Source organism: Candidatus Megaera polyxenophila, from assembly GCF_029982035.1.
Taxonomy (GTDB): domain Bacteria; phylum Pseudomonadota; class Alphaproteobacteria; order Rickettsiales; family Rickettsiaceae; genus Megaera; species Megaera polyxenophila.
Genome location: NZ_CP104166.1, coordinates 952,742 through 1,067,640 on the forward strand (window position 1 = coordinate 952,742; position 114,899 = coordinate 1,067,640).

Consider the following 114,899-nt stretch of genomic DNA (forward strand, 5'->3'; position numbering starts at 1 on the left):
AATTCCCGCTAATAAAATACCGTATATGTTGGCAAAACCAAGAGCATATTCAAACATCATGCCGGCTATCCTGAACTGCATGGCAATTAGACCGCTAATACCTATGAACCCTGAAATTGCCGTAACTATCTGGACCCTCCTCCCAAATAAATCCCCCATAGCCGATGCGATAGACACTTTACCTAAAAACTCTTTCATACGCGGGGCAAAAAACAAGGCTATTAGCGATAGACAGAGAATATCACCAAGCAAAGTAACCCATATAAAATGCAAACCGTTACTATAAGATTCGGGAATAAGAGTACAGAAAAATCCACCGCCAATCCAGGTAGCAACTATCGTTGCCGAAATTGTAGCAGTGCTGAAATTCCTATCACCTATAGCATATTCCTTTATGTTTCTAATTCCCCTACTTGAAGAAAGACCGAGCCACAAATTAGCTACCAAAAACCCGGTAAATATTACTGAGTCCATGTTAAAGTTCATACCGTTTCCCCTACTTATCCGTTAAAGAATTTTTATCATGCTGATTGATGGGATATTATGAAAATAGACTTCTCCGTTTTCCTTAAAACCAAACTGTTGGTAAAAATCCAGCATCGCTTTATCGCTTATAGAGAGCCTTATTATTTCTGCCTTTCGGCTATTTCTTACTTCATTAATAACCCGTTTCATAAGTTCCCTTCCGTACCCCTGATTCCTGTATTCCTTAATAACCGTTACCCTGGCTAAATCTGCTATACCGTTTTCATACATTATTCTAACTATACCGATTATCTGTTTTCCCTGTACAAGAACGTAATGATCACCTTTTATATCAGTTATGCTAAACTCTTCCTTGATTTTTCTCTGATATTCACCGAGATAAACTCTACATCTAATAATCAGATAAGTTATTAGATAACCCAAATTATAAAAGTAAACCGGTTTTAGTAATAACGTCACTTTAGCGTATTTTTGCCTTTGAAATAAAATTAATGTTAACTTTATTTATACATGATCAAATTTGCATGTTCCATACCTAATTTAATTTTAGTTGTAAGAGCATGGAACTTGTAATAACCTGTTTAGATTCGTTAGGTACTTCGGTACTTATAAAATATATTGAACTATTTTTAGAAGATGCAACACGAGGATATAGAGAATCTAGCTACTATTTTAAATAATTCAGGCCATTACAGAGTCACTAAAAAATATCAGAGGCCGGAATATTATAATACCGGCGATGAAGATGATAAAATGATCGCTGTTTTTCTGGATATTGAAACAACAGGTTTATCCTATACACAGGATAAATTGATAGAACTTGGAATGGTCAAGTTTGAATATAACAGGCACGGCTCCATCTTTCGCCTGCTGGGTGATTTTAGCGGCTATCAAGATCCGGGCATCCCGATAACTGAGTATATTACAGAACTTACGGGAGTTAACGATGATATGGTAAAAGGCCAGAAAATACAAGAAAATGCAGTTGCTAATTACTTGCAGGATGTTGACCTGATTATCGCTCACAACGCTCAGTTTGATCGTACATTCCTTGAAACCACCTTCCCTTCGCTTCCACCAAAAGCTTGGGGTTGTCTAATGTATGACGTTGACTGGGATAAAGAAGGGATCTCAAGTCGTAAACTCGAATACATTGCTTATAAATTCGGGTTTTTCCATGAAGGACACAGAGCAATAAATGATTGTCTCGCAGGTGTTCACCTTTTAGCGCAGCAGTTACCAAAATCACAGGTACCGGTATTAAAAGAGTTACTTACTCAATCTAAGGCTATCAGGTTCAAGCTATATGCAGTTAACTCTCCATATGATAGTAAAGAACTGTTAAAAGCACGAGGTTATAGATGGAGCATGAGTCAGAACGATAAATATAGGGCCTGGTCTATTGAACTGAACGAAGATAAGGTAGCCGAGGAAATAAATTACCTACGCTCTAACATCTACAATACATCTTCGATTAATATACCTGTAGAAATATTTGATGCTTATAGCAGATTCTCAAGTACAAACAATAAATCCAATAATCATGTAAAATACCGAGATAAGCTGGAATGGTTTCAAAAACTGTGTACCTCTTAAAAAGATACACATGAGCATACATAATCAAAATGTTAAAGAATATCTATCGGGTAACATCGAGCGCATTACTTATCATAATCCTGAAAACGGGTTTTGCGTTTTAAGGGTTAAGGTTAAAAACCACAAGGATCTAGTCACCGTTACAGGCAGCGTCCCTTCCGTATCTGCCGGGGAATATATCAAATGTAGCGGCATTTGGTACAATGATCGCAATCATGGCAAGCAATTTAAAGCTGATTTTCTGAAAGCTCTTCCACCGGATACTTTAGAAGGAATTGAAAAATATTTAGGCTCCGGTCTTATCAAAGGAATAGGAGCTCATTTTGCTAAAAAGTTGGTTACTGCATTTGGTGATCAAGTTTTTGATGTAATTGAACACAAACCGGAATTATTATCTACTTTAGACGGAATAGGTAAAATTAGAGCAAATAGTATTTGCAATAACTGGAAGGATCAAAAAATTGTACGGGAAATCATGATCTTTCTTCAATCTCATGGGGTCGGTACAACAAGAGCAACCAGAATATTTAAAACCTATGGGGAAGAAGCAATTGCCATAGTATCCAAGGATCCATACCAATTAGCTAAAGACATAAGGGGTATTGGATTCGTTTCAGCAGATACGATTGCCTCTAACTTAGGTATTGCAAAAGATTCTCTTATCCGTGCTAGAGCCGGTTTGTCTTATGCATTATTAGAAGCAACTTCCAATGGGCATTGCGCCCTACCCTTGGAGACCTTAATAGAAAACACTCAGAAATTACTTGGTATAGATTCCAGTTTAGTAAAGCTGGCTATTGAAAAAGAAATTGAATCAAAAACCATTATTTGTGATCTTATAGAAGATAAGCCATGCATATTCCTAGCTAGTTATCACTTCTATGAAAAACAGATAGCAAAGATGCTCTTATCTATTGATAAAGAAGATGTACCATGGGGGAATAATAACTCACAAGAGTTAATTCCCGAAATAGAACAAAAGCTGAGTATCCGGTTAGCAGATAACCAGAAAGAAGCTATTATCAAAGCTCTATCAAAAAGACTTATGGTTATTACCGGCGGTCCCGGTACCGGCAAAACAACTTTAGTAAAAGCTCTGCTTAAACTATTAGAACTTAAAAAGCTTAATGTCAAACTTTGTGCTCCAACCGGTAGAGCCGCTAAACGTCTAAGTGAAACAACCGGCCTGGATGCAACCACTATACATAGATTATTAGAAATTAACTCTTCAGGAGGAGGTTTTAAGTATAATGAGGACAATAGACTTATATGTGATTATTTAATAGTTGATGAAAGCTCAATGATTGATGTCACTTTATTTTATGCTTTGATAAAAGCTCTACCCGATCATATTGGTCTTTTATTAGTCGGTGATGTGGATCAATTACCTTCTGTTGGTGCAGGACAGGTGCTAAAAGACGTTATTAATTCCAGTATCATTACAACCGTGAGATTAAATCAGATTTTTCGCCAATCGGAAAGCAGTGCGATAATCACTAATGCCCATAAGGTTAATAAAGGTATATTACCTGATTTAAACTTCCATAAAGGTAATAGTGACTTTTACTTTATCAAAGCAGAGCCGGGAGACGATATTATCAATAAGATAATTACTATCACATGCGATAGAATACCTAGGAAATTTAATCTGAATCCCATAAATGATATTCAATTATTATGCCCCATGCAAAGAGGTGGCATTGGAGCAAGATCACTTAATACTGAATTACAGAAAGTATTAAACCCAAATTATGAAAAAGGGATTACAAAATTTGGACAGATTTTTGCAGTCGGTGATAAAGTAATGCAAACGGAAAATAACTACGACAAGGATACTTATAACGGAGATATCGGTGTAATTAGTGCTATCAATCAGGAAGAACAAGAGGTAACTATTGATTTTTACGGCAATAAGGTAGTATATGACTATGATGATTTGGATCAAATCACCCTGGCCTATGCAACCACCATACATAAATCACAAGGATCAGAGTATCCGGCAGTTATTATTCCTATTACCATGCAAAGTTACATGATGCTTAGGCGTAATCTTGTTTATACGGCAATTACACGTGGTAAGAAACTTGTAGTTATTATCGGAGAGAAAAAAGCTTTTGCCATGGCGGTAAAAGATGGAAAAAGCTCTAATAGATATTCCAGGCTAAAAGATTGGTTACAATTTCAATAATGATTTGTGAGATATACCGGACAAAAAATTTAGACAAAAATTCAGGTAGTGTTGTTTCTAAATCAGGTAAGATAAAAAACTTTAAAACCTTGACAGTAAGAAGAAAATTATGTATCTTTTTCTGGAAAATTAAGTTTTATATTTTATCAAATAAGAATAGGAATTAACCATGTCTCGTAAATGCGAATTAACAGGTGTTGGGGTACAGTTCGGTAATAACGTATCTCACTCTCAAAGAAAAACCAGAAGGCGTTTTGAGCCTAACATTAAAATTGTTAAGTGCCACAGTGAATTAACGGGTCAGGAATATAAGCTGAAAGTAGTTGCACGATGCTTACGTAGCATTGAAAAAGCAGGAGGCTTTGATTCCTATATGCTAAACGCAAAAGTCTTTAAGATGTCTGATAATGCCAAATCTATTAGAAAAGAAATTAAAAAAATAAAATATAAGGTAGCAGCATGAGAAAAGACATTCATCCAAAATATCAGTCCCTAAAAATCAAAATCGGTAAAGATGAGTTTTTGACTTCTTCTACTCTACCAAGCGGTGAAATCCTAATGGACGTAGATTTCGTAAACATCCGGCTTGGAATAAGTCAACTCTTAATGTGGTAAATCAGTCCAATAAAAATGTCAGCGACTTTAACAAAAAATTTGCAGGGCTCTGTCTATTTAAGTGTGTAAATTCAAAAATAGGCACTTAAATTCTACCCTCAAATTTTATCAAAAAATGGGCCATAGCTTCTCCCCAATTTTGAATAGGCATACTCCATTTTCGCGTAATGTAATCTATTGTCAAGTATAAAGTCTTAAAAACAGAATCATCGCTAGGAAAAACCCGCTTATTATTTGTCACTTTGCGTAATTGGCTATTTAGACCCTCTATCGCATTGGTTGTATAAATTATCCGCCTAATAACCTCAGGATACTGTAAAAAAACTACCAGATTTTCCCAATTATTTTGCCAGGATTTTGCTATGTGGGGATACTGTTTTCCCCATTTCAGATCAAAATCAGATAAGGCCCCTAGGGCTTCATCTTCAGTAACCGAGCCATATACTAACTTTAAATCAGCAGCAACTTTCTTCCTATCTTTATAGCTTACGTATGCTAAGCTGCTCCTTATTTGATGGACGATACACAACTGATGTTCAGTTTCCGGATATACGGCAGCTATAGCTTCACTCATACCGGTCAAATTATCACTACAGGCGATCAAGATATCTTTTAATCCTCTGTTTTTCATTTCAGTAAAATTATTTAGCCAAAATTTAGCTCCTTCGTTCTCACTGATCCATAACCCTAAAATATCTTTCCTACCAGTTAAATCTATGCCCAAAGCTATTAACCCACCAATTAAATACCCGACTTAGGCGGCATATTTTACTTCTTTCGCCTGAAATAATCTTTTGATATGTTCTGGGTTATTTTGCAGAGTCCTTAGGTAAGATTTTAAATTCCCTTGGAGTTCAGATTTTGTAAGAGGTATATGTTTCCTATTTACATTTCTTTTTAAATCGTTGTTTAAATATTCATCCGGATTATGTTGCGGAGTATACGGAGGCAGAAAAAATAAAGAAATTTTCTTTTTATGTTTCCGAGTCCATATTTGTACTTTTTTGCTATGATGAACCTTGAGATTATCTAGGATTAAGAAGATTTTTTTCTTGGAGTATTTTACCAACCTCCGTAAAAATTCTATAAATACATTTGTTTTTAGTGTCTCTTCGTACAGCATAAACCTTAGCTTACCGTTATTTGTAACAGTGGATATCATGTTTATACTAAATCTCTTCGATTTATGAATCACAACAGGGGTTTTTCCTTTTAAAGAATAGCTTTGTAATACCTGACACTCTTGTTTTATCCCTACTTCGTCGCACCAATGTATTTCTGCCTTTTCATATTCTGCTTGCTTGGCTATTGACGGATATTCTTCATCTAACCAAAATTGAACCCTTTTGGGTTGCTGCTCATATGCTAACTTCTTTGGCTTTTGTGCAGTATACCCCCATCTTCTTAAATATTCGCCTATTGTACTTAGGGGAAGAAAAAATCCACAATGTTTTTTGATGAGTGCATTAACTGATTTTCTTGACCATAATGCTGATTTGATATTGTGATCTTCTGGTCTAGAGATATTTACGTACCCTTGTATTATTTTACTTTGATCTTCGGTTATAAGCCTTTTCTCTCCTATCTTTCTACCTCTTAACTTCCCACTAATTGCGTACTTGTCGCCTCTCTTTTCCCTCCTTACCCATTCATTTACTGTCTGGCGACTCACTCCTATTAATTCACCTACCGACGATTGACTCTCTCCTCTTTTTACTAGTTTTAGAGCAATCTTTCTCATCGACGCTTGTGCGCTTATTGATAATTTCCTAAAATCTTCACTTTTTGACATTATTGCATTATACAAATTCCTTCCTTCTTGGCAATAGTTATGTCGGGTATTTAATTGGTGGGTTAATACATATACCGCCTTGTTAATAATCCTCTTATCCTGTCTTACTTTAACTAACGCGAGTTGCCAATTAATTTTGCATATCTAGATCCTCTATTGGTAGCAAACTTTTTATAGAAGGCTTATTTTCTTGCAACTGGTAATTGATCAAACAAGATAGCATATGACTAAATGCATTTGTAACTGATCTATGCCTAGAATGCTCCAATTTATCAAGAAATTTAAGTTTTCCTATCACGGTTTCTATCAGTGCTCTTTTGAGCAACATTACCTTATCTGCAATTGGCATTAGCATATTTTTCATATTCTTTTTAACTCGAGTGACAAGCTGAATGCCTTTAGCGTATAAATCTTCAAACAACTCTGTAGATATATAACCGCGATCTCCAAAAACTTTGCCATAAATACCAGAAATCATGCTTCTCAACCCTTTTCTGTCATCCTTATTACCACTGCTAAAAGAAACTTTGATCAGATTGCCTTCTGGATCTATGATCAAATGTAGTTTGAGTCCAAAAAACCATCCTTTTGTGGTTTTACTTCTTGCCGCTATTCCTTTAAACACTTTATGTGAGTTGATGCGGTAATTCTTGCAAACTGCTATACTGGTAGCATCCACAAAAGAAAGGCCAGTGCATTTTATAAGTAAATGGTGTAACAATAGCATTAAATACGGCATATTTCTGCCTATCAATTTAGTAAAATTCGCATAGCTCACAAGTTTAAAGTCTATTGTATGATAGCACATGATTACTTGTTGATAATAATGTTTAAAACAATCACAACAAGAATTATAGTAACCAATTATTATTGTTAGTACTTCGCTTATTGATAAATAATTACTTATACCTGGCTTAGATTTTCTACTAGTAATTGTAGAAAAATTACTCGCCAAACTTTTTATAAAATCATCGACAAAGCAATAAATTGCGGTAAAATCTTTTTTCATAGGTTATTTTTAGTTGATGAAAAATATAAAATAACCTATATCCCTCTAAAAATCTAGCTTCTAGCACTTACATTAATTGGCAACTCGCGTTAACTACTAAGGCATCAAAATATACAATAGCATAAATCGCTTCTAAAGGCCTATGTTGCCAGCTTCTGACCTCATCCATTATATTATCTGTAACTCTGCTAATTAAGCTCTCACTTATTTCAGCTCCATACAATTCCTGAATTTGCATCTTAATGTCAGAGACGCTCATTCCCTTTGCATACAGTGATAATATCTTCTGATCTAACCCATCGATCCTAGTCTGGCGCTTCGGTAATAGCACCGGAGAAAATTCAGCATTTCTATCACGGGGTACTTCTAGTTCTAATACTCCTCCTTCGGTAATTAGGCTCTTCTTGCCAACTCCATTCCTGCTGTTCTCCGTTTCCCCTCTGCCATACTTGCTATAGCCAAGATGCTCGTCCATTTCTGCTTTTAAAGCCCTTTCAAATAGATTTTTTGTAAGCTCTTTTAACATCCCGTCTTTAGCAAAAAAACTTGTTAAATCAGTATCTTTATCTATTAACAAATCTACTGCTTGCTTTATTTTTTCTTGATTGCTCTTACTCATGTTTTATTCCTATTAAATTATATTATTCTTAATATAACCTATCCTAGAAATTTACACACTTACTTGGAAAGAGCCTCAATAAACCCACATACACCTCTTAAGCCCTTATTAAATTCTTTAAGGCTAGAGCGCGGTAAAGCGCAATACCCCTAAGGAATATAATCTTGAATAAACCTTATTTTTTATTAAATATCGTTCTATTTTAAGTATACATCACATAGACCAGTAAATTTCAGTCTATTTTAAAATGTTTAGGATAAGAACATAGATTTATAGTCCCTTTGGTGGTGAAAACCTCCATCTTCCAGATGGAAAAGCTTTAGCTTGTCTAATGCGCCATGATGCGGTAGCATCATAAGTCTATGACTTACTATAACAAAAGATCACATTCAGTTTTTTATCATCGTTATCATATAGTATGGATAACGAAATATCGCTATAAGGTACTTACTTACGACATAAAAAAACGTGTTCGGGAACTAGTGTTACAGGTAGCTGAGGAAATGAGTATAAAGATAGAAAATGGCGTTGTATCAAGCGACCATGTCCATATATTTGCAAATATTCCTCCGCATATTAAAATTAGTGAATTTGTTCAGAAAGCTAAGGGAAGATCATCTAAAAGAATACAGGAAGAATTTCCGATACTAAAAAAGAAATACTGGGGTAGACATTTATGGGGCAGAGGATACTTCAGTTCAACTAGCGGTAATGTTACAGATGATATGATTAACGAATATATCAACAAACACACTGACGCTCATGAGACCGACTTTACTTCAAATATTAGGCTAGAATGAGCTTTAGCTTGATAAGCGACTTCTAGTCGCAAAGATCAAACTTTCATCTCTCAGATGAAAGTGGTTGATTAGTAAAATCTTCTAATTTTAAATACACCTTTTTAATAGTCTAAGCATTAACGCATGCTATTATATGCACTAGGAAGTTTACTGGCGACCTATGTCTTATATGTTCCAGGTTCATCGATCATTTATTTTAGACAAATGGTTGCTTTTAAGGAAATTAGTAAGGAAATACATAAATTAGGAGTATTAATAGGTTAAATAATTAACTTTATAGAATAAGATAAAGTTGGCCAGAAATTTTGATAGAGTCATTTAATCTTGATAAGAAGAATTATAAAATCATTACAAAATTTCCCTGTTTGCTGGATTATTCTTTAAAGTTTTAGTGATATAATTGATTATTATGTACTATAATATTATTTTTTATAGATATAGTGATGATATATTTCAGGATCTCTCGGATGCAATTTCTCTTTTTCCCTACGAGCTTTTACTAGCTCTCTATAGCGAGCAAATGCTGCTTGTTGATCATACATCATTTCGAGCTCGATATCTTTATTTTTTACATCAATATCAGTTACTTTGTAATGCCACGGCGAAGGTGGTCTAGCGAATATTAGGAAGCTGGGATAAACTACTCTTTTTTTACAATTGAAAAAGTAGGAGACGCTATATGCCAGGCAAGAAGGTAAGGTTAGAATTAAAAAACATGATAATTGAGGAATCGTTGCAACCAGGCTGTGTGGTAGCTGGGTTAGCAAGGCGGTACGGAATTTCCAAAAATACCATATATGGCTGGCGCAGTAGGTGTAATAAATCAACGCTATCCTCAGTTATACCCGAACTGCCGGCAGCAACATCCGGATTAAGCGGCCAGTTTATAGAATTATCTATTAATGAACCGGAGCAATCACTAAATTTACAGGAAGTTACTTTAAAATTTAGTAATCTCTCAATATCCATGCAGGGGCAAATCAAGAGCTCTGTTTTAATATCTGTGGTCAAGACATTAGAGGAAGTATGCTGAATACTCCCCGTGATATTAAGATATACCTTTGCACTGGTTGTACCGACATGCGCAAGGGAATTAACGGTTTATCGGTATTAGCACAAAGGTTATTGTCAGAAGCTTTTGCCAGTGGAGGAATGTTTATCTTTCGTGGCAAGCAGGCAGATAAGGTAAAGCTGTTATGGTGGGACGGGCAAGGCTTTTGCCTGTTTTACAAATGTTTGGATAGAGGCAAGTTCACTTGGCCTAAGAGTAAAGATCAAGGAACATTAGGGATAACCAGGGCACAATTATCAATGTTACTGGAAGGCATTGATTGGAGGAGTCCAAAATGGTCACAGCCTCCTAAATATAGTGGATAAAATATATCTATTCCTGACTATATTTTTAGATGATTTATTGCATCAAACCTTGATACTGCAAAGGGTTTATGATATAAATTATCTATGAAAATAGATTTTAAAAACTTACCATCCAAAGTAAAAAATTTGCATCAAATTATTGCGAGTTTAGCAATAGAAAATGATTCACTGCAAACCCAAAATACTACTTTAGTATCAGAAAAAGAAAGCTTACTCTCAGAGAATGATTTACTCAGGTATCAATTAAAATTATTGAAAGCTAAGAAATTTGGCAGGTTATCTGAGAAATTAAATAGCCAAATAGAACAACTGGAATTATGGATTGAAGAGAATGAACTGACTTGCGCTGAAGCAGTTGCTACTGACTTTAGTACAAGCAAAGAATTGAATAAGGAAAAACCAAAACGTTTAAAATTTCCGGAACATCTGGCAAGAGAAGATATTATACTTAATCCAGAGGCAACTTGCCCGGAATGTGGAGGAACGAATTGGCGTAAAATAGCTGATGATATATCTGAAACTTTGGAATATGTTCCATCATCATTTAAGGTAATACGTCATATTAGGCCACGCTGTGCCTGCATTGCATGTGAAAAGATAATGCAAGCTTATGCTCCATCAAAAGCCATAGATAAGGGTAAAGCAGGACCTGGATTGCTAGCACATATATTGATCCAGAAATATTGCAACCACTTGCCAATATATCGCCAGCATCAAATATATTTACGTGAGGGGATTGAAATAGCCCAAAGTACTATGACTGGCTGGGCCGGACAATGCTCCAGATTATTACAGCCATTAATAGAGAGCTTGCAACAAGAGATATTCTCAAGCAACCATATACATGGTGATGATACACCGGTAAAGGTACTTGCCCCTGGACTTGGCAAGACAAGAACCGGGAGGATATGGACATATGTTAGGGATGGGCGTCCATACGGAGAAACCGAGCCACCAGCAGTTTGTTATTTTTATAGCCCTGACCGTAAAGGTGAGAGGCCAAAGGAACATTTAAAGGATTTTAGAGGCGTATTACATGCAGATGCCTATTCTGGTTATGATCAGCTATATCAGAACCAGGATAATCCAGAAGCAGAGATTACCGAAGCTGGGTGCTGGTCTCATACCAGGCGGAAGTTTTATGAAATAACAGTGGTATATGATAAGGCAAGTATAGCGATATCGATTCTGGGACAGATATCAGAGATGTATAAAATTGAATCCGAAATCAGAGGTCTTGATCCTGGGGAGAGGATGAAATATCGACAGCAAAAATCAAAAGAATTGGTAGAAAAATTATTTAACGATTTTAGAAAATACAAAAAGGACTTGCCAGCAAAATCTCCGACTGCCAAGGCGATAAACTATGCGCTAAATAACGAGGCAGCACTAAGGCGCTTTTTAGATGATGGCAAAATCGAGATCGATAATAATGCGGCTGAACGAGCCATGCGACCAATCGCTGTTGGTAGGTTATGTGGTGCATCACATAACCTGCCTTATGTTGCCAAGCCAGTTATGTTGTGTTGGGTCAACATTCCTTATTCTTCTTACCCCTTTATTATCATCTAAACAACATAATTTTTGCATGATGTAGGTTATCCTAACACTGGTTGTTCATAATTTCAATAAACCAGAAAGGAGGAAGATCATGTTTAACCAACTATTCAGAAGCAGCTATTACGTTACAAAGCATATTAACACACCATTGCTGGAGGAGCGTTTAAATTATCTCCAGTATTGGCATGAAGCTGGTAAAGCTCACAGCACTCTCACAACTATCGCGCAATATCTTGTACGCATTGTTGAGTATCTACAGTTAGATACTACAGATATTGTGACTATAGAAGAAGTTGAAGTAGCTGCTGATCTCTGGGCTAGATATCAATCTAATAACCCACAAAAAAAGGCAGCCTTTTCAAAAACTGGGAAAAAACGTTTTATTTGGTATGCCACTCACTGGCTGGCAAAACTATGTCGTTTAAAACGCCCAGTAAAAACAGTTATCCCAGTGTTCCAGAAGATTTTTGTGCAATCTCATACAATAGCCCGCCATTCGACAGCTCCGTTAGTTGAGGAAAGGGTGATGTATCTACAGTATTGGAGTGATTGTGGAGCAGTAACTTCTACCATTCGTATAATAGCGCAGTATCTATTGATCATCATACAGTTTTTAGACTTTTATCAAGTAAGGATAGTAACATTGAGTGAAATTGAAGAAGCAGCAGTGAGGTGGCGCCGGACAAGAGATCCACAGAATATACATAAGAAAAGCAAATATTCAAAATTTGCAAAAAGACAATTTATTCGAAATGCTGCGAGGTGGTTTAAAATGCTAGGTTGTTTACAGGAAACCAAGCAGCCTATTTCATTTGAAGAATATCTCAACCAGTATATAAGTTACATGAGGCAGGAACAAGGACTGTCCGAATGTACAATTCTTTCCAGGTTTTATCAACTTAGAATTTTTCTTACCAGTATTGAGCAGAAGCAGCAAGAATTTACTAAGCTCACACCACTCATCGTAGATGAGATAATCATAGGCAAACATGATATTGATCATCACTCAAGACGCACTGTGCAACTTTACGCTTCAATACTGCGCTCCTTCTTGAGATATGCCGAGGATCAAGGCTGGTGTCCAAAACACTTGGCAAGTACTATTAAAGCACCACGTGTATATAGAGATGAGTCACTGCCTTCTGCACCATACTGGAGTGATGTCAAAAGGTTACTAGCAAATAGTGTCAGTGATAGTCTAGTAGACATCAGAGACTATGCCATATTAATGCTACTATCAGTATATGGCATGAGATGCAGTGAGGTTACTCATCTTCGTTTAGAGGATATCGATTGGGAAAATGAGTTGATTCATTTACAGCGTGCCAAGAGATGCAAACCTCAGACATTCCCTCTTTCTAAAACCGTTGGCGAAGCAATTTTACGATACTTAACTCTCGTCAGACCAAAATTGCGCACGTCGAGAGAAATATTCTTGTCTATGTACGTGCCTTATAAACTTTTATCATCGGCTGCAGTGTATCAAATTGTCAGTAAAAGGCTTAAGAAGCTGAATATTACAATAAAACATTATGGACCACATGCACTTCGTCATGCATGTGCCACTCATTTAATTAATGAAGGAATATCACTGAAAGAAATAAGTGATCATTTGGGGCATCGGACTCTAGATACCACAAGAATTTATGCAAAGGTTGATCTTACAACTTTGCGCAAAGTTGCTGAATTTGATATGGGAGGTCTATTATGATGCTAAACCAACTTGTAACTCAATATATCCACTATAGGCAATCTTTAGGTGAGAAATTTAAGACCAATGCGTACTACTTAAAAGCCTTTTGCAGGATAGTGGAATCAAATACAGATATCCAATCTATCTCTTTAGCGCAAATAAACAGCTTTCTTTACGGGGACGCGCAAACTGTAACATCTAGCTGGTTTGCCAAGCATTCTGCACTCTTCGGATTCTATCAGTATGCATTGACGCGCAATTACGTTACCAAAGTACCACTTCCATCTATTTTACCAAAAAGACCACAAGGATTTGTTCCATATATTTACTCACAAAGTGAGCTAAAACTACTTTTTGATACAGCCTTAACATATCAAAAAAATAAGAGCTGCATTCTGCCATACACAGTACAGACTGCACTTATTTTGACCTATGCTCTTGGTCTACGAATCCATGAAACACTGTCTCTAACTCTGCAGGACATAGATATAGAGAATGCAGTAATCACAATAGAGCAATCTAAATTTTATAAGTCCCGCTTAGTACCGTTTAGTATACAAATTAAGGATACCATTGCCAAATATTTAGAATGGAGGATAGATCAAAGGCAGCCACAATCACCAGAAAGCCCTTTGTTTATAGGGAAAAATGCTCAGGCATTTAATATAAATACAATGCAATATATTTTCCAAAGAATAAGAGCTAAGGCTAAGATTAAAAGAGACGATACTAGCAGATATCAACCAAGAATGCATGATCTTCGTCACAGCTTTGCTGTACATAGACTAACAAGTTGGTATCGGGAGAAGAAGGACGTGCAACAACTTCTTCCAATATTATCAACCTATCTTGGTCACAGACGCCTTGCTGATACGACGGTTTATTTGACAATGACGGATGATCTGTTGCAGGAGGCTAATATACGCTTTGAAAAATATACAATAGGAGAAAAACAATGAAAGATACAAATTATTTAAGCATATGGATAAAACGATTTTTGTTAGAATATTTAATCAGTACCAGAAACCTATCAAAAAACACACAGCAAAGTTACCGCGATACATTCAAGCTACTATTGCCATGCATGGCTAGTAGGTCTAAAAAGGCCATTGATAAATTGCTTATAGATGACATTAGCTCAGATCATATAAAAGCCTTTCTTCTTTCGCTCGAGAATGATCGCCATTGTTCATTATCAACGCGCAATCAACGCCTTGCGGCACTTCATGCTTTTGCAAAATTTGTAGGGCTAAATAGCCCAGAGCATGTAGAATGGTCTAGACAAGTACAGATAATCCCCTTTAAAAAAGCGGAGCACAGATTGATAACTTATCTTGATAAATCAGAGATGGATGCGCTATTAACCGCCCCAGATACTAACACTACTCAAGGCAGGAGAGATTATGCATTATTACTCTTCCTCTATAATACTGGAACTAGAGCTGATGAGGCGGCTCAGCTAACAATAGCTGATCTCAGTGTAGCTCATGTGCAAAAGAGAGATTTATCTACTGTTATCATCAGAGGCAAGGCTAATAAATTTAGAAGATGTCCATTATGGCAAAAAACTGTTACAGAACTTCAAGGTTTGATAGCTAATAGAGATAAACATGAGCATGTGTTCTTAAACCGCTGCAAGCAACCACTGACTCGCTTTGGAGTGCATAACATGGTCAGACGTTATACCAAAGAGATCGTCAAAACAATACCATCGATAAGCCAAAAAAGAGTAAGCCCACATACAATACGTCATACGACGGCTACTCATTTACTGCAATCTGGTGTAGATATCAATACAATCAGAGCTTGGCTCGGACATGTATCAATTAACACAACAAATATTTATGCAGAGGTAGATTTAGAAATGAAGGCAAAAGCACTAGCTTGTTGTGATATTACAAATGATAAGCCACCAACGCATTGGAGGGACAATAAAGACCTGATGAGTTTTTTGGCTACACTTTAATACAAATCAACCACTTTCATCTGAGAGATGAAAGTTTGATCTTTGCGACTAGAAGTCGCTTATCAAGCTAAAGCTCATTCTAGCCTAATATTTGAAGTAAAGTCGGTCTCATGAGCGTCAGTGTGTTTGTTGATATATTCGTTAATCATATCATCTGTAACATTACCGCTAGTTGAACTGAAGTATCCTCTGCCCCATAAATGTCTACCCCAGTATTTCTTTTTTAGTATCGGAAATTCTTCCTGTATTCTTTTAGATGATCTTCCCTTAGCTTTCTGAACAAATTCACTAATTTTAATATGCGGAGGAATATTTGCAAATATATGGACATGGTCGCTTGATACAACGCCATTTTCTATCTTTATACTCATTTCCTCAGCTACCTGTAACACTAGTTCCCGAACACGTTTTTTTATGTCGTAAGTAAGTACCTTATAGCGATATTTCGTTATCCATACTATATGATAACGATGATAAAAAACTGAATGTGATCTTTTGTTATAGTAAGTCATAGACTTATGATGCTACCGCATCATGGCGCATTAGACAAGCTAAAGCTTTTCCATCTGGAAGATGGAGGTTTTCACCACCAAAGGGACTATAAAATAATACGGAGCGTCGTCGGAGCGTTGAGTTAGGGTACTTAATTATGTTATCTTCGTTTCATAAAACGTACAGAGATATAGGGTGCAATAACTCAACACAACATAACTAGCTTGGCAACATAAGGCAGGAAGAATTGGATGTTTGCTGGTTCTGACAATGGAGGTCATACTGCAGCTGGTATATACTCGCTGATTGAAACCGCCAAGATGAACAACATCAACCCACATCTATACCTGCAAAAGGTACTAGCTACCATCCAGGATTATAACCATAAAAAAATTGCAGACCTCCTTCCTTGGAATATTATCCTGTAAAACTAATCTTTTGCAAGCCGGGTTCACCGTGGCATTACGTTACTTTAGGTTTTTTATAAAGTGATATGATTCCATCACTGGCATTAATCGAATAAAGCCTTTTCTTTTTATCTTCTTGGCCTTCCAAGCTTTCAGTATCCTGATCATTATTTTTATTATCCAGGTTCATTCTCTTTAATAAAACACTTTGCTCTATTGGATTATCTTACCAAACATAACTCTATCCTTATATAAAACTGTGTTTTCTCTATTCTTTATCCCAACAACATCAGACATCAGTGGTAACATTTTAAGCACAAGTACTTTGTGTGGTACACTCTTTCTGTATCATAAATTAATTATTCCAGTTTTACTAAGGAATATTAAGATTATCCAATTATGATCTCCTCATACAGCTAAAAAAATGATTATATAATTTGTTCACTTTTTTCTATTATTATATTCCTGTCACTCCTTTAGGAATAATATCTGAGAGAGGTTAAAGCCATAAATGCACTATGTTTATCCTAATTTTCTTTTTTAATTATTCCTTTAAACTTCATGCCAAACCCACTAGCAACCTATTTTTATAGCATCCACGTATCTGTTTGTTACTACCCTCCTAAATAAAGGAGTTTGGAGCTCTTAGCTCAATAGTTTTAGCGTTTTTGTCAATAATAGGAGTCGTTTGTTAAACCAGTTGTTGTAAACATGAATATTGTATGTTTGGATTAGCTGCTGGCAAATATCTCCTCATTGTAAGTCAGGAAAATGATATACATAGGATATGAGTGATAGAAAGAAGGTAGTATATTGCTCAATAAGAGAGAACTTATACTAATCCCTATCATGAATGATAGGGATTAGTACGCGGGTGTGAGCGACCGTTTCTCCATTGGTTTTACAACCGTGTTATATCAAGGTACTCTGGCCCGCTATCTCAAGACGTTTGAATAGTTAAATGGGAAGCTTATGCTCTCCCGGTTACAATCGTAAATTATTCATTTATTAATTATTCCCGAGATGTATATGTAATTACATAATAACTTTATTGGAATAGATATTGGAAAATTTAATTTTGCTGTTAGTGTTCATGGTCAAAAAGAAACAAAGGAATATAATAATACAATGCAAGAAATAAAAGAATTTAGCAAAGATTATAAAAATATTTTGGGTTATTCTTTATGTATTAAAAAAAATACTGGTGGTTATGAACTAGAAATATTGTATACGCTCTGTGGTCTAAACATTGCTGTACATATAGAGCTGATACGAGCAAGGTCAAAAACTTTATTAGATCATACGGTAATAGTACTAAAACTGATAAACTTGATGCAAAAGCACTGGCAAAATATAGGGCTGAGCGTAAAAGCCTGTTAGAGCCATTTACACCACAATTTAAGCAAGTATTGAATTTATTTGAGCTTGTGCGGCGCAGACAAGGTCTTAAACAGATTCCAGTTGCTGAGAAAAATCATCTACAAGCGCCATCAGTCTCAATAATTAAATTAAGCTGTAAAAAAATTATTAAAGCTATAACTGAACAGAATAAAAGAAATCCCCGCCGCAAGCAGCGGGGTATTTTAGAATTTTAGAAAAAAGCTAACTGATGGTCGTCATGCAGTTTCTTATATTCCTTGCCTTGATTTTTTACGTATTTTCCTATCATATTCTCATTTCCATGCTTACCTACCGTACTTGTGAAATATCCATCAGTCCAAAATTCTCCGCCCCATAATTGTTTCTTAACCTGTGGACATAATCTGAATATTTGACGAGCCGTAACACTTTTAATTATCGTTACTATTTTTGTTACGCTATAAGTCGGTACAGATTGTACTAAAAAATGTACATGGTCTTCATCAGTTCCTATTTCTAAAAATTTTATTTGATATCTCTTTTCTATCCCTAAACATACTTCCCTTAGCACTTGATCAACCGATACATCAAACACCGCTCGGCGATATTTTGCTGGAAATACCAGGTGATACAGTAAAACAGTAACATTGTGACTCTTGTGTATATATTTGCTCATCCCCACATCTTACGCCGCAAGCGGCGGGGAATATACCCAAAAGAGATTGAAGCAATTACTAAAGCTTATAGATTCTGATCAAATTCTAAAACAGAAACAAGAGATACTAAAAACTATACCTGGAATTGGTGATATTGTAGCATTTGAGTTATTAGTAATGCTTCAAGAGCTTGGTTGTCTTGACCGAAGAAAAATAGCTTGATTACGCGGTCTTGCGCCAGCAGCAAATGACAGTGGTTCATGGATATAGAAAAACTTACCATTGTAGAAATGGCATAAAACCAATTCTATTTTTGGCCGTTATCGCGTCAAGAAATTCTAAATCTGAACTTAAATACTTTTATAAAAACTTAATAGCAAGAGGTAAAGAGAAGGTGGTGCTTTAATACGTAAAATTATTGTTATCGCTAATTCCAGATTACGTGATTTTTATGCTCAAAATATGACGATATAATTTTTATATATAATTTTTTAAAAACATATTTGATACAACTTGTTGTAATATCGTCATACCTACAGTTTGTTTTCTCCACAAGTTGTTATTTCTAATTGTAAAATTATAGATATTTTCTACAACGTACTCTATAGTTTTTATATCAAGCTCAGACCTTGAATAAATAGACTGAACCTGACTTAAGACAACGTTTTTATCATTCTCACTTAGTTGAACTATATGTCTGAGGCAAATTATCATGGTATTGTAGACAACTTCAAAATCTTTAATATTTGATAGCAGCTCATAGTTTCTTAGCGGTTCAAGAGTATTAGCAAGCCTTACTTTTAGTTGATTCTCTGGGCAAACATTAGTAATTGCCCTCTGTTCTACTTCGGTTAGGTATTGTTCTACCTGCTTCTCCTTGTCTATTTCTTTTTGCTTTGTTAGTGTAATGTTTGCTGTTGGTTTCTACTGTATCTCAAATCACAGACATTTAGCAAAATACGCCATAAGATTGTTGGGATAATTGGGTTGCAGAGAGTTTTTTTCATACTCTTGAAACTGAGTTGGCACATCAGTGTAAATTTAAAAGCAGAAAGGAGGTTAAGAATGTAATATTTTAATATATTGAAGTGTTTTATAGCCGTATTAGGATTCATTCAGCTAATGATTATTTATAATCAGCAGAATTTGAAGCATTAACGGAAACTAAAGCATTACAAAAAACTGCGTGATTGTTTGTCCGGAAAAGTGTTGACACATCACAGAGAGAAAATAATTTTTGGAATTGAAGAAAATGATCAGGGATACAAAATTACCAAAAACACTTTTTCCATTTATATGGTATTTTTTGAAAGAGTATAAAAATATCGTACTTGTGGTGATATTTTTATCAATCATTGCTGGTTTTTGGGGACCATTTAATAGCATATTAAGCAAGCAATTGATAGATTTATTACCAAGCGTTAATGACGGAGATGTATCGATATTGGCCTTACCAGCAAGTCTAATCGTTATAAATTTTATCGTTTTTGATAATTTTACATGGCGAGGCGTTAATTACATTTGGGCTAAATATGTGCCCATAATACAAAACAAAATTATTTCCGTGATGCTGGATTATACCTTATCGCACTCTCATGGCTTTTATCAAAATAGTTTGTCTGGAAAAATCTCTAAGCAGATTACTAATTTATCTGATAGCATTGTTGATATTATAACTTTTAAACTAACTAATTTTTTACGAGGCGCTTCGTTGTTGCTTGCTGCATTTGCTGCATCTTATTATGTCAATTCAATTTTCTGTATCATATTGATCGCATGGTTTATAATTTTCGCTACATTCAGCATCTCCATGTCCAGAAAAATTGTTTCTCTAGCTGATAAATTAGCTGAAGAAGAAACTGTAGTGGTTGGCGAATTAGTTGATTCACTATCGAATCATTCAAATATAAGAATTTTTGGACGCAAGATCTATGAAAATTTAAGGATGATACCATTCTTTGAGAAGCAGCGTAATGCCTATTATTCGTTAAATATTTACTCTATTATGCTTTATTGCATTCAAGGTGGTCTTATCACCATCATGATGGCTTTTTCAGCTTTTTTCCTTATTCATTTGTATGGCAAGGGTTTAGTTACAATTGGAGATTTTGCTCTTATTTTAGGCTTATCTATGGAAACTGGACATATGACTTGGTTTCTAATGAGCGAAGTTGATTATTTTAACAAAGCAGCAGGGAAATGTAAGCAGAGTCTTATTTCTTTGATTGTATCGCTAGAAATCCAGGACAAACCAAACGCCATAACCTTAAATTGTATACAAGGTCAAATAACTTTTAATCAAGTCAAATTCCATTACAAAAGCACCGAACCACTTTTCCAGAATAAATCCATCGAGATTCAGGCAGGTCAGAAAGTTGGGCTCGTTGGCTATTCAGGCAGTGGAAAATCAACGTTCGTCAATTTGATACTCCGTCTTTATGATGTGACCGATGGTGCCATCCTGATTGATGGTCAGGATATCAGGTATGTAACTCAGGATAGTTTGAGAGAAAACATTGCTATGATTCCCCAGGATCCATCATTGTTCCATCGAAGCTTGATGGAAAATATTCGTTATGGACGTATTGATACAACCGATGAGGAAGTTATTGAAGCGGCTAAAAAAGCTCATGCTCATGGATTTATAGAGAAACTACAGCAAGGCTATGGCTCGTTAGTTGGAGAACGAGGCGTAAAACTCTCTGGTGGACAACGTCAACGAATCGCTATTGCTCGCGCTATTTTAAAAAACGCACCAATTCTTATTTTGGATGAAGCAACAAGCCAGCTTGATTCCGTCACGGAAAACTTGATCCAGGAATCTTTGTGGAAGTTGATGCAAAACAAGACCACAATCGTCATTGCCCATCGTTTATCAACCTTGCTGCATATGGATCGCATACTGGTCTTTGACAAAGGCAAAATTGTAGAAGACGGTACCCACGATGATTTGCTTGCCAAAGGGGGAGTGTATAAAAACCTATGGGATGCACAAGTTGGCGGCTTCTTGGATGATGAAAAAACGGAGGATCAGGTCTGAAATCTTCATTAAATATTCAATACACATCCACACCTACAATTGTAGACATTGATTTTCTGATACAAAAAATCAATTAGGAGAAACCCGAATTTGATAAAGCTCGTCCTTTTGCATTTTTTATAAGAGGTGTATAATATGCGCTATTGGTACTTTGCTTGATTGATGCTATTTTTATGTCCGATAAATATTTTTTTAATTCTTTATAAACGGACGGACTATAGATTACATCACGAAGTCCACCCCACCCCGTATATTGATTTAAAATCATTATTTTCTCTTCTTTAGACATATTAAGCTCGTTATTTGCCAATAATTTGTAATACCTGCAAATTTTTTTCTACTCTTTCCTTGATCATTGCTTCTTTTTTCATTACACTAACCCCTGTATTTTAATTATTATACCTCTGTTTTATGAACTAAATTAGTTAGAGGACTTAAATTATAAGTTCTCTAACTAATTGATTTATTTTAAGAAACCCTACTCATTACTTTTTGCGTTAAAGATTTGCCGACAACGGCTGCAAAATGCTCGGGATCGGTAAATAATAAACTTGCCTCGTCTATGCTATTATCCGTTAACGCCTGATACGCATCTAATTTAGGATATAAACGCTCAGTCCATATTTTTAAAAAAGTACCGCCAGGCAAAATAAGAACATTGATAAAATCCTTGCAGCTACGATATAAACTATTATTGTTAATTCTAATATTCGGGGTCGTAAGCGGAATTAACCCGCATTCTAGCGCTATATCGGGGTTAAATATTAACGGCTCAAAATAAAAACATTTCCCCCTTCGCTCCAAAAGTAATAAGTCGGTTATCTGATTAAGAATTTGACTTTTTGTCTCTCCTAATTCTCCTATCTTGCGAGCATAATGTTTGAAGAACACATCATAATTATCGCATAACGTATCTAGTAGAAAATCTTGGTCATATACTAAATCGCTAGCTTTTTTATAAAACGGCTCCCTGTAAAGTCCACTATTGTAAAATTTTGTCATATTATTAATCATCATATTTTATTTGATTTATAAATACCCCTCCCCCACGCATTAATTAATGCGGGGGGCGGTTTAATTAAAGTGCTGATTTTGCTAGAATTTGCTTTAGCTTCTGATATAGATCTTTGCCCACTACATACTCAAAATAAGCTTTTTCTCTTTTATGAAAATATGTGCTTCTTTTATCTATCATGCCGCATACAAGCACCTGATAAGCATCAAGTTTTGGGGATAAATTCATACCGCATCCCCCTAGCGATAGAAGTTTAATATCGCCGAAAATAAAAGGTATTAAGTCGCACTGGGTAGCTACCTGCTTATTAAAGGCAAGAGGCTCAAAATATACAGGCCAGTAGCTTAAAGCCTCAAACAAGCTCTCTTCTATTATTTCTCTGATTCTATCTTCGTTGTCTTCGTCTTCTATCTGCTCTCGGTAATAGTTTGATAGTAAATCAAAGTCGTAGCTAAGATCGTTGATATTGCTTGTAATTTTATCAAGTGCAATTCTGTGTTTAGTAAAAAACGGAGGTTCATATAGCCCGCTATTAAAAAACTTTTTCATAATTATTAATCCTCAAGTTTATAAGTTAAAATTCGTAGCACAGGGCTACCTTTATGAAAGCGCAGCTTTCATCCCTGAGGTGCATGCGTAAGTATCTTCTTATTTATCTTCTTGCTTATGTAATTATTTACGGCGGCAATCAACTCGGTCTTAAAGAGGCGGTGGTTGATAATCGGGCGATTATATGCTAATCTTTTCTTTGCCTTAACAAAACTAACAAACCTATGAGGATTCAATGAACAAGGGAGATTTTATAAAATTTATATCGGAAAATAATAACTGTACTCAAGGTATGGCCGAAAAGGTAATCAATATGTTTACCTCCTCCGTCATTGATGCAATTAGCAAAGGTAATGAAATATCTCTCATCGGTTTCGGTAGTTTTTCTGTACAAAAAGTTGAAGCAAGAGAGGGGCGTAATCCTAGAACGGGCAATGCGTTGAAAATTGGCGCCTATAATCAACCGAAGTTTAAAGTAGGACAAAAACTAAAAGATGCCGTTAATAAAAAATAATAATAAGATAACTTCGAGGATAACATGATTAACAAGATAACCTTAAATAAGCTATATATTGCTAACACCTTGCTGCTTTGTATCCTTACTTATTTGTTGAATTATTGTACTGCTATATACGGGTGCGCACTCGTATTTACGATAATTGCTATTACGGTTAATGCAACAACCGTTCTATACGGTAGATTTAAAGGATTAATAGGACTGAGTTTTGCCGCTATTATTAGCTTTGCTCTTCTTTGGAAGCTACCATACTATATTGACGGAAGCCTAGTAAACGGCTTGGTGATTGCTTCGTTTTCTTCGCTAATCGTATCCCTATACTTCTCTTCATCCGCTTTGACAAGATTCTATAGTAGATTTGGTTTTGTAATAACAAATGCCCTATCCTTAGGTATAGCAGCTATAATAGACGGATTTATTATGGGTTTATTCTTTGTTATTAATAACAACTTCTCATATGCAAGAATCATGGATACTTTTAACAGGGAACTATCTTACAAAATGTTTTACGGTATTTTAGCCTCCTTTCTTATATTTACCATTATTAAGATACTACAAAAAGGTGCAGCGATTACCGAGTACAAACGAAGAACGTTAACTTAAAAAAGAGGTAGTCTAATATGTCAGGAAGTTTAAATAAAGTCATACTAATCGGTAATCTAGGGAATGATCCGGAAATTAGAAATACTAATGATGGTAGAGAAATAGCTAATTTTAGTTTAGCTACAAGCGAGAGCTGGAAAGATAAAGTAACCGGAGAGAAGAAAGAAAAGACGGAGTGGCACCGTATAGTATGTTTTAATGAAGGGTTAGTTAAGATCATAAAAGAATACGTCAAAAAAGGTACTAAGCTTTATATTGAAGGTCAATTACAAACCAGAAAATGGTTAGATAATACAAATCAGGAAAAATACACAACAGAAGTCGTGTTACAAGGTTATAATGCTAATTTAATCTTACTTGGTACCGGTAATAACTCTATGGATCAATCTGAGCAAAGCACCACCCCAAGTAATAATCCTGTTTTTGAGAATGACGAACTGGATGACAATATTCCTTTTTGAACGAGTTAATTATGACAAAGGATTTTAAGATATGTTTGAGTATGAAGTTAATCTGGAAAACCAATGCGACTGACTAAAGATATGGGCATTATCTCATTAATGGAAAATAACTAAATTTAAAGATTAGGATCGACAATGATAAACGAAGTTATAGAAGCAGATAAGCTAAAACAAATAATCTCTAAAATAGAAACTATTGAAGAAGAAAGAGCGGAGTCCGCAGATCTTTTAAAAGACGCTTTTAATGAGGCAAAATCCATGGGTTTTGACATAAAAATAATCAAGCATGTCCTTAAACTTCGTAAAAAAGATAAGAAAAAGCTGGAGGAGGAAGATAGCTTGATTGAATTATACCGAGGAGCTGTGGGTGTGTAAAATTTTAGAACAGACTTGTATAGCTTCCGTGTTAAAAATAAAAAAATAGTTTAAAGCAATATTAAATTTTAAAACGGCAATAATTATAAAAAAAAGTGGCTCATAACCTTGGTAACATTGAATTCAACGAACAGTTTTTAAAAGCCTTTGATTTGATGCAGTCGACAAGTCTCAATGTTTTTGTTACCGGTAAAGCGGGAACGGGTAAATCAACGCTGTTAAATCATTTTAGAAGTAACACCGAAAAACAAGTTTCGATATTAGCTCCTACGGGTACTGCCGCAGTTAATATTAAAGGCCAGACCGTTCACTCATTCTTCAAGTTTAAACCTAACGTAACTCTTGCCTCAATTAAAGCAGGTAGAAATTCAGGCGATACTAAAAAAGAAAATATTTACAAAAAACTTGATATAATAATCATTGACGAGATCTCGATGATTAGAGCCGATTTACTCGATTGCATAGATAAATTCCTGCGTATTAACGGCAAAAAGTTCGATCAACCTTTCGGCGGGATACAAATGATATTTATAGGCGACTTATATCAGTTACCTCCTGTAGTATCTTCATCGGAAAAGCAGATTTTTAAGTCTCACTACACTACACCGTATTTTTTTAGTGCTAAATGTTTTGACGGTCTAGATATGGAGTTTATAGAACTTGATAAGATTTATAGACAAAGCGATTCAAAATTTATTAATGTTTTAAATGCAATCCGTAATAATTCGGCTACGGATAACGATATTAACATCATTAATGAGCGTTATAACGAAAACTTTGAACCTGATATCAATGATTTTTATATCTACCTGACTTCTACCAATACTAATGCCGAACTGCTAAACTCTCAAAGACTTAGTAAAATCAAATCAAAAGAATATAATTTTACCGGAATAACCGAAGGTAATTTCGCTAAAAACCAGCTCCCGACTCTGATTGACCTTAAATTAAAAATCGGAGCACAGGTAATGATACTCAATAATGATTCAGGCGGGCGTTTCATTAACGGTACTATCGGTAAAATAACCTCTATCGATGCGAATGATGAAATACCTAAACTAATAATTCTACTAGAAACGGGCAAGAGAGTTAGTATTGCTCCTTATACTTGGGAATCTTATCATTTTTACCTTGAAGGCACTGAGCTAAAATCAGGTATTACCGGTACTTTTACACAGTATCCCGTGATGCTTGCCTGGGCAATTACTATCCATAAAAGCCAAGGCAAAACTTTTGATAAAGTTATTCTAGATATAGGAAAAGGCACTTTTGCTCACGGGCAGATGTATGTTGCTCTTAGTAGATGCACATGCTTAGAAGGGTTAATTATCAAGAAAAAGATAGCTAAGAAACATATATGGATGGATTGGAACGTAGTTAGGTTTGTTACCGACTATCAGTATAAAAAATCGGCACAAGAATGCCCTATGGAAGATAAAATTAAAATAATTGAAGATGCTATCAAAAACCGATTAACTCTTAACATTACTTACTTAAAAGCCAAAGATGAGAAATCCTCTAGATTAATTCAACCGACTTATATCGGAGAAATGATATATTTGGGTAAAACATATACGGGGATTCAGGCCTTTTGTCTTAAGCGCCGAGAGAACAGAGTATTTAAGGTAGATAGAATACTGGAAATTAGTTATTATTCTGAAAATTAATATATTATAATCAATATTACATGAGCCGTTAAGTATGCAATTTATAGACGGAAAACCGAGGTGCGACTGGATAAAAGATCATTCATTATATCTTCAGTATCATGATAAAGAGTGGGGAGTCCCGATATATGACGATCATAAGCTATTTGAACTATTGGTTTTGGAGTCCGCAGAGGCGGGTTTAAGCTGGCTTACGATTTTGAAGAAACGTGCAAATTATCGGTTGGCCTACGATAATTTTGATCCCGAGAAAGTCGCTTGCTATGATTCTAAAAAAGAAGAAGAACTACTGATGAACGCAGGGATAATCAGAAGCAAAGCAAAAATCACCTCTTCCGTGCAAAATGCTAGAAAGTTTCTTGAAATACAAAAACAACACGGCTCTTTCAGTAATTACATTTGGAGCTACGTTGATCATCAACCTATCTTCAACAACTGGAATACCTCTGAAGAAGTCCCAAGCAGAACTGATTTATCGGATACTATCTGTGCTGATATGAAAAACAGAGGCTTTACTTTTATCGGTTCTAAAATCATCTAAGCCTTTATGCAAGCTATAGGTATGGTTAACGACCACCCTGCTTATTGTTTTAGACATCATAAAAATAATGTTTGATATTTTAAATTTGAAATTTAAATATTTCGGATTTACTGCTATTATAAAGAACGAATATAAATGCTCGTATTCTTTAAATACCTATAAATATCTTAAGTTTATGAATGATAAAACGGCTACGCTACCAAAAAATACTATCTTAAATTTCCTATATTCTACGGATAGACAAGTATCGCTGGAATTACTAGGTAATTGGCTTAAGAAACACACCGAAGATAGATACAAGATACCGTCTTACCTGTCAATAATTTTTTTACTATTTTATAAAATTATATTGTTTTTATATCTCTATTAAAAGGAGTTTTGTTTTTAAGTACTCCATAAATAATATGAAGCAATTTACGCATAGCAGCTATAACTATAACCATTTTAGATTTTCCTGTGTTGCTTAAGCGTTCTGAGAAGTTTTTAATAATTGGATTAAATCTCATAGCAGTTAATGCCGGCATATAAAAAGCCTTACGTAAATTTGCGTCTCCTGTTTTTGATATTCTACCAACTCCCCGTAGAGAAGAACCAGATTGCCTTGGCTTTGGATTAAGACCAACAAAGGCAGCTACTTGTTTTGCTGAATTAAAATTTTCTACATTTAAAAAGCAAGTATTACTCCAATTGTTTTTTCTCCTATACCGGGAATTGAAGCCAGAAGTTTATGACCTGTCAACACTTTTCCGGACAGTTTGTTTAGGCACATTTTTGCATTTCTTCGTATTTCACTGGTGATAGATAGTCATTAGTTGAATGCATCCTTATGCGGTTGTAAAATACTTCTATATATTCAAATATAGCATCCTTTGCTTCCTCCCTGGTTCTAAATTTATGTTGATAAATTAGTTCTGTTTTTATTGTCCCAAAAAAGCTTTCATCACAGGTTTCCAGTAGGCTACTCCCAAAACGGTAAAAAATTTTGGTTTTGATATCATTCTAGTTCCTTTCGACACGTCATCGGACGGTTTACTTTCGTTCGTCTCTTTGATTCTCATCTGATGCTTTTTTTTTAGCACCTTTTCCTAAACGCTCATGACCCTAACTCTTAATTAACGCCATTTTAGGCGATTTGGAACCAGCTCCTGCAAACAGATTCCGAAGGACCTTCCTTCATCTTTTATAAAGCTGTACTATATACAAAGTTACTATTATTCTTTACATAGCTTCCTCCTTATATATCTGTGACACACTAAATCCCATGAACCATCCATAACTACTCATGCCTACTTTAGCAATTCTCTTAAAAACCCTATTGCCACTGGTACGTTTTCTATGGCATATAGATAATTTGGTAGAATCAATAAAATGTATACCAGAGCTATTCCCTTTTAATAATTGTAATATTATTACTAATGGTAGTATCAGTCTAGGCCACAGCTGGATTATTCGTCTATAACTTGGTAGAGCAAAATAACCTTTATATTTGTTTGATAGGTAATATAAGTAATGATTTTTAAAATCACGACAAGGCGATAAGTAAAAATACAACACTATTGTCATTAGCTCACAAATGCCTAAACTACCATCTCTTTGACGTTTTTTGTTACTCGGTAATAACTTGTTTTGTTCCCATTCTAGATAAACTTTGCAAAAATTGTTTAATAAAAGAAATCCCCGCCGCAAGCAGCGGGGTATTTTAGAATTTTAGAAAAAAGCTAACTGATGGTCGTCATGCAGTTTCTTATATTCCTTGCCTTGATTTTTTACGTATTTTCCTATCATATTCTCATTTCCATGCTTACCTACCGTACTTGTGAAATATCCATCAGTCCAAAATTCTCCGCCCCATAATTGTTTCTTAACCTGTGGACATAATCTGAATATTTGACGAGCCGTAACACTTTTAATTATCGTTACTATTTTTGTTACGCTATAAGTCGGTACAGATTGTACTAAAAAATGTACATGGTCTTCATCAGTTCCTATTTCTAAAAATTTTATTTGATATCTCTTTTCTATCCCTAAACATACTTCCCTTAGCACTTGATCAACCGATACATCAAACACCGCTCGGCGATATTTTGCTGGAAATACCAGGTGATACAGTAAAACAGTAACATTGTGACTCTTGTGTATATATTTGCTCATCCCCACATCTTACGCCGCAAGCGGCGGGGAATATACCCAAAAGAGATTAAATAATACACAGTTGTGATCCATTTTTTCATGTTGAGTTATCGATCTTTTGTTGAAAAAATACATCCTAACTCAACGCTTGCTTTCCTGCAAAACCAATATATCTAACCTTTTCTATTGTTGTTTATCCTAAACTGGCATTATAATTAATTGCTTCTTAAATAGACTTACTTAAGAGAGGATTTGTATTGATAATTGACGGGTTGTAAAAAATATTTAACTAAAATATAGTCAATTCAGTTTCAGATTTAAAAATGGAAGTTATAGAAATGGTCTCTTTATCTACAGATATTTTACAAACTATTGATTTAGGAAAAAATTCTGTCCCTAATTTGAATTCTCAAGGAACATTTGATTGGTTTGGAACTCTGCCTAAGAGATGTCAAGAGCTGTTTGAAGATGCAGTTTTAATCTCAGATAGAAGAAAATCAGTGTATGGTAAATGGGACGATATTTTATCTTCCATTCATATATCTCCTACTTGTGCTGTTACCAAAAGGGCTCTAGCACAGTTTTTTACACCTCCTGATGTGGCTCTTTATAACGCATTTAATCTATTGGATAACTATCAGATGGAAGTTATATTTGATCCTTGCGTTGGGTACGGGAGTCTGCTTATAGCAACCGCTCTTGTGCTTTCGGAAAAAGAGCAGCTGTCCAATTGGGATTTAGTAAAAAAATTACACGGTAGTGAAATAGATCAAAATACACGAAACATAGCTATAAAAAATATAGCAGGATGTTTAGTAAAAATCTCACCTTTGCTAGAAATTGGAGCAGTTGAAAAACAATTAGAAAAACAAATCAAGCTCTGTGACTTCAATAACTATCCTAACAAAACATTATCCGGATTAAGGGTAATAGCAAATCCACCATATAAAGAAGGTGCTAAAGGAAATATATGGATACCTATTATTGATAAGCTTGTTGATAGTAACCTTGCATCAATGTCCTTAATTTTACCTGTTGCAATATCATCTTCCAAGAGAGCACAATTTCTTCGTAATAAAATTTTTACAAATTTTAAAAAAATTTATGCGTTTCACCATGAGATAAGACCTTGCCCATTATTTCGTGGGGTTGACCAAAGAATCAGTATTATTACAGCTACAAAAAATTTAATTACTCCACATGAATATATAACTACCGGATTTTTAAAACATACCGCCGGCAACCGTATGATGGTATGGAAAGCTCCCATGACGAAGCTGAGCAAAAATGAATGCAATAATGTTTTTCCAAAAGTGTCACCTTTGGATATTGCCTTTTTCAAAGAATTTGAGTCTGGTAAAAATAGAGTTCGATTATCAGAAATGACAATTACCGCAGAACATACAAAAGAAATATGGATTCGTACCACCGGTCGTTACCATTTACTCGCTCAATATGAAAAACCTGCTGAGGTTACAACAAAATGGAAACGGTTACTAATCCCGGATCATATTGCTTCTAATTTTATGCAAGCATTCAAAAATGGTGATTTATTAAAATGGTGGCAAATATTCGGTGATGGTCGTGATATTTCAATAACATCGCTCTATAATAATTATAGAGTTTGCTTATGAATAAAAATATAGAATCTGCTCATAAAGATGCCTATTATAATCAAAGGCAAAAGCGTTGGACTATGGAAAATCAAAACGTAAATAAAATATTAAAAAAATATTTTATTTTAAATTATTTTCAGACATATATCCTATTTTTACATATCCTTTTAACCTTTTTTCTGCCATTCTTAATAACATAGGCACTTGATTATCAATATAATCATAAATAACCACTTCTTTTTTATTGGAATGCGTTCTATGTAATCTTCCTGCATATTGAGCTAATGTTCCGTGCCATGATATTGGCATAGTTAAGAATAATGTATCCAAGCGTTTATCATCAAATCCTTCTCCAATATAACGCCCTGTTGCAATTAAAATTCTTTCTTCATGATCTGATATAGTTTGAAGTTGTTGTTTAATACCTTCACGCTTTTTTGTATTTTGTCCTCCAACCATTACAATAACATTCTTACAAAACTGAGATAAATATTGTTCAAAAAAGGTGGCATGATGTTTACGTTCAGTCAATATTAACGAGCTGCACCCTAATTTCAAAGCATTCAATACATCTTTAATTATCAACATATTTCTTTTCTGATCATTCATAATCTCTGAGTAAACATGATTGATTGAAGGCTTATCTTCAGTATCTTGATTTAGGTTAAAAGTTGTGTATTTTAGTATTACTCTGTGATTAAATGGCCTTATTAAGGCTTGCTTTTTAGCATCTACTTTATAACGTATATAGCCACATTGCATAAATATAATAGGGTGATGCCCATCTTTACGTGTAACAGTGGCTGTAAGCCCCAATACATATTTTGCTTTTGAAGCCCTTATTACTTGTTCAAAGCTTACTGCTGGCAGATGGTGGCACTCGTCCACAATTACATGGCCATATTTAGCTACTATATTATCAACATTGTTACTTTTTATTAGGCTTTGTATAATTGCAACGTCAACAATTCCACCTGGTTTATATTTACCGCTACCAATTATACCTATTTGATCAGCTGACAAATTTAAGAATATCTTTAATTTTTCAATCCATTGATCCAGTAATTGCCTGCGATGTACTATAATTAGTGTATTAGTTTTTCTTTTGGCAATCATGTATGCACCAATTACAGTTTTCCCAAAAGCCGTTGTAGCTGAAAGAACACCTGTCTCATGCACAGAAAGCTCTTTGATTACCTTTTTTTGTTCATCTGTTAATTTCCCTAAAAATTTTAACTTAATACACTTTCCATTATATCTCTTATCATCAAGCAGGACTTTAATATTAAGAGAATCAAGTAAATTCATTACTTCATCCAAGCATCCTCGAGGTAGACCAATATATTCTGGAAAATTTTCAGCACAGGATATTATTCTTGGTTTACCAAATGTAGAGAGACGCATCCGCTGAGCTGTATAAAACTCCGGATTTTGAAAAGCCGCAATGCGTATTAATTTGTTTATAAGTACTGGAGAAAAGTTTTTTTTATCGATAAAAATTTGATTACTTATGACTATATTAACTGATTCAGGTAGTACTTGATTTTTAGGTACTTCTGGTGGTTTACGAGATGGCTTCATGTCCCATGGTTTTTCTTCATCTTCCTCTACTGGTATACGAACACCAATAATCTTATCTTTGTAGCTTGCATTTTTTATAAGCTGATTAACCATTTTTTCTGATACCTTTGAAACAGAAGCTAAAAACCTCCATTGATCTTGATAAGGATTAAAATTTTCATCAAGAAAAACACTATTACCTAATTCTCGCGGAAAACATTGCAAGGGTAGTGCAATGAGATTACCAAAACCACCTGATGGTAAAGTATCCTGATTAGGAAAAAATCGATCGTAGGATTCAAAGCCAATTTCCGGGTAATTATCCATTGTTTCAGTTAGAAGTGCTGACCCCATTTTCCTTGCATCTGATGCTAAAATTGGTTTATCAAAAAAAATCCAAATATGAGCCCCATTCCCAGATCTTGATTTTTCCAGGACAAAAGGTATGGATCTTTGCTGACAAATTTTGATGAACGCTGCAGCATCCTGCTGCCATTTGTCTTTATCCAAGTCAACAGCTAAAAACCAACAAGTATCATCTACAAGCATTGGATATATTCCAGCAGTATAGTCTCGTTTACTTCCCATAAAAACCTCTCCATCCAAGTGCTTGTGGATAATTTCTTCCGTTAAAGGAATAAAAGCCTGATTAGGACAGTCAGAGCATTTTATTTGAGGTTTATTGCACTTTCCTTTGATCCATTCATTGAAACAAGCTGGAGAATATCCTGTTTTGCCAGTTTTTTTGTTGTTCCATCTTTTGGGGAATACATCCTTTCTACCACGGAACAGGTTCATAAAAATTTTGATCTTTTGTTCCGATGAAAATATTTGATCTGTTTCAGGTAGAGTGGTAGATAACGTTAATTTCTTAAGTTCAATATGAGCACTGTTTAATTTATTTTGTAAAACAGCTCTTTTATTATCCAATTCTTGTAGCTCTATTTCTAAAGTTTTAATTTTTTCATGAATAATACGGATCATTATTATCTCTGGTCTAAGGTAAATCTCTATAAGCTTGATTCAGTATATCTGAAATTGTATCATGACGGCTCCATCCTGTATGATCTGCTTTTCTTACAACTTTGCGTAAACTTTCAATAAAATCTTCCACTTCTTCTATTGGGAATTGTTTCATCAGTTTTAGTGCATTATCAAACACAGATTCCAGGCTCAGGTAATATTGCTCATACATATCACCAGATTTGCATAAAAATCTGTACCACATTCAGTATAGTAAACCATTAAATCGATCAGACTGATTTTATTACTCGTTGCTTTCTTATAGTCATTTAGTACTTTTTGAGCGTCTTTTATACTTATTTGTTGACCGTTTTTCCATGGTTCATTTTGTGCTAAGTATTTCTTAATCAAGGATTTATATCGTTCCAATATTTGATTTTCACGTAAAAATCCAGCCTCAAGAAAATCTTTGTTTGATTTTGATAACGAATATAGCTCAGAGATTAATCCCAATAGATCATTTTCAGAACATTTTTCAGGAGTTTTCTTGATTTTAAACCAATTACTGCTTTTTGACTTTAGTGTATCGCCATTCATGGATTATATTATTTTGTTTATGTGAATATTTTTTAATGCAACCTTTCAATGGAGTTTAGTAAATCTTTTAAAGTGCTGCAAGTGGGTAGAACGCTATTTTAGCAGAAAACCATTATACTAGCTACGCTTAAGACTGCATTTAACTGGAAATAATAGCCAATAGTTATATTATCCTTGATGATATTATTGATTATGAAAAGCATTTAAGCTTTCGGCTCTATACCATGAAGCACTTTCATGAACGGAGAAAACCCTTGCTATGCTAAAAGAAGCAATGAACTGCTGCTCTAAAGCTATTGTTATCGACAAAGAGCAGAATTATGTTCTAACCAAACTGATTTTATGGTATAGTAACTTCAGGTTCCAGAAGAAAAAAAGCGGTTAGTGGAACAGTGGATTGTAGATAATTTACCCAAAAACAAGGCAGATAATATTATGAAAACCACTGCAGATTCATATATTGAAGAAGGCTTTAACAAGGGCATACTTTAAAGGAATGGAAAAAGGTATTGAGAAAATAGCCCGGAACATGCTAAACCAAAAGCTGTACGATAAGCTTGTTTCTTCTGTAACGGGCCTAAGTTTAGAGGAAGGATAAAAACTAAAAAACGCAAATATACTGAACAAAAAATCCTGCATGATCTTGAGTACCTTAAGCAAAATTATAAATCCAATGAAGTACAGAAACTTTTAAATAATAGTAAAATTAAAAGAGAAGTATCCCAGGAATTGAAAGTATCCGAGTATGTTTTAAATAACTGTATAAAGCATTATAAACTTTATGATATAAACAAAAAGGGTCAAAGGCCATTAGATAAAAACAGTATAGGAAACGAGAAACCAAAGAAGCTATCGGTTGATAATTCCATCTTTCAAGAAATTGAAGACCATGTAGAGAGATTTAAAAATATTAGCTGGAAAGAAGGAAGAAATAATATTAAAAGAGTTCAGAGATCCATATAATTGTCAACAGCAACATATTTCAGGAAAGTATATAATTGTCGCTAACCGTGCCCAATACTATATGCCATAATCACTAATTAATTAAGGGCTTAAAATCCATAAACAAAAAAGAAATTATTGCCTGTATTAAACAATACAAATTAAAATAACGGGTAATCTCAACAATTATTTAATAAACAGTTGAAAAGTAGCCTAAATAACTGTTTTAATTAAAGTATGTTTAAAAATAACCATTAATCTTAATGAAAGTAGCAGAACAGAAAAGCCTTACAAGAGAACAGAAAGAAGCTGTAGGTTTGTTATCCATAGGCACGTTTCTCGAGTATTTTGACCTCATGTTGTATGTTCACATGGCGGTATTACTTAATGAGTTGTTTTTTCCTAAAACTGATCCTTTTACTGCATCTTTATTATCGGCATTTTCTTTTTGTTCCATCTTTGTTTTTAGACCGTTTGGGGCTTTGATATTTGGCTATATTGGTGATAATGTAGGTCGCAAGGCCACAGTTATAATAACCACTTTTCTGATGTCTATATCATGCGTAGTAATGGCTACTTTGCCTACTTATGCACAAGTAGGCATAACAGCATCTTGGGTTGTTACTATTTGTCGGATGATTCAAGGCATGTCTTCTATGGGAGAGATAGTAGGGGCAGAAATATATCTAACCGAGGTTGTAAAACCGCCACTGCAATATCCAGTTGTAATGATGATCGCTGTTGCTTCTATTCTAGGAGGCGTCTTTGCTTTAGCACTGGCTTCTCTTTTTACGAGTTACGGATTCAATTGGCGATATGCTTTTTGGGTAGGTACTGTAATAGCTTTAGTGGGCGCATTAGCAAGAACTACATTAAAAGAAACCGTAGATTTTGCCGATGCTAAACGTAGAATGGAAATAACTTTACAAAAAGATTTAACAAACGAAATATTAAAGAACAATTATCTTTACCAACAAAAGGGCAATAAAATAACTTTGCTATCTTTATTTTTTATCCAGTGCGGATGGCCAGTATGTTTTTACTTTACATATATTTATTGTGGTAATTTTTTAAAACAGAACTTAGGATTCACGCCTGATGAGGTGATACATCAGAACTTTATTATTTCGATCATTGCATTAACTGGTTACATTATCATAACCTGGCTATCTTATAGGATACATCCTCTAAAAATATTACAGTTTAAGTTATGGGTATTTTTTCCATTTGCACTAATTACCCCATATTTATTAGATAATATAGATAATCATATACAATTATTTTGTATTCAAGCATTCTTTGTACTATTTGTTCTCAGTACTAATCCTGCTACGCCGGTTTTTTATACTCATATTCCTATTTTTAAGCGCTTCACTTTCGGGAGTTTTATATATGCCCTATCAAGAGCTATAATGCATATAACAACCTCTTTTGGACTTGTTTATCTAGAGAAATATTTTGGTCACTGGGGTATTGCAATCCTGATGATACCTATGAGTATAGCATTTGGTTTTGGGTTGTTTCATTTTAAGAAATTAGAGATAACAGCGGGGAGGTATGATCATTAAAAGAAAATATAGACTTTTTTTTGTAGGGCTTGTTTTTCTGTTTGGAATCATAGTACATACAGCTTTCGGTCAACTGTTGTTCTATTTCTAATAATCCAAGATACATCGAACCAGCTATAAAGTTTGTTAAAGTTTCAGCAATAATTTTTTCTATTTTTTGAGTGCTCATGCTTTCTATAGTTTGAATGTTATGCAACCTATCAATTAACTTAATTAACAACACTTCCTTATCACCGTTTTTATAAGTACTATTAATTATTTCTTCTACAGTTAATTTTGTTCCATCAGGCCTATCACGAGTAAGTCTATCAACCATTTCAGCTATTCTCTGCCCAAAAGTATTCTGTATCATCCTTACAGTAACTTCCGTATCTTCAATAATATCATGTAATATACTAGCGGTTATTACATCAGTTTTTAAATTATAATCGGATATCATATAAGCAACTTCTAAGGGATGAGTATAAAATGGTTCTCCACTTTTTCTCAACTGCTCATCATGATATTTTTTAGCAAAGTAAATAGCTTTATTGATCAAATTAAAGTCCAGTACATTTTTAGTATCTAATGACTTTAGTTTTGCTATTAATCTTATTGAATATTTACAAGGCTCTGAATAATCCATAAATAATGTTACTTAATATTAATTAAATATCTTATTATTCTTTTCAATGAATAACAATTAATTTTGTTAGTTAATACATTTTTAACTTGTAGAATTTATAATCTTTACTTATGTTGCCTCAAGTTTTGTAATAACTAATACACAAATCATTATATATGAGATGAGGATTGTTTTGGAAAATAATATAATCAAAGACATTATTAAAACTCTTTCACAATTTGGAGAAGTAAACTATAGAATGACCACAGATGGTGTTGAGTTTTACAGAGCTGATAAGTTATTTGGTAAATTATATAATGAACAGTTGTAAATACCACAAGTTTGCTTTAATTCTCGATGATAAACCTCTATAGACCAACGTGCTTCAACAATTTTCTTTATTTGCTCACGTGTTGGATTTGCCATTTTGGTTGTTATGTAATCAATACAGCCATTTTTTGCCACAAACTTAAATACCTTAACCCAACCGTATCCACGTAGGTGAATTCTTAGCCCCTCATCCGGAATCTCCAAACTTTCCAAGCTAACATTACGATTAACTTTCCTATTTTTCCTTAAGTTGGTAACCCATATCCAACCTAAATCACGTATATGTTTCAAGTTCTCTAAGCTGCTATACCAAGCATCCATTACTACAGCCTCAGGGTTGATACTTCTTTCCTTAGCCAAACTAAGCATATCACAAAAATGATCATTCTTCGTTTTTCCGTCGGTTTCTTTATCATAAACCCTATAATCTACAGGGATAGATTGGTCAGTCTTCGTATCATAATGCAGCAGATTTACCATCCCTATACCGGGAATAAAATCATGGACAGCGCCAGAATATTGATAATGCACAAGTTCGATCTTTTTGCTATATTGCTTTGATATCAAAGTATCATCACCTACCAATAAACAAGGAGAATCCTGATCAATATATTTCGATATCTCTTTATAAATCTCACTAGGGCGGAAATTCTGGCTATTTAACCACCGACTTGCACTATCATGAGATAGTTTAACAGGACTTACTTCCGACAAGGCTTTACCGCTATATCTTACGCTACTCGCTTGTAAAAATGATTTGTATAACCCTTTGTTGCACTTCGATCTTGCCATTCCTTGCTAAAAATATTTTTTCTCTAATTTATCATATTTTCTCCCAACTGCGAAACTCCTGAGTAATAAAAATGGCTAACTAATCAGATAGAGAAAACATTTTATGAATAATATTAAACCAAAGCAGTCCATGGCTACTTATTGTGCGCCTTCTACCATAATTATTGTATTAAGCATCTTTGTTATTATTATTATATGTAATACTACTAATTTTATTTCCACGATTACAAGTGCGGTTGTAGGTGCTGGAGCAGCGTTTTGTTTTAATGTTTATGCATCAAGAAAAGAGCATAAATTAAGAAATATAGCAGCTTTAAAAGAAACGAAATATATTCTTGAGATAATTTTAAAACAAAATCAAATGATAAATTGGCTGACATGCAATTTTACTAAGTGCGAAACTCCTATTAATTTCAGCATATCAACTATCTAGCGCTTACCCAGCTTGTATGGCTACTAGGAGAATAATAATCTGCTTACGCATTTTATCTCGTGCTTTCACACTTTGCTACATTGTCCTGTCCGCTCTCCTAAGAAACACTAGCTTGAACCATTTGTTTTTCTATCTTTTCCAACACATCATATCCAAGACTTTTAGCCATTTTTTGTAATTTCCACACCAGTATAAGAAACGATGAAGGTTAAGCTATTGCTAAGTGGAGCAGTGACACTCAATCATCAGGATAAAAAAAATGGTGCTGATTGAAAAAACTCAATAAATTAGTAGAATATTTTTTAAGTAACTGGATAATAAATAAAACCAATGGTCAAAAAATCTAATTCTCAACAAATTTGGATAAAGGCTAAAAGAAAATACCATCTTTCTGAGACAACAATTCAAATGGCAAAGTAAGGTGGCCCAATTTGTCTAGACTAAAAATCAGAAATTATGAGATATAATTTGCGTTATAATATTAGCCAATAATTTTTGTTAAATACACCTGTTCTGGAGTTAAATATTCCAAGGATTGGTGCATCCTTTTACTATTATAAAAAGTTATGTAATCTGTTATAGCATTTTTTACCTCCTTGACAGTATTTAAAATTATCAAATATATTTTTTCTTGTTTTAATGAACGCCAAAATCTTTCAATAAATACATTATCTAAAGCCCTACCTTTACCGTCCATGCTAATCTTGATTTCACGTTTAACAAGTTCGTAGATGAAATTTTTTGACGTAAATTGAGAACCTTGATCGGTATTAAAAACCTCAGGTTGACCGTGCTTTTCTAGGGCTTCTTCTAGTGCGTCGATGCAAAAATCACTTTCTAAGCTAATAGAAACCTTCCAGCTCAGAATATAACGGCTAAACCAATCAATAATGGCTACTAGATATACAAATCCTTGTGCCATTCTAATATAAGTTATATCGGTGCTCCATACCTGATTTGTCTTAGTAATTTCAACGCCTTTTAAAAGATAAGGATATACCTTATGAGCTTGGTTGCGCTTGCTTAAATTCATTTTAGGATAAATGGCTTCTATTGACATTATTCCGTAATAACGACTTACCGCTTTGCGACCAATAACAATTCCAAACGGTACAAGATGCTTGGACATTCTTCTGGCCCCGAAATACGGATGCTCTGTATAGATTTCATCAATTACTTTCATTATTTCTAAGTCTCTTGTAGTTATTCCTTTTGCCTTGTAATAATAAGTAGATTTATTAATTAAAAGTAGATCGCATTGCCTAACAATGCTTAGATTTATACAATTATTATCAATCATACTTTTCCTAGTTTCCAAGTCCAAACAATGTAGATTTTTTTTTCAGCCAGTCACGCTCAACGCTTAACTGTCCTATTTGTTCATATAATTGTTTTATCAAATCTTGATTGTCTGGATCTTTTGTTGCCGGCTTAACTTGAAAACCACTAACTAAATTTTCTATACCTCTTTTTTTCCATGCTTGTATTTGAGTTGCATGAACCCCGTACTTACTGCTTATTTGTGCTATTGTCATTTCAGCTTTTATTGCTTCTATAACAATTTTTGTTTTTTCCGTCGCACTATATTGCTTCGCTTTTTTAGACATATAATTTCCATTTCCTTGTTGTGAAATTATATCTCATTCTTCATTTTTAGCAGTCCAGTTTTTGGGTACCATTATAAAGAGCTTGGGTTTAAATCCTAAAAAATTTGGTAGTATAGCCAACCACAAGCAAGAAATATGGAAAGAGTCTTTAAGTGATTTTATCAAAACATTATATGAAAAAAGATTTGGTAATTCTGACAGTTAATTTTATTAACTAAATTCATTAATTAGAGCAACGTTAAAAACTGGAATTTTGGGATTTTAAAATATAATAAATAAACTGGACCTAAATTTGAGTTTTGATTCTACTTTCCTCACCTCAGCTTCATTGCCTTGGTTTTTGCTAAATTGTTTAAACTATTTTGTTAACATGTATCTTAAAAGTGCAAGCTAAGTTAGGGCTTGCAAAAACGTTTTCAGAGGAGTTAGCTTACTTCTGAAAGCAGAAGAGGAAACTCTGATGTGTTATAGCTAAACCACTATAAATCAGTTATACCATATACTTTTTTTCAAATAGCGTATCCTATATATAGCTAAACTACTAATAAATCGGTTATAATATCATGTATTAAGGAAATAGATAATATATAAGGAGAACATAATATATTCAGTATACTTTAGAAAAAAAGTATTAGCAGTGAAAGAGAGGGAACAGTTAAGTTTTAGTGCAATATCAAAAAAGTTTAACATATGAAGGAATACAGTGATTATATGTATTTACATAGTGTATCTAAAGGCCACAGATTTTCAGTTTTAATAATCAGCCATGCAGTATGAAGCCCTCCCTCCTAGTTAATAATAGCTACAGACATATATAGCAAGAACTGGTATATATCATCCAGAACCCTAGATCCTGATTTGACAGAACCAGTTGACTACTAAGCAGAATTTGAATATCTTCTTATATAAAGATAATCTGGTATTCAAATAAATATACAATAAGATTGTTAGTATTCTAAAATTTACAGGTAAATCAGAAGTAGTATGATTAAAGAAAATACTGTCATATTTGGAGATTGCGAGTCTTATGCCCAAAATACCATCGAAAAGTGTAGACATGGTACTTTGTGATCTTCCTTATGGTATTACTCAGAATAGTTGGGATAGTGTTATCCCTCTTGAGTTGTTATGGCAAGAATATGAAAGAATAGTTAAAGACAATGGAGTAGTAGTTTTGACAGCAAACCAACCCTTTACCAGCTTTTTAATTACAAGTAACATTAAGCTTTTTAAGTATTCGTTAGTATGGGAAAAGAGCTTAAAAACCAATTTCTTAAATGCCAGGAAACAGCCATTGCGGTCTCACGAAGATATAGTAGTCTTTTATAAGAATCAATGCACATACAATCCGCAAGGGCTAATAAAGGGTAAGATTAGTGGTGGAAACAAACTAACATCCAGTTATGGCCGCTGGAAATCAAATAGCAATAATCAAATCCATACTAACTATCCTAATAGTATAATTAAAATTGCTAATCCTAATCATGGTAATGTACACCCGACGCAAAAACCGGTGGAGTTGTTCGAGTATCTGGTTAGAACTTACACAAATATAGGGGATCTGGTTTTGGATAATTGTATAGGAAGTGGCACAACAGCGATTGCGTGCTTGAATACTTCGAGAAAATTTATTGGGATTGACAATAATGAAAAATATGTAGAATTAGCATTAAACAGGGTTAAAGCAGCCCAAAATACCAAGTTAGCATGCTAGTACACGAAAGCTCAGAAAGGTACGACCAAAAACAGAACTGGGTAAGGTATAAGTTATTTAACGATAATTTTACCTTGTTTGAATTTGAATGATACACCATTAAAAAAAAGCAGATAAGTTGAATGAAATGATAGTCTCTGATACTTTTATACGTTTCTATTCTTAAAGAATTTTAGTGAGCCCTGGGTTTTAAACAAATATTTTAGCAATCGTATTCATTGGTAAAAAAAGCTTATTGGGGTTATCAATAAATTGTATAAATCCGTAGCTTTTATAAAATTTTATAGCCTGGTCGTTTTTAGCCTCAACAAGTACAGCAAAAGCAGCTATTTCTGCTTGATAGGCCCTGTTTAAAGCATCAAGTAACAAATATGCGCCTAACTTTTGCCTTTGGTAATCTTTATCTATTGCTAACCTACCTATTAGTATTGCGGGTAAGTATGGGTAATCTGGCAATTTCCTGGTATACTCCATTTCCAATTCAGAAATATCGATACGATTGGACGATAATGTATAATACCCTATAACCTTTCCAATAGCAGAGTTAATACCTAAAAATACTGATGCCAAATACCTTTTAATATCTTGAGAAGCATAATTAGTTAGATATTTGTTCAAAACCGGTTCACCACAATCAAAATCTTTTAACTCAAAAGATTTATCATATGGTACTACTTTAACGCAATTAAGCATGGTTAATTGCTGCTTATGGACTTAAAGCGTGCCGCAGCCTGTCTTAGTTTATTGTTAGGCTCTTCATTACCGATACAGCTCTTGATTAATAAAGATATATCCTGAAGAGATAGATTAATTAGAGTCTGTAGTTTAAGGACGGATTCTGCTTCTTTTTTAGCGGTAGTGACAATAAAATCCGTCAAACTAACTCCCTGTATTTTAGCAGCTCTTACAAAGAGTTTTTTTAGATTAGGGTGAACCCTTGCTTCCAGTCTGGAATTCTGAGATGGAGTTTTACTAACTTTGCTACTTTTCATCGATTTTATCCGGAGTTATTTTATCTCATTGTACGTCATATTGACGTACAATGCAATATGTAAATCCAACTTATCTAATTAATTCTATTTTAACATTATACCTCAGTTCGGGATAAGCGCATAGTTTAGAGATAAATCAAAACCATAATTTATTGAAGGTTTATTTTTTTTGAAGCAATATGATATAAACGTAGATAGTATATGCACAAAAGCATTGATTGGTGATCTATGTCTCGTGTGTTCAAGGTTCATTTTATTTTTTAAATAATCAAATACAGTTTCAATTATATTTCGTTTGCGTAGTAAGATTTTTTCGTTTAAATCCATTAATTTATTTGGCATATTCTTTTTAATTCCATGCACCATTTTCAATCCTCTTTCATATAAATTAATGAATAGATTTTGCTTAATATAACCTTTGTCGGCGTATATAAAACCAGTTAAATCCCTTGTTAGGTCAAGCACAGGAACTCTATCATCTACGTTTCCCTTAGTCATTTTTAGCGCTATAAATTCACCTTTTTCGTTGATCACTAAATGTAGTTTAAACCCATAAAAAAAGCCCATAGATGATTTGCCTTGCTTGGCAAGCCCGGCAAATGTTTTATTCCTATAGCGTCTTTTATTGTGGCAGATTTTGATTGCGGTAGTATCCATAAAATATGTGCCAGTTTCTTCGCCAAATAACATATGCAAAAGTATATTAAACGGTAAAAATAATCTAGACATTAGTTCTACAAAACGGTTATAACTTAAGGCATTCGGAAAATCGTTTTTGTGGATATATTCTATACAAGTTTTGTAAAAATATTTAAAGTTCTTTGCATGAGACGTATGATACATTACCATGATCGTCATAATCTCGCTCAAGCTCATACTACACAAGCGATTTCGCTGTTTATTGCCAGGTAATAATTGCTTTTTTTCGTAACCAGAGTAAATTTGGCAAAAATCATCTATAAAGCTGTACAATTCCGTGATATCTTTTTTCATGCCTGTGGTTGCCATTTTTTGTTAAAAAAGAGCTTTATCACAGGCATCACCATCTTGCAACCCTTGTATCTACTATATATTTATGCAATCCTTATCCCGAACTGGGGTATTATGGTAGTCAGTAAATGTTAAAATTTATAGTTATATATATAATTACGATTACCAGGGTAATGCATGGCCATTAATTTTCAATTCTCCATAAGTATGCTAAACTTGGCAGGTGCAAACTTTGCTAATTTAAATTCAGCACAGTTACTGAATTTATTGTCAGTGCTCTTGTAATAAAAGACAATATCTACGGTAAATTGATGATATCAGCAAGCTTTTGCCTTTCTGATACCATCACAATAAAATCCCGCAGACTCATTAGCCAGTTCTGCTGGTCAACTGTAAAGGTCGGGTGTAACTGCTGTGGAATGACCAGCTGGAGGTTGCCAGCCTGCATCTGGGTGGTCTGGTTTGTGGATATGGCAGGCTCAAGGGTAAACAGATGCTTCTGTTTTATACGCTGCGCCTCATCAAGAACCTGCCTCCACCTGTCCTTACAACTGGATTTTGAACCAAGCATGGTCAACAGCCCGCTATTGAAGGAGGGATCATGGTACTGCTCAATACCAGGAAAAACAAAGTCGGGCCTTGTTCTGTTTTCTGTAATCTTTCCACGACCGTATCTAATGCCATGTGTTCTGAATATGGCTTCAAGGTGATTCTCAAGTGCCATTCCGGCACGTGCTTTCCTTCTGTTATGTACGGAAAGTGAAAATTTCAGAAAACCTTCTACATTTTCTTCAAACCCTTTCCGTAGTTCCAATGAAACCAGATGCCGCTCCAAGGTAGTAAAAAGAAGAAGCTCCTGTTCCATCCAGCTGATAATGGTACCGTCAGGGTCATCACCCGGATCAGCATCACGGCATGTTTCCCGTGCCATTTCTGAAAGTGCAGCAGTACCAGGGAACTGACCATTAAACTTCCTGACGAGAAGGTCAAGGTAGTTCCCATCAGTTTCCTTTATCCTTATTCCAAGTTCTTCAAGAATGAAACGGGCGGCAAATCCTATCCTTACATCATGATCCTGCTCAAGTTCCCGTACTGTGAACCTCTGCGTGATCCCATCCGGAAGACCAAACAGCCAGAGTATCTGTCTTTCAAGGGTTGAACCCTGTTCAACGGCAATTACAGTAAGTCCGCCATCATTCATTTTTCCTATGACCAGAAGATCCCTTTCCCTTAAACGCAATGAGACAGAAGTGGTTGGAAAATATAGCCTGTATTCAGAACGGGAAGGATGATTTTCCCTTGCATCATACCATGTGAGTGATCCTTCAGCTGACTCGAAGCCCCCTTCATCTTCCATAAGGTACAGAAAACGTGCAGGAAAAATCCTTCTGTTCAGACCAAGCAGTTTCCTGAGCTCTGAAATTCCATTGAATTCATGCTGGTTTGATCGTTCGGGACTAGCCTCTACCGCACTGATACGTTTAACTGCCACACCCTCAAAATATTCTGACAGATAACCCTTCCTCATATTCAACCCCTATCCGATGTCTATTTTACTGTCGTTTGATAAAGACCTTCTTTTCCTGCTTTAATCCAGTCAAGTAAAACCTGCTGTAGCGCCTGGAAATTTTCACGGTTCCTGCCTCTCAGTGAACATTCCCAAACGATCCCTACCCTCCATCCCCCATCCATTAACTGCCGGATTCTGGTTCTGTCCCTCTGCACGTTGTTTTCTATTTTATTATGCCAGAAATCCCTGTTGGTTGAAGGAATCCTGAACAGGCTACAATGGTGGGCATGCCAGAAACAGCCATTCACAAAAATAGCCACTTTGTATCTGGCTAGAACTATGTCAGGCTTTCCTGGAAGCTTCTTTACGTGAAGTCTGAAACGAAGCCCGGCATTGTGAAGAAGTTTCCTGACAACAAGTTCAGGTCTGGTGTTTTTTCCACCAATACGGGACATCATTCTACTGCGTGTTTCCTGATCAACTATGTCCATTAAAGCCATATTTCTTTTTCCTGACAGGTAGTACCTGTTGCTCCTGTTCATTCAATAACATCAGGATATGCGGGAGCATCAGGCGTGCAACAGATTCCACTGCCGGTACGGCAACGGAATTGCCGAACTGTCTATATGCCTGTGTATCGGAAACTGGTATCTTCATCTGTTGCATACCGGGGCGATCAAATCCCATAAGCCTTGCACACTCCCTTGGTGTCAGCCTTCTTGGATTTGCTGAATCCCGTTTTATGAGAATTTCAGAACCATCCTTGTAATAACGGGCAGAGAGCGTCCGTGCAATATCATCAGGCCCTACAAGACCATAACCGAACCCATTGCCTTTTGCCTGGTGCTTTGCTGCATAGTCCTGCAGGTATTTCCATAATCTGTCCGAGAGAGTATATCTGGAATTCACTTTCCCATAAAAACCTTCAGTATATGGTTCTTCAGCCTGCTCCGTACCGTTCTCCGGGTGTAGAATGGATGACAGGCGAGGACCATTTCCAATATCCGGAATATCGAGGTCATCCATATTAAAACCCGTATTTTCCCTGAATCCCACAATGAATATGCGTTCTCTGTTCTGAGGAAGAAAACTTTTTGCATTGACTGTTCTCCAGGTAACATCATATCCCAATGCATCCTTCAGGGTTTTCAGGATTACCATGAATGTATTCCCCTTATCATGGGAAATGAGATTCCTTACATTTTCCAGGAGAAATGCCTTTGGCCTGTGCCATGCGATTATCCTTGCCACATCAAAAAACAGTGTACCCTGAGTCCCACAGAGAAACCCGTGTGGACTGCCAAGGGAATTCTTCTTGGATACTCCTGCTATTGAAAATGGCTGGCAGGGAAATCCTGCCAGCAGGACATCGTGCTTCGGGATGTCAGCTGCATTTATCTTTGTAATATCTCCGGCGATTCCATGATCACAGATGAAATTTGCCTTGTATGTTTTCTGACAGGCAAGATCCCATTCACTGGTAAAAACACATTTCCCTCCTGTTGTTTCAAATGCTTTCCTCATGCCTCCTATGCCCGCAAACAGATCAATGAAGGTGAATATCGGGCTATTTACATTACAGCCTGTTTCAATAGGTGGGAAATTCCTCAGCCACTCCATTACAGGAAGTTTTGGAGTATACTCTCCACGTTCCCAGCGATAGATTGTCCTGAGGCCATAACCTGAAAACCTTGCCACTTCCTGTAGTGTCAGCCTGTTTTTTTCTCTTAAACGGGCAAAATCCGTCTGTTGCATAAGACCTACCGGTGATTTTTTTGACATTATGACATAAAAATAGCCTAGCCAGATAAAAATGGAAGCTTTTTTTGAAGAAAATGAACAATCCGTCAACAGATTCAAAGGAAGATGAAAAGAACCACTTTTTGCTATTGTACCATGGAAGCACCGGAAGCCTATAGATGGTGATCATTTATCCTTAACGTAGTTTCTCGCACTTTTCTGCAAACTCCCCCAATAACATCAAAAAGGATAAAGATTTAGACGATATACGCACCGAAGTCTTATGCAAAAGATGCAGCTCTCATTTAGGCCATGTATTTTTTGGAGAGGAATTTACAGAATTAAATACAAGGATATTCTCTGTTTCCCAGCGTGACCCCAAAACACACGTAATTGTATTCATCTATATAATTAATAGGCATATTGATACAAAGGCAGTCCAAATCCAACATGAACAAGTCCATAATTTATTTTGTAAGAATATAAATCACTGTTTAATACAGCTTGTTTTAATTCCTTTTTGTCCATGATTTATTAATTGGTTTTATTTTTATTATTTCCTAATTCCCGAAATATTCAAGAAAAATATTTGATAAAACTCAATGATTAGTATTGTAGCTATAGGGGGCTTATTTTTTCTCCCTATCTTTTTTTATCTGGGAAAAACAAAGAATCTAAAGAATGAGCGTTCAATCCAGAAAGATTTGTAAAGATCTTATAGGAGTTTTATAAAACTTTTTGAAACACTGGAATTATTTAGTAACAGGCCAATCGTTAATTGTAACTGTCAGAAGAATAACAGCTATCAACAAACGAGTTGATTATTGGAACACTAGAGTATCTTCTATTCATCAAGCAGTTTGCAATTTGTTAAATAAAAATTTATTGACTACTATTACGGATACGTGACTTAAATCACTTTGATACCTTTATTTTTTTTACTTACAGCTTTTTCTTTTGTTTTACAGCTTTTTTTGCAGTTTTGAAACCGGGTAATATTTTCCCTTCATTTGATTTTGGGATAAAAAACGGTTGCAGGTTTTTAGGTAGGACCTGTATTTCAGATTTTATCCTACCGATTGCAACTTCTGCTTCCGGAAGCAGCACATATGCTTCCAAAGGATTCAAAAGCTTGAAATCGTTAATATCAATCAGCGGCCTGGTACGCTCCTGATCGGTATAGCTCTCTCCATCCCTATGTTCATGAGCGCCAAATGATATATTCTTCTGTTTTTTGCTGTATTCAATATTACCCACCTGTTTCATGATCATTGCTGCTTCTTCCGGGTCATTAATCCTGCAGACAATATTGGTATTGAACTGTGAGAGCATTATGTTACCCGCATCTCTTCCATATTTTGTATAGAACTGCTTGAAGCTCTGGGTAGCAGCAAGTAAGCAGCCGCCGTATTTTCTAAGGCGGGTAATATAAACCTCCAGAGCCGGCAATCTGTTTAGCGCAGCCAGTTCATCCATGACAAACCAGTACCTGCGTTTTAAATCTTCTCCTTGTTCCATAAGGGACATTACAGCTACATCAAGTAGTAACGAAATCAGAGGAAGTAGTACTCTTGCATGCTTTGTACCGGCCGTTAAGAATATCCAGCGGTCACTTTCCCTATCAAGATTCCTGAAATAATCCCTGAAACAGATTTTCTTATCCTGTGATACATTCTCATCAACAAGTTCAAGCCACCTGGTATAGGCCATAGCCGTACTTCTAATATTATGAGCGGTTACATTCTTCTCATTATTTAAATCCATTATAGTAGCAGCAGATGTTCCCTTCAGTTTTTTCATGAGTGCCGAAGATGTATCAAGGTGAATCATTTCATAAAGATTTTTAGTAGTCAGTCTGGAATTATTTTTTAAATGCTCTACGCTACAGATAAATAAATCCGTAGACCAGTTGGCAAATAATTTATTTACTTCCGATGAATCCTTACCGGCACCGGCAAATAATGAATGAGCAATAGCTTCAAGGTCTTCCTTCTCCAGCACCTCTTTCTGAAAATCCCAACAATGTGTTCTCTCATCAAAAGGATTGATAATAATATCGTATCCCGGGCGGTAATATCGAGCAATCATCCCTCCTTCCAAATCAATTACCATAGCAGGTTGCTTCCTTTTTCTGATTTGCGGCAATATCTCGTGTAAATAGTTGGTCTTACCTGAACCGTTTGCACCGGTAATCAATATTCCTTTGGTTTCAGAATCCTTCAGCAATGGCATACCGGCAATTATTATGTCACTTGCCTTTTTCTTACTTTGTAAATAATTAGCTATTTCCTGGGCCGTTTTGATTGTACTACCGCTTAGCTGCATGGTTTTCTTGGTTGATTTTCCTATTCTCCCCCAACCGATGAAAATTATTATCAGAAAACACTTTATCCCTATCAGGTTGTAAATAACAAAGGTCATTACCAGGGATTTTAATGCCTCTCCATGTCTGATGTAGTATCCATCCCTTACAAAATGATCAAGCCTTACCTCTCTTATCTGACGATGATCGGTACTGATATCAATTTTACCAATTGGCCTGCCAGGAAATAACAGATCAACAGCCTTATCCGTTTCATACATGATAATACCCCGCCAGTATGTTAGAGCAGGATGCCATGAAACATTATTGAACTGATCCCGGATAAACCAGCTGCTTAAGGCCAGAGATAATAAAAACGATACGCTTACCGCCTTGTTTGCTATCTGCTTGAACATGGCAATCTGATGGATGAATATTTGACCGCCGCTGATCAGGTTTCCAACTACTTTACTCATAACCGTTTTTATTCCCTACTGCATTATCCGTATAATTAAATTACCCCGTATTCTATTTAATATTCTGTTCCCATAAATAACCAAGAAATTCCTTTACCGGCATTATCAGTATTTCCTTATCGTTATTAATTGAAATTTTCCTCATACTATTTTCGCGGCAAACCACATAGCCCTTACTTACCTTATGCTCTTCCATAAAAGCCTTCATTGCTTTCAATTCAGATTTATGAACAAGTACCGAACTTTTTACCTCTATCGGAATAGGCATGGAAAAATGATCGGCTAATATAAAATCTATTTCCAGTTTTGTATTAGTCCGCCAATAGTAAAGATTATAATCTGAATCAGTTAAATTGAGAAAAGCTATTAACTCGGTTAAAATAAAGTGTTCGAGAGATTTCCCGGCTCCCGCTCCGGTTAAAGTTTCGAATTGCCTTTTACTTATACGATTTGCAACCCCAACATCAAAATAATAGAATTTGGGAGTGTGAGCGATTATATTACGATTTACTTTCTTCGTATACGGGTAAATCAAATATCCGACTAAAGTATCAACCAATATTTGATAGTATTCTTTAACGGTTTTAGAATCGATCCCGCAATCCCTGGCAATATTGGAATAATTAATCATCTCCCCGTGTGAAAACATAGTGCTATCTAAAAAACGGCTAAAGGCAGGAACATTGCGCACATATCCTTCAGATCGAATCTCATTTGTCAGATAATCTTCTATATATGCCTGTAACAGTTTGCGAGGGTTTGAACTTAGAAAATGGGAAGGAATGAGACCATGATTAAATATCCTTAAAAGATCAAAATCTTCTTTATATTCGGGATAAACCAAGGGATAAAAATTATACTTGATAGCTCTCCCGCCAAGTAAATTAGTTCCCTGCTGCTTCAGTTTTCTTGCACTTGATCCACACAAAATAAATGTTGTTTCTGTATTTTCAATAAGCCAATGGATTTCATCAAGTAATGCGGGTACTTTCTGTACTTCGTCAATAATGACTGGTAAGCTTAGTTTTTCAGCAGGTAAGGCAAGTATTTCCTCCCTGAGTAAAGACGGAGTTTTGATATAACGTAGAAATAGATCAGTTTTTAATAAATCATAATATATTGAATCATGATATAAATTTTTTAGATATGTAGACTTACCGGTTTTTCTGGCTCCCCATAAAAAAATTGACTGGTGCGGTTCAATATTCAAGCTTAGGTATCTTTTATATTTATACATGCCGTAAAATCCCACAATAAAGTTATATTCCGTAATTATATTATAATTTCGGAGTATAATCCAAGTTATTATTATATTTTTGCTATTTGACATTTAAATTCTCATACCCCTATCCATGCTAAAGTTATTTTTCTTGAATATTTCCTGTGATACTCCGCCGTACTTGAATGATAGAATTTTACCGCCTTATGCCAATCACCGTATTTTTTGTAAAGTTTTAAAAGAAAACCGGCCGCATATTCTATATTCTTTTTTGGCTCCAGCATTTCTTCTATTGACCCAAAATTCTCCCGGTGCCATCTAATATTTAACTGCATTACTCCCACATCAATATTTGTTATGCCTTTAGCTAGGGCCTCGTGGATTAAATTTGCTACTTCCGTTTTATTCCTCCCAATTACAGACTTACCTTGAATGTTCAAGGCATAAGGCTCGCTACCCGATTCTACCGTAGCAATTGCAAACAGTAATCCTGAGGGGATATTGTTTTGTTGTTCCTGCACGGCAATTAGCTGCCTGATTTCATTTTTTACAAGCGCAAGTTCTTCAGCATTAGCGCAATGAGCACACAACAGAACTAGAAAACTCATGAAGGTAAACTTAATCCATTTGCAAAAAATTAGAAATTTTGAGACAATAAAACGATACAACCTGAACCTAAAGTAATAGAAGGCGCTTATGAGTGATTCTCCAAAAAGATCAATAATATCAATCGATAATTTCTGGAACATCTTGACCTGGATTGCTATGCCTATATCCGTATATATATCTTTTGAGTATGAAAGTATTTGTTGTCTTATTAGCTCCTTTACCCTAGTCCCGTACATACTAGCTAAATTCAATAACATATATTTTGATCCTTCTAGCAAAGAAGATACTCCTTTAAATGAAGTAAAAGTTTTTAATAAACGGGGAGAATCACTTTCCATGCACTTACCTTTTGAATTTGATCTTGTTAAAAGTTATCTAGTTTTCATCATCATTTTCTTACCGATTACACTCTATATATTGCCAGTGGATAGAATAACAGGTAATATTGTTTTATTTACTTTCCTTGGTTTACCGATGTCATACTTTATTAAAAATAACATCCCCGTCTCTGCTTTCTTTAATGCCAAAGCCTGGGATTATTATGAGGTTCTGTTTACTCCAAACGATAAAAAAATTTCTCATACTCCATCTTCTAGTAGCGATTTACATAAAAAGATGTACTATTCCCCCTCACGTAGTTACCTGTTAAGTAATATTTACCATCGGATGCGCAAATAAAACTCTTACTCTTTCGGCAACTTTTTACCAGCAAAACTTGTAGTATATCTGTTATTCTCAGCTTCCTGTACTGCTTTGGCTTGGTTAGTCTGCCTGTCTTTGAGCTGGGTCAATTTCTTACCCGCTTGAGTTTGTACCTCTTGCGTCATTTTCTTGTGCTTCCTGTTTATATCTCTTTCATTTGTATCAAGGTGATTCTGTACTCTGTTTCTATCAAGTCCTTCTGCTTGGGCCCTATTATTTAATGCGGTCTGCTCTGCGGTTTTTCTTGCGGCAATTTCCCGTTCTCCTTTTTTCTTTAAAACAGCAGATTCGTTGTCATATTTCGCTTCAAGAGTCTGTTCCTTTGCACTAATTACCTCAGGTACCCTATTTGGCGCGCCGTATAAGCTACCGAATAACTGACCTGCTACCTCTCTCTTGGCCTCATTTAATTGCCGGCGTTGCTGCGGAGTTGCCGATGTCGGGTTCTCTATTAAATCATGTGCTTCCCTATTCTTTAGACCCATTGCTTTTAACCGCTCTTCTACCTTGTGAGTACCGTCTATATTAAAGGTCTCACCAAATGACTCTACTTGCTGTATCTGATTTGATATGTTCTCTGCTCTTTCATGATGTACCCCGATCTCCGACATCAGGTTTTTGACTTTCTCTGAACTAGAAGTAATAGTGTCGGTTAACTCATTATTTATACCGATACTTTTATTAAAATCGGTATTTTTGGCAACTTCCGTTATGGCATCCTTGTTACTGCGCCAGTGATCGCCTTCGCTGACATTAGAGTTTTTTTGCAGCACTTGAGTATTGGTACTACTAAGCTCAGCACTACCCGTTACGGAAGCACTAAGATCAAAAGGCAAGGTTTTAGACAGAAGCTTACCGGCATATTCGCCCACCTTATCGGGAATCGGTAATTTCTTAACCATACTACCGATAGCCGTACCTGCATCGAATTTACCCGTAATATCACCCTTTAACGCATTAGATTGAGTCTTATCATAGCTATATCCCTCACCATGTGTTAGTTCATAATTGACTGCTTTTTCAAGAACCAGACCGTCTTTACCGAGGGTGCCGAAATTTATCTTCTGGCCGCTATCAACACGTTTTGCCAGCTGGGTAATATAACTCTCCATTGAGGTCTCCTGGATAGCCTGTATGTCATTTAACTGCATGCCTTTACTGCTGATATACCGCTGCTCTTCATTTAATGCTCGTTGATCGGAACTAAGTTTTTCACCGCGGAAGTCTATCTTGTTGGTATAACTACCAAGGTTAAGACCCGCACCGGTTAAATGATGGATATGACCGTCCGGTGTAATACGTTCCTGCGAGCCGTCTAACTGACTGATTGCCGAACTACCGGCCAATAATTGCCTGTTAAAATCAGTTTTGAAGGCCGTTTGAGTCGCCCTTTGCATCGTATCAATGGCTACGGTATTAATACTTCTGCGCCCTTTGACATGCTCTTCTGCCGCAGTTGAAGCAGCGCTTTGCCCCATTACCTGACCGCTTAAATGCATAAGACCGCCTGCTGAACCTGCTACCGCCTGATATGCAATATAGGGTATCATTATCTGCATGCTACCGGCTATTGCTGCTATCCTATCGGCGCTATGACCTACCTGACTGTAAGTCGTATAATTTATTATCCCGTTATCAAGACCGAAAATACTGATACTGGTATACATCTCTACAAACATATTCAGTATTGCATAGAAAAACGGCCATAACTGCACTGAACATACCCCAAGCAAAAATGTCCGGTAATAACGAAGGCCCCCGGGTAGTAACATCATCGGTGCCAAAAGTACTACCGATGCATAAAGCATGCATTTTACCAGAGTAAACAGTATCGGTAGCGTATCCTGCGCCAGTTCCGCCGTAATTGCCCAGATCGTATCCTGACTTGCTCTTGCAGTTGCTACTCCGTATTTACTGACGCTGTTTTTGTTAGCCATGGCAGTGAGCATCATTTGCTGGATAATAATATCCTTGGCATTTCCGGTTTCGGCAAATCCTGAAAATACCGCTTCCAGATTTGAGGCAAAGGTCTTTTTGGCAAGTTCCTTATCATACGGCCTCTTACTTGGCTCGCTACCGCTGGCTCTTGCAAATAAAGAATTTGCATACCTAACGATTATTGATTCGTATTCCTCAGGAAAATATCTTTCTTCTATTAATTTTGCCGCTTCATGACACTTCATACTCTGATATTTACCGCCGACAACAAAACCTACCCTTGACATACCACCGGCATTTTCACTAACCAGTTTCCATACATCTGAGGCGTTATGTAAATCATTTACCGTGTATTTGTGACCAATCCCGGCAGTATATTTTACGCATTTATCCAGGAACTTATGCATGTTTCGATTGAACTCCGGTGATCTGATGCGCCAGTTTTTTGATTCTCTCTGCATCTGGGCCCCAAATGCCAGTCCATAATTGCGATACTCAAAAGTATCCGACTTCATTACCGGCCTTATTGCCTGCTCCAAGGCACCGGCTAGCATATCCCCAACGCTTTCAAGCCAACCGACCGGAATAAACAGAAACGGTAAATTATCTACTACCTCAATATTCTTTGAAACCCTGTCCTCCATCTTTATACTCATCTTGGGTGTTAGAAGTCCGTTAACGACAAAATATAACGCCATGATTCTGATAATCACCGGTCGCTCACTGATGCCCATACTACGATTAGTCGACCATACGACTGCCGATATCATGATACTTACAACGGCAACACTCCTGATCATCACCATAAAGCCTTTTTTGTTCATGATCATCGCAATACCATTTAAAATATAGTACATGGCATCTCCGTAGCCGTATGTAAAAATCGATAGATCAAGCGTCATATTTAAGCCCCCAGTTTTTCAAAAATAAGATCAAATTCAGCTTCTTGCTGGCGGAGCCTCTCTTTGGCCTGCATGATCACTACCAACCTGCTGTAAGCATGCTCTTTAGTATGACGCAGCATCGATAGTACTTCCTGTGCCGTATCAAGGTATCTCTCTATTTTTCCGCTATCAACCTGGGCAAATTCCAGAGCTCTTACTTCTTTCAGGGTTTTATGCAGGATCCCTTCAAAAAACCCGCTCATCACCTCATAACAGATTACATCGATGAATTCTGCGTTTCTTAAGAAAATGTTTGTTTTATCACCATGCCTGGAAAGTTCCTGCTGGATGAGAGGAATGATCGGAATTGAGGAATATTCAATTAAAGCCATTTCCTCGTCACTTAAAATAGGATCTTTGGCATCTTCCTCTACCTTATCAACAAGGGTATCCAGTATGGTACCGATTTTGCCGTATAATGTATCCTTTACCGTTAATGTTGTTACTACTACCTGAGGATTCAGGCATTTCTGCTTCTCATCACAAACATACATCTCCAACCTGCTTGACTCCCCTTTGGTACCGATATATTTTTCAAGAAAAGACGAATCGACAATCAGCGAAGGTAGAGGCTTAAGGCTTAATCCTCCTTCAATTTTTGTGGCAATCAGACTTCCGGCAACACTCATCATTAACTCCTTAAACTCAACCGAATCTGAACTACCTTTGCTAAGTGCTTTCCATACCAGATTGAAATTATCCCCGAGTAATGATGCAAGTTCTTCCGTATCGCCGGGATCACCGTAAGGAGAAGCTCCATTTGCACAAAGCTTATGTGCCTCGGATAAATCCTTGCCGTTTTTCTTTACCGCATTATGCATAAGACAGCTCTGTCCCTGCCCGGCCTCAAGTTGCCCTACTAATCCCCCGGCAAGCTGTTTGGCAAGCCCGCATTGCTCCAGATTGAAGTTATTTATGTCTCTTGCTATTGCTTCAAACTCGGCAATGATGTTCTCGCACTGCGGACAGAAACTCTTTGCCGCCATTTTAAACGCATAAGCACCGGTACTGGCCGTCAGTTTTTTCATAAAAGCCGAGAACTCGGCAGAATTGATGAAACTTAATCCTCCAAACCTGAAATCCCCTGACCCCCTACAGGCGTCAAAGTTAAAACTCGGCAACTGAACATGTGCCGGTTGTAATGTTTTGGGTCTTGCTCCGCGGATCTGCAGGGAACCGCCGGTCATAAACCCTCCCTGCTGATCCCGGATAATAGCAGGAGCATTATAATTGGACATGCCGCCGCTTTGATCGATGAATTTAAGCAGCTTGTTCAGCCCGCTAGCATCGGTATCCCTTGCAGTAAAAGTTAAAATTAATATGACGCCGGCAATTAATGTTTTTAGATCTCGCATCATCTACCTACCCCGACATTAATGCCTTTTTCTTCAATGATATGCCAGGCCTTGATAGTATTTTCTTCCAGCTCCGATAAAGTGACAAATCCCCGAATCAGCTCAAACGCTTTTCTTGCATCCTTTCTTATTGCTATTACCGTCGGTGTTGCCGATATACCGAGTTTCTCAATCAGTTTCTGACTAATTGTACTACTTCTTGGAAAATATTCGGATTCCGACCCGTCTACACTAACGGCTTCTATTTTAATTCCGTGCGTATCTCCAAAGGATTTCAGTACAGGTTCAAATTCACTCGACCGTGGGCAAGATTTACGATAGAAAAATACCAGTTCATAATCTCTTGCAAATTGCTTGATTATTTCCTTCTCGGCCTCCGCCTTGATTTTTCTATTCAGTTTTACGGCAAATACATTTTCCGGGGAGTTAATCAGATCACGATATTCCGGTTCGATAAAGTTCTGCTCGTCCCATAATTCCTGCATCCTTATGCCCCTATCCATGATTTCACCGAGTTTATCCCGATAGGCTTTTTGCGTCTTGTAATTTGGCCTGGCCAAATAGACATAACGCAAATCTTCCAGCTCTTTTATTATGCTTTCAACTTCTGCTTTTGCCTCTTCTACCGTAATTTCTTCATCAGGCACTTCATTACTCTTGCTACCGGAATAGGGTTTTGAATTAGATCCTTCTTCCTTTTCTTCAAACCATAACCAGCCACGGTAACGTTGCTCAAAAAACCCTGGCTCAGCTATAGCCCTAGAGGGCAATACCATTAAGCCAATCAGTAAAAACATCGGAATATTGCAGGTTCTTTTTCTCATCACGTCCCCCTTACTCCTCCAGCTCATCAGGTATATTGCTACTCCAGCCGGTCATATTACTCGGCGGATCTAATGGATCATCATTGCCTTTTCTAATGCCGGGCATTGAGCTATTCACTCTTCCTGCAATCTCATCAGGATTAGGTGACTGATATTTACCAAAAAACTTTCCTTTAAAATCCTCAATGAACTCCGTAAAATCCACCAGCTCCCAATCTATCCTTTGCATTTCCGTTAATGTCAGTCCACGACAGTTCGGTGAGCCTCCGCTACCGAAGTTTAGCCCAAGCTGTTTTCTCCCTTGTACCTGCACCACTTTATCTAGCATATTACCCCAGCAGCAGAAATGATGTTTAACAACGGTATTAACCCACCAATTAAATACCCGACTTAGGCGGCATATTTTACTTCTTTCGCCTGAAATAATCTTTTGATATGTTCTGGGTTATTTTGCAGAGTCCTTAGGTAAGATTTTAAATTCCCTTGGAGTTCAGATTTTGTAAGAGGTATATGTTTCCTATTTACATTTCTTTTTAAATCGTTGTTTAAATATTCATCCGGATTATGTTGCGGAGTATACGGAGGCAGAAAAAATAAAGAAATTTTCTTTTTATGTTTCCGAGTCCATATTTGTACTTTTTTGCTATGATGAACCTTGAGATTATCTAGGATTAAGAAGATTTTTTTCTTGGAGTATTTTACCAACCTCCGTAAAAATTCTATAAATACATTTGTTTTTAGTGTCTCTTCGTACAGCATAAACCTTAGCTTACCGTTATTTGTAACAGTGGATATCATGTTTATACTAAATCTCTTCGATTTATGAATCACAACAGGGGTTTTTCCTTTTAAAGAATAGCTTTGTAATACCTGACACTCTTGTTTTATCCCTACTTCGTCGCACCAATGTATTTCTGCCTTTTCATATTCTGCTTGCTTGGCTATTGACGGATATTCTTCATCTAACCAAAATTGAACCCTTTTGGGTTGCTGCTCATATGCTAACTTCTTTGGCTTTTGTGCAGTATACCCCCATCTTCTTAAATATTCGCCTATTGTACTTAGGGGAAGAAAAAATCCACAATGTTTTTTGATGAGTGCATTAACTGATTTTCTTGACCATAATGCTGATTTGATATTGTGATCTTCTGGTCTAGAGATATTTACGTACCCTTGTATTATTTTACTTTGATCTTCGGTTATAAGCCTTTTCTCTCCTATCTTTCTACCTCTTAACTTCCCACTAATTGCGTACTTGTCGCCTCTCTTTTCCCTCCTTACCCATTCATTTACTGTCTGGCGACTCACTCCTATTAATTCACCTACCGACGATTGACTCTCTCCTCTTTTTACTAGTTTTAGAGCAATCTTTCTCATCGACGCTTGTGCGCTTATTGATAATTTCCTAAAATCTTCACTTTTTGACATTATTGCATTATACAAATTCCTTCCTTCTTGGCAATAGTTATGTCGGGTATTTAATTGGTGGGTTAATAGTTACTCCTAGCGACTTTATTTTTTCCTTACCTACATAAACACATAAATTCTTTGACCTATTTCTTGCAAGCAGTTGCTCGTCCTTATTACACCTTGCTCCAAATTCTTTCCCCCAGCCCTTCATATCTACTTGGCAACAATTCGTATATTCGGCCATTTTTTTAGAACAGTGTAGGCCGGACCCCTGAAATAAATTGAAATTTCCATCCCTATCAGGCTTCATCTTGCTAAAAGCATAAAGCTTCGATATTGAATCCATCATCTCACCGTTGGTATAATAGCTTTTATCTACACAATTCCCGTCCATACAGGGAATACCCTTGCAGATCAGACCTTCTGGGCCATCTTTTTGCGTTAAATCATACCTGACGGTTTTGTTTTCAATTACTCCGGGCTCCCAGGCTTTACAGGAAAATTCCCGCTCCTGATTAACGCAATTACCATGACTATCAAAAAGCAGGCAGTTACCGTTTGCTACAAAATAGCACCCGCTATAACTCCGGCAGTTATTCTTACTTGGATAATTACAGGTTTTAGTATAAGACCACTGCCAGCAATCACGGTATACGTCAAAGCCGTCTATGTTACGCGTTCCGCCGCCGCTTACGCAAACCCTGCCCGTATCACTACAAGGATGACTTGAGATGAATCTTTTGCCTGCAATTGCAACTTCCATGTTGCCAAAGATCAGGATTAGCCAGCAGGTAGAGATTTCCAGAATAAAATTCAGTTTTTTTATTGGAGTATACATGTCTCGCTCCAATCTTCTGACCACTGCTCACATACAGGATAACCGTCCCTATATTGGTAATTTACCGTATAACTTCTCCATCCATAATCTTTATGACCGAGCCTCCTACCGCCGTAATACCAACCGTCTACCGAAAACAGACCGCCACTCCACCATGAACTCATCTCGGTACTGATATTATCAAGAGTGCTCCCGGGGTGTTTAGTAACTAGAAACTCTCTCATCAGTGCAACATGATAGGAATTAGGCGGGATAGTACGAGGAGCGCTGAAGAAACCGCCAATAGTTCGTGGCCCCACCGAGAGTTTGTATTCAAAACAGCTTCTTCCGGTATGATCTACCCAGAATACGGTTTTTCCTGAGCGAAATAACTCGCTACCTGAGATAACTATCTGACGGCTTTGCCACAATCCCCACCTAATCCCACGTTGACTACAGCGCATCGATAGAATATCCCGGCAGTTATATTTGTTTCGCGGCTCTTCACACATCGTCTTGGTATAAACGGTGTCTTTTATCTGCTCCTTTTTAATCTCGATATGATACTCGGGTTCAATTACCTTGTTCCCCTGAGCAGCCCGGCAATCTATTCCGAATTCCTTAAATAGCACAAGTACTTTTCCAAGCAGCTCGCCTGAGCTATCAGCAATACTGACCGCATCTTTTTGATGTGCGGCATTTAACGGATTTGTATAATCAATATGCAACTCCTCCATTATGCCTGTTCTTAGTACCTCTTCCCTTCCCTTTGCCTGTAACTCAGTCGCCCTAATACTACTCAAATCACCGGCTGCGGCCTTGAGTTCATCGTCTGTTTTATCTGATATCAATTCAAGGTTGCCGGAAGAAGTAATACCGTTAACTGCCTGCTCCTTTAAAGCGTCCATAGCTTTCTCGAAAGTACCGTAATCCTCTATCTCCTTTTCGAATAAATCCGTTTTGGGATTAATATTGGTTTTTGCAATCGGATCCCGGTAAGCTCCATAAGCAGACGCTTCCAATAACCGGATACAAAAAACTATTGTTAATTTAACTCTAACCTTATTCATTCCCTGCATTCTCCGATTTTGTTCTTATCGGTTTCATCAGGTAAAATCCAGCCCATACCGTTACCGACAAATGCCTTAAGAAAAACCTGATTCTTAAAACCGTTATCCGAATTATCATTACCGATTTTAATATTTTCATGATTCTAACCCGCATACCTCATCCCATTCATCAACCCACTCCACACAACCCTCATCGTAGTAGAACAAAGGAAAAGGCAAACCTCCTTGAAAAAGAGGTAATAATGTGAAATCCTTCTCGATCCACTCGCCGGTTCTTTGCTGCAAGGTTATCTTGTATGGAATATAACGCTGAGGTGGCAGAATAATTTTATCTACGTCAATAGTTTCAAAGGCAGCAGTCAGTGATAATGAGAAAGGCCTTTTATTCATTATGCGTTTAATTTCCGGAAAAAAAGGCGATAGATCAATTTCACCGTCTCTCGAGAGATAGAAATCATACTCATAACCAAGTTTGGTTTTACCATAAAACCCCAAACCACCAACAGCATGATACCAAGTCATAAGGTGGCCCAATTTGTCTAGACTAAAAATCAGAAATTATGAGATATAATTTGCGTTATAATATTAGCCAATAATTTTTGTTAAATACACCTGTTCTGGAGTTAAATATTCCAAGGATTGGTGCATCCTTTTACTATTATAAAAAGTTATGTAATCTGTTATAGCATTTTTTACCTCCTTGACAGTATTTAAAATTATCAAATATATTTTTTCTTGTTTTAATGAACGCCAAAATCTTTCAATAAATACATTATCTAAAGCCCTACCTTTACCGTCCATGCTAATCTTGATTTCACGTTTAACAAGTTCGTAGATGAAATTTTTTGACGTAAATTGAGAACCTTGATCGGTATTAAAAACCTCAGGTTGACCGTGCTTTTCTAGGGCTTCTTCTAGTGCGTCGATGCAAAAATCACTTTCTAAGCTAATAGAAACCTTCCAGCTCAGAATATAACGGCTAAACCAATCAATAATGGCTACTAGATATACAAATCCTTGTGCCATTCTAATATAAGTTATATCGGTGCTCCATACCTGATTTGTCTTAGTAATTTCAACGCCTTTTAAAAGATAAGGATATACCTTATGAGCTTGGTTGCGCTTGCTTAAATTCATTTTAGGATAAATGGCTTCTATTGACATTATTCCGTAATAACGACTTACCGCTTTGCGACCAATAACAATTCCAAACGGTACAAGATGCTTGGACATTCTTCTGGCCCCGAAATACGGATGCTCTGTATAGATTTCATCAATTACTTTCATTATTTCTAAGTCTCTTGTAGTTATTCCTTTTGCCTTGTAATAATAAGTAGATTTATTAATTAAAAGTAGATCGCATTGCCTAACAATGCTTAGATTTATACAATTATTATCAATCATACTTTTCCTAGTTTCCAAGTCCAAACAATGTAGATTTTTTTTTCAGCCAGTCACGCTCAACGCTTAACTGTCCTATTTGTTCATATAATTGTTTTATCAAATCTTGATTGTCTGGATCTTTTGTTGCCGGCTTAACTTGAAAACCACTAACTAAATTTTCTATACCTCTTTTTTTCCATGCTTGTATTTGAGTTGCATGAACCCCGTACTTACTGCTTATTTGTGCTATTGTCATTTCAGCTTTTATTGCTTCTATAACAATTTTTGTTTTTTCCGTCGCACTATATTGCTTCGCTTTTTTAGACATATAATTTCCATTTCCTTGTTGTGAAATTATATCTCATTCTTCATTTTTAGCAGTCCAGTTTTTGGGTACCATTATATCATACGTACAATATATTTCAATTCTCCTACCGCTCCCCTTCGTTTGCACTTTGTAGTTAGAACATCATGACAGCTATACCTGTTTCTTAGTCCTTCACACATAGTCTTGGTATAAACGGTATCCTTTACCTGCTCCTTTTTAACATCAATATAATACTCGGGTTCAATTACCTTGTTTCCTTTGACGGTCCGGCAATCTATTCCAAACTCTTTAAATAGTTCCGTTAGTTTTCCAAGCAGTACTCCGGAAGCTTCTGCAATACGGGATGCATCTTTTTTATGTCCGGCTATTAACGGATCCGTATAATCGACATGTAACTCCATCATATCCGTTCTTAGTACCTCTTCTTGACCTTTTACCTGTAAATCGTTTGCTTTGATCGCATTTAAATCGCTTGCAGCAGCCTTGATTTCATCGTCCGTTTTATCCGATATCAGTTCAAGGTTGCCCGGAGCGCCGATACCCTGGGCCGCCTGCTCCCTTAAAGAGCCCATATGATCCCGGAAAGTACCGTAATCCTCTATCTCCTTTTCAAATAAATCCGTTTTGGGATTAATATTGGTTTTTGCAATCGGATCCCGGTAAGTTCCATAAGCAGGTACTTCCAATAACCGGATACAAAAAACTATTGTTAATTTAACTCTAATCTTAATCATTCGCGCCATTCTCCGATTTTGTTCTTATCGGTTTCATCAGGTAAAATCTGGCCCATACCGTTACCGACAAATGCCTTAAGGAAAGCCTGATTCTTAAAACCGTTATCCGGCTCATCTAAACCGCTTAAACTGTTATTTGAGAACATCCGAATCATCATTACTGGATTTAATATTTTCATGATTCTAATCCGCATACCTCATCCCATTCATCAGACCATTCCACACAACCCTCGTCATAGTAGAACAGCGGAATAAACCGACCGTTATAAGTAATTAAGGAGTACCGGCAACTCATGGAACTTGCCTGGATAGCCTCTATCCAATTATCAAACCATTCTCCGGTTCTTGCCTGTACCGACATCTGTATAAGCTTTCTCAAAGCAAAATGATTTCGTAAGGCTTCGTATCCACGGTAGATACGTTTTGGTGTTATTTCTAAACGATAGGACGGCACTGTAATGTTAGTTTTTTTAAATATTTTGCCGATAATGCCCTTAATTACCGAGGAATAGGGAGTCATCTCAGCTAAACGGCCTTCGAGTTGCGCTAATACCGCTCTGTCATCATAACCAACCCTGCGTGTACCTTCTAACAACTGATTTACAAAACCGTCAACTGCTAGAAATACATATTTCAGCTCCCCTACCGCTCCCTTTCGTTTGCAACTTGCAGTTAGCACGTCATAACATTTGTACCTGTTCCTTGGCTCTTCACATATTGCCTTGGTATAAACGGTATCTTTTATCTGCTCTTTTTTAATATCGATATAATATTCGGGTTCAATTACCATGTTACCCTTGACGGCTTTGCAATCTATTCCAAACTCCTTGAATAATTCAGTCAGTTTTTTAAGTAGATTTCCTGAAGCATCTGCAATACGGGACGCATCTTTTTGATACTCGGTATTTAACGGATTTGTATAGTCAACATGCAACTCCTCCATTATGCCTGTTCTTAGTACCTCTTCCTGACCCTTTACCTGCAAATCGGTTGCCCTGATGGTACTTAAATCACTTGCAGCTGCCTTAATTTCATCGTCCGTTTTATCCGATATCAATTCAAGATTACCTGGAGAACCTATACCGTTAACCGCCTGCTCCCTTAAAGAGCCCATATGATCCCGGAAAGTACCGTAATCCTCTATCTCCTTTTCAAATAAATCCGTTTTTGAATTAATATTGGTTTTTGCAATCGGATCCCGGTAAGCTCCATAAGCAGATGCTTCCAATAACCTGATACAAAAAACTATTGTTAATTTAACTCTAACCTTATTCATCCCTTGTATTCTCCAGTTTTGTTTGTGCTTCGAGGCTTAACTCCCCTTTTTCGGCAAATAAACGTAATGCAGCTTCTATACCGATATTTCCTGTTACCTTGTCATAGATAACCTTATTTTCTTCCGCTTCCTTCGATGTGTAGGTGACCCTGTTATCTTCTTTAAAGAGTACAAAGGCAGGTACCGTTTTAATGTTGAATCTGTCAAATTCCTCAGGATCAATCTGTATCCCTACTCCTTCTTCATCACCTACTATTTCCGTTACCGTCTTATTCAGCTTCACCCAGGAGTTACCCGGCAAGCCGTTAAATACCAGAACCCCTCCGTAGCGCTTTGCTTGCCTAACATAAGTTTTAAGTATCTCAGGGCTCATACTGCTACTGATAAAAACTTTTAGCAAAATCGAGTCTCTGTAATCTCTACCTGGCCCACCTGAGCCCGTTAAATCCTTATTCTCTATTACTCCATCCCGCTGCTGCCGTAGCATAAGCAACTCCCTGTATTTTTCAGCGATAGCACTCATTACAATTTCCCGTGATTCCTCTATAAGACCTTTAAGCCGGTCTCTATCTGCTTCCGCTACGTGCTCTGCTAATAGCCCCTCCCCGGCTTCTACATTACTGTTTGCCATAAGAAACATGGGAATTAGTACCGCTAAAACCAGCAACAATTTTTTTTGCGCCATATCAAGTACCCCCAATCTTGCCCGTCATACGGATATTCGCAACCACTGCTATATAACATGTCGGATAATCCAATCGGCCAACAACCTATACCTGAAGAAGTTGTTACCGGATTTACCATCTGTAATTTGTATTGGCTCTTTTTAATCTTTGGAGCCCTGAATTTGCGACAGATCGCTCCATTTATTGAGCCGTCCGATGTTGAAGTTTCCTGCGCCAGACCTATTCGGTGCATCTTGGCCAGTATCCTGGCAGTAAGTAATGAGCTATTCCCGGCTCCGCCGATATGATCCGCATTTGCACCGCTAAACGGATACATGTTACCCCAGCACCCACTACACCAGAACATGCTATCATCAGGTAAGTTAAACGTGGCCGCTCCGCAGTCCAGGCCGCACGCTGCCTGAGCTAGCATATTGCCGAACAGAATACTTTCAGGATTAAGCAGACTCTGTAGTTTTTCATCATTCCAGGTAACGTCATATTCACTCATGTATGCCACGTCAAAAGTCGATTCCTCAAGACATCCAAAATCGGTGATCAGTTCAAGCCAGTAAATAAGCGGATAGATGTAATAATGAACATGATAAAAACTGTTATGCGCAGTTCTGTTCCCATAGCTTCTATTGTAACTGCTGACCTTGCGCATATCAGACCCAAGCATGACTCCGCCAAGATTTACCATGCAATACGGTGTTCTTGTAATATCTACAAGGCGTACCGGCTCCCAGAAGCCTATGGAAATACCGGGTATCGGTATCGGAGGAGTTCCTTTGCTACAGATACAGATAGGGCTTTTAGGGTTCTTAGTATCCCGTTTCTTCGGTGTCGATCCCTTGCCGATCTCTATACCGGTAGGGGGAGTGCCGATTGAAATAGGTAGTAAACAGCTCCAGCAAACGTCAGTTATCGGATTGACAAACCGGCCTTTGCATGTCAGACTGGCATTTCCTGAAACAGGTATGAAAATAGCTATTATTAAAATCGCTATCTGCCTTTTTTTTAGGTCCATAAGGTCTATAAACAGGAAGCATCCGCCAAGATTCCCCTGCTTATAGACCGGTACCTCCGGTCTATATCCCATTCCCTTTCTGCTCCGGTTTCATAAATTTATCATTTTTACCTGTTAGTAACGCCTTTCCCATTTTCCTCCACCTGGATATCAATTCCGGTTTCTCCTTCAAGGCTCTTTTGCAATCAAGGAGCATTCCGTAAAGCACGCTTGCATCATGTGGGTGCATATGATCAAAACCGGCCTTAACCAGCAAACCGCCTAACATGATCTTTTTCCTGGCATCGCTCTTCCTCTCAAAAATGGATTCATTCTTTATTAACATTGCAAAATACCTTATTTTTTTATCCGTTCCGGTTACCAGATTTCGCACCCGGTTTCTTCCGCCTACTGGGAAACGTTGCCTTTGAGCCAATCTCTTTCAGCTTTTCAAGAAAAGCATCGTTCCTGTTTTCTTCCATGGAAGCATAAATCGCCAGACCTGCAAGTAACCTATTGTCCAGGCAAATGCCGCCATTGGCATTTATTACCTCAAATATTTCATTCTTCCGCCACTGAACCAGTTCTTTCCTCTGCTTTTCCAATTCCTTGATCCGCTCCTGTAAAGTTTTAACTACGCTCATGATTTATACTCCCTCTTTTCATTTCATTATGATTTTTACCAGTTACCGATTCTATTTTTCCGGATCAACGGCTACTTCAACTATTTTCAGATTTTTTCCGGCCTGCTCGGCTACCGCAGGACTTCCCCTAATACCGAACCTGGTTGTAAGTTCCCCGCCCTGATCAAAATATACTTCGAATCCCAACTTATCCTGTACCTCCGGTGGACTTCCGCCCACTAAAATAATCCTGTCCTCTATTTTCTTCGCTCCGCTGCTACTACCCGGTAATAACTGACCTTTTAACCACTCTACCTGTTTCTCTTCCCTTCCGTCGATAAAGAACAACCTGCGATCCAAATCCATGTAATCCAAAGGATTTACTCTAGTGCCTGCTTTGTATAACACTCGTCCGCAAGGTAATACCGCATCCTCGGTAAGGATATAAGTCGGATCGTGCCAAAACTCCCTTGTCTCCTTTGCCGGTATAATTCCTGAAACAGGAATAGGGTTTCTAACCCTTTCTTCTGCTATGCTGCGCATTCTCTCTTCTTCTTTTTTTAAATCAAGTTCTGCAAACTTCTTCTGCAAACTAAGTAAAATACTTTCTTCCGCTACCGGATAATTTGCGCCCCGATTACCAAAATCCTTAGCAAAAACAATATTACTAAAGATAGAAATATATAATACAATCGCCATATACGCTGTTTTCATGTTATCCTTGCTTCTTCCTCCTTAAATCAGATATTTCTAATTCATTCTTCTCAAGCAAGACCTCATCAACATTATCCTGATAACGCTTTTCCGATATTTTTGACCGCTGTCCTATAGCCATAGCTATAAAGACTATCACAAGCCAAATAGCCAATTTGCTTTTCCAGTTAAACTCAAAGCCCGGTTGCTTTTTTCCTATTTTATTCTTCATGTCATCCCCATATTTTTTGTATTTATTTTGTTGTTGCATCAGGTGTTGCTTTATCTTCCTTATTACTTTTTGATTGTAGAGTTTGAATGATTTTTGCGTGCACCTCTCCTGAGATTGAGCGCACATCCGAACCGGTTATCCCGCCATAACTTGAGTAGATGATTTTTACTTGCCTGCTCTTATAAGCCATAACCGTCTCTTCAATAAGTTTCTGTAACTCGTTACCTATCATCCCGAAAAACAGATCTTTCTCCCCGCTTGCTCTTATACGCTCCTTCTCCAGATTCAATAACTCTTCCCGGGCAATATATACTACATGGCTACGGCCTGCATGATCGGCGTATTTTAAAGTAAGCATGCTACCTATTAACAAGCCGACGATAAAAAAAACGATAAAATGTAATATGTTTTTTCTTCTAAAATTCACCATTATTCCTCTTGATATCCGTCTCTAATTTCACTCAAATAACTATTCCCTTATTAACTTTGGCTCTTATACCGGACCAGCTCCTCCAAAGCTTTATCAAGCCCGATGCCTCTTGATTCCAATTCCCTTAAATACCTGAAATCATTATCATCGGTTGAGTAAAGTGCCTGAGCATACGGATCAAGCAATAACTTGCCGATTACCAGTACCCGGCTTGAATAAAGCATCATTTCAGAATGACTCCCTTTAACAAACTGTATCGTTTCAATAAGAGGTATCAGGGATTCATAAGCAGAACCCTCAAGCGCTTTTAAACCCTTGCTGTTTTGCTCCAGCATCACCGTCCACTCGCTGTTCTGTGCTATCGTACGCCTGTGGTCGCTTGTCGATAAATCACTTACGTTCTGCACGCAGGTAACTAGAGAACCGCCGTATTTTCTGATGGTCCTTGACATCTCGGCTAAAAACTTCTCACTATGATCAAGTGCTCGCCATGCCTCATCAACTACCAGCATGAATTTCTGGGACCTATCTCCGCATAAAACCTGCATGAATATCTGTATGGCTACTACCTGCATAAGTACCGATAATAACGTCTCGTCCTTTGCTACTTCTTCCAGTTCAAAAACAGTTATCCTTTCCTTAAAAGTAATATTGGCGGCATTTTCAAAATATTTGCCGTGCATACCGCGATCGGTAAAAGGTAACAATGTCTCACCGAGTTCCTTTTCTATTCCGTTACCGTTTTTAAGAACCTCGGCGATTTTACTGATAGTAAGATCAGAGCCGTTCCTCTCTATTGCACGATAAATAGCATCCTCTATTAATGCTTCCTTGTGCGGGTTATTACCGGCACCGCACATACTTGTTATGATGTTCTTCGCATACATAACTCCGTCGAGTGATACATAATACTCCTTATCTCCTGACCTGATAGTTTTTATCGGCACAGAACTTCCATCCTCAAGTATAGCCTCTTTTAGCTTACCGCTTTCGTCTACAAGACCGCTTAAAGGGTTTAATGAAATCCTACTTGCGCTACCGAACCGGATAAATTCGCCCCCAAGCAGTTTGCAGATATTCTCATAGCTTTTGCCGATATCCAGAATGAACATCCGCACATTATGCGAGAGCATCGTTGTTGCCATTTCCTGAATCAGTACCGACTTACCAACTCCTGAAGGCCCATAGATCTGTACGTTATAATTGCCGCCTGCAATCTTGTAGAAAGGATTCCAGTTAAACAACTGTCCTTGCGGGGCCTGCAACAAAACTCCGGATACCGGATTACCCTGCCATTCCGCATGCAGCGGCAACTTCGCTGTCAGCTTTTTGCTAAGAGAAATCATTCGCTGCTTTATGAACCGGAGCCCCTGCCAGTAATAACTTGCCTGCATCGGCATAAGTGCTAGCTGCAGAGGAAGGTGAAACTTATCCATTCGCATAAGTTCAAAGCCGTTCATGTTATAAAGCGATATCAAAGCTGCTTCTGCATCTTCCATAACAGCAGCAGGCGCCGTAATACTGACCGTAAAATTAAAACTTAAAACCCTTCTTCCTTCTTTTAAATCGTCAATTACCTCTGCCCACTCCGCTGCTTCCCGTTTTAGATTCCCGTCAAATCTTGCCAGAAACTGCTCTGCTGATTTCCTTACCTGCTCACCTCGTGCTATTAACCGCTCACTACTACCTTTTGGCATATCGCTTGCCACCGTAAAATTAATGATAAAACGTGCCGGTATTGTTGAGGGGGAACCTTTATCACCCTTATCACCCAGTAACCTGATCATATCAACCAGTGACCAATACTCAGGGTATTCCGCTACGCCGTAAGTTCTCGTTATGACTTTTCCGGCTCTGATTTCCTGCTCCCTAACCTCAAGATCTTTTCCGGGCTTTAAAATCTGCTCATTTAACGGCATTAACGGATTTAATTTATTACTCCTCTGGTTTATGTCATTTTCCTGCGTCATCATTTCATCGGCTAAATCCATTAACCCTTGCGCAGGCACTGTTAAGGGTTCAAGACTAAGCAATTCAAGTTTCTTGCATAATTGCCTTTTGAAATTGACAATCTGCTCTGCGCTTATTTGCATTGAATTGAAACTGATGATAATCCTGTAATTACGGACGGTTTTTAAACCGGAATTTGCATAATCTTCAGCAAGAGTTTTCATGTATTTTAATCTATCTTGCGTGATCCTGTTTAAAAACGGATCATCTACTATTCTCATCTTCTTCCACAGATTTAAAATATGACCGACCTTGTGACTAGCTATTAAAGTAAACTGCAGGAAGCTTTTCTCAGGCATTTCCTTATCAAAAAAATGCTGCAGATTCTTAATTACCTTCTCATCAATGCCCACTAGCGGCAGGGCTTCCAAAACAAAACCAAGACCGTCATCCTTGTTCCGGAAAATGCCACGCGTAGGATCAAAACTGCGATAACAGAACAGTGTACTCCAGTCGCCCGGGTTACCGAGGCGGTCTAATACAAGACGGCTCATGTCAGGCATGGAGATGCCAAGCTCCCTATTGGTTTCAAAACCTGCAAACCGCAGAAATTTCTCTTTTGCTCCGGACAATTGCTCTATCATGATGATTTCTTAACTATATAGTTAATATTGCCGGTCTCGCTTCCCGGTTTACTTTCGCTTCTTATGCCTTCATCAAACTCGTAAGGATTATCGCAGCTTTGGCCGGAGCAGTTTTCCCTAAGACGTTTTTTCTGCTTTGCTACTTTAACCTTACCGTTTACTTTCCAGACTCCGCCGTTATTTACCATCTGCTCTATTTCCTCTACCGAACTGCAATTAGCTCCTTTCCCCGGGGGACAATCAAATTTATTCTCGTATACGGCGCAGGCACTTAATCCCAACGCTAAAGCAGTAAATATAAGAAAATTACCGCTTACCTTAATAGTTTTATTTACTAAAAATCCATAGCCGCTATTTCCTCTCATGCTTGATCTCCTCTTTTACTGAAACACTACCGAGATATACCCCTTTGGCAAAAAATACCGTTACCGGCACGGCTCCGGGAACTTCAATTACCGGTGCCGCCGCTTCTGCCATCTTCATATGATAGTCGGCCAGCTTTTCCGCCGCATTACTAGCCCCTCCGCTCATTGAATCGGTAATCTTCTCTTTTATACCGGTCTTATCCTTTGAAATTGCGCCAAGACCGGGATTAAACATAAAACCCTTATCGCTTTTACTGCTGCCCGCAAAACCGCTGATCACTCCGCCCAGTGCCGCATTCTTTAAATGCTTGCCCGCCATCGATACTACCGTCCCCTTTATTCCGTTCTTACTGTCCCCTCCGTGTACTACGCCCGCTATTTGCGTCTCGATCACTTTACCGGTTTTATTATCGGTGCAGGAAAGAGTCTCGGCTCTTGCTATTACCCGCTCATTTGCCATCTGGCCGTAACCGCTCGCAACAATACGGCACCTGGTTAAATCTATCTTGAAATTCTTCGGCAAATCTCCCTGCCCTGTTACCCTAATAAAAATAGGCGGCGGTTCCGCAGGCGTTCCAACTCCGGTGGAAGCAGAGATACCGCCCCGGAGTACCCCCGATACAAAACTTCCCGCCGGTATATAATTATCTCCGTCCTTATATTGCTCCTTTAAAGCAGGAGCAGATTCTACGCTGCCGATTTTGTGCGCCGTTGTACCCCCGCGGTTATTAGTAGGCAATCCGGCTTCCTCTTTTTTGGCATTTACCTTCCGGTCGGTTTCCGCTAACTCCTTTTTTAACCAGCTGAGCTGCTCCTTTAATAATTCAATTTCACTGTTATTGTTTTGATTGATGATTTTTTTCTCCAGGTTACTCAGCAGCTCCTTGTGCTCTTCTTCGTAAGTTTTTCTTGCCGTCTCTTCTTTTTTCAGTCTTTGATCAAGATTATTAAACCATATCTTACCGCCGTCTAACCTATCTGTAGGAAGCTCAACCGAAATTTTTTGCTGCTGCGCCGGTTTCGAGGAAGCCGGCGGCGGGTTTAATAGATCCACTACAAAATCATAACCGTAAGCAACTATTGCCAGCGCCATTATTCCATAAGCAACTCTGATGAATTGCCGGTTTCTGATCTTTTTGCTATCCCGCAAATCTTCTTCGCTACTTCCCATGATTATTCCTTCTCTCCGTTCTGACCGAATCTACCGTCCTCTCTGATAACATATGCAAAAGCACTTTCTCCTCCCCTAAGCTCAGCAGGAGCAATATGTACCGATTTTACATCCTCAAATAAATCATTCATGATTTCCCGGCTTAACCGGATCGACCCTAAGCCGTGATTTTTAATAACAACTCTAAGCCCTTTAAGATTGTTTTTTGCCCAGCCGTACCTGCGGTCGATAACAAACGAAAGACCTGAGGTATCTTCTCCGGTCAAGGTATTGGGCACACTCTTATTGAAGATTTCTACGTCATACCTGCTTTTTCTATCCTTGATCATCATTTTAAGTAGATGGACGGCAGCTATTTCCTGCTCATGATTACAGGCAACCTCTTTGCTGCTATTTTCAGTAACGGGTAATTCCTTTTCATTAATCAGTATTGACTGACTTCTCCCTTCCAGAACTTGCAAACTTAAATCAATTGCCCGCTCGTTATCACAGATAAAAGTCAGATCAATCATCTCCCCTTTCGCAGCAACAGGCGTAATAAAAACATGGTTACCAGATTCATCACTATTGATACTGTATAAAAATCCCTGACCTATTACTTCCCTGATTTTCCTCCCCTGTACTTGAAAACGGTTCTGCAAACCGTAACTAATGAACGCTCTGATTCTTGCAGATCTATCCGTTTCATATTGCTGTAACCCTAAAGCAGCTATGCCCTGACCTGCAAGCAAAGCCTCAATATCTTTAGTAGTAACATCACCGGAAAGAACGGCGGGAGAATCCTTTAAATCATTTGCAGGGCTACTAACCGCACCTTGGGAAGTAGCAAAGGCTACATTCTGTGATATCAAAATATATGCAAATATAGCGCTGCTGATTATTCTCTTCCGACCCGTTTTCATACCTGCTCCTCTTCATCCTGTTTTTTTACGGGACTCTTTAAATCCGGTTTGATAATTTCAGTAAACTTCTTAAGTTTGAGCTTTCCTCCCTGCATCTGAAATTCAAGTAAGTATTCCGCCTCCCTATCCTCAAAATACCTCTTCCCGTAACCGACCGTTAAAATCCCCGTTGCCTTTACCGATAAGGTTTCAGGATCGATTTCCAGCGGCTTCGTCTCCGTAAAATAGGTAATCAGATCAAACTCCTTATGCTGCTCCGATTTTTCAGCAAAGTACTGACTGATATCCTGAATACTGCCTGTTAGGGTATGACGCAGGATCATATGCTTTTTATGCAGTACATTATTCGGTGTTAAATCAAGTAACCCAACCAGTGTAGTCCTGCTCCACTCTTCCAGATAACTTAAGGATACGTCGGTGCCCTTTATCCTGTATTCCCGATCAATACCGGGAACCAGTATCACCTCTCGATTCATGCTCATTATGCTAAAGCAAAGACACAGGTTGCTAAACAGCATAATCCCACCGGCAATTAAAATCATGTTCCGTTGCCTAGTTACTTTTTCAAGAACCGTCATAAGCCTTGTATCTTCCATTTAGAAAAATCTCCTCATATGCGATTGTGGTAGGTTTTTACCTCCTATTAGCCCGGCAAACGGTAAATGCCAGTAAATCCATCTCTGCCATCTCCCCTTATGCCAGATAATCCCAAATGCCCTACCTAAAGCATACCCTCCGACAAATGAAATTATCCCTATCGGCATACTGAATAATATCCACATTAAAAGCATTGCTACTCCTCCCCCGATAACGCCAAAAAAGGAGGAACCCATTATTCTTACGGGTCTGTTCAGGCATTTACTTAAATATATTCGTTCCATGATATGTAACTCCCATGCTATTAACCCACCAATTAAATACCCGACTTAGGCGGCATATTTTACTTCTTTCGCCTGAAATAATCTTTTGATATGTTCTGGGTTATTTTGCAGAGTCCTTAGGTAAGATTTTAAATTCCCTTGGAGTTCAGATTTTGTAAGAGGTATATGTTTCCTATTTACATTTCTTTTTAAATCGTTGTTTAAATATTCATCCGGATTATGTTGCGGAGTATACGGAGGCAGAAAAAATAAAGAAATTTTCTTTTTATGTTTCCGAGTCCATATTTGTACTTTTTTGCTATGATGAACCTTGAGATTATCTAGGATTAAGAAGATTTTTTTCTTGGAGTATTTTACCAACCTCCGTAAAAATTCTATAAATACATTTGTTTTTAGTGTCTCTTCGTACAGCATAAACCTTAGCTTACCGTTATTTGTAACAGTGGATATCATGTTTATACTAAATCTCTTCGATTTATGAATCACAACAGGGGTTTTTCCTTTTAAAGAATAGCTTTGTAATACCTGACACTCTTGTTTTATCCCTACTTCGTCGCACCAATGTATTTCTGCCTTTTCATATTCTGCTTGCTTGGCTATTGACGGATATTCTTCATCTAACCAAAATTGAACCCTTTTGGGTTGCTGCTCATATGCTAACTTCTTTGGCTTTTGTGCAGTATACCCCCATCTTCTTAAATATTCGCCTATTGTACTTAGGGGAAGAAAAAATCCACAATGTTTTTTGATGAGTGCATTAACTGATTTTCTTGACCATAATGCTGATTTGATATTGTGATCTTCTGGTCTAGAGATATTTACGTACCCTTGTATTATTTTACTTTGATCTTCGGTTATAAGCCTTTTCTCTCCTATCTTTCTACCTCTTAACTTCCCACTAATTGCGTACTTGTCGCCTCTCTTTTCCCTCCTTACCCATTCATTTACTGTCTGGCGACTCACTCCTATTAATTCACCTACCGACGATTGACTCTCTCCTCTTTTTACTAGTTTTAGAGCAATCTTTCTCATCGACGCTTGTGCGCTTATTGATAATTTCCTAAAATCTTCACTTTTTGACATTATTGCATTATACAAATTCCTTCCTTCTTGGCAATAGTTATGTCGGGTATTTAATTGGTGGGTTAATAATTTAGACAATACCGAATGCTTTTTCCGCCGCTTTAATCAGGAGTCCGCCAAGAGCCATCCCGCCGGCAGCACCGGCTATTTTTGTTTTTGGCTCTCCCGGAGTAAAAGCAAGGCCGGCAACTCCGCCTATGAATATTGCTACCGGTGTATACACCTTGCTAAAGGCAACGACAGGCTCAAAAAAAGCCTTGCCTCCCGCATCTAGATCAATTGCCAGGGCCTCCGGAATAAATACGGAAATTAACGCGCAAAAAGTTACTATTATTCTTCCGGAATTCATCTTTTTTATTATTTTAAGAAACTTTCTGTCTCGTTTATTCTTATAAACCAATTGTTTGTAGCTCATTTTTATTCTTACTCTTTAGTTAAATTGTTTAGAAAAATAGATTTACAAACCCCGTTGGGATTCTTGCTATTATCTCATGGAATTTTCCATGGTATCTTTCACCGGTAAGCTTTCGATCACGCTTCATACAAGCCATCTTGAACTCCCACAAATTTCTAAAATCTTGCAGGAGGATATATCCTAAAAATTCCTCCTTCTTCTCTTTGCTCATCTATTTTTACTCCCTTCAGTTAATTTGATTTATTTACGCATACCCTTTCTTTAACAGGGATTTAATAAGGGTATTGATTATGTCCTGATGGATACCCCTATAGCAGTGCGTCTAAATTTTCTTGCTACCTTGCAGACTGTTATCACTTTTTTCAAACTCTTCGTAAAAATATGGTATCTCATGCTCCAGAGCTTTAGCTATTAGCAGTAATCTCGAAGCAGAAACCCGATTCGTTCCGTTTTCATACTTTTGTAGTTGTTGATAGGTTACATCTATTACTTTTGATAACTCAGCACGACTCAATCCTTTTGCCAGACGAAGGAAATAGATTTTCCTACCGATGAATTTATCCATTTGCTCCAAATAACTGCTTTTTCGTCCCATGACTGTTCCTCCCTTTTATTGTCAGTTTTTATCAGATATTAATCCGCAGCTTTCCATAAAAGCTGCTTCCAAAATAACGCCTGTAACGTGCCTGCTCATAACCGGCACTTGCCTCAAACCTTGAGTATGTAATCCCTATACTTGCTCCAAGTTTGTATGAATCTTTCAGCACAGGTATCCTGTAATCGGAAAGAACCAGCCCGCCGCTATTCCTTATCTTTAGTCTGTTTGATTTAGGGGAAAATCCTGCTTCATACGCTGCTTTGATTTCAGGGATCAATTGGCATTCTCCAACTTGAAAAATCCCCGTTATAGCAATTCCTCCCTTAATTGCAGGTCTTCGAATAGCAAGCTTTTCAATCTTCAGATTTCCCTGATCCTTGCCCTTGAATCTTATGGTCTCATAAGAAATGCCAAGGTTTGGAACGACAAAGAGTTTAGCTATAGGGTAATAATAATCAGCTACTAGAGATCCCCCGAGTAATTCCCCTTTTAATTTGAATCTGTTATTGCCGTTAATCAGGGAGTAATAGTTGACTTTAGCATCAACCTGACCGAGCCTAACCTCACCGCCGAGTACCAGCCTTTCATTCATGTTGATACTTCCGTAAAGACTACCGATAAGTGATCCGATATCACCGCTAAACCTGCTACCGGTATTATTACTGATATTACTTACTACGGTTTCAGAAGTGGATTTTGGCGTAAGTTTTGTCCGGTTATGATTTAGAGCAATACCAATGATGGTATCGTCATCCAACTTGCCGTCAAAACCTATAGATCCTCCCGCAGATTTCTGCTTTACTTCCAGAGAATCCTGAGACTTGAATATGCCGCTTCCGTAGCTCCCCCGAACCCAGAGTCCGTAACCGGATTCCTCGTCTCCGCCGGATACACCCATATTGCCGGTATCAATCAGATACAGATGAGTAAGCCTGTCCGCTGTAGCTCCGGCAAAATTTGCCATATCGGAAAAGGCAACTCTGTTTACTGCTTCCACATACTTACCGGCTACGCTTCCTGCTATTATTTCAGCAGCTGTTATTATTTTTGCCTGCAGGCTACCAAGGTGTAGAATACGGATGGTTCGTGCGTCGTTAATATTAGCAAGTAAAGCTCTTGCTGCTTCAGGGGTTAGGTTTACTTGACTTAAACCCGCTAAAGCTATCAGATTCTCGGCAGTAAATGCTCCGCAACTCGATCCGTCGTTCTGCTGATGAACCCGCAAATCAACTATTTCGGCAGTCGGTAGTATCTTTTTTATAGCAGCGATGTACTGACCGCTCTCGCTATTTACTCCGCCGACGGGAGTGCCGAAAGAATCATTGTAAAATACGATAATATTACCATCAAGCTTCCTCCTGATTGCAATCCCCGTCCAGTGATTATTATTCAGATTTACCGGTATCAGTGCAGGTTTTCCTGTTTGTGCCTCAAGCAAAGCAGCTGCTACTACATCCTTGATCAATTCAGTGTTGCTTGGTATTGCAGGGGCAATATATACACTATCACCAAGGCGATTCCTGATAACATTCCTGATATCTGAATCATCATACCAGTAACTAATATTGGCAATTTGGGAATTAGCCTCGGCCGTATATGAATTTAATACTGCAAAACCTGCCATAATTATTAATAACCTTTTAACTGCAGAATTTTTAATTTCTCCTTTCCTGATCATAAAAATCATATTCTTTAACTCCGTGCGTATTTTTTACAGTTTGCTGTAGTAAGGTTTTTCGTTGCCATAACCAAGACCTACGGCAAAACCCATCGCTCCTGCTAATCTCACAATATGATGCATATAGTTATCTGATACCCAGTCCTTGACAAAACTGCTCGGAGCCCTTAAGGTTAATTTTCTTGAATTTTGATCAATACTTGCTTCCAGCTTGCTTATCCAATGCTGATCCAGTAATTTGCCCTGAGGTACTAAATCAATAAACTTACTTCGTACCGTTTCCCAGATATCACCGGATATTTGCTGTTCCTGTTCGGTGTTAACGGTTTGGCTATTTTTACCCAGAATGGCAGCATCACTAAACTCATAATCAGATAAGCTTTTCTCTTTTGCGTCCGGTGTAACGATTTGTAACCTGCTAATAAACCCGGAACCTGCTTCATCAAAACTAATCCGGTCATGAGTAGATTGAGCCTGCTTCAGGATGATTTCCTCATCCGTTTTGCTAAGTTCCATATGTTTATCAAGATTTAAGATAATGACTCCTTCCCGGACATTAATCGATTTATAAGCCTTAAGCAGGTTATAGGCTTTGTCTTGAGACAGCACCGCTGCTATCAGCTTTTTAAAACATTGTTGCGGTGATACTTCCGGGTTATTTTCTATTTCGGTAAGGTATTGTTCTTTTGCTTCAAAACTGATTTCATCCTCTGTCATATTTTTCCTTATTCTAAAATTATCGTTGTTAACCTTTTCCGGTTGTCTTTTCTCATAGGTAAAAACCTTTCCCATATAATTTAAAAAAGCTTTCCTGCTTTTAAAAAACCTGTCAGTTAGACGTCTTGCCATGTCCTGCAGTATTTCGTTCATTACCCGAAGAGAAAATTCACGTTTCGATAATGACTGCAATTGATGACAGTCTTTCTGGGTTAAGGGATAAAAGTCTTTCAAACTTTTTGCGCTCTTGTCGGATATTGCATCAAAAGGATTTTTGCAAAAATTAGATGTAGATTCCCTGGATTGGAATTCGCTCTCTTGCGCGCTTACCTCTCCCCTTTCAGTAGCACCTGAATCCATAGATCTAGATCTATCTTTATTATTCTCTTCTTTATTCTTATCTATTCCTTGCAAATGAGGAGAGGGTGATACTAAAAAGTGGGAAGAATCAACTTTTTTAGAACTAAAAAAAAGTGGTTTACAGGAGTTTGAGCTATCCTGATTCTTACTTTCAGATAGCTGTAACGAATCCTTATGCAAATCAATAAAAAGCCTGTTATTATATTCTTGTCCCCTTAAAGTTACATTACGGAATATTCGGGTAATAATTCCCATAGTTTCAAGTTTGACAAGAACTTTACGAATTTTCTCCCGATTAAAACCAAACTTGCGTTCAAAATGAGCGTATGAAGTTTGCCATATATCTTCAGGAAATTTAGGTACGTAAGATATCTGACCGGTGAGAGGATCCCTAATTTCCTTAGGTCTATACCAGTAAACTATTTCAGATAGTATCGAGATCAAGGGCAGATCAGGCGATCCCCTACCGTTAGTAAACCTTACATACCATTCATCAGGGATGATATTTCCTCTAAAATTATACTGATTATCAAGCGGTAACATTTCCATATCAACATACCTCCGCTTCCGATAAATCAGTTAAACCGGTAATATTTAACCTAATATCCAGTTCTTTATGAATTTGATATCCTACGGTAATTTCCCGAAAAGAGCGGGTTATTATACCTGATCCGTGTAAATGGCATGATGCTTTTTGCATATCTATTTTGCTCATACCAAACTTTTTTCGGAAATGTGCAAAACAGTCGGTTAAGATGAAATCCCCGTTATAATCACCGATCTCATATCTTAAAGATAAAAGCTCGGTTATAATTACTGCTTCCGGCAATCCAAATTGGCATGGTGCAAAGATCGAGCCGTACGATTGAAAAAAAGGTAAATTATTTTTAGTCGGGTCAGCAGCTTTATTGCACCCGTTTGCTTTTTGTGTTATGGTCATATCTGCAATCTTGTTTGGTTAAAACTCAGGTTGTACTTATTTGCTCGCCATAGATATCTTTCAGGTTTTGTAGGACTCAAGTAAGATACCGGGCGGGCATTTATCTTGTTTATAGTCCCTTTGGTGGTGAAAACCTCCATCTTCCAGATGGAAAAGCTTTAGCTTGTCTAATGCGCCATGATGCGGTAGCATCATAAGTCTATGACTTACTATAACAAAAGATCACATTCAGTTTTTTATCATCGTTATCATATAGTATGGATAACGAAATATCGCTATAAGGTACTTACTTACGACATAAAAAAACGTGTTCGGGAACTAGTGTTACAGGTAGCTGAGGAAATGAGTATAAAGATAGAAAATGGCGTTGTATCAAGCGACCATGTCCATATATTTGCAAATATTCCTCCGCATATTAAAATTAGTGAATTTGTTCAGAAAGCTAAGGGAAGATCATCTAAAAGAATACAGGAAGAATTTCCGATACTAAAAAAGAAATACTGGGGTAGACATTTATGGGGCAGAGGATACTTCAGTTCAACTAGCGGTAATGTTACAGATGATATGATTAACGAATATATCAACAAACACACTGACGCTCATGAGACCGACTTTACTTCAAATATTAGGCTAGAATGAGCTTTAGCTTGATAAGCGACTTCTAGTCGCAAAGATCAAACTTTCATCTCTCAGATGAAAGTGGTTGATTTAACTAGGTCATAAATTTTATCTATACTTGGTTTGTTTCTAATTTTTTATACAACTATAAGTCCATAAAAACCTATAAGTGATTTCTTAAGAATATCCGGACAACTGATACTTGAAAACCCCGATTTATAACAGGCAACCGCAAATTCTATCGACTTCCCTAAAACAAGCCAAAAATTATTTTAAATCGTTGTGCCGGACGCAACTTTTTATCTAAAAGAATCAGCATGTAATGCTTCTCTAGGAAGAATATTTTTTTCAAGTTCCACATCAAATATCTGATCAGTCAGTCTATAAAAATCATTTGCCGAAACTGCTCCTCTTGTTACAAGGTAAATCCTTGTCATAACCGGGGCTTTTGGTATAGAACCTTCATGTATGTATCTAAAAACTGCGCTCTTATTTACACCTATCATTTCTGCAAATTCTGGAATTGATAATTTCTCTAGTTTAAGAAATTTTTCTAGACGCATAAAATGCTGAATCTTAAGTTAATTATCCCTATAGAAAACCACGGGTTGAGGATAATTACAAAGAATTTTAAAATGGTTGCGAGCAGCGCAACCACCTCATTAAATAATTAACGGAAATAAAATTCGTAAATCCTTATAAATACTCACATTCAGGTTAATTAAGCAGGGCAACTTACCGGTATTTTGGTTGCGTGCCGTAAATACCGATTGCAAAGACTATTAACCTATTGAACTATTGACTAAAGAAATTGTATATAAGTGATATAAACAATATGAAAAAAATCAGGTATACCGAATCTACTACAACAATTACTTTAACTCATAAACAAAGGGCACCTGTTGCCAAAACATTATCGGTAACAGAAGAGCATTTTCTTGATTCAATAAAAACCGGTAGGTCACAACATGAAATATTTAATGGGATAGCAGCTAGTATCCTGGCATCTTGTCCGGATCAAATAGACGAAAAAGAATCAAGAAAATTAGCCCGTAACTTGATAGGTTTTTGCCAAAAAATTATTGATCTTCAAATAAAACAGGATTTGCTGGATTAAATAGACAAAATCAGTTATTTGCTCTTTATTAATACCGTTTATATTATAAATTAGTTAGTATCCATCAATTACTTTCTATTTTATAAACTCCTATTAATACGTGAAGGCATGTACCCTACGAATATAAGGGATCAAGAAATATATGGATACATAGATCAGAGAGAAAGTTGCTAAAAAGTCAACGCCGACTGTAAGAATTATCGAGATTCAATCTGTTAAGACTAGTCAAAAGGGGATCTATAGTATATGATGCCGGTAAAAAGTTAAGGGTAGAAATCGTCATATAACTACAGATATTCCTGGTTTAGCATTATCATGCGAAATACAGGTATTTAACGTCCAGGATCGTGATGGTACCAAAAGAAGTGCTCGCAAAAAGTAGGGCAAAATATCCTACTTAACTTTAAGTTTACTTGCAATTGCTCGTAAAATTATTGATCAAATATATTTTTAGGTAATTCTTAAACGTTGGATAGTTGAAAGTATTCTTGGTTGGTTTAATAATTTTAAGCAAATGAAGGGACTATGAACATGCGATATGATTGTTATTACGTTGAAGGGCGCTAGCTGATCCTTAAAAAACTTTCAAGAGAGGTTATTGGGCTATTAATTAGTTTCTGATGTAAAAAACGTGGATAAAAATAGCTTTAACATTTACAAATTAGCTTATAACTTGTTATTAAAAATCAATTTGATAAAAACACTATGGCAGAGAAAGCAATAAAAGCCGTTATTTTATCCAGAGTTTCCTCTAAAGATCAACAGGAAGGCTATTCTCTTGAAGTACAAACTGAAAGATTGGAAAAATATTGTGATCGAAAAGGATTGCATATTTTAAAGAAGTTTAAAATAGTTGAATCTTCAACTAAGGGTGATCGAAAGGAATTTATGGAAATTATCAAATTCATAAAACAGCATCGTGAGCCTATAGCATTTGTTGCCGATAAGGTAGATCGCATTCAAAGAAGCCAGAAAGAAACTCCCTTACTTGATGAATTAGTTAGAAAAGGTAAACTGGAATTACATTTTAATAGTGAAAGTTACGTTATACATCAGGAATCTACTGCCCATGAATTAATGATGTGGGGGATGGGAGTTGTTATTGCCAAATGTCATACTGATCTCTTAAGTGAAAATGTCAAAAAAAGTTTTAAACAGAAAGTTGAGGTTCACGGGGAATGGTATGGTAGTGCACCACTTGGTTATTTGAATAAAAGAGATGAACGCGGTAGGGGACTAATTATAGTTGATCCCATCAAGGCCCCTTTAATCACAAAAATATTTGAAGAGTACGCAACAGGAGCATATACTTTATCTGAAATGGTATTAAAAGCGAAAAGATGGGGTTTACGTAGTAAAAATGGTCATTACATAAATAAGACAGTTTTACATAGGATGATCCAGAATCCCTTCTACTATGGTGAAATGCGAGTAAAAGGCGAATTATGGCCACATCGTCATGAGGTTATTACTACTAGAGAAGTATTTAAAGCTTGCGAGGCAGTACGTATGGGATGGAATAAAAAACCCTTTCAGTATAGGGGGAAGGAATTTCTGTTTAGGGGTATATTAAAATGTGCTATTACCGGCCGGTTGGTAACTTCTGATACCAAAACCAAGAAATATGCAAATGGTAAAGTGGCAGAGTGGACATACTTACGAACATCGGATCCTGATAATCCGGAAAAGAAGTTATGGGTTAGAGAGGATGAAATAACTAAACAGCTTGAAGATATTTTACAAAACCTTGGAATAAAGAATCCTGATATATTAAAGCAGGTAATTGAATATTTGATGAATGTTAATGAAGGAAAAAAACATAATTTTAATCGTGAAATTAGTGCATTAAAACAGGAACATACATCAATTCAAAATAAACTTGATAATTTAATAGATCTGGTAGCTGATGGAATTTTAACAAGGGAAGAATTTTTACATAAAAAAAATAAATTAAAAGAACGTCAATATGAATTAAGTGACTTACTCAAAAGCTACGACAGAGTAGATGATAAATTTTCAAAAAAGCTTATAGGTCTTATAAACATTAGCTCTCAAGCTTATGAAACTTTCAAGGGTTCGACAGTAAATGAAAAAAGGGAATTACTGAATTTTATATTTGCGAACCTGGAACTAAAAGGCCGTAAGCTATGTTATACATTAGCTTTCCCGTTCTCAGAATTTGAAAAAATCAATAATTGTACCACGTGGCGGGAGTGACGGGACTCGAACCCGCGGCCTTCTGCGTGACAGGCAGATGCTCTAACCAACTGAGCTACACCCCCTCCCTAATATAATAGACTTGCCAAATATATATTAATTTAAGCCGCTACGCAAGTATTATATGGGTAAATTTACTCTAACGCTCGAATTAAATATAATATTAGATCAATTACTTTAACTTAACCCTAAAGGATGGGGAATAGGTAAATCTCCATTCCGCCAACAGTATAGGATTAAATTTATCTTTACTATCAAGCCCTTACATATCACAATGATCCTGCATCGAGCCATTATCGCCTGACAAGAATTTTTCTAATGGGATCGTATCTATATCTGATGGGACTGGATGCCAAGAAAGTTCTGTACCCGCTCTGGTAGCTCTTCCCGGTATTGTTACTATCTCTCCGTCTGACCCAAGTGCAACCTCAGATATAGAGGAAGATGATGTAGAGGAGGAAGAATATGACATACTACCCGAAGAGGAGGATGAGGAAGAAGACGACGATGACGAAATCGAATATGACGTCATACTACTGCTAGATGAGGATGAAATAGAAGAACAGGAAGAGCTGCTGTCCATGGTAGGATCATACATCTTTTGTAGGTAAATAGTCTGGTCTATCTCATCAGTTGGTACTTCCGGTTTAGTCTTAAGAAATTCATTGACTACTTGACGAGCGATTTGCAGATTATAAAATATTTCGTCATCTGTTTTTCCTAGTTCAAAAACAATTGCCCCCATGTAAGTATTAATTGTAGAAGCAATCATCTTACTACCTGATTTTATTACCAAATCTAATACACTTTTGCCCTGTTTATTTTTTGCATGTAAATCGAGTAACCCTACATCATGCCAACCAACAACAGGACAAAATTTACTTAAAGCAAATTCATAAAAAGCAAAAGGATCTCCGGCTTTAGAAAAAGCTACATGTAAAGGATTCTCACCATAGTGATTTTTTATATTTAAGTTAAAGGCAACTGCTGGAAACCTATTTTTATGTCCATGTGAATCTTTAGTTTTTAGATATCCCTCAGTAATTGAAGATGCTAGATAATGACCTGCTGTATTGCCTTCTTTATCAACCATATCTTCTTGTCCTGCTTTCATAGAACGCACGATGGAAAATAAGGAACTAATAAATTCCGATTTAGCACTTGGTTTATCACTACTACTATAAAAAAAGTCAAACATATCCCTAAATAACAAATGCAACAGATTCCTGCCATATACATCGCAATCTTCTAGTGATAACTGCTTAAGTATATTTTCATCCCTAAGAAATACTAAATACAAATATCTGCCCTGTTCTCCTGGTAATTTACCAAAAAGGCTCGTTAAAAAGCCACTACCATCTTTATTCTTCAGATTAATATCTGCTCCTTTCTCTACAAAGAATAAAGCAGTTTCAATCAGCTTATCCTGCTTATTATGATCAATCTTGTACTGCCGAATACGAGGTATGTCATATACTTCCTTATAATTAAGCTGAGACTCCCTACCAACTTCTGTTAGCTTGTTTGCTATTAAATGTAGGTATCCCTTACCATTATATACAAAATTAATATCTGCCCCTACTTTTAAGAATTGATCAATAATTTCCATATCGGCGTACCCTGAACAAATTACATCATAAAGCACTTTAGAAATATTCTCTTTTTCAAATAAAGCTCTTTTTACTAAATCGTCCAAAATTTTGGTATTAAATAACTGTTTTGAAACAGTTGGGTTATAATCGGCAAGCCTGATTAGCATATTTAACAGCGCAGGTATTTTGATATTCTTTGTTCCTTCGGAGTCTATATGGTCAATAAAATAACCCGCACTATCAAGTAATGAATATTCTTGTTCTATGGTTCTTCCTACTAAGCTCTTTATTACTAAAGATAAATCCTTAACAAGGTAATCTTCTATATTTTTTAATGTCTCAATTTTTAACCGGGTATCTGTTTCCAATTTTTTTACAGTATTAAAATCAAAAAACCCTGTAATCTTTGTGGCAACTTTTATCATTTGGTCGATGAATAAAACCGCATTAAGTTTTCCGTTCACTAATTTTGTAAAACTATTAGAAAACGATAGTTCAATGTTAATAAAGTTCAGATTAGATAGAAACTCCTGCAATTCACTAACTTTGCCAGAAGTACGCAAATAGTAACAAAATTTAATAGCATTTTGAGCTTTTGCTAAAAATTTTATATTTTCATTGATTCCTAAAATTTTGTTATAATAACTTTTCTCTGATTCATTATACTTATAAGCAGAAGATCTAGAAAGGAATTCTGAAGATGATAAATATGCATACTCTTTAATAATCGAAATTATAGATTCCTCAAAAACGTCTCCTATTGCTTGATAAATATTAGAAAAGAGAGAATTTTCAAATTTTTTAGCCGCGATATGTTCTGTCTGCATTTTTGTTAATGAAGTAATCGCTGTATCTGTATATTTTAATTGCTCCAAATAATATTTAGCTTTACCTAAACTAGAATTAATCAAATATTCTGGTTCTTTTGAAAAATTCAAAGGCAACTCTTCTGGATCTAGATATTCCATTACAATAGACATTAGGCTACTTTTATCCGTATATTTACTAATAGCCCTTGTTAAAAGCGGTTTACTAGTCAGGCTGCTTTCATTAAAACACGAGATAATAATTTCCGATAAATCTTTAAAATACTCTTCTTGTAAGTCTATAGTTTTTTGACTTGACCCCTCCTGATCTACTGTGGTTAATTGCCCATATTTCGGGCGTAAAATAACATCTTCTCGTTTTACACTTCCATCCTTTCCCCTTACAAACCCTAAATCATAAAAATCCTGAACCTTAAGAAATTTTTTATGATTAAATTCCTTTTGTTTATATAAAACCCCCCTATAGTTTTCTAGAAGGATCATTAAATTTTGTGAGCTGCTTTTATCAGGTTCAACAAAGTCATATAATAAGGAAAAATCTTTCCCTAGAAGGCTTACCTTCTTTACTATTTCCTCTACTTCAGATAAAAGTGGCTCTAAAAAACCTATCATCCCCCCTTCACTAAAATCAATTGCCCCTGTTTCGGGCATAAGCTTACGGTCTCCCCATGTTTTTAAGTAGCCGCGCAAAACTATTAACAAATCAGTACTTTCCTGAAGAAAATTAATGCGTTGATCGTTGATTTCTTGCTCAGCGACAAATGCTCCCTGTAAGTTTTTCATACTAAAGATAAAACCTCCTATATTATCTTCATCACCTGGTTTATTAGGCAATTTTGTAAGTAAAGGTAATTTCTCTTTTGTGGTTTTTAAGAAATCTTTCCTTGAATTTATTTTGGATTTAAGAGGTTCGATACGAGCTAGAGAAATCAGACTATTGGCTGTATCGATTAATTCCCGCGCAGATAATTCTACTACCAAACTCTCTAGCTTAAGTGATACTTCATTCAATGGATGACGATAAGGCAAATAAATAAGGGAATCAACCATTTTAGAAGGTTGCAAAGGTTCAGAACTTGGGCTCCTTAATGTCTGCAGCTCTTTTTGTTTTTCAGCTAATTCTTTATTGAATTCTTTTTGCTTTTTCTTTATTATAGCTTCCATTTTTTGGATATCGCCTCGGTTAGGCTTAGTTGAAACCATAGAAAGCCCAAGGTCTTCCCTCTCTTTTTTAGGTAAGTATATAATTTTTTCGTTTATTCTTTCTATTTCTTGAACGAGTTGTGCTATTTTTTTTGCTTTCTGTACGTCCTCCTCTATTTCCTGCTCGATTTTTTCTTTTTCCACAGCAACCTTAGTTTTTGCCAATGTTAACTCTTCTGGCCCGGAAACCAGCAAAATCGCAGCAAACTTATTCAAAGCTTTAAGAATATCTTGGGGTGATATAACTATCCCCTTTCCTCTTAGTTTATGCTCCTTATGCTCTTCAAACCTTTTTTCCCCTTTTCCCATAAAAATACTACTCTTACCATTGCTTAAATTTTAGAATACAAAAACTACAGATTTTTAATTTATAGTTGAATATTTATAGTCCCTTTGGTGGTGAAAACCTCCATCTTCCAGATGGAAAAGCTTTAGCTTGTCTAATGCGCCATGATGCGGTAGCATCATAAGTCTATGACTTACTATAACAAAAGATCACATTCAGTTTTTTATCATCGTTATCATATAGTATGGATAACGAAATATCGCTATAAGGTACTTACTTACGACATAAAAAAACGTGTTCGGGAACTAGTGTTACAGGTAGCTGAGGAAATGAGTATAAAGATAGAAAATGGCGTTGTATCAAGCGACCATGTCCATATATTTGCAAATATTCCTCCGCATATTAAAATTAGTGAATTTGTTCAGAAAGCTAAGGGAAGATCATCTAAAAGAATACAGGAAGAATTTCCGATACTAAAAAAGAAATACTGGGGTAGACATTTATGGGGCAGAGGATACTTCAGTTCAACTAGCGGTAATGTTACAGATGATATGATTAACGAATATATCAACAAACACACTGACGCTCATGAGACCGACTTTACTTCAAATATTAGGCTAGAATGAGCTTTAGCTTGATAAGCGACTTCTAGTCGCAAAGATCAAACTTTCATCTCTCAGATGAAAGTGGTTGATTTAAAGCATTATTCTAAAAATTCTATTTATGTCAAGTTTAACTTATAGTTAAACTTATATTTACAAAAAATAGCTAGCAGTATAAGCTAATTATATTAAACAAAAGGTTAAAGTGATTAAAGCTATCACAACCATAAGTGAATTTAATAGTTGAAAAATGAAAAAAATAATATATTTTTGGCCTCAAATTATTAAAATAATATTATTATGGGATTTATTAATTATTTATACTGTTGTTTTGGAGCGATATTCGATTGCTTGAGCTGTTGTTTTCGGAGTAAAGAAGACGGAAAGCGATCACTTAGTGATTTCTTTCCAGATTCTGGGGAAGATCAATCTCAGCAAAAAAAATCTGAAGTGGAGCTAATAATAGTATCTCCTACAATAGATGATGAAAAATCTTCTCCTATACAAAAATCTGAACACAAAGAATTTAAACCTAGGTTAGGGCTTGTAATACCAGAAAGCTTTGATCGGTTGGATAAAAGGCTGGTAAAAGACCCTGAGGATGAAACATTAATTCAGATTTATCAAAAACTATCACCAGCGGCGGTATCCGAGAAAATCTCAACAGAGTTGTGTTCTACAATTATTGATGGAAACCTAGAAAATTTAAAAAATTATTTAAAACTGACAAAAAAACTAAGTATAAAGAAACTAATTGAACAAAATGAACTTGACGTTATATTAAGCACTTGTTTATCCTTTAGTGCAGAATCAGGATCAATAAAAATCTTAAAAGAGTTGATGTTTTTTATATCGGAATTTCCAAAAGATGACCAAGAATATATTTTAAAAGCTTACCCATTAGCTCTCCAGGAAGCAACAAAAAAAGGGCATACAGATTTTATAAAAGAATTAGCCAATTATTTTTACCAAATTGTGCCTGATGGTCATACATTTTTTGAAAAAGCAAAAACAGATGCTATAAGCAAAGCAAAAAGTCTTTATGATGCTCCCAAAAACCAGGAAGAAGTTTTAAAGACTTTAGAATCCTTAAAATATGAATCTCAACGGCAAGACGTTATTATTGACTTAACAAGAGGCACTCATTACCACCTCACCACCTGAACTAACTCTCAGTATAGGAGAAGCACTAGAAATACCCATACCTTCTCATCGCACTCTGGAATCAGAAGTTGATCAGATCGGAGACTTAGAGGGATCATCCATGCATGTATATTAGTTATATCCTGGAATTTATTAGTTTTATAGTATCTTCAATACCAAAAAGCTTAATAAATGACCCAAGCCGTGGGCCTTGGGACTGCCCAAGTAAAATTTCATACAGCTCTTTAAAGAAATCTCGGAGGTTCTCATAGCCCGCATTAGTACCAATAGTATAAATCTGGTTTTGAATTTCTTCAGCAGTTATGTCTAGGGAAGAATTAACTAAAATTTCTTTAATCTGACGCAACAGTTTTTTATGATTATCATCCGGTGTAAGGTATTTCTTAGTAGCTTTTACAAAATCGTTATAATAGGTAATTGCATAACCGACCATGTGATCCAGGTACGGAGCGTTTTCCGGATTAGCCTTGGGCGCATATTTGCTGATAAATCCCCATAGTACGGATTTATCCTCAGGGTTACAAACTGCTGCTAGATTAAGCAGTAAACTAAAACTAATTCCGTAGGTATCTATCTTCGGAACATTACCTTTATGGATATGAAAAACAGGATTAACCAGTTTTTTGGTTATATCTTCTTCTTCGTGATATTTACTATTAAAAACTAAATATTCATCAACAGTCTTTGGTATTACATCAAAATATAGCCTTTTTGCTTTACCAGGTGATTGATACATAAATAGAGCAATACTCTCTAAAGGCGCATAATGTAGCCACTCATCAACGCTTATGCTGTTGCCTTTGGATTTTGAAATCTTGCTTCCCTTCTCATCCAGGAATAATTCATAAAAAAACTGAATCGGTACTTTACCACCGAGAATTTTACATATGCTACTATAAATTTCACCGTTTGGTAAATGATCCTTACCGTACATTTCATAATCGACGTCAAGAGCGGCCCAGCGCATACCGAAGTCCGGTTTCCACTGCAATTTGCAATTCCCTCCAGTTACCGGAACTTCCACTAATTCATTCCGCTTATTACGATAAAACACCGAACCGTTTTCGCGGCTAACTTTTTCGATTGGCACTTGCAGCACTACGCCCGTCTCAGGACAAATAGGCATAAAAGGTGAATATGTCTTCTGACGTTCCTGGCGAAAAGTAGGAAGCATCAAATTCATTATTTCATCATATTTCTCGATTGTTTTAAGCATCATATGATCGAACATACCGGCTTTATAACATTCTGTTGCACTATAAAAACTATACTCAAAACCGAACCTGTCTAAAAACGACCTAAGCTTTGCATTCATATAATGCCCAAAACTTTCTGCCTCCCCAAAAGGATCAGGTATAGAGGTAAGGGGCTTACCCATATGAGCCGCAACCATTTCCTGATTAGGAATGTTAGATGGAACTTTTCTTAATCCATCCATATCGTCGGAAAAACAGATTAACTTTGTCGGTATATCGCAAATCTGTTTAAATGCTTCCCTAACCATGGTAGTTCTTGTAACCTCGGCAAAAGTACCGATATGAGGTAACCCAGATGGACCATAACCTGTTTCAAATAGAATATAACCTTTTGCAGGAGTTACCCCACCTATAAGGTCATAAATCCTTTTTGCCTCTACAAAAGGCCAAGCAGTTGATTTTAGTAAATCATCAAAGTTAAATGCCATAAAAACCTAAAAATATTCTTGCAAATTACCATAAGAATTATAACCTATATAACTATAAATTTATAGCGCAAAACTAAAAAAACTTATGTTAACAAGAAACCCTTATATTTTACTGCTTTTACTGGCAAGTTTCTGTTTGTTTAGTGCTTATTTTGTTGAATACATAATACAATTAGCCCCCTGCCCTTTATGTATATACCAAAGATTTCCATATCTAATATTTATTTTCGTCTCAATAATTGCAATAGCCGGAAAGGAATATAAAGCATGCAATACTTATTTAGTAATAACAGCACTCGGCACAATAGTTCTAGCAGGTTATCATACAGGAATCGAAAGAGGTGTTTTTGAGCTCTCAAGTCTATGCAAACCACTAATTTCCGTAACAGATAATATTTCAGTGCAAGATTTTACAAAATTGCTATATAATCAGAAAATAGCGATGTGCAACAAACCAGCACTAGTGGTATTTAACCTCTCCATGGCAGAATGGAACTTATTATTGAACATAATACTGCTTGTTTTCTTTATCAAATACAGAAACTTTCAGGAAAAATAATTTAGGGAATAAGTAAAAAATGCCAAAACCATTCTTTAATGATACTCATAGTAAAAGAATTGAGGAAATTATCCGTGTTAATCATGCAGGAGAATTCGGGGCTAAAAAAATATACCAAGGGCAGATAAAATACTGTAAAAACCCTGATGCCCAAAAAGTACTGAAGATCATGCTCGATCAGGAGCAAAAACATCTGGAATATTTTAGTAATAAAATCCAAAAAGGCTTCTCACGACCGACAATATTTATGCCACTATGGAGCATAGGAGGCTATTTAATGGGAGCAATATCAGCTAAAATCAGTCTGAAAGCTGCTATGATCGTGACTGAAAATGTTGAAACAGTAATCGAAGATCATTATGCCAAACAAATAAATTATTTGGAAACTCATGATGCAAAAAACCCAATGCTAGATAATATCAAAAAATTCCAAGCCGACGAAATAGAACATAAAGATACAGCTATAACCCACATTCAAGATAATAGTAGTATATTGGATAACTTTCTTGGAAATTGTATAAAAACTATTTGCAGGGGAGCAATTTTTTTGAGCAAAAAATTATAATCCTATACTGTTATGAAGCTTTTTTTAATGAGGCATGCCGAGGCAAAAACGCTAAATCACCAAGATGACCGTCTTAGAGAACTTACTCAAAAAGGAATAAAAGAAGCTGAAGAAGCAGCAGCGTTTCTACAAAAATATAAGATTGATAAAATCCTGGTGTCAAACGCTGTGCGAACAATCCAAACAGGAGAAATTATATACAATAAGATAAACTCTACTAAGTTCGAAATTTGCCCGGAACTATACGCTAGCACTTCTGAAGATATAATAGAACTAATATCCAGACAACAAGATCAAGATAAAAATATACTAGTTATAGCACATAACCCAGGTATTTTTGAGGCTGCTTTAGAACTAGTACATGGATCACCGGAATACGAATCAATAGTAAAAAACGGCATGCCAACGGCAAGAATTATTAAATTAGAACTTGATAATATAAGTAGCTGGCGAAACATTAATTAGTTTTCTCTTATTCTCTGCACCTGTGACGTGATTTTCTAAACTTAGATTTCCCCTGTGGCGCACCTTATGAAAACCCTTGTTAATCCCTAATTTTTGTCATCATCAAGAACAGTAATTATGCCTCTTAAGATTTGCAATTCTACTTGTGAAAGCTTATCTATTCTAGAAAATAAGTTCCTAATTTTATTAGTCATATGTTCTTTTTTTTCCGGCATCCTGAAAAAATTTTTCTCTTCCAGTTTAGAAAATAGATGGCTATAAAAATAATTTAGTTCAGCCTGGGTAGCTAACTTGTAAGCATTATTTAAATCCCCTCTTTTTTGCCTTTTTATACCAAACAGCTCATAACATACAATTGATACTGCATGAGCAATATTTAGGGAAGTAAAATTCTTATCGGTATCTATTACTAATATTTTATTAGCATATGTTATTTCTTGATTATTAAGACCACAATTTTCACGGCCGAACATTATTCCTATAGAATAATTACTATCTATATCTTGCTTTAAATTTCGTGATAAAACATAGTTTTTGTTAATAGCTCTAACTACTCCGGTAGTAGCATAAATAAAAGATAAATCGCTAACAGCCTCTTCTATTGATGAAAAAACTTTAGCCTGATTTATTATATCAATTGCTCCTACAGACATACTTTCTGCTTTTTTATTAGGCCAGCCGTCCCGTGGCGCAACAATACGCAAATCCCTTAAGCCAAAATTTTTCATAGCTCTAGCACTTGCTCCTATATTTTCCCCTAATTGTGGAGCAACTAAAATTATAGCAATATTATTATTTATCATGACAAATCAAAAGCGTTATAAGAAATCAGACAGGGTATATCATACTACCTATCGGTAGGTAACCCGCCCAGAAGAAAAACTGCATAATTCTCCATTTACAAGTTCCACACAAATAGCCCCTTCATTATCTATCCCTCTAAATATTCCGGAAACTTTTCTTATCCCATCATCCAAAGTTATATCTTTATTCAAATTATACGAAAATTCAAGCCATCGCTTCTTGATACTATCAAAGCTATCTGGTTTTTGCCATCTAGAATAATGAATTTGAAACTTATCCATAAAAGTGTTTAAAAAACTATCTGGGCTTTTTAAAATAATCCCCTCACTTAATAAACTTGTGGCTGATATATTTGGTATATTAGGTATAAAATGAGTATTAACCCCAACACCAATTATAACATAATTTATACCTTGTATATTTGTAGACTCCAGCAAAATACCAGAAACTTTCTTCCCTTCTATTAGAACATCATTAGGCCATTTCAATTTAATATCAGCTTTTGGAGCTTTAAGCGTATCTATAAACTCCAGAATTGCTTCTCGTAGCACAATAGCAGTAAGAAAAGATAATTCTTTTATACGATTTATGCTTACCGCTGGCTGAAGCAAAATGCTCATATGCAGATTGCCGATAATAGATTCCCATGGTTTACCCTTCGTTCCTCTGCTATTAGTTTGAGCTTTTGCTACAATTACAAAATTACCCTTTATCCCACTTTTTGCAAGTCGAAGAGCCTCATCGTTAGTGCTATCAATTCGGTCAAAAAGCAGTAAATTATAATCCTTTGGCCACGGTAACATTATTTTGATAACCAATAATCTATATATAGAAAATTAAATCTTTTAGACTTATAAAAGATTTGATGAAGCAAAAATAAAGAAAACCAATGTAAATCCTACAGAAATAACCGATACTGATAATAAACCACGATTCGTAGGTATAATTGCCGTTTTTTCAACTGCTTCCATGAAATACATATATTTTACTACCTTTAAATAGTAAAATGCAGCTATTACACTGCTAATGACACCCAATACCGCCAAGGTAACTTCACCCTGTATAATAGCGTTATAAAAAACATAGTACTTGCCAAAAAAACCGGCAAGAGGCGGCAGACCTATCATTGAAAACATTATTATTGCAATTGATGCCGCGATAGTTTTTCTTTCTGCAGAAATCCCTTGCAAATCAGCAAAACTAGCTATATCGCTTTTTCTGCCAAACAAAGCAACTAAACAGGCAAAAAAGCCTATAGTACCAATAACATAAATAACCATGTAAATAATTGCAGAACGGAAACCTTCATCCGAATGAAGGGAAATTGCTATTAAAACATACCCTACATTTAATATCGTGCTATATGCCATTAACCTTTTTAGCGAAGACTGCATCATTGCTCCTAAGGCTCCTATAAAAATCGATAAAATAGCGGCTATTTTTATAAGATCTACTGAAACCCTTAAATAGTTTCCTGTCACTAAAGTTACAAAATTTATAAGCACAATTAGAACTCCCACTTTTTGCGCTACAGCAAAGTATGTAACTGCAGAAACAGGGGCTCCTTCATAAACGTCCGGTGTCCAGATATGAAGAGGGGCAGCAGATAGTTTAAATAATATGGCAGCTAAGACAAATATTGCCCCTACCACCAACCCTATATTAAATTCGCCATCCAATGCAGCTCTTATATCATTAAAATAAATGCTACCAGTAAAGCCATAAAAGAAAGATATTCCAAGTAACATTAAACAGCTAATTAAAGACCCCAGGACAAAATATTTTAAGCCTGCTTCTGATGATTTTACATCTTTATTATTAAAAGCTGCCATTGCATAACCAGAGAGGGCTTGCAATTCTAATCCACAAAAAAGAATTATAAAATCCCTAGCAGAAATAGAAATAAAGACTCCAACGGTTGATAGCAGAATTAAGGTAATAAATTCTACCTTAATTACTTTATCAGAAATTTTTATTAAGCTTTTATATATTACAATACTCATGATACTTAAAAACAGCACCAAAGACTTGAGTTTGTAGATACCTGGGGAAACTTCAAAAGAATTAGAAAATATAAAGATGCTTCCTTGCGGAACAAAATTTATAATATAAGTACCAAGAACTAATAAAACAGCTATAGTCAAAAGACTGATAAGCCGTAAATGATTTTTAAAAAACACTGCTAACAATTGCATACACATAGCAACAGACGTTAAAACAATCTCCGGAAAAATTAAAATAAATTGATTTAGCATGTCCATTTCTAACTTAAATATTTAAACTACTTTGTTTACCAAAACTATTTTTTATCTACTTAAAATAACTTCTTTCCTGATAAACTTTTATAAACCGCCATATAAATCAGCAATTTTCATCACTGGTAGCTGGATAATACGCAAAACTTCATTAGGGAAAATTCCAATATAAATAACCAAAATAATCAATGGTATTAATGCTGCTTTCTCATATAAATATAGATCTTCGAATTTTGCGACATTTTTGTTCGTAACTTGGCCAAATATCACAATCTTATAGAGTTTTAGCATATAAATTGCTCCAAGAACTACCCCGAAAGCACATATTATACCCATAAATGGATTTACTTCATAAATACCAGCTATACTTAAAAACTCTCCAACAAAACCGCTAAGACCCGGCAGACCAACTGAACCAAGCATAGCAATCATAAAGAGAGTAGCTAAAATAGGCATACTAGCTGCCACACCGCCGTACTTACTTATTTCCTTAGTATGATGCCGATCATATAGAATTCCTACCGCCAAAAATAATGCTGCAGAAATAAGACCATGGCTTATCATCTGAAATATTGCACCATTTATTCCTTTCTCTGTAAAACTAAATATACCACCAGTAACATACCCCATATGGGCAACTGAAGAATATGCTATCATCTTCTTCATGTCTGTCTGGACATAAGCTACAAGGGAAGCATAGACTACAGCAAAACTGCTTATCCAAATTACATATTCAGAAAATGCTTCTGAAGCTGATGGGAGCATTGGCAAGGATATTCGCAGAAAAGCATAGCCACCTAGTTTTAGTAATATTCCAGCGAGCATCACTGATCCAGCGGTGGGAGCTTGAACATGCGCATCTGGCAACCAAGTATGAAAAGGAGGCATAGGTACTTTTACTGCAAAAGAAATAAACATGGCGATCCATACTAGTTTCTGCGCTTTACCATCTAACCCCGGCAAAAGTGTATTTAATTCATTCATGTCAAATGTACCGGTCTGGGTGTAAATATAAATTAGTGCCAGAAGAAAAAATACCGACCCCCAAAACGTATAGAGAAAAAACTTAACAGCAGCATAAATTCTGTTTTCACCACCCCATACGCCGATAATAATATACATAGGAATAAGTATTACTTCAAAAAATCCGTAAAAAAGAAGCAAATTAAGCGAAGAAAAAGCACCTATGCAAAAAGATTCAAGCAATAAGAAGCAAAGTAAAAATTCTTTGATATATTTCTTGATTGTAAAAAGACTTGCAACCATACATACAAGACTGAGCAGCGCAGTTAAGAAGATAAAAAATAACGATAAACCATCTACCCCGACAAAATATTCTAATCCAATCTTATCAATCCAGCGATATCTTTCTACAAACTGAAAGGAGTCTTGATATTTATCAAAACTGAATAATAAATAAGTTGTAGCAATAAGGGTTAATACCGAGCTTAAGATTGCTACGTAAATAACATAAATTTGTTTTCTCGGAGATCTACTTTGGCTAATAAAAAAGGTAATATACAATGCGCTAAAGAGCGGTAGTAAAATACTAATTGATACGATGGGCAGATCTAACATTTACGCACTCCAAGCTACCGGCAAATATTTAAAGACAAAAATTGTTATACATAACACTAAGGTAAAAATTATGTATAGTACATAATTAACTATATATCCTGTTTGAAACCTGCATATACACCAACTAATTCCCCTAGTTAAATGGGCAAATCCGTTAGGGCCAAATCTATCTATTACTTTAATATCAAAATATCCTGCTAAACAGCTTAAAACTTTAGTAAATTTTATAAAAATTTTATCGTACAGTTCATCGAAGAAATATTTATTCTTTAACACACAATATATAAGATTAAAGTTGTTAGAAATTTTCTGGTATGTATTTCCTCTATAACAATATATACCGATTATAGAACCAGTTACGCCAACCATTAAAGGCAAGAGCTGAATAAACAAGGATACATGATGGTCATGGGGAGCAGTGTGTAAGTTAAAAATACTTCCAGAAAAATATCCGAGCGGACTGTCAATGGACAAAATGTAATAACCTAACATTCCAGAAAATAAAGCTCCTGCTACTAAAACAAGTAAAGGTGTATTCATAATTTTTGGTGACTCATGAACATGGCTAAAAATATCCTCAGGAAGAGTGGTTTTACCATGAAAAGTAACCATAATGATTTTTAAAGAATAAATAGCCGTTAAAAGAGCTGCTAAAATCCCTAAGACAAAAGCAAAAACGCCTACTCCAGACGCTATATAAGCCGATTCTAAGATAAGGTCCTTAGAGTAAAACCCAGCTAGAGGAAAAATTCCAATAATTGCTAGCGAACCTACCCAAAAATTAGCATAAGTGATCGGCATTTTTTGCCATATCCCTCCTATTTTAAATATTTCCTGCTCACAGGTTGAGTGGATAACACTTCCTGCTGAAAGGAAAAGCAGAGCCTTAAAGAACCCATGAGTAACTAAGTGAAAAATTCCTGCCTGATAAGCAGAAACGCCGCAGGCAAAAAACATATAACCAAGCTGGCTACAAGTCGAATAAGCAATAATTTTCTTTATATCGGTTTGCGCTATTGCAATAGTTGCAGCAAATAAGCAGGTAATTGCTCCCACTACAGTAATAATGGCTAAGACATTTGGGCTATATTCAAACATAAATGAACAACGAGCTATTAAAAACACTCCGGCCGTAACCATGGTAGCTGCATGTATTAAAGCAGAAACAGGGGTTGGGCCTTCCATTGCATCAGGAAGCCATACGTGCATTCCTATTTGAGCAGATTTCCCTGTACATCCAATAAATAACATCAAACATATAATATCCAGTACTTTAAACTCATATCCCAATATAGTTATAGCCGTGTTAGCTAAATCCTGACTTTGTCCGAAGACTCCGCTAAATTCCACGGTGCTTGCATAAATCAGCGTAATAACAATACCGATAATAAAGGCAAAGTCACCGATTCGGTTAACTATAAAAGCCTTAACAGCAGCATTATTTGCCGAATCTTTTTGGTAGTAGTAACCAATTAGTAAATAGGAACATAAACCCACTCCTTCCCAGCCGAAGAATAACTGAAGAAAATTATCGGCAGACACTAAAGCCAGCATAAAGAAAGTAAATAAAGATAAATATGACAGAAATTTCGGTAAGTTCTTGTCATCTTTCATGTAACCTAGTGAATATAGATGAACTATAGCTGAAACAAAGGTTACCAGTATAAACATTATGGCAGTAAGTTGATCAACATAAATAGCCCAGCTTACAGAGATTAATTCAATATTTATCCATTTTGTAATAATTATATGGATAGTTTCTTTATTAATTCCAGCAACTACAAAAACATAAGAAGCGCAAACTGCAGAAAGGATTATAGGAATAATAGCTGTGAAACTTGCCTGGTTATTGCTTAATTTTTTACAAAAAACACCATTAAATATGCCAGAAATTAAAGGCAAAAAGATAATCAATTTGGTAACAAGTAACATATTTTACCTCTCCTACCCTTTCATCTGGTTAACATCCTCGATCTCAATTGAGCCGCGGTTACGGAAATATAACACTAAAATTGCAAGACCAATTGAAATTTCTGCCGCCGCAATCGATAAAATTATTAGACTAAAGACTTGGCCTACTATGTCCTGCAGATATACCGAAAATGCCACAAAATTTATATTTACAGCAAGTAACATTAATTCAATTGACATTAAAATCGTGATGACACTTTTGCGATTCATAAATAACCCAGTTACTCCTATTGAAAAAATAAGAGCCGCTAAAATTAAATAATGCTCTAAAGAAATATTGCTATTCGTCATAATTCAAATTTTCTAAACCAGATTTTCCCGTATTTTGTGCAAAAAACAGGCTATTTTCCTTATTTTTTTGCAATTGATTGCCAGGTTTTTGCCTTTTAACTCCGGCTCTTAAACGAAAAGTCAGAGAAATACTTGCAATCATTGCTGTAAATAATATTAGCCCAGCAGTTTGGAACGGTAAAATAAAATCAGTATATAAAACCCTGCCAATAGCATAGGCGTTGCCAATATCAGGATTGAGGATAAATTGCAAGTTATTGACCGGTATAATAACTTTGATTCCAAGCAGAATAACAACTACAAGATCAGCAAATAGAAAGAATGCTATCATCGCAGCAATTCCGATTTCTGCACCTATTATTCCCTTGAATTCAGCAACTTTTATATCCAGCATCATTACGACAAAAAGGAATAATACTGCCACTGCTCCAACATAAATGATGATTAGCATCATTGCCAAAAATTCAGCTCCCATAAGAACCATAATTCCGGAAGCATTACAGAAAGTAAAAATTAGCCATAAAACAGCATATACAGGATTACGACTTGTTATTACCATAACACTACCAAGCACTAATAGAAAGGCAAAGAAATAAAAAAATATCGCCATAAATTATATTACCTGTATGGATAATCATCCTTTAATTTTCTTGCAAGTTCCTGCTCCCAAATTTCTCCGTTACGTAGCAGTCTTTCCTTATTATACAATAACTCTTCGTGGGTTTCAGTAGCGAACTCAAAATTCGGCCCTTCGACAATTGCATCTACCGGACAGGCTTCCTGGCACATCCCGCAATAAATACATTTTGTCATATCAATATCATACCTGGTCGTGCGCCGACTCCCGTCTTCTCTTGGCTCAGACTCAATTAAAATAGCCTGAGCAGGACATATCGCCTCACATAATTTACAGGCAATACAACGCTCCTCGCCATTCTCATAACGTCTTAGGGCATGCTCACCCTTAAACCGAGGACTAATAGGGCTTTTTTCGTACGGATAATCAATTGTAACCTTTGGCTTAAAAAAGTATTTTAAGGTTAAGAACATTCCACACAAGATGTCATATAGCACAAATGATTTAATATATTTTATCATAAATCAATTCTAAATAATTACGGCAAATTACCTGTTATCAAAAGCAGAGACGCTACCAGCACTACCCAAAATAAGCTTAGCGGTAAAAATACCTTCCACCCAAGGTGCATAAGTTGATCATATCTATATCGTGGCAAAGTAGCTCTGATCCACAAGAATACAAACAGCAAACAGCAAATTTTTAAAACAAACCAAATAAAACCCGGTATCAAATATAGAAAACTTATACCAAAAGGAGGTAGGTATCCTCCCATGAAGAACGTCACTGTAATGGCGCTGACTAATATCATATTAGCATATTCACCGAGAAAAAATAAAGCAAAACTCATAGACGAATACTCAACATTATAACCTGCCACAAGTTCGGATTCAGCTTCTGGTAAATCAAAAGGCAAGCGATTGGTTTCTGCCAAAACAGAAATGAAAAATACCACTGCCATAGGGGCAAGCAGCAGATGAATCCAAAATGGCATGTCTCGCTGGTGCTCAACTATTTCACTCAAATTTAGGCTTCCTGTTACAAGCAGCACTGTAACAATCACTAGCCCCATGGAAACTTCATACGATATCATTTGTGCTGAAGACCTAATAGCACCTAAAAAAGCATACTTAGAATTACTTGCCCAGCCAGCCATAATAATACCATAAACACCAAGAGAAGATACAGCCAGAACATATAGCACTCCAACATTCATATCAGATAACACCCACCCTTCGGAAAAAGGAATTACAGCCCAGCCGACTAGGCTTAAAATGAAAGTAATCATCGGAGCAATCATAAACACTATTTTACTTGCTGGCGTCGGGACGATTGTTTCCTTAAATATAAGTTTTACCGCATCGGCAATTGGCTGCAAGAGACCAAAAGGACCCACTCTATTAGGTCCTCGGCGCATTTGCATAAGCCCTATTACTCGGCGTTCAGCATAAGTTAAATAAGCTACTGATAATAGCAAAGGTAATACGATTAAAATTACCTTAAGAGCAATAAAAATTAATGGGACAACATATTCATAGAATAAATCCATCATTTTATGCTGCTCCCTCAATCGTTTCTTTAAGTTCTTGTGTTGCCTTCATCTCATTTATCGCCTTTGTGCATTTTACCATCGTAACAGAAGCCCGACTAATTGGATCTGTCATATAATAATTCATAGCTACTTTTTCTAAAGGCTGCTTGCTCAGTTTTATGCTAGACTTAAAGGGTAGAAAATCATTAACCATGATCTCATCAATATGGTTAAATATATCATATTCCTGTGCCATCATCTTGCGAATTAAATGCAGTTCATCTGCTTTAATCTCGAGACCAAGTGCTTCTGCAACCATATTAATAATTTCTATTCCGGTTTTAGCAGAACCTGCGGGAGATACCGCTGCTCGAGCAAACTGAGGTCTACCTTCCATATTAACATAAATTCCATCCTGTTCAGTATAAGCAGCTTCAGGCAAAATAACATCTGCTCTATTAGCTCCAGCATCACCGTGGTGTCCCTGATAAATGACGAAAGTACCTTCCCCTATTTGGCTTATATCAATATCATCTGCGCCAAGTAAATAGAGGATTTTGATTTCACCATTTTGGGTCTTTTTTAGGATTTCGGCAGTTCCAGTACCGGAATTACCATAAACGAAACCAAGGTCCAATGCCCCTACCATGGAAGCATGGTTATGCAAAATATTAAATCCATTCCAATTCTCTCGCACAATTTTGTATTTTGGGATAATTTTATGCAAAAGAGATAGTATTGCATGAGCATCTGGGCGCACTAGTGCTCCATCCCCAACAATAATCATAGGATTAGCTGCTTTCTCTAGAAGTTTAGCAAATGCTAATATGGATTTATCCTTATTTTCCTCGTTACCAAGATTAATCGAAACTAAGCTTTCCAGGATATCAACATTCCTACCTAGTTCCATAATTTTATATGTTTGATTATCCGCTTCTCCAATTCTCCCAACAATCAAGTTTCCTGCTCTAACCATTTTACCAATTCGAGCGTTCAATACAGGAGCTACCTGTCTTGGATTAGCGCCTACAAGCAGGCAAACGTCAGCTTTTTCTATACCAGCGATAGTAGTGTTAAACAAGTAATTACCTCTAGCTGATAAATCAAATCTGTAACCAAGTTGATTAGCATCGCCCATAGCAGACCCAAGTTTGGAGAGCAATTTTTTCATTAAAAACATACTCTCACAAGGCGCGGTAAAGCCTGCAATAGCAGCAATAGCTGACTTATCGTGTGTAGAAGTGAATTTGTCAGCAATTGAAGAAAGTGCACTTTCCCAGCTTACTTCTTGAAAGCGACCACTTTTTTTGATATAGGGTCTATCCAGCCGTTGATTTTTTAGACCATCGTAAGAAAATCTTGCTTTATCAGAAAGCCATTCTTCATTTATATCTTCATTAAGTTTCGGCAAAATACGCATTACCTCCAGCCCCCTGGAATCGACACGAATATTCGAACCAACAGCGTCCATAACGTCTATTGACTCAGTACCTTGCAGTTCCCAGCTTCGAGCAGTAAAGGCATAAGGTTTAGAGTTTAAAGCACCTACAGGGCATAAATCTATTACATTACCTGATAACTCAGAGGTAAGGGTTCTTTCCAGATAGCTCACAATTTCCATATGCTCTCCCCTACCGATTGTTCCCATTTCTGGAATACCTGCAACATCAGTACAAAACCTGATACAGCGGGTACAATGTATACAACGCGTCATATGGGTCTCAACTAAAGGACCAAGGTTTTTATCTTTAACTGAGCGTTTGTTTTCAGAATATCTACTTTTGCCCTTACCATATTTAAAAGCTTGATCCTGCAAATCACATTCTCCACCCTGATCACAAATTGGACAATCCAGAGGATGGTTGGCAAGCAAGAACTCCATTACCCCCTCCCGGGCTTTTATTACCCTTGCGCTAGTAGTATTAACTACCATGCCCTCACTTGCCGGCATAGCACAAGACGCAACAGGTTTAGGAGATTTCTCAATATCAACTAGGCACATACGGCAATTACCAGCAATTTTTAGACGCTCATGGAAGCAGAAATGCGGTATCTCCAACCCGGCAGCTTCACAAGCTTGCATCACAGTCAGGCCTTCTTCTATTTCTACTTCTTTGCCATCAATAATTAATTTCGGCATTTTACCACCTAATAAAACCTACTTTCTATAACTTATTACATGATATATTATGGCTATTTAAAACTAAAGTTTTTTTAAATAATCCCGATTTTTATTAACTGCTATTTTCTTGCACTTGACAAAAATAATACTTGCTTTAGCATGAACCAATAAAAAACTTAATTACATCTAACTCGAAAGCTAGGAAAATTCAAACCATAACTGATTTATTTTTATTAATTTTGTATCATTGTAGTAAAATTTATGTCAATAAACTGCAAAAGAGCCCTTTTTAAGGTTTCTGGTGAAGCTCTGATGGGAAACAAAAGTTTTGGACATGATTTTGAAACTCTCCAAACTATAGCAGAAGATATAAAAGAAGTTGTTAACCTTGGCGTGCAGGTATGCGTAGTAGTAGGAGGTGGGAACATTTACCGTGGAATTGATGCAGCCGTGCTAGGAATGGAAAGAGCAGCAGCTGACTACATGGGAATGCTAGCTACGGTTATTAATGCTTTAGCATTACAAAATACTATGGAAAAAACTGGCATATATACTAGAGTTCAGTCCGCAATCCCAATGACTACGATTTGTGAGCCCTTTATCAGACGACGAGCTATAAGACATATGCAAAAAGGAAGGGTTGTAATTTTTGCAGCAGGAATTGGGAATCCCTTTTTTACAACTGATAGTGCAGCTGTGCTTAGGGCTATAGAAATGAATTGTGATATTCTGTTTAAAGGTACAAATGTTGACGGGGTTTACGATTCTGATCCTAAAAAGAACAAGGATGCCAAAAAATTTGCAGAACTAAACTATACGGAAGCTTTAAGAGATAATTTAAAAGTAATGGATATGGCTGCGATTGCCGTAGCACGAGAAAACAATTTACCTATAAAAGTATTTTCTATAAAGAAACCAGGTAATTTTGCGCAGGTACTACAAGATAAAGGGGAATTTACTATTATAAAGGGCAATTAAGTTTTAAGAATTTTACTAAGGAGGCATCATGGATCAAGCACTTAAAAATGATTTAACTGACAAAATGAATAAGGCAATTATTATTCTTGAGAAAGAATTATCCGGTCTTAGAACAGGAAGATCTTCAGCTAATTTACTTGATCCGGTCGTTGTCGAGGTCTATGGAAGTAAAATGCCTATATCCCAAGTCGGCACAGTTTCAACTCCGGATGCTAAGACCATATCCGTGCAAGTATGGGATAAATCTATGGTCAAAACCGTTGAAAAAGCTATTGCTGATGCAAATCTTGGCCTTAATCCGAGTTCTGACGGCCAAATAATCCGAATGAGTTTACCTATCTTGAGCCAGGAAAGAAGACACGAACTGGTAAAAATTGCTCATAAATACGGTGAAAATACTAAAGTTGCTTTAAGAAACATCAGACGAGACGGCATGGAACATCTGAAAAAAATGGAAAAAGACGGCGCTATATCAAAGGATGATCACCATAATATTGGAGAAGAAATTCAAAAACTAACCGATGATTTTACAAGTAAAGTTGATCAGCATATAAAGACTAAAGAGGAAGAGATTTTAAAGGTATAGGTAACAACTCTATTAGTTAATATTACCGCAAGAAAAACCGCAGTTTTAAAAATAACCCCGATGCGTTTTTATAGATAGTTTAAGCTTCCAAGCGGTCTAATTCATAAAACAAAACATATATGAACCAACAAATAAGCACTAAATCAATTGCGCGAATTGCAGCTATTCAAACTTTGTATCAATTTGCCAGTTCCCAAGATACGCTCGATATAAATTCGGTATTGCTGAGAATAAAAGAGTTTTACAAAGACGTAGATTTTAAAAGCGACCACGATATTGATCAAAAGAGTAAACTCAAACTTAAACCAAGCTATAGCTATTTGGATGAGCTAGTAAAATATACTCATAGTAATTTATTAGAGATTGACGAAGAAATATCTCGATTTCTTACTAAGTCCTGGACTATTACTAATTTGCCTATGCTTCTTCATGCCGTGTTAAGAGTCGGTATTTGCGAGCTTGCTTATTTTCCGGAAACTCCTAAAAAAGTAATAATTAACGAGTATACTGATATAGCAAATGATATGCTAGATGAAAATGAAATTGGATTTATAAATTCTATTTTACATAATTATGCACAGTCAGGACAAAAATAACCTATTTATGTCTATATCTAGTGGTTATCGGGGTAAATTTACTAAAGTTAAAACTGCAAAAGGGAGAAAAAAATCTTCAACTCTCTGGCTTATGCGTCAGCTTAATGATCCTTATGTTGCCAAATCAAAATTAGACGGTTACAGATCACGGGCAGCTTATAAGCTACTTGAAATAAATGAAAAATTCAGGGTACTAAGCCCAGGAATGAATGTTGTAGATCTTGGCGCAGCACCTGGAGGATGGAGTCAAGTAGCAGCTAAAATCATTCAATCAAACAACAAAAACGCCACAAATAAGCTAATTGCTATCGACCTGCTACCTATAGACCTAATAGCCGGAGTAGTTAACTTACAGAAAGATTTCTTTGCTGATGATGCAAAAACTTTAATAATCAATAATTTGGACAATCAACTTGCCGATGTAGTATTAAGTGATATGGCAGCTAATACTACCGGACATAGTGCTACAGATCATTTACGAATAATTGATCTTTGCGAAAATGCTTTTCAGTTTGCCATAACTATCCTTAAACCTGGAGGACATTTTATTGCTAAAATTTTCAGAGGCGGAGCAGAAAATGATCTGCTGAATAACATAAAACAAAATTTTACAACGGTTAAGCATTTTAAGCCTGATTCAAGCCGCAAAACATCCAGTGAATTTTATTTAATAGCACTAAAAAAAAATAGTTTACTCTTACTTTCTATAGATATATTCTAGCTCTACATACTATCAAATATTTCAAAAATTAAACCAAATTATAATTATTAAGTGCATTTAGACCATCAAAAGATACTAGAAAAATACAAATCTTATAATATAACAGTAGACGAAGCAAAGATAAAAAAAGCTGTTGAATTTGCTATAAAATACCATGGTATACAACAAAGGGCATCAGGCGTTCCTTATTATTCTCATCCTCTTGAAGTAGCTGAAATAATTGGAGAAATGCGTTTGGATACAGATTCCATCATTACTGCTATACTACACGACACTATTGAAGATACAGACTTAACACTTGAGGAAATCGAAGAGAATTTTGGCAAAGATGTCGCAAAATTAGTTGATGGTGTTACTAAACTTACAAAAATAAAATTTCACGAAGATAATGTTCGTCAAGCTGAGAATTTTCGAAAATTGCTAATAGCACTGAGTGATGATATCAGAGTTTTACTTATTAAACTTGCTGATCGTCTTCACAATATGCGTACCATAGATTTTATTAGTAATCCGGAAAAAAAGAAAAAAATAGCCTTAGAAACCCTTGAACTATATGCACCGCTAGCTGAAAGAATAGGAATGCAACAAATAAAAACGGAATTGCAGGATATTTGTTTTGGAATATTAAACCCAGATATTAGAGAATCAATAGTTCAGAGATTTAAATCCATTGAACTTGAATCCGGACAAAATAAGCTTATCCCACAAATTATTAATGAGCTACAAAAAACTCTTGAAGTACAAGGCTTAAAAGCAGAAGTTTCTGGAAGAAAAAAAACTCCTTATTCCACGTGGATGAAAATGAAGCAAAAAAATATTAGCATAGAACAATTATCAGATATAATAGCTTTCAGAATAGTAGTAGATAATGTTGAGAATTGTTATAGAGCCCTTGGTATAATCCATACAAGCTATAAAATGATTCCTGATAATTTTCAAGATTTTATCAGCACTCCTAAAAATAATGGATACCAGTCTCTCCACACAGTGATTATCGGACCATTACTCCAAAAAGTTGAAATCCAAATTAGAACCCACAAAATGCATGATATAGCAGAGCTTGGAGTAGCCGCTCATTGGCGTTATAAACAATGCCATGATAATAGTCTCGACACTACGCAATACGTATGGATTAGAGAATTGCTTTCAATTTTAGAACAAAATAATGATCCAGAAACATTTCTCCAAAATACTAAATTGGCAATGTATTATGATCAAGTATTCTGCTTTACACCCAAAGGTAAACTTATAGCGTTACCTAAAGGCGCTACTACCGTTGATTTTGCTTATATGGTACATTCTGATATAGGGAATAAATGCGTAGGTGCAAAAGTAAATGGCAAAATAGTACCTCTTAAAACTCACCTTGTTAATGGTGATCAAGTAGAAATAATCACTTCTAAACACCAAACAGTTTCACTTTCATGGGGAAAATTTGTTGTTACAGGTAAAGCAAGAGGAGAAATTCAAAAAGTTATTCAACAACAATTAAGGGGGCAGCACATAAAGCTTGGGAAAACAATTATCTATAAAGCCCTAAAAGCTAATAAAATAGAAGACGAAACTAAAGCTATAGAAGCAGCGTGCAAGTTCTTTAGCAAAACCTCTGATGAATTATTTTTTGCAGTGGGAGAAGGTACAATTACCAGGGAGGAAGTAGTAAAGCTCGCAACTGTTAAAAAAAGTAGATTAAGCTCAACTTTATCTTTACTAAAATTTACAAAAAAAGCTCCTTCCACAACGGAAGATGAAAATGTAATACCTATTAAAGGCCTTATACCAGGTATGGCTATGCATTATGCGAAATGCTGTCACCCTCTTCCAGGGGACAAAATAGTAGGTATAGTACACACAGGAAGTGGAATTACAATCCATACATCTGATTGCGAAATGCTAAACAATTTTGCTAGTATGCCAGAAAGAATCCTTGACCTTACCTGGGATAACAATAAATCAAATATTCCTTTTATTTCTAGGATAAAAGTTTTGTTATTAAATGAACCAGAAAGCCTTGCTATTTTAGCCGGAGAAATTGCTAAAAATGGAGGGAATATAACTAATTTTAAAATTTTAAGCCGTAACAGCAACTATTTCGAATTGATATTTGACGTAGAAGTTAAATCGTTAGCGCATATAGAAGTGATAATAAATGCTCTGAGAATCAAAGAAGCTATTCAATACGCAGATAGGGATAGAAATTAGGAAGCTGCTAAATATATGCAGTTCAAATTTTTGCTGGAGTCAGATAGCTAAAATTACACCATAAGCTATTAAAAAATTTTATTGTACCAAAGCAATTTTGTTTATACCCCTATAATACATGATCTTAATTTAACACGGCCTTATTGGTAAAGGTAAAGCAGAATAGCAGGAAAACAAAACTATCTTAATGATTTCTTTAGCCCGCTGTTCAGCTCTCCATGCATCTATACCTTAATTTAATTCATTATAACTGCCAATAATTTTTCTCTGCGTTTGTAACTACATTATTACCCACCTAATTAGTAATAGATTTCTTGATATGCAGCATCGGACTTGGTTTTGATAAAAAATTCCACAAGAAAGAAAACAGTTACACGTTAATTATTAGCTAATTTTTGCATGTTTTTTTATTCCATCAAACAATATAGGTTTTAGTGGGCTTTCAATGAGCTGCTACTAATTCGTTAAAATCGATGCTACGGTTTTTCTTTATATAGTTTTCGATCTCTTGCTCCTGTTTTTTCCTTGCTTTTCTCTAATCTCCAATTTATCCAAAATGAAAACTAGAGAGTCCTTGAGTTTATCTACTTTCTGTTCCATTAGAATATCCTCTTATATTTCCTTCAGCGATTTTATCTTTTAACAATAATCTGATAAGCTGATTAATAGCATTCTGATATTCTAAACTATTAAGCCGCATAAAATTACGGACAATCTCCTTACGTATTTCCTCCTGATCTATCGGCAGCTGATATGTGACTTCAGTTTCTAGCCCCTCATAAAAGTAAGATACTCTCTCACCGAGCGCTTTAGAGATTAAAATTAACCTTCCTATTGAAACTCTATTTTTTCCTTTTTCATACTTAGAAAGTTGCTGACCGGTTATATCAACAGCTTCTGAGAGTTGCTTACGTGAAAAACCTTTTGACAACCTTAAAGAAGCTATTTTATTACCGATAAATTTGTCTATTTTTGCTATATAATCATTTTTACGTGCCATTATATTGTCCCCTTGTTTTAATTTAAAATATTAATCCGTTTAGAAATTTATTCCAAAAAGACGTTTTACTTTCAAAAAGAAGTGATAAAACTCAAGGAAATTTGGCGTAAGCCGAAACATTAACCCAGTTTAAATTAACCATATTAGTTAACAATAAAAAACTTTTACAACGTAGGTTTTGGATAAGAAATAAATTACTCCGATCAAATTTGTTATTTTGTTGATTTGGCTTGTTGTAGGAGTCTCTTTTATCTGTTATACTCATAATGTCACACCATTGTGTTGTTATTATATTGTTTTTTTGTCGCCATACTTATTTAACTGGTAGCTGTACTAGCAATTTCACATCCACTACAAGGTAACTACCAATCGGTTTAATTAAATTACAAGTTATTGATGATGTATCATTTAATAATAATGATGTTGATTTAGCTGTCAACATTTAATTACTTATTAAGTTAATATCTCAATTAATTATTAAGAAAAGGTTTTTCTGAGAATTATGTCCACCGAAACGATTAAAAAAAATATTACAAGGTTATTAGAAGAAAGAAATTGGAGTCTTCCTGAACTTGAGAAAAAAGCCGGAACTAATCGCAATATTTATGAATTTATTAGAGGGAGGAATGCCAACCCATCGGCCGGTCTGATCCAACAAGTTGCTAAAACACTGAACGTAGATTATAAAGAAATTTTGGAGGATTATAATGAGGAAGTATATATAAAAAATTATTCATTGTTATCCGAGGCGTGTCATTTAGTAATTCAAGAACTAAAATCCTTATCACCCGCAGGTGTAAAAGTAAGTTATGATGCACTTGGGTTATTAGTCTTTCCGTCAAAATTCTAAATTTTTGATGTAGTTTTAATAATTTTAAAAGTCAATCATCGCATTTTTATTTTTTTGGGGTATTTTTTTACCAAAAATATAAAATTTAGGTGCTATGATGGCAAAAATTCACAATTTACTCATGATTCTCTCTTGAGCAATGCTAATTGCTTAAATTATTAAGATTTTCGGAAAATTATTATGCGGTGGATTCTTTGAGAATATTAGTGATTCTACGCAAATTCAAGCCAACGGCAGAGATAAGCGGATTAACGATATCTCCAATTATTCCCTTAAGGTAGTTTCTACCCATACGACCAAAATTCTTTAGATGACCTATTATCGGTTCAATTGCACTTCTCCGCTTTTGCATCTTTTTGTCATCGGTTGATAAAGCTTTCTTGGTCTTGGCGGTAAAAACCTTGCCTTTTTCTTTGAAGTTATGGCCGGTGTAACCAAGATCTACAAAAATTTTGCTAGTCTCCGGACTTAGCTTGCGCAGCTCCGATACCGTTTGATCTAAAGTATGTCCGTCGTAGGGGTTACCGTGAAAAGATTTAACCCCAAGAATAAAGTTGCCTCGGCCGCTTACTGCAATCCCGACTTTGTTACCAAATTCGTAAGGTTTATTCATTTTACCCTTGCCGATACACTCTACCTCCGGAGCATGAAAGCTATAGACTATCTTATGCTCTTTTTTATAAATATCCTTGTCCTTTTTCTTAAGCACAGACTGGGCATGAATATTTTTAACTCTCGTAAAAATGGCGCTATCCTCAGCAGATAGTTCTAATTTTGATTTTTCTATACCTCTCCAGCATATACGGATCAACCTACCTAAGCGGACTTTTAAGCTTATCATTATTTTTCTACGTTGCCTTGCTTTACTATCTTCCTTGTACTTCCAAAGCTTGATCGTCTTATATTTAAAACTCTTGGCGTATGTCTCGTTAAGCGAAATACCAAGTCGTTTACAGAGATCTACTACTTTTGCTCTTGCGGTCTCCATTAAATGTACGTCATGTGGATGTTTGATATTCTTAATCTGTACAGTCGTATCTATAATCGCCGATTCCAAGTCTTTTTTTTTGAGTGCTCCGACCTTCAGTCCTATACGCAAAAGCTCTTTTAGAATCTCTTTATATCCTTCCTCTCCCAGAGCATTGCGGAATCTACGTATAGTCGCCTCCGATACGTCAATATCTTGTTGCATATACTCATAGCCGCAAAAATATTGCCAATATATATTTTCCTTTAATTCTTCCTCCGTAAACGAATCAGAACCGTTATACATAGCTTGCAGCATTGATAGTCCTAGCATTACTCTATGATCCTTCTTATTTCTACCGAATTGCTTGATTTCAACCTTAGCTAATGCCAGCGCTTCAAGTTCAGACCAATTTACCAAATCTCTCAGTTTATATAATTTGTTTTTGCGATTTAGTTGTATAGATAATTTTTCACCAAATAATCTTTCTTGTTTTTGAGAAAAACTAATATTTTCTATAGGCATATACTTTAAAATCCATAAGCTTTATGCGCTAATTATAACATTTTCTTATGGATTTCGTAAGCCATTTATAACATGAAACCCCTTCTAATTCAGGGGTAGAGAGTTTTGACGGAGAGACTATCTAAAACCAAATTTAATAGTTAGGTCAGCCTCCACTAATAGCTTCAACCAAGAAACAGAATTCTTTATATGGGGTAAGATCACCCTGATATGGCTTTTTCTAGTTGACCGTCTCTAGAAGTTGACCGTCTCTAGAAACTCTAGCTAGTACATAATTTTGCAGTTTTTCGAATGCTCTAGTTTCTATCTGCCTTACACGTTCTTTTGAAATGTTATATTCCATGCTTAAGCTATCAAGTGTTTCAGGTGAATAATTAAGCTTTCTAGCAGTTAGAATCTTAACCTCCCTTTCATTTAAAACTTGCATAGCCTCGGCTAATACCAGTTTTTTGTTTTCTATATCTTGTTTTTGCAGTAAAGATATTTCTTGATTTGGTTTCTGTTCCGGTAAAAATTCAATTATCTCGGCATTTTCGTCTTCACGATTTGCGGAACGATTCAGTGAAATATCAGGACCTGCCATACGTTGATCCATTTCTACTACTTCCTTAAGAGACACACCAAGCTCATCTGCCATCTCTTGATAATCTTGATCATTAATAGCCCGTGCATAAGTATTAATTATACGATGTTTAATCTTACCAAGGCTAAAAAATAATTTTTTTTGTGCTGAGGTTGTCCCAATCTTTACAAGTGACCATGATTTAAGTACATACTCCTGGATAGAAGCTTTTATCCACCACATAGCATAAGTAGAGAGTCTGAAGCCAAGTTTATGATCATATTTTTTTACTGCTTGCATTAAACCAATGTTTCCTTCCGATACAAGCTCAGGTAACGGTAGACCATAATTTTTATATTTAATGGCTATTTTTACAACTAGTTTCAAGTGGCTAAGTACAAGCCTATGAGCTGCTTCAAGATCATTATTTTCAAGATAATTCTTAGCAAGCAAAAACTCTTCTTCTTTTGTCAGAGAAGGTATATTGTTTATTTCTTGCAAATACTTGTTAAATCCAGAACTAGAAGAAATAACAGGCAAATTTATATTAGACATATAATACCTCTAACTTCAATGAAATTTATTATAGCATAACTTATTTCAAAAATTAAGAAAAAAATACTTAACCTAAATCTATGTCCGGATATGAAATTTCTAATATTTCAAACACTTTATTTCCCTTAGGAGTTGTTATTTCTACAATATCTCCTACAGATTTGCCAATAAGTCCTTTTGCAATTGGAGATTGGATCGAGACTCGTTTCTTAGTAATATCAGCCTCATACTCTCCAACTATTATGTATGTTACTTCTTCTTCTGTATCTTCATCCACTAATTTGACAGTAGCGCCAAATTTTATACTTTCTTTTGATAGTTTAGAAATATCAATAATTTCGGCTCTTGAGAGTTTATCCTCTAAATCTAAAATCCGCCCTTCAACAAAACTCTGTTTTTCTCGTGCTGCGTGATACTCCGCATTTTCCGATAAATCACCAAAATCCCGTGCTGTTGAAATAGCCTCAATAATTGTAGGCCTTTCAACGTGCTTCAAATGTTTAATTTCTTTTTCTAGGAGTTCGAAGCCTTTTTTAGTGATAGGGAATTTGACCATAATTATGTCTTGTTTAAGTTAAGATTTGAAGTATATTTAGACTAATTGCGTTTGTCAAATTAGCTAAAAATTTTATGCAAAATGAAAATCTTAATTTTGAAATCAGGCGAAAAATTTTTCATTTATACGGGTTAATATTTCCTTTAGTTTATTCGTTTATTCCTAAAACAAGTATGAACGTATTACTGTTAATACTTACTGGGTTTACACTCTATGCTGATATATCTAGGAATCATAATCAGAAAATTAAAGAGGTAGTTGATAAATTTTTTAGCAAATTTCTTAGAAATAAAGAAAGAACTGGTTTCTACAAGCTTAGCGGAGCAAGTTATATGGCTCTGGGGCTTTTAATAAGTTGTTTATTTTTTTCTAAAGGTCTAGTAATTACTTCGTGGCTCATCCTGATCATATCTGATTGTATTGCAGCATTAGTAGGCATGAAATATGGAATGCCGCTAAAAAATGGCAAATCCTTAGTGGGCGCTGGTGCGTTTTTTATTTCCAGCGTTTTTATTAGCACAGTAATCTATTTTTTTGTCAGTCACCCTACAAGTTTTAT

General features: G+C 36.2%; 119 protein-coding genes, 1 tRNA gene and 9 pseudogenes (2 of these 129 running past the window's edge). 44 read left to right on the top strand and 85 right to left on the bottom strand.

The window, feature by feature from the left end; translation table 11 throughout:
- Both N3Z16_RS05115 and N3Z16_RS05120 read right to left on the bottom strand, forming a co-directional pair.
- Positions 1–486 carry the beginning of a sodium:solute symporter family transporter gene (locus tag N3Z16_RS05115; protein WP_282485639.1) on the bottom strand. The gene continues 2,301 nt to the left of window position 1, outside the view, so only the first 486 of its 2,787 coding nucleotides appear in the window; it begins with the start codon at positions 484–486; its stop codon lies beyond the left edge, outside the window.
- A 21-nt stretch (positions 487–507) separates the two neighbouring features.
- Positions 508–909 (bottom strand): GNAT family N-acetyltransferase, encoded by a 402-nt coding sequence (locus N3Z16_RS05120; RefSeq protein WP_282485640.1) that lies wholly within the window; start codon positions 907–909, stop codon positions 508–510.
- Between the two features lie 213 nt (positions 910–1,122).
- Here N3Z16_RS05120 and N3Z16_RS05125 point away from each other — a divergent pair, with 213 nt between their 5' ends.
- The 4 genes and pseudogenes from N3Z16_RS05125 (at position 1,123) to rpmE (ending at position 4,974) form a co-directional block, all read left to right on the top strand.
- Positions 1,123–2,082 (top strand): 3'-5' exonuclease, encoded by a 960-nt coding sequence (locus N3Z16_RS05125; protein ID WP_282485641.1) that lies wholly within the window; start codon positions 1,123–1,125, stop codon positions 2,080–2,082.
- A 10-nt stretch (positions 2,083–2,092) separates the two neighbouring features.
- Complete coding sequence (gene recD2 / locus N3Z16_RS05130) at positions 2,093–4,270, top strand: SF1B family DNA helicase RecD2 (protein ID WP_282485643.1); 2,178 nt, start codon at positions 2,093–2,095, stop codon at positions 4,268–4,270.
- A 169-nt stretch (positions 4,271–4,439) separates the two neighbouring features.
- Positions 4,440–4,733 carry a 50S ribosomal protein L28 gene (gene rpmB, locus N3Z16_RS05135; RefSeq protein ID WP_282485645.1) on the top strand — a complete coding sequence of 98 codons (294 nt, stop codon included), beginning with the start codon at positions 4,440–4,442 and terminating at the stop codon, positions 4,731–4,733.
- Positions 4,730–4,974, top strand: a pseudogene (rpmE, locus tag N3Z16_RS05140) (50S ribosomal protein L31). The gene rpmB and the pseudogene rpmE overlap by 4 nt, the downstream one beginning before the upstream one ends.
- Here the strand turns inward: rpmE and N3Z16_RS05145 are convergent.
- From N3Z16_RS05145 to N3Z16_RS05160, 4 genes and pseudogenes are all read right to left on the bottom strand, one after another.
- A pseudogene (locus N3Z16_RS05145) lies at positions 4,971–5,615 on the bottom strand (IS256 family transposase); the annotation flags it as partial. The pseudogenes rpmE and N3Z16_RS05145 overlap by 4 nt on opposite strands.
- A gap of 24 nt (positions 5,616–5,639) precedes the next feature.
- Entirely contained in the window at positions 5,640–6,677 is a 1,038-nt protein-coding gene (locus N3Z16_RS05150; RefSeq protein ID WP_282485609.1) for an IS630 family transposase, read from the bottom strand.
- 130 nt (positions 6,678–6,807) lie between these two features.
- Positions 6,808–7,686, bottom strand: a complete 879-nt coding sequence (locus N3Z16_RS05155; protein WP_282485647.1) for an IS982 family transposase — start codon at positions 7,684–7,686, stop codon at positions 6,808–6,810.
- Between the two features lie 91 nt (positions 7,687–7,777).
- A pseudogene (locus N3Z16_RS05160) lies at positions 7,778–8,305 on the bottom strand (transposase); the annotation flags it as partial.
- Positions 8,306–8,667: 362 nt separating this feature from the next.
- On the opposite strand from N3Z16_RS05160, the gene tnpA (N3Z16_RS05165) reads away from it, so the two are divergent.
- The 7 genes from tnpA (N3Z16_RS05165) to N3Z16_RS05195 all read left to right on the top strand — a co-directional run bounded on the left by tnpA (N3Z16_RS05165) (position 8,668) and on the right by N3Z16_RS05195 (position 15,701).
- The gene (gene tnpA / locus N3Z16_RS05165; protein ID WP_282485546.1) at positions 8,668–9,105 is read left to right on the top strand and encodes an IS200/IS605 family transposase; all 438 of its coding nucleotides are present in this window, start codon (positions 8,668–8,670) and stop codon (positions 9,103–9,105) included.
- A 679-nt stretch (positions 9,106–9,784) separates the two neighbouring features.
- On the top strand, positions 9,785–10,138 hold the full coding sequence (locus N3Z16_RS05170) for a transposase (RefSeq protein WP_282485649.1): 354 nt from the start codon (positions 9,785–9,787) through the stop codon (positions 10,136–10,138).
- Positions 10,132–10,482: an IS66 family insertion sequence element accessory protein TnpB gene (gene tnpB, locus N3Z16_RS05175; protein ID WP_282485650.1), complete on the top strand. Its 351-nt coding sequence runs from the start codon at positions 10,132–10,134 to the stop codon at positions 10,480–10,482. The genes N3Z16_RS05170 and tnpB overlap by 7 nt, the downstream gene beginning before the upstream one ends.
- An 84-nt stretch (positions 10,483–10,566) precedes the next feature.
- Positions 10,567–12,054: an IS66 family transposase gene (gene tnpC, locus N3Z16_RS05180; protein ID WP_282485651.1), complete on the top strand. Its 1,488-nt coding sequence runs from the start codon at positions 10,567–10,569 to the stop codon at positions 12,052–12,054.
- Between the two features lie 79 nt (positions 12,055–12,133).
- The gene (locus tag N3Z16_RS05185; RefSeq protein ID WP_282485595.1) at positions 12,134–13,753 is read left to right on the top strand and encodes a tyrosine-type recombinase/integrase; all 1,620 of its coding nucleotides are present in this window, start codon (positions 12,134–12,136) and stop codon (positions 13,751–13,753) included.
- Positions 13,750–14,694 carry a tyrosine-type recombinase/integrase gene (locus N3Z16_RS05190; RefSeq protein ID WP_282485596.1) on the top strand — a complete coding sequence of 315 codons (945 nt, stop codon included), beginning with the start codon at positions 13,750–13,752 and terminating at the stop codon, positions 14,692–14,694. Before N3Z16_RS05185 ends, N3Z16_RS05190 begins: the two co-directional genes overlap by 4 nt.
- Positions 14,691–15,701: a tyrosine-type recombinase/integrase gene (locus N3Z16_RS05195; RefSeq protein WP_282485597.1), complete on the top strand. Its 1,011-nt coding sequence runs from the start codon at positions 14,691–14,693 to the stop codon at positions 15,699–15,701. Before N3Z16_RS05190 ends, N3Z16_RS05195 begins: the two co-directional genes overlap by 4 nt.
- Before the next feature lie 74 nt (positions 15,702–15,775).
- Here the strand turns inward: N3Z16_RS05195 and tnpA (N3Z16_RS05200) are convergent, their stop codons facing one another.
- Positions 15,776–16,213, bottom strand: coding sequence for an IS200/IS605 family transposase (gene tnpA / locus N3Z16_RS05200; protein WP_282485546.1), 438 nt, complete (start codon positions 16,211–16,213; stop codon positions 15,776–15,778).
- 231 nt (positions 16,214–16,444) lie between these two features.
- On the opposite strand from tnpA (N3Z16_RS05200), the gene N3Z16_RS05205 reads away from it, so the two are divergent.
- A complete protein-coding gene (locus tag N3Z16_RS05205) occupies positions 16,445–16,621 on the top strand; it encodes a transposase domain-containing protein (protein WP_282485594.1) in 177 nt (58 codons plus the stop codon).
- Positions 16,622–16,655: 34 nt separating this feature from the next.
- Here the strand turns inward: N3Z16_RS05205 and N3Z16_RS05210 are convergent, their stop codons facing one another.
- Positions 16,656–16,790 (bottom strand): hypothetical protein, encoded by a 135-nt coding sequence (locus N3Z16_RS05210; protein ID WP_282485652.1) that lies wholly within the window; start codon positions 16,788–16,790, stop codon positions 16,656–16,658.
- A 1,045-nt stretch (positions 16,791–17,835) separates the two neighbouring features.
- Between N3Z16_RS05210 and N3Z16_RS10980 the strand changes: the two genes are divergently transcribed.
- Positions 17,836–18,195 carry an IS110 family transposase gene (locus N3Z16_RS10980; RefSeq protein ID WP_410519640.1) on the top strand — a complete coding sequence of 120 codons (360 nt, stop codon included), beginning with the start codon at positions 17,836–17,838 and terminating at the stop codon, positions 18,193–18,195.
- On the opposite strand, the gene tnpA (N3Z16_RS05220) is transcribed toward N3Z16_RS10980, so the two are convergent.
- On the bottom strand, positions 18,192–18,635 hold the full coding sequence (gene tnpA, locus N3Z16_RS05220) for an IS200/IS605 family transposase (protein WP_282485655.1): 444 nt from the start codon (positions 18,633–18,635) through the stop codon (positions 18,192–18,194). The two genes, N3Z16_RS10980 and tnpA (N3Z16_RS05220), sit on opposite strands and share 4 nt — an antisense overlap.
- On the opposite strand from tnpA (N3Z16_RS05220), the gene N3Z16_RS05225 reads away from it, so the two are divergent.
- A complete protein-coding gene (locus N3Z16_RS05225) occupies positions 18,628–18,837 on the top strand; it encodes a hypothetical protein (protein ID WP_282485656.1) in 210 nt (69 codons plus the stop codon). The two genes, tnpA (N3Z16_RS05220) and N3Z16_RS05225, sit on opposite strands and share 8 nt — an antisense overlap.
- A gap of 255 nt (positions 18,838–19,092) precedes the next feature.
- On the opposite strand, the gene N3Z16_RS05230 is transcribed toward N3Z16_RS05225, so the two are convergent.
- On the bottom strand, positions 19,093–19,329 hold the full coding sequence (locus tag N3Z16_RS05230; protein ID WP_282485657.1) for a hypothetical protein: 237 nt from the start codon (positions 19,327–19,329) through the stop codon (positions 19,093–19,095).
- A gap of 254 nt (positions 19,330–19,583) precedes the next feature.
- Here N3Z16_RS05230 and N3Z16_RS05235 point away from each other — a divergent pair.
- Together N3Z16_RS05235 and N3Z16_RS05240 are read left to right on the top strand one after the other, a co-directional pair.
- Positions 19,584–19,691 (top strand): annotated as a pseudogene (locus tag N3Z16_RS05235) (IS3 family transposase); the annotation flags it as partial.
- Positions 19,692–19,852: 161 nt separating this feature from the next.
- Entirely contained in the window at positions 19,853–21,655 is a 1,803-nt protein-coding gene (locus tag N3Z16_RS05240; protein WP_282485658.1) for an ABC transporter ATP-binding protein, read from the top strand.
- A gap of 73 nt (positions 21,656–21,728) precedes the next feature.
- Here N3Z16_RS05240 and N3Z16_RS05245 read toward each other — a convergent pair whose 3' ends face one another.
- From N3Z16_RS05245 to N3Z16_RS05255, 3 genes are all read right to left on the bottom strand, one after another.
- Positions 21,729–21,944 (bottom strand): hypothetical protein, encoded by a 216-nt coding sequence (locus N3Z16_RS05245; protein ID WP_282485659.1) that lies wholly within the window; start codon positions 21,942–21,944, stop codon positions 21,729–21,731.
- A 179-nt stretch (positions 21,945–22,123) separates the two neighbouring features.
- Positions 22,124–22,672 carry a hypothetical protein gene (locus N3Z16_RS05250; RefSeq protein ID WP_282485660.1) on the bottom strand — a complete coding sequence of 183 codons (549 nt, stop codon included), beginning with the start codon at positions 22,670–22,672 and terminating at the stop codon, positions 22,124–22,126.
- A gap of 61 nt (positions 22,673–22,733) precedes the next feature.
- Positions 22,734–23,219: a hypothetical protein gene (locus N3Z16_RS05255; RefSeq protein WP_282485661.1), complete on the bottom strand. Its 486-nt coding sequence runs from the start codon at positions 23,217–23,219 to the stop codon at positions 22,734–22,736.
- 235 nt (positions 23,220–23,454) lie between these two features.
- Between N3Z16_RS05255 and N3Z16_RS05260 the strand changes: the two genes are divergently transcribed.
- The 6 genes from N3Z16_RS05260 to N3Z16_RS05285 all read left to right on the top strand — a co-directional run bounded on the left by N3Z16_RS05260 (position 23,455) and on the right by N3Z16_RS05285 (position 27,383).
- Complete coding sequence (locus tag N3Z16_RS05260; protein WP_282485662.1) at positions 23,455–23,733, top strand: HU family DNA-binding protein; 279 nt, start codon at positions 23,455–23,457, stop codon at positions 23,731–23,733.
- A 24-nt stretch (positions 23,734–23,757) separates the two neighbouring features.
- Complete coding sequence (locus N3Z16_RS05265; RefSeq protein ID WP_282485663.1) at positions 23,758–24,339, top strand: hypothetical protein; 582 nt, start codon at positions 23,758–23,760, stop codon at positions 24,337–24,339.
- A gap of 17 nt (positions 24,340–24,356) precedes the next feature.
- Entirely contained in the window at positions 24,357–24,800 is a 444-nt protein-coding gene (gene ssb / locus N3Z16_RS05270; RefSeq protein WP_282485664.1) for a single-stranded DNA-binding protein, read from the top strand.
- Between the two features lie 135 nt (positions 24,801–24,935).
- Entirely contained in the window at positions 24,936–25,175 is a 240-nt protein-coding gene (locus N3Z16_RS05275) for a GapR family DNA-binding domain-containing protein (RefSeq protein ID WP_282485665.1), read from the top strand.
- Between the two features lie 95 nt (positions 25,176–25,270).
- On the top strand, positions 25,271–26,842 hold the full coding sequence (locus N3Z16_RS05280; protein WP_282485666.1) for an AAA family ATPase: 1,572 nt from the start codon (positions 25,271–25,273) through the stop codon (positions 26,840–26,842).
- Positions 26,843–26,876: 34 nt separating this feature from the next.
- Complete coding sequence (locus tag N3Z16_RS05285; RefSeq protein ID WP_282485667.1) at positions 26,877–27,383, top strand: DNA-3-methyladenine glycosylase I; 507 nt, start codon at positions 26,877–26,879, stop codon at positions 27,381–27,383.
- A gap of 344 nt (positions 27,384–27,727) precedes the next feature.
- Here N3Z16_RS05285 and N3Z16_RS05290 read toward each other — a convergent pair.
- The 4 genes and pseudogenes from N3Z16_RS05290 to tnpA (N3Z16_RS05305) all read right to left on the bottom strand — a co-directional run.
- A pseudogene (locus N3Z16_RS05290) lies at positions 27,728–28,107 on the bottom strand (transposase); the annotation flags it as partial.
- Positions 28,108–28,142: 35 nt separating this feature from the next.
- Positions 28,143–28,322 (bottom strand): annotated as a pseudogene (locus tag N3Z16_RS05295) (IS3 family transposase); the annotation flags it as partial.
- A gap of 300 nt (positions 28,323–28,622) precedes the next feature.
- Positions 28,623–29,081, bottom strand: a pseudogene (locus N3Z16_RS05300) (transposase); the annotation flags it as partial.
- 9 nt (positions 29,082–29,090) lie between these two features.
- The gene (gene tnpA / locus N3Z16_RS05305; protein WP_282485655.1) at positions 29,091–29,534 is read right to left on the bottom strand and encodes an IS200/IS605 family transposase; all 444 of its coding nucleotides are present in this window, start codon (positions 29,532–29,534) and stop codon (positions 29,091–29,093) included.
- Between the two features lie 302 nt (positions 29,535–29,836).
- Here tnpA (N3Z16_RS05305) and N3Z16_RS05310 point away from each other — a divergent pair, with 302 nt between their 5' ends.
- Entirely contained in the window at positions 29,837–31,147 is a 1,311-nt protein-coding gene (locus N3Z16_RS05310; RefSeq protein ID WP_282485671.1) for an N-6 DNA methylase, read from the top strand.
- A gap of 102 nt (positions 31,148–31,249) precedes the next feature.
- Here N3Z16_RS05310 and N3Z16_RS05315 read toward each other — a convergent pair whose 3' ends face one another.
- The 3 genes from N3Z16_RS05315 to N3Z16_RS05325 are packed head-to-tail and all read right to left on the bottom strand — an operon-like array spanning position 31,250 to position 34,249.
- Complete coding sequence (locus N3Z16_RS05315) at positions 31,250–33,673, bottom strand: TOTE conflict system archaeo-eukaryotic primase domain-containing protein (protein WP_282485673.1); 2,424 nt, start codon at positions 33,671–33,673, stop codon at positions 31,250–31,252.
- 13 nt (positions 33,674–33,686) lie between these two features.
- Positions 33,687–33,851 (bottom strand): hypothetical protein, encoded by a 165-nt coding sequence (locus N3Z16_RS05320; protein WP_282485674.1) that lies wholly within the window; start codon positions 33,849–33,851, stop codon positions 33,687–33,689.
- Positions 33,852–33,862: 11 nt separating this feature from the next.
- Positions 33,863–34,249, bottom strand: a complete 387-nt coding sequence (locus N3Z16_RS05325; protein ID WP_282485675.1) for a hypothetical protein — start codon at positions 34,247–34,249, stop codon at positions 33,863–33,865.
- 729 nt (positions 34,250–34,978) lie between these two features.
- Between N3Z16_RS05325 and N3Z16_RS05330 the strand changes: the two genes are divergently transcribed.
- Complete coding sequence (locus tag N3Z16_RS05330; protein ID WP_282485677.1) at positions 34,979–35,212, top strand: hypothetical protein; 234 nt, start codon at positions 34,979–34,981, stop codon at positions 35,210–35,212.
- Between the two features lie 242 nt (positions 35,213–35,454).
- The gene (locus N3Z16_RS05335) at positions 35,455–36,759 is read left to right on the top strand and encodes an MFS transporter (protein WP_282485678.1); all 1,305 of its coding nucleotides are present in this window, start codon (positions 35,455–35,457) and stop codon (positions 36,757–36,759) included.
- Here the strand turns inward: N3Z16_RS05335 and N3Z16_RS05340 are convergent.
- A complete protein-coding gene (locus tag N3Z16_RS05340) occupies positions 36,719–37,384 on the bottom strand; it encodes an HD domain-containing protein (protein WP_282485679.1) in 666 nt (221 codons plus the stop codon). The genes N3Z16_RS05335 and N3Z16_RS05340 overlap by 41 nt on opposite strands.
- Positions 37,385–37,675: 291 nt before the next feature.
- Positions 37,676–38,485, bottom strand: a pseudogene (locus tag N3Z16_RS05345) (IS701 family transposase); the annotation flags it as partial.
- A gap of 103 nt (positions 38,486–38,588) precedes the next feature.
- Here N3Z16_RS05345 and N3Z16_RS05350 point away from each other — a divergent pair.
- A complete protein-coding gene (locus tag N3Z16_RS05350) occupies positions 38,589–38,918 on the top strand; it encodes a hypothetical protein (protein ID WP_282485682.1) in 330 nt (109 codons plus the stop codon).
- A 481-nt stretch (positions 38,919–39,399) separates the two neighbouring features.
- Here the strand turns inward: N3Z16_RS05350 and N3Z16_RS05355 are convergent, their stop codons facing one another.
- Together N3Z16_RS05355 and N3Z16_RS05360 are read right to left on the bottom strand one after the other, a co-directional pair.
- A complete protein-coding gene (locus N3Z16_RS05355) occupies positions 39,400–40,218 on the bottom strand; it encodes an IS3 family transposase (RefSeq protein WP_282485683.1) in 819 nt (272 codons plus the stop codon).
- A 7-nt stretch (positions 40,219–40,225) separates the two neighbouring features.
- Positions 40,226–40,525: a transposase gene (locus N3Z16_RS05360; protein WP_282485684.1), complete on the bottom strand. Its 300-nt coding sequence runs from the start codon at positions 40,523–40,525 to the stop codon at positions 40,226–40,228.
- A gap of 1,027 nt (positions 40,526–41,552) precedes the next feature.
- Between N3Z16_RS05360 and N3Z16_RS05365 the strand changes: the two genes are divergently transcribed.
- A complete protein-coding gene (locus tag N3Z16_RS05365) occupies positions 41,553–42,239 on the top strand; it encodes a DNA-methyltransferase (RefSeq protein WP_282485685.1) in 687 nt (228 codons plus the stop codon).
- A gap of 189 nt (positions 42,240–42,428) precedes the next feature.
- Here N3Z16_RS05365 and N3Z16_RS05370 read toward each other — a convergent pair whose 3' ends face one another.
- The 6 genes from N3Z16_RS05370 to dcm form a co-directional block, all read right to left on the bottom strand.
- Complete coding sequence (locus N3Z16_RS05370; protein ID WP_282485686.1) at positions 42,429–42,932, bottom strand: GNAT family N-acetyltransferase; 504 nt, start codon at positions 42,930–42,932, stop codon at positions 42,429–42,431.
- Positions 42,933–42,934: 2 nt separating this feature from the next.
- Positions 42,935–43,231 (bottom strand): type II toxin-antitoxin system TacA family antitoxin, encoded by a 297-nt coding sequence (locus N3Z16_RS05375; protein ID WP_282485687.1) that lies wholly within the window; start codon positions 43,229–43,231, stop codon positions 42,935–42,937.
- A gap of 102 nt (positions 43,232–43,333) precedes the next feature.
- Entirely contained in the window at positions 43,334–44,224 is an 891-nt protein-coding gene (locus tag N3Z16_RS05380; RefSeq protein ID WP_341850343.1) for an IS982 family transposase, read from the bottom strand.
- A 295-nt stretch (positions 44,225–44,519) separates the two neighbouring features.
- Positions 44,520–45,749, bottom strand: a complete 1,230-nt coding sequence (locus tag N3Z16_RS05385) for a type II restriction endonuclease (protein WP_282485689.1) — start codon at positions 45,747–45,749, stop codon at positions 44,520–44,522.
- A gap of 20 nt (positions 45,750–45,769) precedes the next feature.
- On the bottom strand, positions 45,770–46,222 hold the full coding sequence (locus N3Z16_RS05390) for a very short patch repair endonuclease (protein WP_282485690.1): 453 nt from the start codon (positions 46,220–46,222) through the stop codon (positions 45,770–45,772).
- A complete protein-coding gene (gene dcm / locus N3Z16_RS05395) occupies positions 46,209–47,513 on the bottom strand; it encodes a DNA (cytosine-5-)-methyltransferase (RefSeq protein WP_282485691.1) in 1,305 nt (434 codons plus the stop codon). Before dcm ends, N3Z16_RS05390 begins: the two co-directional genes overlap by 14 nt.
- A 185-nt stretch (positions 47,514–47,698) precedes the next feature.
- Here dcm and N3Z16_RS05400 point away from each other — a divergent pair.
- Positions 47,699–48,001 (top strand): annotated as a pseudogene (locus N3Z16_RS05400) (peptide-methionine (R)-S-oxide reductase); the annotation flags it as partial.
- 412 nt (positions 48,002–48,413) lie between these two features.
- Here N3Z16_RS05400 and N3Z16_RS05405 read toward each other — a convergent pair.
- The 3 genes from N3Z16_RS05405 to N3Z16_RS05415 all read right to left on the bottom strand — a co-directional run bounded on the left by N3Z16_RS05405 (position 48,414) and on the right by N3Z16_RS05415 (position 52,076).
- Positions 48,414–50,249: a type IV secretion system DNA-binding domain-containing protein gene (locus tag N3Z16_RS05405; protein ID WP_282485692.1), complete on the bottom strand. Its 1,836-nt coding sequence runs from the start codon at positions 50,247–50,249 to the stop codon at positions 48,414–48,416.
- A gap of 52 nt (positions 50,250–50,301) precedes the next feature.
- Complete coding sequence (locus N3Z16_RS05410) at positions 50,302–51,486, bottom strand: ATP-binding protein (protein WP_282485693.1); 1,185 nt, start codon at positions 51,484–51,486, stop codon at positions 50,302–50,304.
- A gap of 101 nt (positions 51,487–51,587) precedes the next feature.
- Positions 51,588–52,076 (bottom strand): lytic transglycosylase domain-containing protein, encoded by a 489-nt coding sequence (locus N3Z16_RS05415; RefSeq protein ID WP_282485694.1) that lies wholly within the window; start codon positions 52,074–52,076, stop codon positions 51,588–51,590.
- A gap of 88 nt (positions 52,077–52,164) precedes the next feature.
- On the opposite strand from N3Z16_RS05415, the gene N3Z16_RS05420 reads away from it, so the two are divergent.
- Complete coding sequence (locus tag N3Z16_RS05420) at positions 52,165–52,755, top strand: hypothetical protein (RefSeq protein ID WP_282485695.1); 591 nt, start codon at positions 52,165–52,167, stop codon at positions 52,753–52,755.
- A 5-nt stretch (positions 52,756–52,760) separates the two neighbouring features.
- Here the strand turns inward: N3Z16_RS05420 and N3Z16_RS05425 are convergent, their stop codons facing one another.
- The 34 genes from N3Z16_RS05425 to N3Z16_RS05590 form a co-directional block, all read right to left on the bottom strand.
- A complete protein-coding gene (locus N3Z16_RS05425; protein WP_282485696.1) occupies positions 52,761–55,619 on the bottom strand; it encodes a conjugal transfer protein TraG N-terminal domain-containing protein in 2,859 nt (952 codons plus the stop codon).
- A gap of 2 nt (positions 55,620–55,621) precedes the next feature.
- Positions 55,622–57,019 (bottom strand): conjugal transfer protein TraH, encoded by a 1,398-nt coding sequence (locus N3Z16_RS05430; protein ID WP_282485697.1) that lies wholly within the window; start codon positions 57,017–57,019, stop codon positions 55,622–55,624.
- Positions 57,016–57,840 (bottom strand): conjugal transfer protein TraF, encoded by an 825-nt coding sequence (gene traF, locus N3Z16_RS05435; protein ID WP_282486969.1) that lies wholly within the window; start codon positions 57,838–57,840, stop codon positions 57,016–57,018. Before traF ends, N3Z16_RS05430 begins: the two co-directional genes overlap by 4 nt.
- A 10-nt stretch (positions 57,841–57,850) precedes the next feature.
- On the bottom strand, positions 57,851–58,267 hold the full coding sequence (gene traN / locus N3Z16_RS05440; protein ID WP_341850344.1) for a conjugal transfer protein TraN: 417 nt from the start codon (positions 58,265–58,267) through the stop codon (positions 57,851–57,853).
- The gene (locus N3Z16_RS05445) at positions 58,231–59,268 is read right to left on the bottom strand and encodes an IS630 family transposase (protein WP_282485609.1); all 1,038 of its coding nucleotides are present in this window, start codon (positions 59,266–59,268) and stop codon (positions 58,231–58,233) included. The genes traN (N3Z16_RS05440) and N3Z16_RS05445 overlap by 37 nt, the downstream gene beginning before the upstream one ends.
- Before the next feature lie 37 nt (positions 59,269–59,305).
- Positions 59,306–60,112: a conjugal transfer protein TraN gene (gene traN, locus N3Z16_RS05450; RefSeq protein WP_282485698.1), complete on the bottom strand. Its 807-nt coding sequence runs from the start codon at positions 60,110–60,112 to the stop codon at positions 59,306–59,308.
- Complete coding sequence (locus N3Z16_RS05455) at positions 60,073–61,137, bottom strand: hypothetical protein (RefSeq protein ID WP_282485699.1); 1,065 nt, start codon at positions 61,135–61,137, stop codon at positions 60,073–60,075. The genes traN (N3Z16_RS05450) and N3Z16_RS05455 overlap by 40 nt, the downstream gene beginning before the upstream one ends.
- Before the next feature lie 135 nt (positions 61,138–61,272).
- Positions 61,273–61,659, bottom strand: coding sequence for a hypothetical protein (locus N3Z16_RS05460; protein ID WP_282485700.1), 387 nt, complete (start codon positions 61,657–61,659; stop codon positions 61,273–61,275).
- Between the two features lie 63 nt (positions 61,660–61,722).
- The gene (locus N3Z16_RS05465; RefSeq protein WP_282485683.1) at positions 61,723–62,541 is read right to left on the bottom strand and encodes an IS3 family transposase; all 819 of its coding nucleotides are present in this window, start codon (positions 62,539–62,541) and stop codon (positions 61,723–61,725) included.
- Positions 62,542–62,548: 7 nt separating this feature from the next.
- Positions 62,549–62,848: a transposase gene (locus N3Z16_RS05470; protein WP_282485684.1), complete on the bottom strand. Its 300-nt coding sequence runs from the start codon at positions 62,846–62,848 to the stop codon at positions 62,549–62,551.
- A gap of 71 nt (positions 62,849–62,919) precedes the next feature.
- Entirely contained in the window at positions 62,920–63,582 is a 663-nt protein-coding gene (locus N3Z16_RS05475; protein WP_282485701.1) for a hypothetical protein, read from the bottom strand.
- Positions 63,579–63,776, bottom strand: a complete 198-nt coding sequence (locus tag N3Z16_RS05480; RefSeq protein ID WP_282485702.1) for a hypothetical protein — start codon at positions 63,774–63,776, stop codon at positions 63,579–63,581. Before N3Z16_RS05480 ends, N3Z16_RS05475 begins: the two co-directional genes overlap by 4 nt.
- Entirely contained in the window at positions 63,758–64,858 is a 1,101-nt protein-coding gene (locus N3Z16_RS05485; protein WP_282485703.1) for a hypothetical protein, read from the bottom strand. The genes N3Z16_RS05480 and N3Z16_RS05485 overlap by 19 nt, the downstream gene beginning before the upstream one ends.
- Positions 64,851–65,543 carry a type-F conjugative transfer system pilin assembly protein TrbC gene (gene trbC / locus N3Z16_RS05490; RefSeq protein WP_282485705.1) on the bottom strand — a complete coding sequence of 231 codons (693 nt, stop codon included), beginning with the start codon at positions 65,541–65,543 and terminating at the stop codon, positions 64,851–64,853. The genes N3Z16_RS05485 and trbC overlap by 8 nt, the downstream gene beginning before the upstream one ends.
- Positions 65,513–66,625, bottom strand: a complete 1,113-nt coding sequence (gene traU / locus N3Z16_RS05495) for a conjugal transfer pilus assembly protein TraU (protein ID WP_282485706.1) — start codon at positions 66,623–66,625, stop codon at positions 65,513–65,515. Before traU ends, trbC begins: the two co-directional genes overlap by 31 nt.
- The gene (locus tag N3Z16_RS05500) at positions 66,615–66,878 is read right to left on the bottom strand and encodes a conjugal transfer protein TraD (RefSeq protein ID WP_282485708.1); all 264 of its coding nucleotides are present in this window, start codon (positions 66,876–66,878) and stop codon (positions 66,615–66,617) included. Before N3Z16_RS05500 ends, traU begins: the two co-directional genes overlap by 11 nt.
- Positions 66,879–66,897: 19 nt before the next feature.
- On the bottom strand, positions 66,898–67,176 hold the full coding sequence (locus N3Z16_RS05505) for a hypothetical protein (protein ID WP_282485709.1): 279 nt from the start codon (positions 67,174–67,176) through the stop codon (positions 66,898–66,900).
- Between the two features lie 51 nt (positions 67,177–67,227).
- Complete coding sequence (locus N3Z16_RS05510; protein ID WP_282485710.1) at positions 67,228–67,869, bottom strand: conjugal transfer protein TraW; 642 nt, start codon at positions 67,867–67,869, stop codon at positions 67,228–67,230.
- Position 67,870: 1 nt separating this feature from the next.
- Complete coding sequence (locus tag N3Z16_RS05515; RefSeq protein ID WP_282485711.1) at positions 67,871–68,080, bottom strand: hypothetical protein; 210 nt, start codon at positions 68,078–68,080, stop codon at positions 67,871–67,873.
- Positions 68,081–68,102: 22 nt separating this feature from the next.
- Complete coding sequence (locus N3Z16_RS05520; RefSeq protein WP_282485712.1) at positions 68,103–68,510, bottom strand: hypothetical protein; 408 nt, start codon at positions 68,508–68,510, stop codon at positions 68,103–68,105.
- A 50-nt stretch (positions 68,511–68,560) separates the two neighbouring features.
- Entirely contained in the window at positions 68,561–71,104 is a 2,544-nt protein-coding gene (locus N3Z16_RS05525) for a TraC family protein (RefSeq protein ID WP_282485713.1), read from the bottom strand.
- A complete protein-coding gene (locus N3Z16_RS05530) occupies positions 71,101–71,469 on the bottom strand; it encodes a hypothetical protein (RefSeq protein ID WP_282485714.1) in 369 nt (122 codons plus the stop codon). Before N3Z16_RS05530 ends, N3Z16_RS05525 begins: the two co-directional genes overlap by 4 nt.
- Positions 71,456–72,640 (bottom strand): TrbI/VirB10 family protein, encoded by a 1,185-nt coding sequence (locus N3Z16_RS05535; protein ID WP_282485715.1) that lies wholly within the window; start codon positions 72,638–72,640, stop codon positions 71,456–71,458. Before N3Z16_RS05535 ends, N3Z16_RS05530 begins: the two co-directional genes overlap by 14 nt.
- A gap of 2 nt (positions 72,641–72,642) precedes the next feature.
- A complete protein-coding gene (locus tag N3Z16_RS05540; RefSeq protein ID WP_282485716.1) occupies positions 72,643–73,542 on the bottom strand; it encodes a TraK domain-containing protein in 900 nt (299 codons plus the stop codon).
- Complete coding sequence (locus N3Z16_RS05545) at positions 73,539–74,138, bottom strand: TraE/TraK family type IV conjugative transfer system protein (RefSeq protein WP_282485718.1); 600 nt, start codon at positions 74,136–74,138, stop codon at positions 73,539–73,541. The genes N3Z16_RS05540 and N3Z16_RS05545 overlap by 4 nt, the downstream gene beginning before the upstream one ends.
- A complete protein-coding gene (locus N3Z16_RS05550; protein WP_282485719.1) occupies positions 74,139–74,423 on the bottom strand; it encodes a hypothetical protein in 285 nt (94 codons plus the stop codon).
- Positions 74,424–74,468: 45 nt separating this feature from the next.
- On the bottom strand, positions 74,469–75,584 hold the full coding sequence (locus N3Z16_RS05555) for an IS630 family transposase (protein WP_282485720.1): 1,116 nt from the start codon (positions 75,582–75,584) through the stop codon (positions 74,469–74,471).
- Entirely contained in the window at positions 75,577–75,921 is a 345-nt protein-coding gene (locus N3Z16_RS05560; protein WP_282485721.1) for a hypothetical protein, read from the bottom strand. Before N3Z16_RS05560 ends, N3Z16_RS05555 begins: the two co-directional genes overlap by 8 nt.
- A 28-nt stretch (positions 75,922–75,949) precedes the next feature.
- A complete protein-coding gene (locus tag N3Z16_RS05565; RefSeq protein WP_282485722.1) occupies positions 75,950–76,132 on the bottom strand; it encodes a hypothetical protein in 183 nt (60 codons plus the stop codon).
- A gap of 111 nt (positions 76,133–76,243) precedes the next feature.
- Positions 76,244–76,516 (bottom strand): helix-turn-helix domain-containing protein, encoded by a 273-nt coding sequence (locus N3Z16_RS05570; RefSeq protein ID WP_282485724.1) that lies wholly within the window; start codon positions 76,514–76,516, stop codon positions 76,244–76,246.
- A gap of 31 nt (positions 76,517–76,547) precedes the next feature.
- Positions 76,548–78,197 carry an autotransporter domain-containing protein gene (locus tag N3Z16_RS05575; protein ID WP_282485725.1) on the bottom strand — a complete coding sequence of 550 codons (1,650 nt, stop codon included), beginning with the start codon at positions 78,195–78,197 and terminating at the stop codon, positions 76,548–76,550.
- A gap of 33 nt (positions 78,198–78,230) precedes the next feature.
- Positions 78,231–79,823, bottom strand: a complete 1,593-nt coding sequence (locus N3Z16_RS05580; RefSeq protein ID WP_282485726.1) for a DnaA N-terminal domain-containing protein — start codon at positions 79,821–79,823, stop codon at positions 78,231–78,233.
- A gap of 1 nt (position 79,824) precedes the next feature.
- The gene (locus tag N3Z16_RS05585; protein WP_282485727.1) at positions 79,825–80,214 is read right to left on the bottom strand and encodes a hypothetical protein; all 390 of its coding nucleotides are present in this window, start codon (positions 80,212–80,214) and stop codon (positions 79,825–79,827) included.
- Between the two features lie 60 nt (positions 80,215–80,274).
- Positions 80,275–80,409, bottom strand: coding sequence for a hypothetical protein (locus tag N3Z16_RS05590; protein WP_282485728.1), 135 nt, complete (start codon positions 80,407–80,409; stop codon positions 80,275–80,277).
- 6 nt (positions 80,410–80,415) lie between these two features.
- On the opposite strand from N3Z16_RS05590, the gene tnpA (N3Z16_RS05595) reads away from it, so the two are divergent.
- Positions 80,416–80,853 carry an IS200/IS605 family transposase gene (tnpA, locus tag N3Z16_RS05595; protein WP_282485546.1) on the top strand — a complete coding sequence of 146 codons (438 nt, stop codon included), beginning with the start codon at positions 80,416–80,418 and terminating at the stop codon, positions 80,851–80,853.
- 278 nt (positions 80,854–81,131) lie between these two features.
- On the opposite strand, the gene N3Z16_RS05600 is transcribed toward tnpA (N3Z16_RS05595), so the two are convergent.
- On the bottom strand, positions 81,132–81,395 hold the full coding sequence (locus N3Z16_RS05600; RefSeq protein WP_282485730.1) for a helix-turn-helix transcriptional regulator: 264 nt from the start codon (positions 81,393–81,395) through the stop codon (positions 81,132–81,134).
- A 272-nt stretch (positions 81,396–81,667) separates the two neighbouring features.
- On the opposite strand from N3Z16_RS05600, the gene N3Z16_RS05605 reads away from it, so the two are divergent.
- Both N3Z16_RS05605 and N3Z16_RS05610 read left to right on the top strand, forming a co-directional pair.
- Positions 81,668–81,949 (top strand): hypothetical protein, encoded by a 282-nt coding sequence (locus N3Z16_RS05605; protein ID WP_282485732.1) that lies wholly within the window; start codon positions 81,668–81,670, stop codon positions 81,947–81,949.
- Between the two features lie 705 nt (positions 81,950–82,654).
- Positions 82,655–84,166 carry a recombinase family protein gene (locus N3Z16_RS05610; RefSeq protein WP_282485733.1) on the top strand — a complete coding sequence of 504 codons (1,512 nt, stop codon included), beginning with the start codon at positions 82,655–82,657 and terminating at the stop codon, positions 84,164–84,166.
- Here N3Z16_RS05610 and N3Z16_RS05615 read toward each other — a convergent pair.
- Positions 84,155–84,231 (bottom strand) — tRNA-Asp (locus tag N3Z16_RS05615). The genes N3Z16_RS05610 and N3Z16_RS05615 overlap by 12 nt on opposite strands.
- A 197-nt stretch (positions 84,232–84,428) precedes the next feature.
- Positions 84,429–88,097, bottom strand: a complete 3,669-nt coding sequence (locus N3Z16_RS05620; protein ID WP_282485734.1) for an ankyrin repeat domain-containing protein — start codon at positions 88,095–88,097, stop codon at positions 84,429–84,431.
- A 165-nt stretch (positions 88,098–88,262) separates the two neighbouring features.
- Here N3Z16_RS05620 and tnpA (N3Z16_RS05625) point away from each other — a divergent pair, with 165 nt between their 5' ends.
- Positions 88,263–88,700 carry an IS200/IS605 family transposase gene (gene tnpA / locus N3Z16_RS05625; protein WP_282485546.1) on the top strand — a complete coding sequence of 146 codons (438 nt, stop codon included), beginning with the start codon at positions 88,263–88,265 and terminating at the stop codon, positions 88,698–88,700.
- Positions 88,701–88,976: 276 nt separating this feature from the next.
- Positions 88,977–89,840, top strand: a complete 864-nt coding sequence (locus N3Z16_RS05630; protein WP_282485735.1) for an ankyrin repeat domain-containing protein — start codon at positions 88,977–88,979, stop codon at positions 89,838–89,840.
- Positions 89,841–89,955: 115 nt separating this feature from the next.
- Here N3Z16_RS05630 and N3Z16_RS05635 read toward each other — a convergent pair whose 3' ends face one another.
- The gene (locus N3Z16_RS05635; RefSeq protein ID WP_282485737.1) at positions 89,956–91,524 is read right to left on the bottom strand and encodes a lysine--tRNA ligase; all 1,569 of its coding nucleotides are present in this window, start codon (positions 91,522–91,524) and stop codon (positions 89,956–89,958) included.
- Between the two features lie 85 nt (positions 91,525–91,609).
- On the opposite strand from N3Z16_RS05635, the gene N3Z16_RS05640 reads away from it, so the two are divergent.
- Genes N3Z16_RS05640 through sixA form a run of 3 tightly spaced genes read left to right on the top strand, consistent with a single transcriptional unit; the run spans position 91,610 to position 93,113 of the window.
- A complete protein-coding gene (locus N3Z16_RS05640) occupies positions 91,610–92,083 on the top strand; it encodes a disulfide bond formation protein B (protein WP_223938557.1) in 474 nt (157 codons plus the stop codon).
- A gap of 19 nt (positions 92,084–92,102) precedes the next feature.
- Positions 92,103–92,648: a demethoxyubiquinone hydroxylase family protein gene (locus N3Z16_RS05645; RefSeq protein ID WP_223938558.1), complete on the top strand. Its 546-nt coding sequence runs from the start codon at positions 92,103–92,105 to the stop codon at positions 92,646–92,648.
- 12 nt (positions 92,649–92,660) lie between these two features.
- On the top strand, positions 92,661–93,113 hold the full coding sequence (gene sixA / locus N3Z16_RS05650) for a phosphohistidine phosphatase SixA (protein WP_282485738.1): 453 nt from the start codon (positions 92,661–92,663) through the stop codon (positions 93,111–93,113).
- Between the two features lie 86 nt (positions 93,114–93,199).
- Here the strand turns inward: sixA and N3Z16_RS05655 are convergent, their stop codons facing one another.
- The 10 genes from N3Z16_RS05655 to nuoG all read right to left on the bottom strand — a co-directional run bounded on the left by N3Z16_RS05655 (position 93,200) and on the right by nuoG (position 104,260).
- On the bottom strand, positions 93,200–93,916 hold the full coding sequence (locus tag N3Z16_RS05655) for an RNA methyltransferase (protein ID WP_223939299.1): 717 nt from the start codon (positions 93,914–93,916) through the stop codon (positions 93,200–93,202).
- A gap of 48 nt (positions 93,917–93,964) precedes the next feature.
- A complete protein-coding gene (locus N3Z16_RS05660; protein WP_282485739.1) occupies positions 93,965–94,720 on the bottom strand; it encodes a biotin--[acetyl-CoA-carboxylase] ligase in 756 nt (251 codons plus the stop codon).
- A gap of 48 nt (positions 94,721–94,768) precedes the next feature.
- Positions 94,769–96,172, bottom strand: coding sequence for an NADH-quinone oxidoreductase subunit N (locus tag N3Z16_RS05665; protein WP_282485740.1), 1,404 nt, complete (start codon positions 96,170–96,172; stop codon positions 94,769–94,771).
- Between the two features lie 87 nt (positions 96,173–96,259).
- Positions 96,260–97,750, bottom strand: a complete 1,491-nt coding sequence (locus N3Z16_RS05670) for an NADH-quinone oxidoreductase subunit M (protein WP_223939302.1) — start codon at positions 97,748–97,750, stop codon at positions 96,260–96,262.
- On the bottom strand, positions 97,751–99,682 hold the full coding sequence (nuoL, locus tag N3Z16_RS05675) for an NADH-quinone oxidoreductase subunit L (protein WP_223939303.1): 1,932 nt from the start codon (positions 99,680–99,682) through the stop codon (positions 97,751–97,753). It abuts the gene before it with no gap.
- A gap of 12 nt (positions 99,683–99,694) precedes the next feature.
- Positions 99,695–100,012: an NADH-quinone oxidoreductase subunit NuoK gene (gene nuoK, locus N3Z16_RS05680; RefSeq protein WP_223939304.1), complete on the bottom strand. Its 318-nt coding sequence runs from the start codon at positions 100,010–100,012 to the stop codon at positions 99,695–99,697.
- Positions 100,002–100,622 (bottom strand): NADH-quinone oxidoreductase subunit J, encoded by a 621-nt coding sequence (locus N3Z16_RS05685; RefSeq protein ID WP_282485741.1) that lies wholly within the window; start codon positions 100,620–100,622, stop codon positions 100,002–100,004. Before N3Z16_RS05685 ends, nuoK begins: the two co-directional genes overlap by 11 nt.
- A gap of 8 nt (positions 100,623–100,630) precedes the next feature.
- Positions 100,631–101,110: an NADH-quinone oxidoreductase subunit NuoI gene (gene nuoI / locus N3Z16_RS05690; RefSeq protein ID WP_282485743.1), complete on the bottom strand. Its 480-nt coding sequence runs from the start codon at positions 101,108–101,110 to the stop codon at positions 100,631–100,633.
- A gap of 17 nt (positions 101,111–101,127) precedes the next feature.
- Positions 101,128–102,141, bottom strand: a complete 1,014-nt coding sequence (nuoH, locus tag N3Z16_RS05695; protein WP_282485744.1) for an NADH-quinone oxidoreductase subunit NuoH — start codon at positions 102,139–102,141, stop codon at positions 101,128–101,130.
- A 1-nt stretch (position 102,142) separates the two neighbouring features.
- Positions 102,143–104,260, bottom strand: a complete 2,118-nt coding sequence (gene nuoG, locus N3Z16_RS05700) for an NADH-quinone oxidoreductase subunit NuoG (protein WP_282485745.1) — start codon at positions 104,258–104,260, stop codon at positions 102,143–102,145.
- A 243-nt stretch (positions 104,261–104,503) separates the two neighbouring features.
- On the opposite strand from nuoG, the gene pyrH reads away from it, so the two are divergent.
- From pyrH to N3Z16_RS05725, 5 genes are all read left to right on the top strand, one after another.
- The gene (gene pyrH, locus N3Z16_RS05705) at positions 104,504–105,220 is read left to right on the top strand and encodes a UMP kinase (RefSeq protein ID WP_223939309.1); all 717 of its coding nucleotides are present in this window, start codon (positions 104,504–104,506) and stop codon (positions 105,218–105,220) included.
- A gap of 28 nt (positions 105,221–105,248) precedes the next feature.
- The gene (gene frr / locus N3Z16_RS05710; RefSeq protein WP_223939310.1) at positions 105,249–105,806 is read left to right on the top strand and encodes a ribosome recycling factor; all 558 of its coding nucleotides are present in this window, start codon (positions 105,249–105,251) and stop codon (positions 105,804–105,806) included.
- 119 nt (positions 105,807–105,925) lie between these two features.
- Complete coding sequence (gene nusB / locus N3Z16_RS05715) at positions 105,926–106,402, top strand: transcription antitermination factor NusB (RefSeq protein WP_223939311.1); 477 nt, start codon at positions 105,926–105,928, stop codon at positions 106,400–106,402.
- Positions 106,403–106,409: 7 nt separating this feature from the next.
- Entirely contained in the window at positions 106,410–107,123 is a 714-nt protein-coding gene (locus tag N3Z16_RS05720; RefSeq protein ID WP_282485747.1) for an RlmE family RNA methyltransferase, read from the top strand.
- 51 nt (positions 107,124–107,174) lie between these two features.
- The gene (locus N3Z16_RS05725) at positions 107,175–109,325 is read left to right on the top strand and encodes a RelA/SpoT family protein (protein ID WP_282485748.1); all 2,151 of its coding nucleotides are present in this window, start codon (positions 107,175–107,177) and stop codon (positions 109,323–109,325) included.
- A gap of 580 nt (positions 109,326–109,905) precedes the next feature.
- Here the strand turns inward: N3Z16_RS05725 and N3Z16_RS05730 are convergent.
- Complete coding sequence (locus tag N3Z16_RS05730) at positions 109,906–110,325, bottom strand: helix-turn-helix domain-containing protein (RefSeq protein ID WP_282485750.1); 420 nt, start codon at positions 110,323–110,325, stop codon at positions 109,906–109,908.
- Positions 110,326–110,827: 502 nt separating this feature from the next.
- Here N3Z16_RS05730 and N3Z16_RS05735 point away from each other — a divergent pair.
- Complete coding sequence (locus N3Z16_RS05735) at positions 110,828–111,175, top strand: helix-turn-helix domain-containing protein (protein ID WP_282485752.1); 348 nt, start codon at positions 110,828–110,830, stop codon at positions 111,173–111,175.
- Positions 111,176–111,353: 178 nt separating this feature from the next.
- On the opposite strand, the gene N3Z16_RS05740 is transcribed toward N3Z16_RS05735, so the two are convergent.
- The 3 genes from N3Z16_RS05740 to greA all read right to left on the bottom strand — a co-directional run bounded on the left by N3Z16_RS05740 (position 111,354) and on the right by greA (position 114,343).
- On the bottom strand, positions 111,354–112,667 hold the full coding sequence (locus N3Z16_RS05740) for an IS5 family transposase (RefSeq protein ID WP_282485558.1): 1,314 nt from the start codon (positions 112,665–112,667) through the stop codon (positions 111,354–111,356).
- A gap of 220 nt (positions 112,668–112,887) precedes the next feature.
- Positions 112,888–113,784, bottom strand: coding sequence for an RNA polymerase sigma factor RpoH (gene rpoH, locus N3Z16_RS05745; protein WP_282485754.1), 897 nt, complete (start codon positions 113,782–113,784; stop codon positions 112,888–112,890).
- Between the two features lie 67 nt (positions 113,785–113,851).
- Positions 113,852–114,343, bottom strand: coding sequence for a transcription elongation factor GreA (gene greA, locus N3Z16_RS05750; protein WP_223938470.1), 492 nt, complete (start codon positions 114,341–114,343; stop codon positions 113,852–113,854).
- Positions 114,344–114,414: 71 nt separating this feature from the next.
- Here greA and N3Z16_RS05755 point away from each other — a divergent pair, with 71 nt between their 5' ends.
- Positions 114,415–114,899, top strand: partial view of a diacylglycerol/polyprenol kinase family protein gene (locus tag N3Z16_RS05755; protein WP_282485755.1) — the 5' portion only. The gene runs 130 nt beyond the window's last position; 485 of the gene's 615 nt are visible here — the first part of the coding sequence; its start codon is at positions 114,415–114,417; the stop codon falls past the right edge of the window.

What these genes read in the sequence shown, in the direction of transcription:
- N3Z16_RS05125 (WP_282485641.1), top strand. Translation starts at nt 1,123, where the DNA reads ATGCAACACGAGGATATAGAGAATCTAGCTACTATTTTAAATAATTCA.
- recD2 (WP_282485643.1), top strand. Translation starts at nt 2,093, where the DNA reads ATGAGCATACATAATCAAAATGTTAAAGAATATCTATCGGGTAACATC.
- rpmB (WP_282485645.1), top strand. Translation starts at nt 4,440, where the DNA reads ATGTCTCGTAAATGCGAATTAACAGGTGTTGGGGTACAGTTCGGTAAT.
- N3Z16_RS05150 (WP_282485609.1), bottom strand. Translation starts at nt 6,677, where the DNA reads ATGTCAAAAAGTGAAGATTTTAGGAAATTATCAATAAGCGCACAAGCG.
- N3Z16_RS05155 (WP_282485647.1), bottom strand. Translation starts at nt 7,686, where the DNA reads ATGAAAAAAGATTTTACCGCAATTTATTGCTTTGTCGATGATTTTATA.
- tnpA (WP_282485546.1), top strand. Translation starts at nt 8,668, where the DNA reads ATGACTTACTATAACAAAAGATCACATTCAGTTTTTTATCATCGTTAT.
- N3Z16_RS05170 (WP_282485649.1), top strand. Translation starts at nt 9,785, where the DNA reads ATGCCAGGCAAGAAGGTAAGGTTAGAATTAAAAAACATGATAATTGAG.
- tnpB (WP_282485650.1), top strand. Translation starts at nt 10,132, where the DNA reads ATGCTGAATACTCCCCGTGATATTAAGATATACCTTTGCACTGGTTGT.
- tnpC (WP_282485651.1), top strand. Translation starts at nt 10,567, where the DNA reads ATGAAAATAGATTTTAAAAACTTACCATCCAAAGTAAAAAATTTGCAT.
- N3Z16_RS05185 (WP_282485595.1), top strand. Translation starts at nt 12,134, where the DNA reads ATGTTTAACCAACTATTCAGAAGCAGCTATTACGTTACAAAGCATATT.
- N3Z16_RS05190 (WP_282485596.1), top strand. Translation starts at nt 13,750, where the DNA reads ATGATGCTAAACCAACTTGTAACTCAATATATCCACTATAGGCAATCT.
- N3Z16_RS05195 (WP_282485597.1), top strand. Translation starts at nt 14,691, where the DNA reads ATGAAAGATACAAATTATTTAAGCATATGGATAAAACGATTTTTGTTA.
- tnpA (WP_282485546.1), bottom strand. Translation starts at nt 16,213, where the DNA reads ATGACTTACTATAACAAAAGATCACATTCAGTTTTTTATCATCGTTAT.
- N3Z16_RS05205 (WP_282485594.1), top strand. Translation starts at nt 16,445, where the DNA reads ATGTTTGCTGGTTCTGACAATGGAGGTCATACTGCAGCTGGTATATAC.
- N3Z16_RS05210 (WP_282485652.1), bottom strand. Translation starts at nt 16,790, where the DNA reads ATGAACCTGGATAATAAAAATAATGATCAGGATACTGAAAGCTTGGAA.
- tnpA (WP_282485655.1), bottom strand. Translation starts at nt 18,635, where the DNA reads ATGAGCAAATATATACACAAGAGTCACAATGTTACTGTTTTACTGTAT.
- N3Z16_RS05230 (WP_282485657.1), bottom strand. Translation starts at nt 19,329, where the DNA reads ATGATAATTTGCCTCAGACATATAGTTCAACTAAGTGAGAATGATAAA.
- N3Z16_RS05245 (WP_282485659.1), bottom strand. Translation starts at nt 21,944, where the DNA reads ATGTCTAAAGAAGAGAAAATAATGATTTTAAATCAATATACGGGGTGG.
- N3Z16_RS05250 (WP_282485660.1), bottom strand. Translation starts at nt 22,672, where the DNA reads ATGATGATTAATAATATGACAAAATTTTACAATAGTGGACTTTACAGG.
- N3Z16_RS05255 (WP_282485661.1), bottom strand. Translation starts at nt 23,219, where the DNA reads ATGAAAAAGTTTTTTAATAGCGGGCTATATGAACCTCCGTTTTTTACT.
- N3Z16_RS05260 (WP_282485662.1), top strand. Translation starts at nt 23,455, where the DNA reads ATGAACAAGGGAGATTTTATAAAATTTATATCGGAAAATAATAACTGT.
- N3Z16_RS05265 (WP_282485663.1), top strand. Translation starts at nt 23,758, where the DNA reads ATGATTAACAAGATAACCTTAAATAAGCTATATATTGCTAACACCTTG.
- ssb (WP_282485664.1), top strand. Translation starts at nt 24,357, where the DNA reads ATGTCAGGAAGTTTAAATAAAGTCATACTAATCGGTAATCTAGGGAAT.
- N3Z16_RS05275 (WP_282485665.1), top strand. Translation starts at nt 24,936, where the DNA reads ATGATAAACGAAGTTATAGAAGCAGATAAGCTAAAACAAATAATCTCT.
- N3Z16_RS05285 (WP_282485667.1), top strand. Translation starts at nt 26,877, where the DNA reads ATGCAATTTATAGACGGAAAACCGAGGTGCGACTGGATAAAAGATCAT.
- tnpA (WP_282485655.1), bottom strand. Translation starts at nt 29,534, where the DNA reads ATGAGCAAATATATACACAAGAGTCACAATGTTACTGTTTTACTGTAT.
- N3Z16_RS05310 (WP_282485671.1), top strand. Translation starts at nt 29,837, where the DNA reads ATGGAAGTTATAGAAATGGTCTCTTTATCTACAGATATTTTACAAACT.
- N3Z16_RS05315 (WP_282485673.1), bottom strand. Translation starts at nt 33,673, where the DNA reads ATGATCCGTATTATTCATGAAAAAATTAAAACTTTAGAAATAGAGCTA.
- N3Z16_RS05325 (WP_282485675.1), bottom strand. Translation starts at nt 34,249, where the DNA reads ATGAATGGCGATACACTAAAGTCAAAAAGCAGTAATTGGTTTAAAATC.
- N3Z16_RS05335 (WP_282485678.1), top strand. Translation starts at nt 35,455, where the DNA reads ATGAAAGTAGCAGAACAGAAAAGCCTTACAAGAGAACAGAAAGAAGCT.
- N3Z16_RS05340 (WP_282485679.1), bottom strand. Translation starts at nt 37,384, where the DNA reads ATGGATTATTCAGAGCCTTGTAAATATTCAATAAGATTAATAGCAAAA.
- N3Z16_RS05350 (WP_282485682.1), top strand. Translation starts at nt 38,589, where the DNA reads ATGAATAATATTAAACCAAAGCAGTCCATGGCTACTTATTGTGCGCCT.
- N3Z16_RS05355 (WP_282485683.1), bottom strand. Translation starts at nt 40,218, where the DNA reads ATGATTGATAATAATTGTATAAATCTAAGCATTGTTAGGCAATGCGAT.
- N3Z16_RS05360 (WP_282485684.1), bottom strand. Translation starts at nt 40,525, where the DNA reads ATGTCTAAAAAAGCGAAGCAATATAGTGCGACGGAAAAAACAAAAATT.
- N3Z16_RS05365 (WP_282485685.1), top strand. Translation starts at nt 41,553, where the DNA reads ATGCCCAAAATACCATCGAAAAGTGTAGACATGGTACTTTGTGATCTT.
- N3Z16_RS05370 (WP_282485686.1), bottom strand. Translation starts at nt 42,932, where the DNA reads ATGCTTAATTGCGTTAAAGTAGTACCATATGATAAATCTTTTGAGTTA.
- N3Z16_RS05375 (WP_282485687.1), bottom strand. Translation starts at nt 43,231, where the DNA reads ATGAAAAGTAGCAAAGTTAGTAAAACTCCATCTCAGAATTCCAGACTG.
- N3Z16_RS05380 (WP_341850343.1), bottom strand. Translation starts at nt 44,224, where the DNA reads ATGAAAAAAGATATCACGGAATTGTACAGCTTTATAGATGATTTTTGC.
- N3Z16_RS05385 (WP_282485689.1), bottom strand. Translation starts at nt 45,749, where the DNA reads ATGAGGAAGGGTTATCTGTCAGAATATTTTGAGGGTGTGGCAGTTAAA.
- N3Z16_RS05390 (WP_282485690.1), bottom strand. Translation starts at nt 46,222, where the DNA reads ATGGACATAGTTGATCAGGAAACACGCAGTAGAATGATGTCCCGTATT.
- dcm (WP_282485691.1), bottom strand. Translation starts at nt 47,513, where the DNA reads ATGTCAAAAAAATCACCGGTAGGTCTTATGCAACAGACGGATTTTGCC.
- N3Z16_RS05405 (WP_282485692.1), bottom strand. Translation starts at nt 50,249, where the DNA reads ATGAGTAAAGTAGTTGGAAACCTGATCAGCGGCGGTCAAATATTCATC.
- N3Z16_RS05410 (WP_282485693.1), bottom strand. Translation starts at nt 51,486, where the DNA reads ATGTATAAATATAAAAGATACCTAAGCTTGAATATTGAACCGCACCAG.
- N3Z16_RS05415 (WP_282485694.1), bottom strand. Translation starts at nt 52,076, where the DNA reads ATGAGTTTTCTAGTTCTGTTGTGTGCTCATTGCGCTAATGCTGAAGAA.
- N3Z16_RS05420 (WP_282485695.1), top strand. Translation starts at nt 52,165, where the DNA reads ATGAGTGATTCTCCAAAAAGATCAATAATATCAATCGATAATTTCTGG.
- N3Z16_RS05425 (WP_282485696.1), bottom strand. Translation starts at nt 55,619, where the DNA reads ATGACGCTTGATCTATCGATTTTTACATACGGCTACGGAGATGCCATG.
- N3Z16_RS05430 (WP_282485697.1), bottom strand. Translation starts at nt 57,019, where the DNA reads ATGATGCGAGATCTAAAAACATTAATTGCCGGCGTCATATTAATTTTA.
- traF (WP_282486969.1), bottom strand. Translation starts at nt 57,840, where the DNA reads ATGAGAAAAAGAACCTGCAATATTCCGATGTTTTTACTGATTGGCTTA.
- N3Z16_RS05445 (WP_282485609.1), bottom strand. Translation starts at nt 59,268, where the DNA reads ATGTCAAAAAGTGAAGATTTTAGGAAATTATCAATAAGCGCACAAGCG.
- N3Z16_RS05455 (WP_282485699.1), bottom strand. Translation starts at nt 61,137, where the DNA reads ATGAATAAGGTTAGAGTTAAATTAACAATAGTTTTTTGTATCCGGTTA.
- N3Z16_RS05460 (WP_282485700.1), bottom strand. Translation starts at nt 61,659, where the DNA reads ATGACTTGGTATCATGCTGTTGGTGGTTTGGGGTTTTATGGTAAAACC.
- N3Z16_RS05465 (WP_282485683.1), bottom strand. Translation starts at nt 62,541, where the DNA reads ATGATTGATAATAATTGTATAAATCTAAGCATTGTTAGGCAATGCGAT.
- N3Z16_RS05470 (WP_282485684.1), bottom strand. Translation starts at nt 62,848, where the DNA reads ATGTCTAAAAAAGCGAAGCAATATAGTGCGACGGAAAAAACAAAAATT.
- N3Z16_RS05475 (WP_282485701.1), bottom strand. Translation starts at nt 63,582, where the DNA reads ATGATTAAGATTAGAGTTAAATTAACAATAGTTTTTTGTATCCGGTTA.
- N3Z16_RS05480 (WP_282485702.1), bottom strand. Translation starts at nt 63,776, where the DNA reads ATGCGGATTAGAATCATGAAAATATTAAATCCAGTAATGATGATTCGG.
- N3Z16_RS05485 (WP_282485703.1), bottom strand. Translation starts at nt 64,858, where the DNA reads ATGAATAAGGTTAGAGTTAAATTAACAATAGTTTTTTGTATCAGGTTA.
- trbC (WP_282485705.1), bottom strand. Translation starts at nt 65,543, where the DNA reads ATGGCGCAAAAAAAATTGTTGCTGGTTTTAGCGGTACTAATTCCCATG.
- traU (WP_282485706.1), bottom strand. Translation starts at nt 66,625, where the DNA reads ATGGGATATAGACCGGAGGTACCGGTCTATAAGCAGGGGAATCTTGGC.
- N3Z16_RS05500 (WP_282485708.1), bottom strand. Translation starts at nt 66,878, where the DNA reads ATGTTAATAAAGAATGAATCCATTTTTGAGAGGAAGAGCGATGCCAGG.
- N3Z16_RS05505 (WP_282485709.1), bottom strand. Translation starts at nt 67,176, where the DNA reads ATGAGCGTAGTTAAAACTTTACAGGAGCGGATCAAGGAATTGGAAAAG.
- N3Z16_RS05510 (WP_282485710.1), bottom strand. Translation starts at nt 67,869, where the DNA reads ATGAAAACAGCGTATATGGCGATTGTATTATATATTTCTATCTTTAGT.
- N3Z16_RS05515 (WP_282485711.1), bottom strand. Translation starts at nt 68,080, where the DNA reads ATGAAGAATAAAATAGGAAAAAAGCAACCGGGCTTTGAGTTTAACTGG.
- N3Z16_RS05520 (WP_282485712.1), bottom strand. Translation starts at nt 68,510, where the DNA reads ATGGTGAATTTTAGAAGAAAAAACATATTACATTTTATCGTTTTTTTT.
- N3Z16_RS05525 (WP_282485713.1), bottom strand. Translation starts at nt 71,104, where the DNA reads ATGATAGAGCAATTGTCCGGAGCAAAAGAGAAATTTCTGCGGTTTGCA.
- N3Z16_RS05530 (WP_282485714.1), bottom strand. Translation starts at nt 71,469, where the DNA reads ATGAGAGGAAATAGCGGCTATGGATTTTTAGTAAATAAAACTATTAAG.
- N3Z16_RS05535 (WP_282485715.1), bottom strand. Translation starts at nt 72,640, where the DNA reads ATGGGAAGTAGCGAAGAAGATTTGCGGGATAGCAAAAAGATCAGAAAC.
- N3Z16_RS05540 (WP_282485716.1), bottom strand. Translation starts at nt 73,542, where the DNA reads ATGAAAACGGGTCGGAAGAGAATAATCAGCAGCGCTATATTTGCATAT.
- N3Z16_RS05545 (WP_282485718.1), bottom strand. Translation starts at nt 74,138, where the DNA reads ATGGAAGATACAAGGCTTATGACGGTTCTTGAAAAAGTAACTAGGCAA.
- N3Z16_RS05550 (WP_282485719.1), bottom strand. Translation starts at nt 74,423, where the DNA reads ATGGAACGAATATATTTAAGTAAATGCCTGAACAGACCCGTAAGAATA.
- N3Z16_RS05560 (WP_282485721.1), bottom strand. Translation starts at nt 75,921, where the DNA reads ATGAGCTACAAACAATTGGTTTATAAGAATAAACGAGACAGAAAGTTT.
- N3Z16_RS05565 (WP_282485722.1), bottom strand. Translation starts at nt 76,132, where the DNA reads ATGAGCAAAGAGAAGAAGGAGGAATTTTTAGGATATATCCTCCTGCAA.
- N3Z16_RS05570 (WP_282485724.1), bottom strand. Translation starts at nt 76,516, where the DNA reads ATGGGACGAAAAAGCAGTTATTTGGAGCAAATGGATAAATTCATCGGT.
- N3Z16_RS05575 (WP_282485725.1), bottom strand. Translation starts at nt 78,197, where the DNA reads ATGATCAGGAAAGGAGAAATTAAAAATTCTGCAGTTAAAAGGTTATTA.
- N3Z16_RS05580 (WP_282485726.1), bottom strand. Translation starts at nt 79,823, where the DNA reads ATGGAAATGTTACCGCTTGATAATCAGTATAATTTTAGAGGAAATATC.
- N3Z16_RS05585 (WP_282485727.1), bottom strand. Translation starts at nt 80,214, where the DNA reads ATGACCATAACACAAAAAGCAAACGGGTGCAATAAAGCTGCTGACCCG.
- N3Z16_RS05590 (WP_282485728.1), bottom strand. Translation starts at nt 80,409, where the DNA reads ATGATGCTACCGCATCATGGCGCATTAGACAAGCTAAAGCTTTTCCAT.
- tnpA (WP_282485546.1), top strand. Translation starts at nt 80,416, where the DNA reads ATGACTTACTATAACAAAAGATCACATTCAGTTTTTTATCATCGTTAT.
- N3Z16_RS05600 (WP_282485730.1), bottom strand. Translation starts at nt 81,395, where the DNA reads ATGCGTCTAGAAAAATTTCTTAAACTAGAGAAATTATCAATTCCAGAA.
- N3Z16_RS05605 (WP_282485732.1), top strand. Translation starts at nt 81,668, where the DNA reads ATGAAAAAAATCAGGTATACCGAATCTACTACAACAATTACTTTAACT.
- N3Z16_RS05610 (WP_282485733.1), top strand. Translation starts at nt 82,655, where the DNA reads ATGGCAGAGAAAGCAATAAAAGCCGTTATTTTATCCAGAGTTTCCTCT.
- N3Z16_RS05620 (WP_282485734.1), bottom strand. Translation starts at nt 88,097, where the DNA reads ATGGGAAAAGGGGAAAAAAGGTTTGAAGAGCATAAGGAGCATAAACTA.
- tnpA (WP_282485546.1), top strand. Translation starts at nt 88,263, where the DNA reads ATGACTTACTATAACAAAAGATCACATTCAGTTTTTTATCATCGTTAT.
- N3Z16_RS05630 (WP_282485735.1), top strand. Translation starts at nt 88,977, where the DNA reads ATGGGATTTATTAATTATTTATACTGTTGTTTTGGAGCGATATTCGAT.
- N3Z16_RS05635 (WP_282485737.1), bottom strand. Translation starts at nt 91,524, where the DNA reads ATGGCATTTAACTTTGATGATTTACTAAAATCAACTGCTTGGCCTTTT.
- N3Z16_RS05640 (WP_223938557.1), top strand. Translation starts at nt 91,610, where the DNA reads ATGTTAACAAGAAACCCTTATATTTTACTGCTTTTACTGGCAAGTTTC.
- N3Z16_RS05645 (WP_223938558.1), top strand. Translation starts at nt 92,103, where the DNA reads ATGCCAAAACCATTCTTTAATGATACTCATAGTAAAAGAATTGAGGAA.
- sixA (WP_282485738.1), top strand. Translation starts at nt 92,661, where the DNA reads ATGAAGCTTTTTTTAATGAGGCATGCCGAGGCAAAAACGCTAAATCAC.
- N3Z16_RS05655 (WP_223939299.1), bottom strand. Translation starts at nt 93,916, where the DNA reads ATGATAAATAATAATATTGCTATAATTTTAGTTGCTCCACAATTAGGG.
- N3Z16_RS05660 (WP_282485739.1), bottom strand. Translation starts at nt 94,720, where the DNA reads ATGTTACCGTGGCCAAAGGATTATAATTTACTGCTTTTTGACCGAATT.
- N3Z16_RS05665 (WP_282485740.1), bottom strand. Translation starts at nt 96,172, where the DNA reads ATGCTAAATCAATTTATTTTAATTTTTCCGGAGATTGTTTTAACGTCT.
- N3Z16_RS05670 (WP_223939302.1), bottom strand. Translation starts at nt 97,750, where the DNA reads ATGTTAGATCTGCCCATCGTATCAATTAGTATTTTACTACCGCTCTTT.
- nuoL (WP_223939303.1), bottom strand. Translation starts at nt 99,682, where the DNA reads ATGTTACTTGTTACCAAATTGATTATCTTTTTGCCTTTAATTTCTGGC.
- nuoK (WP_223939304.1), bottom strand. Translation starts at nt 100,012, where the DNA reads ATGACGAATAGCAATATTTCTTTAGAGCATTATTTAATTTTAGCGGCT.
- N3Z16_RS05685 (WP_282485741.1), bottom strand. Translation starts at nt 100,622, where the DNA reads ATGGCGATATTTTTTTATTTCTTTGCCTTTCTATTAGTGCTTGGTAGT.
- nuoI (WP_282485743.1), bottom strand. Translation starts at nt 101,110, where the DNA reads ATGATAAAATATATTAAATCATTTGTGCTATATGACATCTTGTGTGGA.
- nuoH (WP_282485744.1), bottom strand. Translation starts at nt 102,141, where the DNA reads ATGATGGATTTATTCTATGAATATGTTGTCCCATTAATTTTTATTGCT.
- nuoG (WP_282485745.1), bottom strand. Translation starts at nt 104,260, where the DNA reads ATGCCGAAATTAATTATTGATGGCAAAGAAGTAGAAATAGAAGAAGGC.
- pyrH (WP_223939309.1), top strand. Translation starts at nt 104,504, where the DNA reads ATGTCAATAAACTGCAAAAGAGCCCTTTTTAAGGTTTCTGGTGAAGCT.
- frr (WP_223939310.1), top strand. Translation starts at nt 105,249, where the DNA reads ATGGATCAAGCACTTAAAAATGATTTAACTGACAAAATGAATAAGGCA.
- nusB (WP_223939311.1), top strand. Translation starts at nt 105,926, where the DNA reads ATGAACCAACAAATAAGCACTAAATCAATTGCGCGAATTGCAGCTATT.
- N3Z16_RS05720 (WP_282485747.1), top strand. Translation starts at nt 106,410, where the DNA reads ATGTCTATATCTAGTGGTTATCGGGGTAAATTTACTAAAGTTAAAACT.
- N3Z16_RS05730 (WP_282485750.1), bottom strand. Translation starts at nt 110,325, where the DNA reads ATGGCACGTAAAAATGATTATATAGCAAAAATAGACAAATTTATCGGT.
- N3Z16_RS05735 (WP_282485752.1), top strand. Translation starts at nt 110,828, where the DNA reads ATGTCCACCGAAACGATTAAAAAAAATATTACAAGGTTATTAGAAGAA.
- N3Z16_RS05740 (WP_282485558.1), bottom strand. Translation starts at nt 112,667, where the DNA reads ATGCCTATAGAAAATATTAGTTTTTCTCAAAAACAAGAAAGATTATTT.
- rpoH (WP_282485754.1), bottom strand. Translation starts at nt 113,784, where the DNA reads ATGTCTAATATAAATTTGCCTGTTATTTCTTCTAGTTCTGGATTTAAC.